Genomic DNA, 115343 nt, shown 5'->3' with positions numbered 1-115343 from the left:
GCCTGGTTGAGCTCGTGCAGCACCGCGACCAGGGTGTGTCCCTCACGTTCGTGCAGGTCGGCGCACAGGTCGAGCACCTCGTGCTGGTGCGCGATGTCCAGGAACGTGGTCGGCTCGTCCAGCAGCAGGATGCCGGTGCGCTGGGCGAGGACCATGGCCAGCCACACCCGCTGCCGCTGCCCGCCGGACAGCTCGTCGACGTAGCGGTCGGCCAGCTCGGCCGTGTGCGTGCGGTACAGGGCCTCGGCGACGGCCGCCTCGTCCTCGCGGGACCACTGGCGCAGCAGCCGCTGGTGCGGGTAGCGGCCCCGGGCCACCAGGTCGGCCACCGTGATCCCGTCGGGGGCGGTGGACGACTGGGGCAGCAGACCGAGCCTACGGGCCACTTCTTTCGACGGGTACGAGGAGATCAGCGCCCCGTCCAGGTACACCCCGCCGGTCTTCGGTTTGAGCATCCGCGCCAGGGCCCGCAGCAGCGTGGACTTGCCGCACGCGTTGGGCCCGACGATCACGGTGAACGACCCGTCCGGGATCTCCACGCCGAGCCCGGTGGCGACGGTGCGCTGCTCGTAGGCGAGCGTCAGGTTCTGCGCGTACAGCCGGGTCATCGGGTCGCCTTCCGCCAGGAGTGGGCCAGGAGCCAGGCCAGGTAGCAGCCGCCGACCGCGCCGGTGGCGATGCCGACCGGCAGGGTGGGCGCGAGCCGCTGGGTGGCCAGGTCGCACCCCGCCAGCAGCAGCGCGCCCGTCAGGCCCGCCGCGAACAGCGCCGTGCCCGTCGACCGGGTCAGCCGGCGGGCGATCTGCGGGGCCGCGAGCGCGACGAACCCGATCGGGCCGGCCGCCGCCGTGGCCACGGCCGCCAGGGCCACCCCGACCGCGACGAGCGCCAGCCGGGTCCGCCGCACCGGTACGCCGAGCGCGTGCGCCGCGTCGTCGCCCATCTCCAGGAGGGCCAGCCGCCGCCCCTGGTACAGCGCCACGGGCAGCAGCACCGCCACCGCGGCGGCCAGGGGCACGACCTCGTCCCACTGCCGCCCGTTGAGGCTGCCGATCAGCCAGGACTGGGCGGCGAGCGCGTCCTGCCAGGAGGCCCGGGTGATCAGGTACGCGTTGACGGACAGCAGCATCGCGCTCACCCCGATCCCCATCAGGATCAGCCGGGTGCCCTGCATGCCGCCCCGGACCGCGAGCAGGTACACCACCACGGCGGTGGCCAGCCCGCCGAGCACGGCCCCGACCGCCACCGCCGACGGGTCGCCGCCGAGCAGCAGGATCACCACCAGCGCGCCGGTCGCCGAGCCGGTCGTGAAGCCCACGATGTCGGGGCTGCCGAGCGGGTTGCGGGTCAGGCTCTGGAACAGCGCGCCGCTCACCCCGAGCGCGGCGCCCACCAGCAGGCCCGCGAGGACCCGGGGCAGCCGCAGCGTGCCGACGACGAGGTCCGTGACCGTGTCGCCCCGCCCGACGAGCACGGAGACGACCTCCGGCACGGTCAGCGGGTAGTCCCCGGTGGTCAGCGCCAGCACGGCGACCGCGACGGTGACCGACCCGAGGACCAGGCACACGGCCGCCGCCCGGGGCGCGTACCGCACGGACAGCCGGTCGCCCGGCGTACGCAGCGCCTTCACAGCCGGGCCAGCTTCCGCCGCCGGCACAGGGCCAGGAACACCGGCCCGCCGATCAGGGCGGTCACGATGCCCACCTGCAACTCGCCGGGCGCGATCACCACCCGGCCGACGATGTCCGCGCCGAGCAGCAGGACGGGGGCCAGGACCATCGAGTACGCGAGCACCCAGCGCTGGTCGGCGCCCACGATCATCCGGGCGACGTGCGGCACCGTGAGGCCGACGAACCCGATCGGGCCGGCGGTGGCCGTGGCCGCCCCGCACAGCAGGGTGACGGACACCGCGCCGAGGACCCGGGTCCGGCCGACCTTCGCGCCCAGCGCCCGGCCCGCGTCGTCGCCGAGGCTGAGCGCGTTGAGGGACCGGGCCAGGCCGAGCGCCAGCACCGTGCCGAAGAAGAGGAACGGGCCGACCGTGTACACCAGGTCCATCTTGCGGCCGGTCAGCGAGCCGACGTCCCAGAACCGGAACTTGTTGAACGCGGCCGGAAAGAGCAGCAGGACCGCCATGTTGAACGCGCCCAGCGCGGCGGTGACGGCCGCCCCGGCGAGGACCAGGCGTTCGGGGGTGGCCCCGGACCGGCCGGCCGAGCCGAGCCCGTACACCAGCACGGTCGCCAGCGCGGCGCCGGCGAACGCGAACCAGACGTAGCCGGCGACGGAGGTGATCTGCAGGAACGCGATCGCGACCACCACGGCCGTCGCCGAGCCCATGTTGACGCCGAGCAGGCCGGGATCGGCGAGCGGGTTGCGGGTCAGGGCCTGCATCAGGGCTCCGGACAGGCCGAGCGCCGCCCCGACGGCGACGGCGAGCACGGTGCGGGGGACGCGCACGCCGTGCACGATGGCCGCCTCGGTGGAGTCGTCGGGGTCCCAGAGCAGGTCCCAGGTGGTACCGACGGCCAGGTGCCGGGAGCCGACCCAGAGGCTGAGCAGGCACAACGTACCCAGGAAGCAGACCGCGACCAGCAGACCGACCGCACGGAGGGCAGGTGCGAGGGGGGCAGTCACGCCATTAGGTTAGCCTAAGCTTTTCCAAAAAGGGGGTGGGGCGTGAGCGCAGGCCAACTCTTACGGCGCTCGATCAGAGGCCAGGCGCGGCACATCGCCCTCGGTGCGGTGCTCGCCGCCGCGCACCAGGCCGGCGAGGTCATGGTCCCGGTCCTGATCGGCGTCGTCATCGACCGCGCGGTGGCCACCGGGAACAGCTGGCAGCTCTGGGCGTGGCTCGCCGTCCTGGGCGTGGTGTTCGCCGCGCTGTCCACCAGCTTCCGGCTCAGCGCCCGGTCCGCCGAACGCGCCAACGAACAGGCCGCCCACGTCCTGCGGGTGTCCGTCACCGAACGCGTCCTGCACCCCCGGGGCGGTGCCGACACCGGCCGGCTGTCCGGCGCGCTGGTCACCCTCGCCACGAGCGACGCGCAGCGGGTCGGCGCCGTCAACGGGGCCCTGGTCTGGGGCATCGCGGCGCTGCTCGGCATCACCACGGGCGCGGTGGCGCTGCTCCGGGTCTCCGTACCCCTCGGACTGCTCGTCCTGCTCGGCACCCCGCCGCTGCTGTTCCTCGCCCACCTGATCGGCCGCCCCCTGGAACGGCGCAGCGACGTCGAACAGGACCGCGCCGCGCACGCCTCCGGGATCGCCGCCGACCTCGTCGCCGGCCTGCGGGTACTCAAGGGGATCGGGGCCGAGGCGGTGGCCGTGTCCCGGTACCGGGCGACGAGCCGCGACTCCCTCGCGGCCACCCTGCGCGCCGCCCGCGCCCAGGCCTGGAACAACGGGGCCATCGTCACCCTGACCGGCGTGTTCATCGCCGCCGTCGCGCTCGTCGGCGGCCGGCTCGCCGCCGAGGGCGACATCAGCATCGGCGGGCTCGTCGCCGCCGTCGGCCTCGCGCTGTTCCTGCTCACCCCGTTCGAGACGTTCGCGTGGGTCAACGGGGAGTTCGCCCAGGGCCGGGCCTCGGCCGCCCGGATCGCGACCGTCCTGGCCGCCCCGCACACCGCCGCCGACGGCACCGACACGCCGCGCACCCCGGTGCGGGGCGGGGTCCGGTTCCGGTCCGTCCAGCACGCCGCGCTCCGCGACCTGCACCTCGACGTCGCGCCCGGTGAGTTCCTCGGCGTGGTCGCCGCCGACCCGCTCGCCGCCAGCGCGCTGCTGGACTGCCTGGGCCGCGACGTCGACCCGTACTCCGGCACCGTCGAACTCGACGGCCGCGCGCTGTCCGAACTCGACCCGGCCGGAGTGCGGACCGCGATCCTGGTCGCCGCGCACGACGCCGACCTGTTCGAGGGCAGCGTCCTGGACAACGTGCGGGGCGCCGGCTCCGTCGACGCCGCGCTGGGCGCCTCCCTCGCCGACGAGGTCGCCGGGGCCCTGCCGCAGGGCCTGGACACCGTCGTCACCGAACGCGGCCGGTCGCTGTCCGGCGGGCAGCGCCAACGGGTCGCCCTCGCCCGGGCGCTCGCCGCCGACCCGCCCGTCCTGGTGGTGCACGACCCGACCACCGCCGTCGACACCGTCACCGAGGCCCGGATCGCCGCCGGGGTCCGGGAACTGCGCCGGGGCCGGACCACCATCCTCGTCACGACCAGCCCCGCCCTGCTCGCGGTCACCGACCGGGTCGTCGTCCTGCACGACGGGACCGTCACGGCCGAGGGCACCCACCCCGACCTGGTCCGCGACCACCCCGGCTACCGCGCGACGGTCCTCGCGTGACGGCCACACCGCTGGAGGAGCACCCCATGACCGAGGCGTCCCCGGACCGCGTCCTGCTCCCCACCGCCGACGGCCCCCGGACCCGGGCGGCCGTCGCCGAACTGCTCCGGCCGTTCCGAGGCCTCGCCCTCGGCGCGCTGGCCGTCATGGTCACCGGCACCGCCGTCGGCCTGCTCACCGCGCCCCTGCTCGGCCGGATCGTCGACCTCGTCGTCGACCACCGGCCGGCCGGCGCGATCACGGTCCCCGTGCTGCTGCTCGTCGTCGCCGCCCTCGGCCGGGGCGTGGCCACCGGCATCGGCGGCTCGCTCGTCGCCCGGCTCGGGGAGAGCATGCTCGCCGCCCTCCGCGAACGGTTCGTCGCCCGGGCCCTGCACCTGCCGCTCGACCAGGTCGAACGGGCCGGCTCCGGCGACCTCAGCGCCCGGGTCACCACCGACGTGTCCGTCATCGCCCGCGCCGTGCGCCAGGCGCTGCCCGAGTTCGCCAGCGCCCTGCTCACCATCGTCCTGACCCTCGTCGGGCTCGCCGTACTCGACTGGCGGTTCCTGCTCGTCGTCCTCCTCGCCGTGCCGGTCCAGCTGCACACCGTCCGCTGGTACAGCCGGCGGGCCATCCCGCTGTACGCCCAGCAGCGGGTCGCCGCCGGCACCCTCCAACAGCAGCTCCTCGACACGGTGGGCGGCGCGCGCACCGTGCGGGCGTTCCGGCTCGCCGACGAGCACGTGGACCGGGTCCGCGGCCGCTCCCAGACCACGGTGGACCTCACCCTGCGCGGCATCCGGCTCCTGACCCGGTTCTACGCCCGGCTGAACCTGGCCGAGTACATCGGCCTCGCCGGGGTGCTGATCGCCGGCTTCGTGCTGGTCGGCAACGACACGGTCACCCTGGGGACGGCCACCGCCGCCGCCCTGTACTTCCACAGCCTCTTCAACCCGATCAACTCCGCCCTCGCCCTCGTCGACGACGCGCAGTCGGCCACCGCGAGCCTGTCGCGGCTGGTCGGCGTCGCGGACCTGCCCGTCGCCGCCGAGCCCGCCCGCCCCGGCACGGCCGCCGACTCCTCGGTGAAGGTCGTCGGACTCCGGCACGGCTACCTGCCCGGCCATCCCGTCCTGCACGGCGTCGACCTCACCCTCGCCCCCGGCGAACGGGTCGCGCTCGTCGGGGCCAGCGGGGCCGGCAAGACCACCCTCGCCAAGCTCGTCGCGGGCGTGCACCGGCCCGACGGCGGCGAGATCCTGCTCGGCGGCAGCAGCCTCGACGCCCTCGGCCCGGAGGCGACCCGCCGGACCGTGGCGCTGATCAGCCAGGAGGTGCACGTCTTCGCCGGCCCGCTCGCCGAGGACCTGCGCCTCGCCCGGCCCGGGGCCGCCGAGTCCGACCTGCGCGACGCCTTGGAGAAGGTCGGCGCACTGACCTGGGTGGACGCGCTGCCCGAGGGCCTGGACACCCTCGTCGGGGACGAGGGGCACCGGCTCACCGTCACGCAGGCCCAGCAGGTCGCCCTGGCCCGGCTGGTCCTCGCCGACCCGCCGATCGCGATCCTGGACGAGGCGACCGCCGACGCGGGCAGCGCCGGCTCCCGGGTCCTGGAGGCGGCGGCGAACCGGGCACTGGAGGGCCGGACCGCGCTCGTCGTCGCCCACCGGCTCACCCAGGCGGCGGCCGCCGATCGGGTCGTGGTGATGGCGGCCGGCACGGTGGTGGAGACGGGGACACACGCGGAACTGGTCGCGGCCGGTGGTCGGTACGCGTCGCTGTGGGAGGCGTGGTCGGACACCCGGCAGGGCGCCTGAGGCCGACGCCGCGCGGGCCCGACGCCGAGCTGGTCGCGCTGGCCGCAGGTGTGGGGCCGGTCCTGTGCGCCGGGCCGACGGTTGATCCGGGCCGGCCGCCGCGTTCGTCGTGGCCCGCCCGGATCCGAGCCCGGTCCGGTCCCGCTCAGACCTGGCCGAAGAACCAGTTCCCGGCGGCGTCCTCGTCCGCGCCCGTGTAGTACACCCGGGTGGCCGCGACCAGCTCGTCGACGGACAGCGTGCCGCTGCCGTCGGCGTCCAGCCGCGCGAAGCTCGGCGCGACCTGCTCGGCCGGCGTGCCGAACGCGGCCTGCAGGGTGTGGAACTCGGCGAGGCCGACCACCCCGTCCCCGTCGGTGTCGGCGAGCCGCATCACGGCCTCGGCGGCCGGCCGCAGCCCCGCGTCGAAGCCCGCGCGGTCGTGGATGAACGCGTTGGCCATCCCGGTCCGCCACTCCGCCGGGGAGATCCGCCGGTCGCCGTCGAGGTCGGTCGCCGACAGCAGCGTCTGCCAGAAGGTCTCCAGTCCGTTGAGGACCTGCTGGCCCTTCGGGCTGGTCGGGGCCTCGCCGAAGCCGGCGAACAACCGGCTGCCGAGGGCGAGGACGTCGGCGTGCTCGACGACGCCGTTGCCGTCGACGTCGAGGTGCCCGAAGGCCTTGTCGAGTTTCGTGTCCTGAAAGGTCGAAGTCATCCCCCTACAATAAGGCGTATGTCCAATATTGTCCTGCTAACCGGGGCCACCGGTTTCCTCGGCGGCTACCTGTGCGCCGAGCTGCTCGCCCGCACCGACGCCGAGGTGCACTGCCTGGTCCGGGGCCGCACGGACGAGGGCGCCCGCCGCCGGCTCGCCGCCTACCTGGCCCACCGGGGCGTCACGGACCTCGACCGGGTCGTCACCGTCCGCGCCGACCTCCGCGCCCCCCGGCTCGGCCTGGACGGCCCCGCCTACGACCGGCTGGCCTCCTCGGCGTCGGCGGTCTACCACTGCGGCGCGACGGTCAACCTCTCCGCCGACTACGAACGGCTCGCGCCCTGCAACGTGGAGGGCACCCGGGCCATTGTCGAGCTGACCGCCCGGGCCGGGGTCACCCTGCACCACGTGTCCTCGGCCGGCGTGTTCATCGACGCCCCGAACGTCGGGCACCCCGAGGTCGACGAGGACACCGTGCTCGTCCCCGGGATGGCCGGCGCGGTCGGCTACACCCGCACCAAGTACGACGGGGAGGAGCTCGTGCGGGCCAGCGGGGTGCCGTACGTGATCTACCGGCCCGCGTTCATCACCGGCGACCAGGTGACCGGCGAGTCCTCCGCCTCCGACCTGATCACCCGGACGATCCGGGCCGCCGCCGTCCTCGGGATCGCCCCGGACTGCGGCACCGCCATGCCCACCGCCCCGGTCGACTACGTGGCCCGCGCGATCGTGGCCCTGTCCACGCGGCCGGACACCGTCGGACGGTCGTACCACCTCAACGAGCCCGAGCACCTGTCCATGGACAGCATCTTCGCCCGGCTCCGCGCGCACGGCTACGCCCCGGCGTCCCAGCCCGTGCCCCACTGGCACGCGACCCTGCGGGACCGGGTGGCCGAGACCGCGGCGTTCACGATGCTCGCGCTGTGGGGGATGGGCGCGTACGTGCTGCGGGCGACGCCCCGGGACCAGGTTCCCGTCGTGCGCTCGGCGCGGACCCGGGCGACGCTGGCCCGCCTCGGGGTGACCTGCCCGGTCGCCGACACGGCCTACCTGGACCGGATCGTGGGCTACCTGGCGGGCGCGGGGCTGCTCGCGCGGTGACGCTCCCGCCCGGCCCCAGGGGCGGCACCGTGCCGCGCGCCCGACCGGCACCAGCACCATGTCAGCCGGGCACGACGGCCGGCAGCAGCACCGGCACCATGTCAGCCGGGCACGACGGCCGGCAGCAGCACCGGCACCATGTCAGCCGGGCACGACGGCCGGCAGCAGCACCGGCACCATGTCAGCCGGGCACGACGGCCGGCAGCAGCACCGGCACCAGCACCCTGCTGGCAGGGCGCCACAGCCGGCACCGCGCCCGCACACACCGCCGCCGCGCCCCGGCCGGAACCGGGACGCGGCGGCGGAACTCGACTACCCCACCTCCACCGGCAGGTGGTGCACCCCGTAGATCGCCATGTCCGTCCGCATCGGCACCTCCCCGGCCGGCACCGCCAGGCGCAGATCCGGGAAACGCTCCACCAGTCGGCGGAACACGACGGCCATCTCGTTGCGGGCGAGCTGCTGGCCGAGACACTGGTGCACCCCGTACCCGAAGGCGATGTGCCGGACGGACTCGCGGTGGAAGTCCAGGAACTCCGGCCCGTCGAACTGGGCGGGGTCCCGGTTGGCCGCCGACAGGTGCAGCAGCACCGGGTCCCCGGCCGAGATCTGCCGCCCGCCGAGCACCAGGTCCTCGGTCGCCGTGCGGGGGAGCCCGAAGTGCACGATCGTCAGGTACCGCAGCAGTTCCTCGACCGCCTGCTCGACGAGTTCCGGACGCGCGCGCAGCTCCGCCCACCGCTCCGGCTCGTTGAGCAGCGTGTACGTGCCCAGACCGATCATGTTCGCCGTCGTCTCGTGCCCGGCGATCAGCAGCAGCAGGCCGGTGCCGGCCGCCTCCTGGTCGGTGAGGGTCTCCTCGTTCTGGAGCAGCTCGCTGAGCAGCCCCTCGTCGGGGTTCTCCCGCTTGGCCCGCACGAGCCCCGTCATGTACTCCCGGAGCCCGTCGCCCGCCGCCGCGACCTGCTCACCGGTGGAGTCGATCCGCAACAGGGTCGCGGTCAGCCCCTGGAACGTCTCCCGGTCCCCGTACGGCACGCCGAGGAGTTCGCAGATGACCAGCGACGGCACGGGCAGCGCGAGGGCGGTGACCAGGTCGACCGGCCCGGGGGCGGCGGCCATCGCGTCGAGGTGCTCGGCGACGATCTCCTCGATCCTGGGCGTCAGGGCCCGCATCCGGCGGACGGTGAACAGGCCGGTGAGCATCCGGCGCAGCCGGGTGTGGTCCGGCGGGTCCGTGTTGAGCAGGTTGGGCCGGTTGGCCTGTTCCCACTGCTCGTCGGTCAGTTCGAGTTTGCGGATCGGGTTGAGGGCGAGCCGGTCCCGGGCGCTGAGGCGCGGGTCGATCAGACCGGCCCGGACCTCGTCGAAGCCGGTGACGAGCCAGCCGCGCCTCCCGTTGGGGAAGTCCAGCCGGCTGACGGGACCCTCGTCGGTGTGCAGGGCGAGGAGTTCCGGCGGCGGGTCGAGCGGGGCGGTCCGGGTGGTGGGCAGCAGGTTCACGGTGTCGGTCATCGCGGCTCCTCCTTCGGTCATTCCTCCACGAGCTCGATGGCTCCGGAGGGGCATGTCAGCACCGCCTCGCGGAGGGCGGCCCGGAACTGCTCGGGGGGCCGCTCCACCAGCAGCACGACGGTGCCGTCCACCTCGTCCTGGTCGAAGATCTCGGGCAGCCGCAGCGCGCACTGTCCGGATCCGCAGCATGAGTCCGGTGAGACCGTGATCCGCATCGTCGGCTCCTTCGGGACGGTTCAACATCACTTCGATGTATATCCCGGCAATGACGCCGTCGTCCACAAAGGCGCGGCGGAAAGGAGATCCATGAAGCCCTGGATGCCGTTCGGGTATGGATGACACGAGGGGGCCGGGGCGTCCGTGGACGCCCCGGCCCCGTGGAACCCCGGTGGTTCAGCCGGCCATCTGCTCCCGCAGCGAGCGCGGTCGCAGGTCCGTCCAGTGCGCCTCGACGTACTCCAGGCACTCCTCACGGGTGGCGTCGCCGAACACCGTCGTCCAGCCCGCCGGCGCCGGGATGAAGGCCGGCCACAGGGAGTGCTGGTCCTCGAGGTTGGTCAGGACCAGGAACCGGCCGTCGCGGTCCTCGAACGGGTTCGTGCTCATCGGGTGTGCTCCTCGCTGCTGGTGATGCTGGACAGGGGACGATCCGGGTCGGTGACCGCCGCGCCGAGGACGGCGAGCAGGTCCGTGGCGAGCCGCTCGGCGGTGCCGCGGTCGAACAGGTCGGTGGCGTAGATCAGGTCGCAGTGCACGGGCGTGTCGCCCCGGGGCTCGTAGAAGCTGAGCGTCAGGTCGGCGGCGGCCGCGCCGGTCGGCACCTCGTCGAGGTCGCCGAGGCCGTCGGACAGGGTGGCCTCCTCGTGGTGCACGACCATCACCCGGGGGTGCGCCGGGTCGAGCCCGGCGGCGGCCAGCACGTCCCCGATCGGGACGTCCTGGTGGTCGAACGCCCGCAGGTCGGTCTCGCGGACCCGGCCGAGCAGTTCGGTGAAGCTCGGGTCGCCGGCCGTGTCGGTGCGCAGGACCAGGGTGTTGACGAAGCAGCCGACGAGCCCGGCGAGGGCGTCCTCGGTCCGGCCGGCGGCGAGGGTGCCGATCGGCAGGTCTCCGCCGGCCCCGTGCGCGGTGAGCAGGGCCGCGAGCGCCGCCTGCAGCACCATGAACATGCTGGTCCCCGTCGTGCGGGCCAGCGCGTCCACGCCCCGGTGCAGGTCCACGTCGAGGGTGAGGCCGACGACGTCGCCGCCCCCGGTGGGTGCCGCCGGTCGCGGCCGGTCGGCGGGTAGAGCCACCTCGGCGGGTACGCCGCGCAGCGCCTCCCGCCAGTAGCCGAGCTGCCGGGCGGCCAGGCTGCGCGGGTCCGCCGGGTCGCCGAGCACCTCGTGCGCCCAGAGGGCGTAGTCGGCGTAGGTGACCGGGAGCGGGGCCCAGTCGGGTGCCCCGCCGGCGAGCCGGGCCTCGTACGCGCTGGTCAGGTCCCCGATCAGCGGCACGACGGACCACTCGTCCACGAACAGGTACGACGCCGTGAGCAGGAGTGCCTGCTCGCCGGCCCCGTCGGTGAGCAGCCGGACCCGGAAACCCGGCTGGGCCCACTCGGAGCCGAGCGCCACGAGCCGGCCGTCGAGGTCGCCGCCCGGGGGCAGCACCTCCAGCGCGGGCCGCTCCCCGCACGGCACCAGGGCCCCGTCGACGACCCGGGTCCGCAGCGCCGGGTGGCGTTCCACCAGGTCGCGCACCGCCGCCGTCAGGGCCGCGAGGTCCAGCGGGGCCGGCGGGCGCAGGGCGAGGGCGATGTCCGGGGCCGCGTCGAGCCCGGTCCACTGCCGACGCTGGGCCGGGGCGATGGGCACCGTCCCGGGCAGGGGGCGGGGCCGCAGCGGGGCGCGACCGGCCGCCGCCGTGGCCAGCAGTCCGGCGACGCCCGCGACGGTCGGGGCGTCGAACACGTCCCGGATCGCGATGTCCACCCCGAACGCGGCCCGGATCTTCCCGACGAGCCGCATGGCCGCCATGGAGTGCCCGCCGAGCGCGAAGAAGTTGTCGTGCGCGCCCACGTCGGCCAGGCCCAGGACGTCGCCGAACACCCCTGCCACCACCTCCTGCTCGCGGGTGGCGGGCCGGGCGTCGCCGGTGAGCCCGGCCCAGTCGGGGACGGGCAGCCGGCGCCGGTCGAGCTTGCCGTTCGGGGTGAGCGGCAGCGGCCCGTCGAGGACGAGCACGGTGGCGGGCACCATGTAGTCGGGCAGCGCGGCGGCGGCCGTGGCCCGCACCTCGGCGGGGTCCACGGCGGAACCGGCGGGCACCACGTAGCCCACGAGCCGCGCGATGTCCCCGTCCCTGTGCGCCAGCACGGCCGCCTGGGCCACGCCGGGGTGCCGGGCGAGGGCGGCCTCGACCTCGCCGAGTTCGATCCGGAAGCCCCGGATCTTGACCTGGTCGTCGACCCGGCCGAGGAAGTCGAGGTTGCCGTCGGCCCGCCACCGGGCCCGGTCGCCGGTCCGGTACATCCGGGCCCCTGAGCCGGGTGCCGCGAACGGGTCGGCCACGAACCGCTCGGCGGTCAGCCCGGGCTTGCCCAGGTAGCCGCGCGCCAGGCCCCGGCCGCCGACGTACAGCTCGCCGACCACGCCGACCGGCACGGGCCGGAGCGCGGAGTCGAGCACGTAGCACCGGGTGTTCGGGTCGGGCACGCCGATCGGAACGGCCCCGGACCAGCCGGGTACCGCGTCCCACAGGGTCGAGTTCACGGTCGCCTCGGTGAGCCCGTACGCGCCGAAGAGCCGGAGCCGTTCCGCCCAGCGGCCGACGAGGTCCGGGGGCACGGTCTCCGTACCCACCAGCACGACGGCGTCCTTGGGCAGCTCGCAGTCGGCCGGCAGGGCCGAGACCAGCGACGGCGGCAGGATCATGTGCGTGATCCGCCGGTCGTTGACGAACTCGGTGAGCGCCGGGCCGGGCACCCGGGCGTCGTCGGGCACGCAGACCAGCCGGCCGCCGACGCACAGCGCCATGGCCAGCTCGAACACGAACACGTCGAACCCGATCGAGGCGAACTGGAGCACCCGGCTGTCGGGGCCGACGCCCATCCGGTGCGCGGCGGTGGCCACGAGGCTGCCGATGCCCTCGTGGGTGAGGACGACGCCCTTGGGCCGGCCGGTGGAGCCGGACGTGTAGATCACGTAGGCGGCGTGCTCGATCCCGGCCGGGGCGGCCGGCAGCGGAAGCGTGTTCGACGGTTCGTCCAGCGCCAACCGGGGGACCACGTCCGGCAGGACCGTGGCGGGGTCCGCGACGACGAGCCGGGCCCGGGAGTCGGTGAGCATGTAGGACAGCCGGTCGGCCGGGTGCGCGAGGTCCAGCGGCAGGAACGCCGCGCCCAGCTTGAGGGTGCCGAGCACGGCCGCGACCAGGTCCGCGGACCGGGGCAGGGCGAGCGCGACGACGTCCTCGCGGCCGACGCCCCGCGCGGCGAGCAGCCGGGCGACGGCCGTGGCCCGCTCGTCGAGCTGGGCGTAGGTGACCGACCGGTGCCGGTCCACGACGGCCACGGAGTCGGGGGACACGGCCGAGCGGGCCTCGAAAGCCGCGATCATCGACAGTTCGGTGACGGGGCGGACGTTGTCGTTGAAGCCCTCCAGCACCCTGTGGCGCTCGTCCGGGTCGAGGACGTCGAGCCGGCTGACGGTCAGGGTCGGGTCGGCGAGGGCCGCGTCGAGGAGGCGGACCAGCCGGTGGCCGATCCGGGTCACCGTCGCGGGGTCGAACAGGTCCAGCCGGTACTCCAGGTAGGCGCCCCCGTCGGAGAACGTGAAGGCCAGGTCGAACTTGGCGGTACCCGTCTCGAAGTCCACGAACTCCGTGTCCAGCCCCGCGAGCGCGAAGTCGTCCCCGACCGGATTGCGGTAGGTGACCATGACCTGGAACAACGGGTTCCGCGACAGCGAACGCACCGGGTTGCACGCCTCCACGACGGCCTCGAACGGCACGTCCTGGTGGTCGAACGCGGCGAGGTTGGCCTCCCGCACCCGGTCGACGAGCCGCGCGAACGTCGGGTCCCCGGAGGTGTCCGCGCGCAGCACGAGGGTGTTGACGAAGAACCCGACCAGGTCGTCGAGGGCCGCGTCGGTCCGGCCGGCGACCGGCACCCCGACCGGGATGTCCGTGCCGCAGCCGAGCCGGGACAGCAGCGCGGCGACGGCGGCCTGGAAGACCATGAACCCGCTGGCGTTGTGCTCCTGGGCCAGCCGGCGCACCCCCGCGGCCAGCTCCGGGGTGAACGCGATCCGTTCGGAGCCGCCCCGGAAGTCGGGGACGGCCGGCCGGGGCCGGTCGGTGGGCAGTTCCAGCTCCTCGGGCAGGCCGGCGAGCGCGGTACGCCAGTAGTCGAGCTGCCCGGTCGTGTCGAGGGCGTGCTGCCAGAGCGTGTAGTCCGCGTACTGCACCGGCAGCGGCTCCCAGCCGGGGGCGCCGCCGGCCAGCCGGGCCGCGTAGGCTTCCGCCAGGTCCGTCAGGAACGGCCCGTCGGACCACTCGTCGGTGGTGACGTGGTGCAGCAGGACCACGACCAGGTGCTCGTCCGGCGCCGTCTCCGACACGGTGACCCGCAGCGGGATCTCCGTGCCCAGGTCGAACGGCCGGTCGATCGCGGCGGCCAGATCGAGATCGGCGACCACCTCGAAGGGTACGTCCGCGGCGAGCACCCGCTGGTACGGCTGCCCCTCGTGCTCGCCGAACACGGTCCGCAGCGCCTCGTGCCGCTCCGCCACATCGGTGAACGCGGCCCGCAGCGCGCCGAGGTCCAGCGCCCCGCGCACGGTGAACGCGATCGGGAAGTTGTACGCCGAGGAGTCCCCGTCCAGCTGCTGCACCAGCCACAGCCGCTGCTGCGCGAACGACAACGGCAGCCGCTCCGGCCGGTCCTGGCGGACGAGCGGCGCCCGGTCGGACACCCCGATCCGGCGCACCAGGTCCGCGACGGTCGGCGCCTCGAACAGGTCCCGGATGGACAGCTCCGCCGACAGCGCGGTCCGGGCCCGGCTGACCAGGCGGGTCGCGAGCAGCGAGTGCCCGCCGAGGTCGAAGAAGCTGTCGTCCACGCCCACGGCGGCGACACCGAGCACGTCGGCGTACAGGGCGCACAGGACGCGTTCGGCCTCGGTGGCCGGGGCGCGGCTCGGGGCGGTCGGGGTGGCGTCCGGCGCGGGCAGGGCCCGGATGTCGAGCTTGCCGTTCACGGTCAGCGGCAGCCGGTCCACGACGACGAGGGCCGCCGGGACCATGTAGACGGGCAGCTTCGCCTTCAGGTACTCCCGCAGGTCCGGGGCGTCGCCCACCACGTACCCGACGAGGCGTTTGTCGAGGACCACGACGGCGGCGTGCGTGACGTCGGGGTGCGCCTCGATCGCGGCCTCGACCTCGCCCAGCTCGATCCGGTAGCCGCGGATCTTCACCTGGTCGTCGGTGCGGCCCAGGAAGTCCAGGTTGCCGTCCGGGCGCTGCCGGACCAGGTCACCGGTCCGGTACATCCGGGCGCCGGGCGCGCCGAACGGGTCGGCGACGAACCGGTCCGCCGTCAGCCCCGCACGGGCGTGGTAGCCCCGGGCCAGGCCGACGCCGCCGACGTACAGCTCGCCGGGCGCGCCCACCGGTACGGGCCGCAGGCAGCTGTCCAGCACGTAGGCGCGGGTGTTCCAGATTGCCCGGCCGATCGTGGGGGTGTCGCTGTCCGTGGTGCCCCCGCCGAGCGTGTTGATGGTGTACTCGGTCGGCCCGTACAGGTTGTACCCGAGCGTGCCCTCGGCGTCGCGCAGCGCGGACCACACCGCGTCGGACACCGCCTCGCCGCCGAGCAGCACGAGCGCCGGCCGGTGGTGCCCGTCGGCGAGCAGGCCCTCCTCGATCAGGTGGTGGGCGTAGGTGGGGGTCACGTTGATGACGTCGATCCGGTACGCGTCGCAGTAGGCCACCAGGGCCTCCGCGTCGCGGCGCAGCTCCTCGTCACACACGTGCACCTCGTGGCCCTCCACGAGCCACAGGAGCTCCTCCCACGACATGTCGAAGGAGAACGACACGGTGTGCGCGATCCGCAGCCGCCGGCCCGCGCCCGCCACCACCGGGTCGAAGATGGCCTCCCGGTGGTTGAGCTGCATGTTCGTCAGCCCCCGGTACGGGGTCACGACGCCCTTCGGCCGCCCGGTCGACCCGGATGTGTAGATGACGTACGCCGGGTGCTCCAGGCTGAACGTCAGCCCGAGGGCCTCCGCCGGCAGCGCGTCGAGCCGGGCGGCCGTCGCCGGGTCGTCCAGCAGCAGCGCAGGCACCCCGGTCGCGGGCAGCGTCGCCGCCACGGCCACCGTGGACACCACGCACAGCGGGGCGGCGTCGTCGAGCATGAACGCCAGCCGGTCGGCCGGGTAGTCCAGGTCCAGCGGCAGGTACGCCGCCCCGGTGCGCAGGACCGCGAACAGCGCCGCGACCATGTCCGCCGACCTCGGCAGCGCCAGGGCCACCACCCGCTCGGGGCCGGCCCCCGCGGCCACCATCAGCCGGGCCAGCCGGTTGATCCGCGCGTCGAGTTCCGCGTACGTCCACGCCTGCGCGCCGAACACCAGCGCGGTCTCGTCGGGGGTGCGGGCCACCTGCTCGGCCAGCAGGTCCGCGACCGTACTCCCGTCCAGCGGGCGGCGGCTGACGTCCCAGTCCAGCTCCAGCCGGGCGCGCTCGGCGGCCGGCACCACATCGAGGGCCCCGACCAGCACGGACGTGTCCTCGACCAGGCGTTCCACGAGGGTGGTGAACCGCTCCAGCAGCGCCCCGGCGGCGGCCGGCGAGATCAGGTCGGCCCGGTAGTCGAGCCGGACCAGGAGCTTGTCCTGCGGGGCGATCACCAGCACCACCGGGTAGTGGGTGGCGTCCACGCTGCCGGAGGACACGATGCCGTGCCGTTCCTTGAGGCCGGCCAGGTCGTCGTCCCCGCCGGAGAAGTTCTGCAGCACGTACAGGGTGTCGAACAGCTGGGCGTGGCCCGCGCCGCGCTGGATCACGCCGAGCCCCACGTGCTCGTGCGCCATCAGCCGGCCCCGGTCGTCCTGGATCCGGCGGAGCAGGGCCGCGACCGTCTCGCGCGGGTCCAGCGCGACCCGGACCGGCACGGTGTTCAGGAACAACCCGATCACGGACTCCACGCCGGGTACGTCCGCCGGCCGGCCCGCCACCGTGGTACCGAACACGACGTCGTCGCGGCCGACCTGGTTGGACAGCGCCAGGGCCCAGGCCGCGTTGAGCACCGCGTTGAGGGTGACCCCGGCGCGCCGGGCCTCCTCGCGGACCCGGTCGCTGAGCCGCTCGGACAGCACCGCCTCGTGCCGCCGCGGGATGACGGGTTCGCGGTCCCGGCCGGCCGGACCGACCAGCGTCGGCTCCTCCAGGCCGGCGAGCGCGTCGCGCCACGCGTCGGCGGAGGCCGCCACGTCCTGGCCGGCGAGCCAGGCGAGATAGTCGCGGTACGAGCCGGGGGTCTCGCCGCCCGCGCCGCCCGTCTCGTACAACGAGAACAGCTCCTGGAGGAACAGCCCTTCCGACCAGCCGTCCCACAGGATCAGGTGGTGGCTGACCACCAGCCGGTCGTGGTCGCCGAGCCGGAGCAGGAGCAGCCGGCACAGCGGCGGCCGGTCCAGGTCGAACCGGCGGGTCCGGTCGGCGGCCATCAGCTCGGCGACCCGGGCGTCCCGCGAGTCCGGGTCCAGCGCCGACAGGTCCACCTCGACGATCGGCAGCTCGGGCGCGGCGGCCACGAACTGCACCGGCGAGGGCAGCCCGTCGCTGGTGAACCCGGCCCGCACGCTCGGGTTGCGGGCCAGCAGCGCCCGGCCGGCCACCCGGAGCCGGTCCAGGTCGACCCGGCCCAGATCGAAGAAGTCCTGCGCGGTGTACAGGTCGATCGCGCCGGCGTCGTAGCTGGAGTGGAAGTACAGGCCCTCCTGGAGCGGGGACAGCGGCCAGATGTCGGACACCGGCCCGCCCGCCGCCGCCTCGACCCGGACGATGTCCTCCTGGGACAGCGCGAGCACCGTGAGGTCCGACGGGGTCAGCCCGGTCGACTCCCCGGCCGCCAGGCCGCGCAGCGCCTCCGCCCACCGGTCGCCGAGCGCGGCGACGTCCGCCTCGGACAGCCCGCCCTCCGACCAGGTCCAGGTGACCTTCAGCCGGGGACCGTCCGGAGTCTCCTCGCACACCGCGTCCACCTGGAGCAGGTGCGAGGGCGCGATCCCGCCGTTGACCTGCTCGGGGAGCTCGGCCGCCGGGGTCCAGTCCGCGCCGGTCGCGGCGGGGAACCGGCCGAAGTAGTTGAACAGCACCTGGGGCGCGGCCATCCGGGCCAGGATCGGGGCGACCTGCGCGTTGAGGTACCGCAGCAGCCCGTGCCCGAACCCGCCGTCCGGCACCGCCCGGAGCTGCTCCTTGACGTTCTTGACCACGTCCCAGCCCTCGCCCGGGGCCAGCCGGACCGGCTGCACGCTGGTGAACCAGCCGACCGTGCGGGACAGGTCCAGGCGCGCGCCGAGGTCCTCCCGGCCGTGCCGTTCGACGTCCACGAGCAGGTCGGTGGGGGAGTCCACGGCGAGTCGCAGCCCCGCGAGGAGCACGTCGGTGACGTCCGCGTGCGCCGCCGCCGGGACGGTCGTCAGCAGCGGGGCGGTCTCGGCGGCGGTCAGCCGGGTGACGCGCTGCCGGGCGGTGCCGCCGACCACGCCGCCGGGGACCAGGTCCGCGCCGGGGGCCAGGGTCGCGGCCCAGTGCGTGAGTTCGTTCAGCCGGGCGGGCTGCTGGGCCTCGTCGGCGACGGCCTTGGCGAAGGTGCGCAGCGAGGTGGCCACGGGCGGCAGCTGCTCGCCGTGCCATGCCGAGGCCAGGTCCTCGAACAGGATCCGCCAGGACACCCCGTCGACCGCCAGGTGGTGTACGGCGAGGAGCAGCCGGCCGGGCGCGTCGGTACCCGCGTCGCACCACACGGCCTGGAGCACGGCCCCGTTGTCGGGGTCGAGGCGGTGCACGGCGGCGGTGAACTCCTCGGCGACCACCTGCCGCAACGCGGAACCACCCGCGGCGGTCGCGCCGTGGGCTCCGGCCGTGCCCGCGTCGGCCGCGTCCCGGGCGACGGCCCCGGACACGTCCACGGTGCGCAGCACGTCCTCGGCGCGGACCGCGCCCACGGGCCGGGTGTCCAGCGACCACAGCACCGACGCGATCCGGGTCAGCTTCAGCCGCAGCGCCGCGTGGTGGTCGATGACGGCCTGCAGCGTCGCGGCGATCGACGCGGCGTCGGCCCCGGCCGGGGTGGTGACCAGCATCGGCAGGGTGTAGCCGGCGATGTCGGGGCTGTGCTCGCGCAGCCAGTGCACGATCGGCAGCGCCGGCACGTCGCCCACGCCGTCGTCGACCGGGCCGGTGCCGGCCGGCGGTGCGGCGGGGGTGGCGACGGCGGCCAGGGCGGCCGGGGTGCGGTGGGCGAACACGTCTCGGGGGCTGATGTCGATGCCGTTTCGTCGGGCGTGGCTGGAGACGCTGATGGACAGGATGCTGTCGCCGCCGAGGACGAAGAAGTCCTCCTCGGGGGCGACGTCGGGCAGGCCCAGGACCTGGGCGAAGACCGCGCACAGGGCGGCGGTCGCGGGGTCGGCGGCGACCGGGCCGGTCCCGACGCCGGTTCCGGCTCCGGCGGCGGTGGCGGCGTCGGCTGTCCGGCGGGCCTGACCGGTCGAGCCGCCGGCTCCCGGCACCGGCCGCGTTCCCCGCGCGACCTCCGGGGCCGGCAGCGCCGCCCGGTCCACCTTCCCGCTCGGGCTGAGCGGCACCGCGTCGAGCACCACGAACGCCGCCGGCACCATCGGCGCGGGCAACGCCCCGGCGACCCCGGCCCGCAACGCCTCGAAACTGACGGCGGCACCCGGCGCGGGCACGACGTACGCCACGAGCCGCAGTGCCCCCGGCCCGTCCGTGCGGGCCAGCACCACGGCCTGGGCCACGGACGGTTCCCGGATCAGGCAGGCCTCGATCTCGCCCAGTTCGACCCGGTGCCCGCGGATCTTCACGTGCTGGTCGGTGCGCCCCCGGTACTCCAGACCCCCGTCGACCAGCGCCACGACGTCCCCGGTGCGGTACATCCGCGCCCCGGGCGGGCCGTACGGGTCAGCCACGAACCGGTCGGCGGTGAGCCCGGGCCGGTCGTGGTAGCCGCGCGCGACCTGGTCCCCGGCGACGTACAGCTCGCCCTCGCCCGCGTGCCGCAGCCCGGCGTCGAGCACGTAGAGCCGGGTGTTCCACACGGGACCGCCGAGCGGCACCACGGACTCCTCGGTGCCGTCGGTACCCCACCAGGTGACCTGCACGGCGGCCTCGGTGGGCCCGTAGAAGTTGTCCAGCCGGGTACCGGTCAGCGCGTGCCACCGGGCGGCCAGGTCGGCGGTGAGCGCCTCGCCGCCGCTGGACACCCAGCGCAGGCTCCGGGCCCAGGACGGGTCGGCGGTCACGTCGTCGGACCGCAGGAACGCCTCGACCATCGAGGGCACGAACGTGACGGCGCTGACCCGGTGCTCCCGGATCAGCCCGGCGAGGTGCGCGGGGTCGGAGTGCCCGCCGGCCGCCGGCAGCACGACCGCGGCGCCGGTGGTGAGCGGCCAGAACAGTTCCCAGACGGAGGTGTCGAAGCTGGGCGAGGCGAGTTGCAGCATCGCGTCGCCGGCCCCGAGGGGGAACCGGTCGGCGGACCAGGCGAGCTGGTTGCCGATCGCGGCGTGGCTGACGACGACGCCCTTGGGGGTGCCGGTGGAGCCGGACGTGTAGATCAGGTAGGCGGCGTTGTCGGGCCGCACGGTGCCCGGAGCGGGCAGGCCGGCGGCCTCGGCGCGCGCCTCCGCGCCAACCGTGCCCACACCAACCGTGTCGACGCCGACCGCGTCCGCGCCGTCCACCAGCAGCGGCACCACCCCGTCCACGTGCGGCAACCGGGTGTCCCCGGTGGTCAGCACCGTCCGGGCCCCGGAGTCGGCGAGCATGAACCGCACCCGCTCCACCGGGTACTCCGCGTCCACCGGCAGGTACGCGGCCCCGGCGTGCAGCACCGCGAGCAGCGCGACCACCAGGTCCACGGAACGCGGCACCGCGACGGCGACGACCTCCTCGGGCCGCACGCCCCGTCCGACCAGCACCCCGGCGAGCCGGCGGGCGCGGCCGTCGAGTTCGGCGTACCTGACCCGCTCCGTGCCGGCCACGACCGCCACCGCGTCCGGCGTCCGCGCGACCTGCGCCGCGAACGCCTCGGCCAGGGTCCCCCCGGCCACGTCCACGGTGTCCCCGGACAGCACGACGGCGTCCACGAGGTCGATCCGCGACACGGGCACCGAGGCATCGGCGGCCACCGCCACCAGGAGCCGGACGAGCTGCGCGGCCAGCAGCCGCGCGTCGGCGGGCGACACCCGGCCCGGGTCGTGTTCGAGGCGCAGGTCGAGCCGGTCGCCGTACCCGACGAGCAGGGCCAGCGGGTAGTGGGTGGCGTCCAGGCTCCGGGTACCCGTCACCGCGAGGTCCCCGGAGCGCGGCAGGTCCCCGGTGGGCAGGTTCTCCGACACGACGAGGGTGTCGAACAGTTCGCCGACGCCGCCGATCCGCTGGAGTTCGGCGAGCCCGAGGTGCTGGTGGTCCAGCAGCCGGGACTGCTCCTCCTGCAACCGGGTGAGCACGGTCGCGACGGAGTCCCCGAGCGACCAGCGCAGCCGCACGGGCAGGGTGTTGATCAGTGCCCCGACGAGGGACTCCACCCCTTCGACCTCGGCGTGCCGGCCGGAGACGGTGGTGCCGAACACCACGTCCTCCTTCGCGGTCCGCCGGCCGAGCAGCAGGCCCCACGCGCCCTGCACGACGGTGTGCACGGTGACGCCCAGGTCGCGGGCCCGCGCGGTCAACGCGCCGGTCAGCCCGTCGGGCAGCGCGACGGCGACCTGCTCGGGGTGCCCGGCGGCACCGGGGGCGACCAGCAGGCAGGGCCCGTCGAGCTGACCCAGGGCCGCAGTCCAGGCCTGTCGGGCCGCGTCCCGGTCGCGACCGGCGAGAAACTCCAGATATTCCCGGTACGAGGGGGCGGCCCCCAACCGTGCCGGGTTCCCGTCGGGCGCGTACCGCGCGAGGAGTTCCCGGACGATCAGCGGCTCCGACCAGCCGTCGGACACCAGGTGGTGCAGGGTGATCACGAGCCGGTGCCGCTCGGGGCCGGTCGGCACGAGCAGGAACCGGACCAGCGGCGCGGCGGCCAGGTCGAACCGGCGGGCCCGTTCCCCGGCGGCGAGCACGTCGGGGTCCCCGACCGCCTCCCGCCAGTCCACCTCGACCCGGCCGGCGATCAGCTGCACGACCTGCCCGTCGGCGCGCTGCCGGAACCCGGCGCGCAGCGGGGCGTGCCGGTCCAGCAGGTCCTGGGCGGAGCGGCGCAGGGCGGCGGGGTCGAGCGGGCCGGCGAGGTCGAGGTGCTGCTGGGGCACGTACAGGTCGGCGGCGGACGCGTCGAACAGGGCGTGGAAGTACAGGCCCTCCTGCAGCGCGGTCACGGGGAGCACGTCGGCGAGGTCGGGCACGGCGGCCTCGTACCCGTCGACCTCGTCCTGGGTCAGCGCGAGCAGCGGGAAGTCCGAGGGGCTGTGTCCGGTGCCGGCGTGCCGGGCGAGCGCGCCGAGGGCGGCGAACCACAGCTCGGCGAACGCGGCTACGTCCCCGTCGGCGAACACGCCGGCCGGCCAGGTCCAGGTGGCGGTCAGGGTCGGCTCGCTGTCGACGTCGCGGGCCGCGCAGTTCACCTCGAGGAGGTGCCCGAGGGGCATGGCCGGGTCGAACGCGTCGCCCATCGGCTCGGCCTCGGGGGCCGCGTCCCACGCCACGGCCTCGCCGATCGCGAACCGGCCCAGGTAGTTGAACAGCAGCGGCGGGACGGGCAGGGCGCCCACCTCGGCGCGGGTGTCCGGGTTGAGGTGCCGCAGCAGCCCGTACCCGATCCCGTCGCCCGGGACGGCGCGGAGCTGCTCCTTGACCCGGCGCAGCACCTCGCCGACGACCGGGCCGCCGGCGAGGAACGCGTCCCAGTCGACGGTCCCCGGGTCCAGCCGGACGGGGAAGATGCTGGTGAACCAGCCGAGGGTGCCCGACAGGTCGGCGGACCCGAGGGACTCCTCGCGGCCGTGGGACTCCAGGTCCAGTACCAGCGGGGAGTTCTGCCACTTCGACCACGCGACGGTCAGCGCGGTGAGCAGCACGTCGTTGACGGCGCCGTGGTAGTTGGCCGGCACGCTGGTCAGCAGCGGCGCGGTCAGCCCGGACGGCAGCGTGACGGTCAGGTGCCGGGCGGTGCCGGCGGTGTCGCGGCCGGCGTCGAGTTCCCGCAGGCCCGGGGCCGGCACGCCGCCCTCGAACACCCCGGCCCACCAGTCCTGTTCGGCTGCCCGGGCTGAGGACTCCGCGTGCAGCACCTCCGACCAGCGCCGGAACGAGGTGCCCACCGGCGGCGGGGTCACACCCGTGGCCAGGTCCGCGAGGTCGGAGCACAGGATCCGCCACGTCACGCCGTCGACGACGAGGTGGTGCAGCGCGAGGAACAGCCGGTCGGCGTCGGGGAACCAGACGGCCTGGACCATGATCCCGGCGTCGGGGTCCAGCCGGCCGACCGCCGCCCGGGTGGCCTCCTCGGTGACCGGGCCGGCCACGGTGGCCAGCGGCACGTCCACGGTGCCCGCCGGCGCGACCTCCAGGGCCCAGCCCTCGTCGCGCCGCAGCCGGGACCGCAGCAGGTCGTGCCGGTCGGCGAGGGACCGCAGCGCCGCGCCGATCCCGTCGAAGCCCGCCGGCACGGTGAGCAGCATGGACTGGTGGAAGGCGCCGATGTCGCCGCCCAGTTCGCGCAGCCAGTGGATGATCGGGGTCGCGGCCACCAGACCCACCCCGTCGTCGGACACCACGGTCCGGGTGTCGGCGGCGACGGCGGCGAGCCGGGCCACTGTGCGGCGTTCGAACACGTCGCGGGGGCTGAGCACCAGGCCGGCGCGCCGGGCCCGGCTGACCAGCTGGATCGCCACGATGCTGTCGCCACCCAGAGCGAAGAAATTGTCGTGTACGCCGACCCGGGGCAGCCCCAGCGTCTCCGCGAACAGGGCCGCCAGGGTCTCCTCGGCCGGCCCGGTCGGGGCGTCGTCCCCGGTCATCGCGGCCCAGTCTGGGGCGGGCAGCGCGGCCCGGTCGAGCTTGCCGTTCGGGGTGAGCGGCAGCGGCCCGGCGAGCAGCACGACGGCCGGCACCATGTACTCCGGCAGCGTGTCCGCCAGGTGTGCCCGCAGCGCCACGGGGTCGACGTCGCCCACGGCGTACCCGACGAGGCGTTTGACGCCCGGCTGGTCCTCGCGCACGGTCACCGCGGCCTGCCCGATCCCGGGGTAGGCCATCAGCACGCTCTCGATCTCGCCCGGCTCGATCCGGTAGCCGCGGATCTTCAGCTGCCCGTCGGAGCGGCCGAGGAAGTCGAGGTTGCCGTCGGCGCGCCACCGGGCCCGGTCGCCGGTCCGGTACATCCGCGCGCCGGGCCCCGCGTACGGGTCGGCCACGAACCGCTCCGACGTCAGCCCCGGCCGCCCGAGGTAACCCCGGGCCAGCCCCCGGCCGCCCACGTACAGCTCGCCGACGACGCCCACCGGCACCGGCCGCAGCGCCGAGTCGAGCACGTAGCACCGGGTGTTCGGGTCGGGCCGGCCGATCGGCACCGGGCCGACCCAGTCCTGCTCGGCCGCCCACAGCGTCGAGTTCACGGTCGCCTCGGTCAGCCCGTACGCGGCCACCACGGTCAGCCGGCGCGCCCACCGCGCGATCAGCTCCGACGGCACGGTCTCCGTACCGACGATCAGGACGGACCCGTCCGGCAGCGCGCAGTCCTCCGGCAGCGCCGCGACCAGCGACGGCGGCAGGATCATGTGCGTGGCCCGGTGCTCGGCGACATAGGAGGTCAGCGCCTCGCCGGCCACCCGGCGCTCGGCGGGCACGATGATCGCCCGGCCGCCGACGCACAGCGACATCACGAGGTCCCACACGGTCACGTCGAAGCCCACGGACGCGAACTGGATGACCCGGCTGGTCCGGTCGATGCCGATCCGGGCGGTCGCGGTGGCCACCAGGCTGCCGATCCCGTCGTGGGAGCAGACGACGCCCTTGGGCCGGCCGGTGGAGCCGGAGGTGTAGATGACGTACGCCGCCTGGTGCAGCGCGACCGGCACGTCCAGCGGGGAGCCGTCGAACCCGTCGGCCTCGTGGAGCAACGCGGACGGGACGGCCACGTGGTCCCGGGCCCGGACCGCCGGCACGTCCCCGGCCAGCTCCGGCACGGTCAGCACCAGGCGCGCGGCGGCGTCGGTGACCATGTAGTCCAGCCGGTCGGCCGGGTGGTCGAGATCCAGCGGCAGGTACGCGGCCCCGGCCTTCATGACGCCCAGCAGCGCGACGACCAGCCCCACGGACCGGGGCACGGCGACGGCCACGACATCCTCGGCGCCGACGCCCCGGGACCGCAGCAGCCGGGCGACCCGGTTCGCGGCGGCGTCGAGCTCCCCGTACGTGAGCCGCTCCGCCCCGCACACCAGGGCCACGGCCCCCGGGTCCCGGCGCGCCTGCTCCTCGAACGCGGCGGGCCAGGTCAGATCGGCGACCGGCACCTCGTCGGTCGCGAACTCACCCAGCACCCGCGCGCACTCGTCGTGCGACAGCAGGTCGACGGTGCCCACGGGCCGGGAGGTGTCGAACGCGTCGAGGACGGCGAGGAAGCGGCGTTCGTGGTCGGCCAGCTCGTCGGGGGTGCACGCGGCGGGGTCGGCGGCGAGGACGAGGCGGTCGGGGTACACGAAGAAGGAGAGGTCGTTGACCGGGCCCCGGGACAGGTCCACGAGCGGCCACGGCCCGCTGCCGGGTACGACGGTGACGGCCGGCCCGACGAGTTCGCGGATCCCGCCCGGTACCCGCAGGTCCCGGCACAGCTCCTCGGCCCGGTACCGCGAGTGCGCGGTCAGGTTCCCGACCGCCGCCGCGACCTCGGCGACCAGGTCGGTGGTGCGGGTGTCCGGCCGGACCGCGACCCGCAGCGGCAGCACGTTGGACACCATGCCGGGCACGTCGCGGGTCGACGGGTCGAGCCGCGCCGACACGGGCAGGCCCAGCACGAGGTCGCGCGCGCCGGTGACCCGGTGGGTGTAGGCGGCCACGGCCGCGATCACCCGCGCGGGGTCGGCGACCCGGTCGACGGTCCGGCGGAGGGCGAGCCGCGGGGCGTCGGAGGAGGCGGGTTCCACGAGCCGGGTCGGCTCCGGCAGCCCGGCCAGCCGCTCGGCCCACCAGGCCCGGTCGTCGGCCGGGTCGTAGGCCGCCTCGGCGTCGAGCAGCGACCGGGGCCCCCACCCGGGGGCCCCGGTCGTGCCTTCGTACCGTGCCGCGGCCGCCCGGGTCACGGCCGCCGCGCCGTCGGGGTCCATCACGAGATGGTGGTATCGCTGGAACCACCACACCCGCCCGTCCTCCAGCGCGAACAGCGCGTGCCCGGTCAGGTCCGTGGCGGTGGTCAGGTCCGCCCGCATCCGGTGCAGCGCGTCGTCCGCCGTGCACCGGTGCACCGGCACGTCCACGGTCGCGGCCACCGGCTCCTGGCGGGGCCGGCCGTTCACCTCGGTGAACGACACGTGCAGGCACCCGGCCGCCCCGACGGCCCCGCGCACGGCGGAGACCAACCGGTCGAGGTCGACGTCGCCGCCGACCTCGACATACCCGCCGAGCTGGTACGCCGAGCCGTGTCCGAGCTGGCTGGCGTACCAGATCCCCTCCTGAGCGCGGGTCAGTTCCATTGCCGTGTCGCCTTTCCGTTGGTGCTCAAGAGGGGGAGTGGTGCTAATTCGTCAGGAGGGGCACGAGCTGGTCGATGCCGTACGGGATGCTCAGCACGGTGTTGAAGGCCAGCGCGGCCCCCGCCGGCGGCTCGGTGTACGGCACGAACACGGCCCTGCCCGCCGTGACGACCTTGAGCTTCGCGTACACCGGGTCCTCCTTGATCCGCTTCTCGGCGTCCGGGTCGTCGATCACCCAGAGCAGCCGGTCCACGTCGAGCAGGTCGAGCCGCTCGGTGCCGATGTCGGCGAAGCTCTGCGTGCCGGCCAGCTTGCCGACGGCCTCGGAGTGCTGGAAGCCCATCTCCTTGAGGAACAGGGTCTTCGGGTCGGTGGGGGAGAACACCGAGTACTTGCCGGGCTCGTAGCTCTCGGCCACCACCGCGGTCTGCTTCGCGAACTCCGGGTGCGCCTTGCGGACGTCGGCGAACCGCTTCTCGATCCCGGTGATCAGCTCGTTGACCCTGGTCTCGCGGCCGAGCGCCCTACCGATGTTGCGGGTCATCTCCTGCCACGGCGCGGCGTAGTCGTCGTGCTTGGCGGACTGGGCCACCACGGGCGCGATCTTCGACAGCGTCTCGTACTGGTCCTTCTTCATCCCGCTGTACTGGGCGATGATCAGGTCCGGCTTGAGGGTGAGGATCTTCTCGACCTGGTAGTCGTCGCGCTCGCCGACGATGGTGGGCACGGTGTCGCCCCACAGCGGCTTGGCCCACGGCCACTTGCCGTACGGGCTCTCCTTGAACCAGTCGACGACCCCGACGGGCTTGATCCCGAGGGCCAGGACGGTGTCCTGGTCGCTCAGCCCCAGCGTGACGACCCGGACGGGTTCCTTCTTGACCTCGGTCTTGCCGTACTTGTGCTCGACGGTCACCGGGAACGTGCCCCCGGTACCGGAGGGGGTCGCGGACGACCCGCTCTCCTTGGCAGAACCACCGCAGGCGGACAGCAGCGAGGCCGCCACCAGGGCGGCCAGGGCCACCGGCAGGTACTTCTTCAAGGGCTTCTCTTTCTCTCGGTCAGGCGGGAGCACGCGGCCAGGGGAAGCCGCGGGATCGGGGGGACGCGCCGGAACGGGGTCTAGGAGGACAGCGCGGGCGCGGTCAGCGCCGGGCGGGTGGCCAGCCGGGCGCGGCGGTCGAGGATCGACTGGAGGATCTCCCCGGACCGCACGGCGGTGTTCGACAGCAGCGAGGAGGTGATGCCGTGGGTGTGCTCGGTGCCGCCCTGCAGGTACACGCCGGGCTCGACCTCGGGGGAGGTGACGGCGCGGTAGTCGCGGGAGACCTGCGGCCGGCCGAGCTCGTCGCGGGCGCAGTACCGGGCGGCGTCGCCCAGCAGGCCCAGCGGGTCGGCGGGCTGGTACCCGGTCGCGCACACCACGACGTCGGCGTCGAGCGCGACCCGTTCGCCGGACATCAGCAGCGAGATGTCGGCGGTGACCCCGGTGGCGGTCTCGGCGACGCCGGTGAGCCGGGAGACGTTGTACATCTTCAGCCGGGGGGTGCCGAGCACCTTCTCCCGGTAGAAACGGGCGTACAGCGCGTCGATCAGGTCACCGTCCACGACGGAGTAGTTGGTGTTCGCGTGGTACCCGTCGATCATGCGTTTGACGTCGCCGGGCGCGTCGAAGAACTCGCCCACGGCCGCCGGGTCGAAGATCCGGTTCGCGAAGGAGCTGTCGTCGGCGGGGCTGTAGCCGTACCGGGAGAAGACGGCGCACACCTCGGCGTGCGGGAACCGCTCGTGCAGGAACGCGGTGACCTCGGCGGCGCTCTGGCCGGCACCGACCACGACGAACCGGTAGGGGGAGTCCGCGGACAGCTCGCCGACCCGGTGCAGCAGCTCGCTGGTGTGCCAGACCCGCTCGGACCCGGCGACCCCGGCGGGCAGCGACGGCTGCAGGCCGGTGGCGAGCACGAGGTTGCGGGCCCGGTAGACGCTGGTGCCCTGCGGGCCGGTCGCGGTCACGTCGAAGTAGACGATGGTGTCGCCGTCGGTGACCGGAGTGACACTCACCACGTCGTGTCCGTAGAGGACGAGGTCGTCGACCTTCGCCGCCGCCCACTCCAGGTAGTCGTGGAACTCGACGCGAAGAGGGTAAAGGCTCTTGTGGTTGACGAAATCGACCAGCCGTTCCCGGTCCCGGAGGTAGCACAGGAAGGTGAACTGGCTCGTGGGGTCACGCAGGGTCACGAGGTCCTTGAGGAAGGAGACCTGCATCGTCGCGTCGTCCAGCAGCATCCCCCGGTGCCAGCCGAACTGCGGCTGCCGCTCCAGGAACACGGCGGTGGCGGCTTCGCCCGATCGGGCGTTGTGCTCGGTGACGGCCACTGCCAATGCCAGGTTGGACGGTCCGAAGCCAACCCCTACCAGGTCATATGTCGGTACGTCGTCATGAGGCGTCACCTGTGGCATAACCAGTCCTATCGCTCGGCTGGAGCTAGGTTAGCCTAGCCTAACTTCCACGCGCTACGGGGTAGCTAGATAGGTTAGGCGTTGCTTACCTAGGTAAGCCTTGCTTAACTAGCCGTGACAGTCAACCGTCCGAGGAGGAAGCCCCCATGCGGGTTGTTATGTTCGGGTACCAAACGTGGGGCCACCGCACACTGCAGGCGTTGCTGGAGTCCGATCACGAGGTCGTACTCGTCGTCACGCACCCCGCCAGCGACCACGCCTACGAGCGGATCTGGTCCGATTCGGTCGCTGACCTGGCAACGGAGCACGGCGTGCCGGTACTGATCCGCGAACGGCCCGACGACGCGGAACTCCTCGAAGCACTGCGGGCCGCCGCCCCGGACGTCATCGTCGCCACGAACTGGCGGACCTGGATCCCGCCGACGGTCTTCGAACTGCCCCGGTTCGGCACGCTCAACGTGCACGATTCCCTACTTCCCGCTTACGCGGGGTTCTCGCCGCTGATCTGGGCCCTGATCAACGGCGAGAAGGAGGTCGGGGTCACCGCGCACATGATGGACCCGACCCTCGACGCGGGCGACATCGTGCTCCAGCGCGCCGTGCCCGTCGGCGACCGCGACACCACCGCGGACCTTTTCCACAAGACCCTCGCGCTGTTCGGGCCGATCACGGTCGACGGGCTCGACCTGATCGCGTCCGGGAAGACCGACTGGGTGCCGCAGGACCGCTCGAAGGCCAGCTTCTTCCACAAGCGCGCCGACGAGGACCTGCGGATCGACTGGGGCTGGTCGGCCGCCGAGCTCGACCGGCTGGTCCGCGCGCAGTGCGACCCGTACCCGGCGGCGTTCGCGTACCACCGGGGGGTGCGGCTGGAGATCCTGGAGGCCGACGTCTCCGAGGGCGTCTACGGCGGTACCCCCGGACGGATCTTCTTCCGTGAGGGCGACGGCGTGGTCGTGGTCGCCGGGGCCGACGCCCGGTTCGGCAGGAACAAGGGTCTGCGGGTACTGCGGGTCCGCACCGCCGACGGCGTCGAGCACAAGGCGGCCGACTACTTCCGCACCATGGGCGGGTACCTCACCTCGCGGCCCTAGCCGCCGGGACGGGCGGACGGGGCCCGCGCCGGCGGTCACCGGCGTCGGGCCCCGGTGCTTGACCCGGGGCCGGGCGGTCGGGACAGTGGCAGCATGAAGAACTGGGTCCCGCTCCTCGTCGGCGCGCTGCTCGTCCTGGTCGGGGCCGTCTGGACCCTCCAGGGCCTGGGCTATCTGGAGGGCAGCGCCATGACCGGCGTCGTCCTGTGGGCGGTCGTCGGCCCGGTCGTCGCCGCCGCCGGCCTCTACCTCGTCAGCCGGGGTCTGCGAGGCCTCCGGAGCCGCTGACGGCTGCCCGCGCCCCCTACTCCCCGGTCGCGTGCAGCACCGCCCCCAGCAGGCACGACGGGTCCGCGTAGATGCTCAGCACCCCGATGTTCTTCGATTCCGGCGCCACCCGCAGCGCCGTGCCGCCGTACCCCTCGGGGGCGGACGGCATCCGGAACACCCCGTAGTTGACCGTGTACGGCACGAGCTCGCCGGTCGCGGTCGGCACCAGCTCCGGCACCGGGCGCAGCAGCCGTTGCAGGACCGCCCCGCCGTCCATCGACGACGCGACCAGCTCGGCCCACGTCCCCGGTTCCGTGTCGCGGCCGAGGACGACGCCGTGGCCGCTGTGCAGCAGCACCGGCTTGAGGACCAGGTCCTCGCGGTGCGCGAGCGCGTACGCCTCCAGGTCGACCCGGGAACCGTCCTCCAGGGTGACCTCGCCGGGCCGGGTGATCCGGGTCCACGGCAGCAGCCGGTCGAGGGCGGCCAGGGTGTCCGCGTCGAACAGGTGCCGGTGCGCCTCGTCGGACAGCAGGGCCAGGGCGGCCTTGGAGCCGTACACCTCGCAGCCGATCGGGGTGAAGATCTTCACCTCGCCCCGGTCGGCGGCGTCGAGCAGCGGGGTCATCAGCTCGCGCGCCCCGGGCAGCACCGCGTGTTCGAGCATGAAGATCCGGTAGATGACGTCGATCGGGTCCTCGCCGACCCAGACCCGGCCGTCGCGGTACTCCAGCATGCCGAGGTGCGCGGACACGGTGCGGACCCCGTACCTCTCGTGTAACGCCCCGCACAGTTTCAGCGCGGGCTCGTTCGCCGGGTACTCGCCCGGCCAGTCGCACAGCGCCATCGTCGGCCGGTCGTCGGCGGACAGCCCGGTCTCCTGCCGCATGCTGACCAGGGACTCGCCGACGGCGTCGACATAGGACAGGCCGTGCTCGGCGGCGAACGCGGCCAGGGTCGGGTGCTGGGCCATCCCGTCGTTGAGCAGGCTGACCTCGATCAACCCCACAGTGCTGCCCATGTTGTACTCCATGAGCCGGAAGCCGGTCGCGTCCGCGTACAGGTCGGCCCGCCCGAACCGGGTCACCGGCCGCCCCGCCTGGGTCCGGATCACCAGGTCGACCTGGTCGCCCACCATCCCCACCGCGCGGGCGAACGCGGCCAGGTCCCCGCCGAACAGCGTGTCCGGCAGGCTCTCCAACGCGTCCTGGAGCCGCCCGAGGTCCTCGGTGAGCTGGCGGTACTCGGCGTGCCCGAGGAACACGGGCCGGGCCATGAACTTGTCGCCGTAGAACGCCTTCAGCACGGGGTGCACCCGCTCGGCGGGGATCAGGTCGGTGGGGGTGAGGCCGGCGCCGCCGAGCGTGTCGAGGTACAGCGCGGTGAGGGTGGGATCTGGCATGGCCCGACCCTTCCCGGCGGGCCCCGGCACTGTCAACAGGTCTGGTGCCGAGGGTGAATTCGCCTATAAAGTCTACTGGTTTAGTAGGTAATTTTGTGGGAGCCCTCACAAGATCATTGACGTGGCAACTTTCCGCCACCCAGAGTGGTCACCGACAGCCCCCGAACACCCCTCAACCGGACGGAACAGTGGCCCTAACAGTTACTCCGCGTTCAGTCCCCGCCACCCTCTGGCGGGCGCTGCGCGCCGACCGGGGCGCCCTCTTCGGCGCCGCCACCACCGTGGCGCTGCTCCTCGTCGCCCTGGTCGCCGGCCCGCTCTCCGCCCTCGAGGGCCAGGATCCGTACACGTTCGACAGTGCGGCGCTCGACCCGGCCACCGGGGGACCGGCCGGCGCGTTCGGCGGGATCAGCGGCGAGCACTGGTTCGGCGTCGAACCGCTCACCGGCCGCGACCTGTTCGCCATCGTCGCGCACGGGGCCCGCACCTCCCTGCTGATCGGCTTCGCGGCCACCGCCGTGTCGGTGCTGCTCGGCGTCGTGATCGGCGCGCTCGCCGGCTACCTGGGCGGCTGGGTCGACCGGGTGGTCAGCTGGATCGCGGACGTGATCTTCGGCTTCCCGTACCTCGTGTTCATGATCGCCCTGAGCGCCATCGCGCCCGCCGGCTTCCCGCGCCCGCTGCTGCTGATCCTCCTGATGGGTTCGTTCGGCTGGGCCCGGATCGCCCGGATCGTGCGCGCCCAGACCCTGACCCTGAAGGCGCGCCGGTTCGTGGCCGCGTCCCGGGCGATGGGGGCCGGCCCGTGGCACGTGCTGCGCCACCAGCTGCTGCCGAACCTGTGGGTGCCGATCATCGTGGTGGCCACCCTGTCCATCCCGGGCAAGATCGGCACCGAGGCGGCGCTGTCGTTCCTCGGGGTCGGCATCCCGCCGCCCACCCCGAGCTGGGGCCGGTCCATCAGCGGCGCGATCGACTGGGTGGGCACCGACCCGATGTACCTGGTCTTCCCCGGCGCGGCCCTGTTCCTGGCCACCCTGGCCCTCAACCTGCTCGGCGACGGCCTGCGCGACGCCTTCGACCCGAAGACGGGGGTCCGGAAGTGATCCGCTTCCTCGCCGCCCGGCTCGGCGGCATGCTCCTCGTGCTCCTCGTGGTCACCTTCGTGACGTACGCCGTGTTCTACCTGCTGCCCTCCGACCCGGCCCAGCTGTCCTGCGGCCGGCCGTGCACGCCGGAGAACCTGGCGATCGCCCGGGACTTCATGGGCTTCGGCAAGCCGTGGTGGCAGCAGTTCGGCGACTTCCTCACCGGGATCCTGGCCGGCCGCACCTTCGGAACCGGCGGCTCGGCGATCGAGTGCCCGGCCCCCTGCTTCGGGTACTCGTTCCAGCAGAACGCCCCCGTCGTCGACCTGATCGGCGACCGGTTCCCGGTGACCGTGTCGATCGCGGTCGGCGCGGCCGTCGCGTGGCTGCTGCTCGGCGTGGCCACGGGCGTGCTGTCGGCGCTGAAGCGGGGCGGCCCGGTGGACCGGATCGCCATGGCCGGGGCGCTGGCCGGGGTGTCCGCGCCGACGTACCTGGTCGGGCTGCTCGGCATCCTGCTGTTCGGCTTCACCCTGGACATGGTCCCGACCCACGGCTACGTCCCGCTCGCCGAGAGCCCGGTCGACTGGGCCTGGCACCTGGTGCTGCCCTGGCTGGTGCTCGCCTTCGTGCACGCCGCGATCTACGCCCGGCTCACCCGGGGCCAGATGATCGAGACCCTGGGCGAGGACTTCATCCGCACCGCCCGGGCCAAGGGCCTCACGGAACGCAGGGTCGTCGGCCGGCACGCGCTGCGCAACGTCCTGCTGCCCGTGGTCACCCTGTTCGGCATCGACCTCGGCGGCCTGCTCGGCGGCGCGGTGATCACCGAGCGGGTGTTCGGGATGCCCGGCCTCGGCACGCTGATGATCGACGCCGTGCACGAGCTGGACCTGCCGCTGCTGCTCGGCTGCACCCTGTTCTCCGCCTTCCTGATCGTCGTGGCGAACTTCGCCGTCGACCTGGTCTACGGCCTGCTCGACCCCCGGGCCCGGCTCACATGACCGACCGTTCCCCGGCCGTCGCCGAGGCCCCACAGACCCGCCCGCACCCTTCCCACCTGACGAAAGAGAGCACAGTGAAACCCCTCCTCAGAGCCACGGCGCTGGTGTCCGCGATCGGCCTCGCCGGTGCGCTCGCCGCCTGCGGCGCGAACAAGAAGGACGCGGCCCCGGCCGCGAAGGCGGAGACGAAGGCCGGCGGCACGCTGTACATCCTGTCGGACTCCGCGAAGGCGTCGTACGACCCGGCCAAGAGCCAGGGCCTCGCGATCACCTCGCTGGCCCTCGTGCACCGCCGGCTGACCAGCTGGAACGTCAAGGAGGGCCAGCCCGCGACGGTGGTGCCCGACCTGGCCACCGACACCGGCCGGCCCAGCGACGGCGGTAAGACCTGGACGTACACCCTGAAGGAGGGGTTGAAGTTCAGCGACGGCTCGCCGATCACCTCCGCCGACGTCAAGCACGGCCTGGAGCGGTCGTTCGCGCCGAGCTTCTCCGGCGGGCTCGGCTACCACAAGTCGCTGCTCGTCGGCGGCGGCGAGTACCGGGGACCGTTCGAGGGCAAGAACCTGGAGTCGATCGCCACCCCGGACGCGAGGACCATCGTGTTCACGCTCAGCCGCCCGTACGGGGACTGGCCGTGGATCGCCAGCAACCCGGCCTTCTCGCCCGTACCCAAGGGCAAGGGCGCCGAGGCCAACTACGGGGAGAACCCGGTCGCGTCCGGCCCGTACGTGCTGACGAAGTACCAGCAGGGCGTGGAGGCGCGCCTGACCCGCAACCAGCACTGGTCGAAGGACACCGACACGGTGCGCGCGGGCCTGCCCAACGAGATCGTGTTCCAGCTCGGCCAGCAGACCTCGGTCATCTCCAAGCGGCTGATCGAGGACTCCGGCGACGACCGGGCCGCGTTCGGCTCCTCGTTCGTGTCCCCGGCGCAGCTCGCCCAGATCCAGGGCAACGCGTCGGCCAAGTCGCGGCTGGTCACCTCGAAGACGGGCGCCGTGGCGTACCTGGCGCTCAACACCCAGAAGGGTGTGCTGAAGGACCCGAAGGTGCGGCAGGCGTTCCAGTACGCGGTGGACAAGGCCAGCTACCAGGTCGCCACCGCCGGCAGCGCCGCGCTCGCCGGGGACACCGCCACCACCCTGATCACCCCGGGCATCGCGGGCCGCCAGCAGTTCGACCTGTACCCGGCCCCGCCGACCGGCGACCCGACGAAGGCGAAGCAGCTGCTGACGGAGGCGGGCCAGCCCAACGGTCTGGACAACCTCACCCTGGTCGCGTCCACCGGCAACAACTTCCCGGAGAAGGCCCAGTCCATCCAGGCGTCGCTGGCCCGGGCCGGGATCAAGGTGACCATCAAGACCCTCGACGGGGAGGCGTTCGCCGCGGCGACCACCGGCCCGACCGCCGACTACGACCTGGCGCTCAGCTCGTGGCAGCCGGACTACCCGAGCCCCAGCGCGAACATCCAGCCCTTGTTCTCCACCTCGGAGATCGGCGACGGCGGCTACAACATCTCCCGGTACTCCAACCCGGAGGTGGACAAGCTGATCGCCGAGGCGCAGAGCACCGTGGACCCGGCGGAGGCCGGGAAGAAGTGGGTCGAGATCGACAGGCTGATCTCGAAGGACTCGCCCGTCGTGCCGCTGATCTACACCCGCAACTCGTTCCTGCACGGCTCGAAGGTGGCGAACTTCTACATCGCCGACTTCCCGGCGTACCCGAACTACCTCCAGGTCGGGATCGCGCAGTGACGTACCCGCCGCCGGGCCCGGCCCCGGCCACAGGGCCCGGCGGCGGTGTCCCGCTGCTCGCCGTCGAGAACGTCTCGGTGTCCTTCGGGGACGTGCGCGCGGCGGTCGACGTCAGTTTCACCCTCGCGCCGCGCGAGGTGCTCGCCGTGGTCGGCGAGTCCGGCTCCGGCAAGACCGTCACCGCGTTGTCCCTGCTCGGGCTGCTGCCTGGCACGGCAACGGTGACCGGCCGGGCGCTGCTCGACGGCGTGGACCTCTACACCCGGACCCCCGCCCAGCTCCGGGCGGTGCGGGGCGACGACGTCGGCATGGTCTTCCAGGAGCCCATGACGGCGCTCAACCCGGTGTTCACCGTCGGCGACCAGCTCGTCGAGGCCGTCCGCACCCACCGGGAGGTGACCCGGCGCGCCGCCCGCCGCCGGGCCGCCGAACTGCTCGACCTCGTCGGCCTGCCCGAACCGCGCCGCACCCTGCGGTCCTACCCCCACGAACTGTCCGGCGGCCAGCTGCAACGCGTCGTGATCGCCATGGCCATCGCCAACGACCCGATCCTGCTGGTCGCCGACGAGCCGACCACCGCCCTCGACGTCACGGTGCAGGCCGAGATCCTCGAACTGCTCCGCGACCTGCGCGACCGGCTCGGCACGGCCATCCTGCTCATCACCCACGACATGGGCGTCGTCGCCGACCTGGCCGACCGGGTGCTCGTCATGCTCGACGGGCGGGTCGTCGAGCAGGGCGACGTGCGCGACGTGTTCGGGGCGCCGGGGGACCCGTACACGAAGCGGCTGTTGGACTCCGTGGTCTCCCTGGGCGGCGGCGGCTCCCGGACCGCCCCGCCCGCCGCGCCCCCGGTCCTCGACGTCCGGGACCTGACCGTGGTCTACCGGGGCGGGGTCCGCGCCGTCGACCAGGTGAGCCTGATCGTCGGCCCGGGCGAGGTGCTCGGCCTGGTGGGCGAGTCCGGCTCGGGCAAGAGCACCGTCGCCGGCACGGTCACCGGCCTGCTCCGGCCGACCGGCGGCGTCGTGTCGGTCCTCGGCGCGGACATCGCCCGGCTCGGCCGCCGGGACCTGAAGGAGGTGCGCCGGCGGATCGGCGTCGTCTTCCAGGACCCGGTGTCCTCCCTGAACCCGCGCGCCACGGTCGCCGAGAGCGTCGGAGAACCGATCAGACTCCACCGGGTACTGGCCGGCGCCGAGCTCGCCAACCGGGTCGACGACCTGCTGGACGCCGTCCGGCTGTCACCCAACCTCCGGGACCGCTACCCGCACGAGCTGTCCGGCGGCCAGCGCCAACGGGTCGGCCTGGCCCGGGCGCTGGCCCTGGACCCGGCGCTGCTGGTGGCCGACGAACCCACCAGCGCGCTCGACGTGTCCGTGCAGGCCCAGGTGCTGGACCTGTTCCGCGAGCTCCAGGCCGAACTGGGGTTCGCGTGCCTGTTCATCAGCCACGACCTGGCCGTGGTGGAGCGGCTCGCCGACCGGGTGGCGGTGATGCACCGGGGGGTGCTCGTGGAGCAGGGGTCGGCGTCGCGGGTGTTGTCGGCGCCGGAGCATCCCTACACCCAGCGGCTGCTGGCCGCCGCGCCGGTGGCGGATCCGGGGCGGCAGCGGGCGCGGCGGGAGTCGTGGCGGGAGCTGCGGGCGGCGGCCTGACGTGCGGTCCGGTGGCGGACCGGGCCGGTCAGCCCCCTCCGGGCCGCTCCGGAACATCGACGGACGGTGACGGCCGGCCGGCGGGTCGCAGCGGCCCCCGGTCACCGACCGTCACCGTTTCGGGTGGCGAGGCTCACCGGGGTGGGTTTCCGACAGCCCGATTTGGTTCCGGTCGGTACCGTACGTGTGTGCGGCCACCGACCCGGGACATCTGGTTACCCATAGTGATTGGGTGCCTCCAGTTCGCGGTGTGGCCGGTAGGTCCCTGGCTGGCCGGCGTGCACGTGGACGGCACCGAGGCCGTCGTCGCGGGCCTGGCCGTGCTGATCGGGCTCGGCGCGCTGGTGTTCCGCCGCACCGCCCCCGTGCCCACCCTCGTCGTCGTGCTCGTGACCCTGATGGTCGCCTCGGCCGCCACCCCGCCCGCGTCGACCGAGCTCGGCGACCAGCACCTGATCCTCATGGCGGGCGTCGACGTCATCGCGCTGTACTCCGTGGCCGTGCACCGCCCCGCGCGCACCTCGGCGTTCGCGGCCGCCGCCACCCTCGCCGCCCAGACGGTCACCCAGCTCCTGATCCTCCGGGGCGGCACGATCGGCGCGATCGGCGTGCTGTTCAGCGCCTCCTCCTACTCGCTGGCCTGGGCCCTCGGTCGGGTGCGCCGCCGGTGGCGGGCCCGCCAGGAGGCCGTCGCCGACCGGCTGGACGCCGCCCGCGCCGACCACGCGTACGCGGCCGCCGAGGAACGCCAGCGCCTCGCCCGTGAGCTGCACGACGTGTCCGCCCACCACCTCAGCGGCATCGTCGTGCACGCCCAGGCCGCCGAACGGCTCGCCGACCGCCAACCCGAACTCGTCGCCCAGGTGCTGTCGTTCGCCGCCGCCACCGGCCAGGAGACCCTGGAGTCGCTGCGCCGCCTCGTGGACGTGATGGACGTCGAACCGGCCGGCACCGACGGGGAACCGTCGACCCTGCGGGCCGTGGGCGACATGGCGGCCGGATTCGCCCGGCTCGGCCACCCGGTCACCCTGGAGGTCGACGGCGAACGGGGCGTGGTGCCCGCCGACGTGTCCGCCGCCGGGCACCGGATCGTGCAGGAGGCGCTGACCAACGCGCTGCGGTACGCGGGCGGGGCCGCCGTCCGGATCCGGCTCGCGTACCGGCGGGGCCTGGTCGAGATCACCGTGGACGACGACGGCCGGGGCGGCGCGCAACCGGCCGCCGGGCTCGGCTCCGGCCGGGGCGTGTCCGGCATGCGCGAACGCGCCCGCGAACTCGGCGGCGAACTCCAGGCCGGCCCCATCCCGGGCGGGCGCGGCTGGCGGGTCCGGGCCGTCCTGCCGTACTCCGACGGGATCCGGCCGAAGGACGCGGACGTGTCCTGGTGGCGGCGGGTCGGCGACGCGCAGGTGGTGGACGGCTTCCTCGCGGTACTGGCCTTCGCGTGGCCGACCCTGCTCGCGTACGGCGCGACGTCGGACCCCGAGGGCGACCCGTTCGACCCGGGGATGGCCGGCCCCGTGATGCTCACCGTCGTCCTGGCCCTGCACGCCCTGCCCCTGCTGTGGCGGCGCACCGAACCGTGGCTCGCCCTCGCCGCCGTCCTCGCCGTCGACGGCCTGTGGGCGGGGCTGCTGCTGTCGGGGGCGCTGCCCGCGCGCGGGTTCTGGCTGTTCCTGATGGCCGTCCTGACCGAGGGCCTCGTCGTCTACGCCGTCGGCGCGTACGCCCGGCGCGGCTGGCTGACCTGGCTGGCCGCCCCCGCCGGCGGCTACGGTGTCGCCCTGGCGATCTGCGCCGTGGGCCACCAGATGGACCCCGTGTCCGAGAGCCTGTCCCAGCTGATCTTCTTCTGCCTGATCGGCGGGCTCACGCTCTCCGGGTTCCTGCTCCTGTTCGCCTGGCTGCCCGGCCACTACGTCGGCCGGCGCCGGCGGCGCGCGCTCCGCCGGGACACCGCCTCCCTGGACGCGGCCACCGAGGCCGTCGTCGGGGCGGCCCGCGAGGAACGCGACCGGATCGCGCACGGCCTGCGCGGCTCCGTGTTCACCCACACCACCCGGGTCGTCGAGCGGGCCGGCACCGGCGAACCGGCCGCGCTGTCCGAGGTGGTCGCCGAGGCCCGGGCCGCCCTGGGCGCGATGCGCGAACTGCTCGGCGTGCTGCGGTCCGGCCCCGAGGGCGTCGACGGCAGCCCGGCCCCGACCGCCGCCGCGCTGCCGGGGCTGTGCGCCCGGCGCGGGGTGCAGCTCGCGGTCGAGGGCGAGCCGCGCCGGCTGCCGGTGGAGGTCGACGTGTCGGCGTACCGGCTGGTCGAGGCGGCGCTCACCGTGGACGGCTCCGCGAACGGCGCGGCCGCCACCGTCGTCTACGGCAGCCGGCACCTGCGGGTGCACATCCTGGGCGCGCCGGCCGGGGCGGGGTTCGTCGCGGAGCTGGCCGAGCGGGTGGACGCCACCGGGGGCCGGTTGACGGTGAAGCCGGCGGAGTCGGGCTGCGACATCGACGCCTGGTACCCGGCCCCGGCCTGAACCGGCCCGGCGCCCGGACCCGCCCGGCCCCGGTCGGACCGCCCCGTGCACCGGAGCCGCCCGCGACCGGGGACCCGGCCCGGCCTAGGGTGCCGCGATCGGCGCGAGTACCGCGTCGGTCAGCGCGACCAGGTCGGCCGGCGACAGCTCGATCTCCAGCCCCCGGCGCCCGGCGGACACGTACACCGTGGCGAAGTCCCCGGCGGAGCTGTCCACGACCGTCGGCAGCCGTTTGCGCTGCCCGAGGGGGCTGATCCCGCCCCGCACGTACCCGGTGGTCCGTTCGGCGAGCACCGGGTCGGCCATCGCGGCCCGCTTGCCGCCGACGGCCGCCGCGAGCCCCTTGAGGTCGAGGCTGCCGGTGACCGGCACGACGGCCACGGTCAGCGCGCCGTCCACGTCGGTGACGAGGGTCTTGAACACCCGCCCGGCCTCGACGCCGAGCGCCTCGACGGCCTCCGCGCCGAACGACGCCGCCCCGGGGTCGTGCGGGTACTCGTGCACCACATGGGTCAGTTTCCGCCGCGCGAGCAGCGCGGTCGCGGGTGTTCCTCTGCCGGCCACCCGCTGGATTCTGCCGGACGGGGCGGGGGTCCGGGCCGCCGGGCCGGGCGACCCGGACGACATGGGGCCCGGGGTGGGAAGCCGGGGGCTACTGGAACTGGACCCGGATGTCCACGACCGTGTGCTGCGGGATGCGGGTGAACGACACCTCGCCGGGCGCCACCCACGGGCCCCAGACCGGGATGTAGCCGACCTCGGCGAGGAAGTGCTTCTCCAGTACCCAGATGCGGTGTTGGCCCGTGCCGCCGGAGCAGTAGCTGGAGGCGGTGCGGTTGGCCAGGTCGAGGGTGTAGGAGCAGCCGCTGGGGGTGGCCGACGCGGAGCCGCCCGTCCCGGCGAGCAGCCCGGCGGTCAGGGCCGCGCTGAGCGCGACGGCGGAGGTCCATCTTCTCGTGGTCATCTGCGGCTCCCGCGATCGTTTAGGAATCCTTACTAATTCGGGGTCACAGTATCTCCACAATGGACACCAGTCAATGCGTCAGGCCCGCTCGACGACCACCAACGGGATCTCGCGCCCGGCGACCTCCTGGTACTCGTCGTACCGGGGGAACCGCTCCGCCATCAGCCGCCACAGCCGGGCCCGCTCCGCCCCGGCCGCCGTGCGCGCCGTGCCCGCGAACCGCTCCGCCCCGACCTGCAGCTCCGCGGCCGGATCGGCGGCGAGGTTGAGGTACCAGGCGGGGTGCCTGGGGGAGCCGCCGTCGGAGGCGACCAGCAGGTGGCTGTCGCCGTCGCGGCCGTAGATGAGCGCGGTGCGCCGGCGGGTGCCGGTCCGTCGGCCCCGGGTGGTCAGCAACAGGATGTCGTTGCCGTGCAGCTCGCCGCCGTCCCGGCCGTCGGTGTCCGCGTAACGCCGGACGTGCTCGGCCACCCACTCGACGGGGCTGTCCACGATGTCGTCGGTCATGCGTGACAGTCCAACACGACACCGGGCCCGACGGGTACGGCCCCGGCCCGGCCCCGCGGCAAGGTACCCGTCGGAAGGTCGGCACGGGTATTGACCACGGTCAGGAGGTCGGGGACACTGCCTGACACGGGGAAGGGCGATGCTGGCGTGCCCTCCTGTGCCGACCAAGGAGGATGGTGCATGCCCACTGTGCTCGAACGGGCCCGGACCGTCGCGGCGCACAGCCCCTCCCGGCTCCGGTCCCTCGGGGCGCTGACCGTCGCGGGACTCCTGCTCCTGGGCCTGGTGGGCGGGGTCACCCTCGACAACCGGGCCACCGCCGCCCGTGACCTGGCCACCCGCAGCGAGCCGCTGTCCCTCGACGCGCAGGAGCTCTACCGCTCCCTGGCCGACGCCGACGCGACCGCCGCCAGCGGGTTCCTCTCCGGTGGCGTCGAACCCGCCGAGCTCCGCAAACGGTACGACGCGGACATCGCGCGGGCCATGGCCAGCCTGAGCCACGCCACGGAGGTGGGCGGCGCGGACGCGGCCGGGTTCGCCGAGGTCGCCCGGAACATCCCGGTCTACACCGGACTGGTCGAGACGGCCCGGACGAACAACCGCCAGGGCCAGCCGGTCGGCGCGGCGTACCTGCGGGAGGCCTCCGGGCTGATGCAGAACAGCATGCTGCCCGCCGTGAACCGCGGCTACCAGGCCCAGAACGCCCGGGCCGCCGCCGACGCCGACCGGGCCACCGCGTTCCCGTGGTGGCTGCTGCTCGTGGCGCTCGTCGTCGGTGCGGGGCTCGTCCTGGCCCAACGGGACCTGACCCGGCGCACCCGACGGATCCTCAACCCGGGCCTCGTCGCGGCGAGCCTCGCCGTCATGCTGGCCCTGGGCTGGGCCCTGGTCGGCCTCGGCGCCGAGGCGTTCGCGATGTCCGGCGCCCGCGCCGAGGGCTCCGACCGGGTGGCCGCGGCCTCCGAGATCCGGTTGATCGTGCTGCGGGCCCGGGCGGACGAGAGCCTCACCCTGGTCGCCCGGGGCACGGGCAAGGAGTTCGAGGACCGCTTCCAGCAGGAGACGGGCCGGCTCACCGGCGAGAAGGGGCTGTTCCACAAGGTGCTGACCGTCCGGCACGACGAGGTGGACACGATCCTGCACGGGGCGCGGACCCGGTTCGAGAGCTGGCTGGCGATCCACAAGAAGGTCCGCGAACTCGACGATGCCGGGGACTACCCGGCCGCCGTCCGGCTGGCCATCGGGTCCGAACCGACGTCGGCGGCCACCGCGTTCACGGCGCTCGACGAGAGCCTCGCCGCGGCCATCGCCAGCGGTCAGCGGGCGTTCACCAGCAACGCGGCCTCGGCGCGCGGCGCGGTCGCCGGGGCGGGGATCGGCTTCGGGCTGCTGTGCGCGCTCGGGGCGGCCGCCGCGGCGTGGGGCGTCGGCCAGCGGCTCAAGGAGTACCGATGAAAAAGTCCTTCCTTCTTGTCGCTCTCGTGCTCGGGCTCGCGGGCTGCTCGGTGTCCGCGCCGGAGGCCACCCCGCTGCCGTCGGCGGTGCCGCCCCGACCGGTCGGCGTCGTCGAGGGCCCCGCGGCCCTGCCGAGCCCCGTCGCGCCGGGCGCCGTGCCGGAGTGCGACCCCCGGGCCAGCCTGCGCCCCGACGGCCCCCTGCCCGCGCCGGGGCAGATGCCGGCCGGGTCGAGCATGCGCCGGATCCAGGACCGGGGTCGGCTCATCGTCGGCGTCGACCAGAACGCCTTCCTGTTCGGCTACCGCAACCCGGCCACCGGCCAGCTCGAGGGCTTCGACGTCGAGATGCTCCGCGCGGTCGCCCAGGCCATCTTCGGCGACCCGAACGCCATCACCTACAAGGTGATCACCCAGGCGCAGCGCATCCCGGTGATCACCTCCGGCGAGGTGGACATCGTGGCGAACACGATGACGATCACCTGCGGCCGGCTCCAGCAGGTCCACTTCACCACCGTGTACTACGAGGACGGCCAGCAGGTCATGGTCCAGAAGGGCTCCGGCATCAAGGGCCCCGCGGACCTCGGCGGCAAGCGGGTCTGCGCCTCGAAGGGCACCACCTCGATCGCGGAACTCGCCGTGCTGCCCGCCAAGCCGGTCCTCGTCGCCGTGGACAACTGGACCGACTGCCTCGTCATGCTCCAGCAGGGCCAGATCGACGCCATCTCCACCGACGCCGGCATCCTCGCCGGCCTGGTCGCCCAGGACCCGAACACCGAGATCGTCGGGAAGGCGTTCACCGAGGAACCGCACGGCATGGCGATCAGCAAGTCCAACCCCGACCTGGTCCGGTTCGTCAACGCCCTGCTGGAGAAGACGAAGGCCAACGGGGAATGGGCCGCCAGCTACCGGCGCTGGCTGGAGACCCGGATGGGACCGCAGCCCCCGCCCCCCGCGAAGTACCTGCCGTGACCCGACCGTTCCCCGCCGACCAGGCCGACGAGGCGCTCGGCCGGTTGACCGCCGAACACGACCGGATCTCCGCGACCCTGCTCGAACTCGACGCGCACCCCACCCGCCGGATGCTCGACGTCGTCGTCCTGTCCGGCCAGACGGCGCGCCGCTGGGCCGTCGCCCGGGCCGGCCTCGACCAGCTCTGGCGGCTGTACGAGGCCTACCAGGGCGTCCTGCACCACGCCCGGGAGGTCCGCGCCCGCCGGGGCCGGCCGAACGCCGACGACCTCGCCGAACTGGCCACCCTGCTCCTGGGCCGCTCGGTGTGGCTGGTCGGCCCGGACGTGCCCCTCGGCCAGCGCAGCCTCGCCGGCCCGACGGCCGTGATCGAGGAGCTGAGCCTGGCCGAGGCGGTCGGCCGGATGGAACAGTCGTTCGCGGCCGCCTCGGGCCTCGTCGCGGCCGTCGACTTCGTGTGGACGGAACTGAACCCGCAGCTCACCGCCCTCGCCGACCGGCTGGCCTCCACCCACCGGCTCGCCGCGGACCTGGGCTCGGTCGTGGACCCGGCGCTGGAACGCGACCTGGAGGCGCTGCGCGCGAACCTGCTGGCCGACCCGCTGGCGTTCGTCACCCCCGAGGGGCCGGACCGTTCGACCCTGGACCGGCTGGCCGCCCGGGTCACGAGTACGCACGCGGGGCTGGAGCGGGCCGCCCGCAGCCGCGACGAGCTGGAGACCCTGGTCGAACGCCTGGAGGCGGCCCTCGCCGAGCTGGCCGCCCGGGAGGCCGACGCCGCGGGGGAACACGCGACGGCCGTGGAGAAGATCTGCGCCCCGCCGGTACCGGACCCGCCCCGGGTGACCGGCCCGCTGCGGGCCCGGCTCGACGCGCTCCGGCTCCTCGGCCAGCGCGGCAAGTGGGCGCTGCTCGCCGAGGAGGCCGACCGGGTGACCGGCGCGCTGCGGGTCGCCGGGGCCGCCGTCGCCGCCCGCCGGGCCGAACTGACGGGCCTGCTCGACCGGCGCACCGAACTGCGGGGCCGGCTCGCCGCGTACCGGGCCAAGGCGCACCGGCTCGGGCTCGCCGAGGACGCCGAACTGGCCGGCCGGCACGAGGAGGCCAGGGTGCTGCTCTGGACGGCGCCCTGCGACCTGGAGGCCGCGGCGGCGGCGGTCACCCGGTACCAACGGGCGGTCCTCGCCCGAGACTACGGAGGCACCCGATGACGATCTGCGACCGGCCCGGCTGCGGCGGCACCGTCGAGGACGGCTACTGCGACGTCGCCGGGCACGCCTACGGGACGGCCCCCGCGTCCGCCCCCGTCTCGACCCCCACCGCGCCCGCGACCCTCGGGCTCAGCTCCGCGCGCGGCTCCCGCAAGCCCGGTTCGGGCCGCACGTCCGGCCGGACCGTCGGGCGCGGCCGGCTCGGCGCGGGCCTGATCGACATCCCGCCCGTGCCGTACCGGGACCCGGCCAGCGCCGTCCTCGACACCGCCGAGGTCCCCGAACGCAAACGGTACTGCAGCCGGTGCTCCGAACCCGTCGGCCGGGCGGCGGGCGGTCGGCCGGGGCGCACCGAGGGCTTCTGCAAGAACTGCGGCCACGCGTACTCGTTCACCCCGAAACTGCGCCGGGGCGAGCTGCTCGGCGGCCAGTACGAGGTGCTCGGCCCGATCGCGCACGGCGGCCTGGGCTGGATCTACCTCGCCCGGGACCGCAACGTCAGCGACGCGTGGCGGGTGCTCAAGGGCCTGCTCGACTCGGGCGACGCCGACGCGATGGCCGCCGCCGTCGCCGAGCGCCGGTTCCTCGCCGAGGTCGACCACCCCAACATCGTGAAGATCTACAACTTCGTGCAGCACACGGACGCGAAGTCGGGGGAGAACGTCGGCTACACCGTGATGGAGTACGTCGGCGGCAGGTCCCTGCGCGACATCCTCCTCGACGAGCGCGCGGCCGGCGGGCACCAGGGGCCGCTGCCGGCGGAGCGGGCCATCGCCTACATGCTGGAGATCCTGCCCGCGCTCGGCTACCTGCACCAGCGCGGCCTGCTGTTCTGCGACTTCAAGCCCGACAACGTCATCCAGACCGAGGAGCAGCTCAAACTCATCGACCTCGGTGGCGTGCGCCAGATCGACGACCTGGACAGCGCCATCTACGGCACCGTCGGCTACCAGGCGCCCGAGATCGCCGACGAGGGCCCGTCGGTCAGCTCCGACCTGTACACCGTCGGCCGCACCCTGGCCGTGCTCAGCCTCAACTTCCAGGGCTACGCGACCAGCCGGTCCGACTCGCTGCCCCCGGTGTCGGCGACCCCGGAACTGGCCGACGCCGAGTCGTTCCACCGCTTCCTGCGCCGGGCCACCCACCTCACCCCGGACCTGCGGTTCGCCACGGCCGCCGACATGGCGGAACAACTCACGGGGGTACTGCGGGAGCTGCTCGCCAGCCGCGACGGCCAGCCCCGCCCGGCCGTGTCCACCCTGTTCGGCCCGGAGCAGCGGGTCGCCCCGGCCGACCCGGACCCGGCCGAGGCCGCCGCGTGCCTGCCCGTGCCCCTGGTCGACGGCACCGACCCGGCCGCCGGCTTCCTGGCCAGCATCACCGTCACCGACCCGGCCGAGCTGCTCGCCCTGCTGGCCGCCGCGCCCCGGACCACCCTCGAGGTGACGCTGCGCCGGGTCCGCGCCCTGCTGGCCACCGGCGACGTGCCGGCCGCCACCGCCGAACTCGACGGCGTGCCGGCCGACGAGGCGCTCGACTGGCGGGTCGGCTGGTACCGGGGCATCGCCGCCCTCACCGCCGGCGACACCGCGGGGGCAGCCACCCTGTTCGACGCCGTCTACGACGCCCTGCCCGGCGAGGCCGCCCCGAAACTCGCGCTCGCCACCACCGCCGAGTGCGCCGGCGACCTGCCCACCGCCGACCGGTACTACGAACTCGTCTGGCGCACCGACCGCTCCTACGTCGGCGCCGCGTTCGGCCTGGCCCGGGTCCGGGTCGCCGCCGGCCGGCACGTGGCCGCCCGCGAGGCCCTCGACGCCGTCCCGCACACGTCCAGCCACCACCTGGCCGCCCAGCTCACCGCGATCAGCGCGCACGTGTCCAGCCGCCCGGCCGCCGAACTGTCCGCCGCCGAACTCCTGTCCGCCGGCGCCCGCCTGGAGGCGCTGACCGTGGACGCCGAACGGCGGGGCAGGATCGCCGTCGACCTGCTCACCGCCGCGCTCGCCTGGCACTCCGAGGGGCGCCCCGGCGGGGACGCGCCGCCCCGGGCCCGGCTGCTCGGCACGGGGCTCACCGAGACGGAACTGCGCACCGGCCTCGAGGGCGCGTACCGCACCCTGGCCCGGCTCGCCACCGACCCCGGCACCCGGGTGGCCCTCGTCGACCAGGCCAACGGCGTCCGCCCGCGGACGTGGGTGTGACCGCCGTGCTGAGCTGCCCGGCCTGCGCCGAGCCGGTGGGCGCCGGCGACGGGTTCTGCGAGGCCTGCGGCCGTTCCCTGAAGCCCGCCCCGGCCTGCGCGCGCTGCGGCGTCGGCACCGTGGACGACGACGGGTACTGCACCGCGTGCGGCGCGCGCCAGCCCGGCCCCGGGGACCACTCCGAGGTGGACCTCGGGGATGTGGCCGGCGTGACCGACCGGGGGCTGCGGCACCACCGCAACGAGGACGCGATGGCCGTGCTGCGCACCGACGGCGGCGTCGTGGCCGTGGTGTGCGACGGGGTGTCGGTGTCGCCCCGGCCGCAGGAGGCGTCCCGGCTGGCGTGCGACACGGCCGTGGCGGTGCTGGCCGCCGGGTTCGGCACGCGTACCGGGTCCGCCGAGATCCCGGTGCCGCGCGCCGGGGACTCCACCTCTCCCGGAGACGAGACTCCGCCGGCCGGAGACGGCTCCGGGCCCACCGGGGCCGACCCGGTCGCCGAGACCGCCACCCGCGACGCCGCCCGACTGGCCGCCGCCGCCGTCGCCGCCCTCGGCACCCCCGAGTCCGCCCCCGCCTGCACCTACGTGTCCGCCCTCGTCCGGGGCGGCACGTACACGGTCGGCTGGATCGGCGACAGCCGCGCGTACTGGCTCCCCGCCGACGGCGACCCCGAACTCCTCACCACGGACGACTCCTGGGCCGTCGAGATGGTCGCGCACGGCCTGATGACGGCCGAACAGGCCAACGCCGACCGCCGCGCGCACGCCATCACCCGCTGGCTCGGCGCGGACGCCGGCCCGGTCGGCGCGCGCGTCGTCACCCGCCGCCCGACCGGCCCCGGGACCCTCCTGCTGTGCAGCGATGGCCTGTGGAACTACCTGCCGACGGCCGAGGCCCTGGCCGCCCGGTACGCCGACCTGACCGGCCCCGCCGTGGACCGCGCCCGGGCCCTCGTCGGGCACGCGCTCGCTGCCGGCGGCCACGACAACATCACCGTGGTGCTGCTGCCCGTCCCGACGCCCCCCGAGGAGGACCCGTCATGACCGAGTTCCAGGTCGAGGTCGACCAGAACGAGTACCTGTCGGACGGCGCGAGCACCGTCGACGCCATCGCGACGGTCACCTCCACGGGCCAGGCGGCCACGGGCGTGGCGCCCCGGGCGGCCGAGATCATCGTGATCGACCGGTCGGGCTCGATGGAGTACCCGCCGACGAAGATCAAGGCGGCGAAGGAGGCCACCCGCGCGGCCATCGACGCCCTGCGCGACGGCACCCTGTTCGCCGTCATCGCCGGCTCCTCGTCCGCGCAGATCGTCTACCCGCGCGTCCGTGGCCTGGTCCCGGCGAACGCCACCACCCGCGACGAGGCGAAGAAGGCCGTCCAGGGCGTCAAACCCGGCGGGGGCACCGCGATCGGCAGCTGGCTGACCCTCGCCCGCGAACTGTTCCTCCCGCACACCGACGCCATCCGGCACGTCATCCTGCTCACCGACGGCAAGAACGAGAGCGAGCCGGCCGTCGACCTGCAGCACGCCCTCGACGCCTGCGCGGGTGTGTTCGTGTGCGACGCCCGGGGCATCGGCACCAACTGGGTCGTCGACGAGCTGCGCAGGATCACCACGGCGCTGCTCGGCTCGTTCGACATCGTCGCCGACCCCGCCCACCTCAAGGCGGACTTCCAGGCCCTGATGACGCACGCGATGGGCAAGGCGCACGGCGACATCCGGCTGCGGCTGTGGACCCCGCAGGGCGCGACCGTGAAGTTCGTCAAGCTCGTCGCCCCGGAGGTCCGCGACCTGACCGGCGGCAGGATCGACGTCAGCGGCCAGATCGGCGACTACCCGACGGGCTCCTGGGGCTCGGAGCGCCGCGACTACCACGTGTGCGTCGAGATCAACGCGGGAGCGGTGGGGGAGGAGATCCTGGCCGGCCGGATCCGCCTGGTCGAGGTGGCCGCCGACGGCACCGAACAGATCCTCGGCCAGGGCCTGGTCCGCGCCGTGTGGACCGACGACCTGGTCCTGTCCACCCGCCTGCACCCGTCCGTCGCGCACTACACCGGCCAGGCCGAACTGGCCGACGCCATCCAGGAGGGCCTGGAGGCCCGCCGCGCCGGCGATACCGACACCGCGACCTCCAAGCTGGGCAAGGCCGTGAAGCTGGCCGCCGAGACCGGCAACGAGGCGACGTCGAAGCTGCTGAAGAAGGTCGTGGATGTCCTCGACGCCGACACCGGCACGGTCAAACTCAAGCCCAAGGTCAGCGCCGAGGACGAGATGACCCTCGACGTCGGGTCGACCCGCACCGTGCGCACGAACAAGAAGAACTGACGGGGGTACCGATGCCGACCTGCCCGAACGGCCACGAGTCCGCCGACGCCGACTACTGCGACGTGTGCGGGGCCCTGATCGGGGGCGCTGTGCGGTCTCCGTCGGGCGCTCCCCAGGGCGGCGTGTCCCCGTCGTCCGCTGCCGGTTCCGCGGCCGGCCCGTCGGGCCAGGCGGCTTCCCCGGGCCAGTCGTCGTCCGGTTCCTCTGGCCCGATGCCGGCCGGGGCGTCAGCGGCGGGCCACGCACCGTCTGCCGGTGCGGCTGGCGGCGGGGGACCGGGTCTCTCCCCGGGGCCGGACCCGTCACCGGCTGCAGGTTCGACCGCCACCCCGTCCGGTGCCGGCGACGCGCCCTGCCCCGAGTGCGGCGACCCCCGTACCGGCCGGTTCTGCGAGACCTGCGGCTACGACTTCACCGCCAGCGGCACCCCGCCCCGCGCCCGGCCCACGGCGTCCCCCCAGGGCCCAACGCCCCAGCCCCTGGCACCCGGCCAGTGGAGCGTCACCGTCACGGCGGACCGCGCCTACCACCAGGCCGTCGCGGACCGCGCCGACGACGACTCCGAGGAAGTGCCCTTCCCGGTGTACTGCCCGGAGCGCCGCTTCGCCCTCACCGGCGGCCAGCTCCTGATCGGCCGCCGTTCCCGCTCCCGGGGGATCGTCCCCGACATCGACCTGACCGGGCCGCCCGAGGACACCGGGGTGTCCCACGTGCACGCGCTCCTGGTGGCCACCGCCGACGGCTGGGAACTGGTCGACCCGGGCTCGACGAACGGCACCCGGCTCAACGGCGCCGAGGACCCGGTCGCGGAGAACTCGCCCGTACCCCTCTCGGACGGCGACCGGATCCACGTCGGCGCCTGGACGACGATCACGGTGCACGCCGCCTGACCGCGCCCGCCGGGCCCACGCCCTGCCTCCCCGGGACGCCACCCGGCTGCCCGGCCGTCCCGGACAGGGCGCTCCGGGACGTCCCGGTAGAATCCGCCGGTGTCCGAGGAAGCCCAGCTCACGCCCGCCGACCCGGCCGGACGGAGCCTCCTGAACCTGCGCGCCGACTGCGCGAACTGCTTCGGGTTGTGCTGTGTCGTCCCGGCGTTCGCCGCGTCGGCGGACTTCGCGATCGACAAGCGCGCCGGTCAGCCGTGCCCGAACCTCCAGCAGGACTTCCGGTGCGGCATCCACACCCGACTGCGGGACCGGGGCTTCCCGGGCTGCACGGTGTACGACTGCTTCGGCGCGGGCCAGCGGATCGCCCAGGTCACGTTCGGCGGCCACGACTGGCGGGAGCGCCCCGGGACCCGGGAGCGGATGTTCGCCGGCTTCACGGTGATGCGCCACCTGCACGAACTCCTCTGGTACCTGACCGAGGCGCTCGCCCGGCCCGCCGCGCGCCCCGTGCACGCGGACCTGCGCCGGGCCCTCGACCGCACGGAGCGGCTCGCGGCCAGCGACGCCGACGCCCTCGTGGCGGTCGATGTCGACGCGCACCGCGGCGCCGTCAACGTCCTGCTGCTCCGGGCGAGCGAACTGGTCCGCGCGGGCGTACCCGGCAGACGTCTCGACCGTCGGGGCGCGGACCTGGTCGGAGCGGACCTCCGGACTACCGACCTGCGCGGCGCCCACCTGCGGGGCACGCTCCTGATCGGCGCGGACCTCCGGGGCGCCGACCTGGCGAACGCGGACCTGATCGGTGCCGACCTCCGGGGCGCGGACCTGCGCGGCGCCGACCTGTCCGCGAGCCTGTTCCTGACCCAGTTCCAGGTGAACGCGGCCCGGGGCGACCTCGGCACGACACTTCCGCCGGCCCTGACCCGCCCGCCGCACTGGGACGCGACCACGACCCCCACCCGGGCGGCCGCCCCCGCGACGTCGGGCGCCAACGGCCGCCGCGCCGCCTCCGCCCCCACCCGCCCGAGGCGCCCTCGACGCGGGTAGATCGCCCACCCGGCACCCGGGTCGACCCGGTACCCGGAGAAATGCGCTCTTCGGGGTTGCTGTCCGGCACTATCCATGAAGGACGGATATCCGGGTAGCATGGGTTGATCATCAAAGGGGAGGAGTTGTCCGTGACGACTGCCAATGCCGAGCTGTTCACGCCCGCTTTCCAGGCCGACCCCCATCCGGTGTACGCGAGACTCCGCGCCGACGAGCCCGTGCACCGCGTGACACTCCCGGGCGGGAACCAGGCCTGGCTGGTCACCCGCTACGACGACGCCCGCCAGGCCCTGTCCGACCCGAGGCTGGGCAAGGGCGGCCTGCTCACCCCCACCGGCCCGAACGCCTTCATGGACCCGGAGGTCATCGCGGCGATGAGCACCCACATGCTCACGGCCGACCCGCCGGACCACACCCGGCTGCGCCGCCTGGTGTCGGCGGCGTTCACCCACCGCCGGGTGGAGCTGCTCCGGCCGAGGGTGGAGGAGATCACGGCGGAGCTGCTCGACGCGATGGCCGGCAAGGACGAGGTGGACCTGATCGACGCGTTCGCGTTCCCGCTGCCGATCCAGGTGATCTGTGAGCTGCTCGGCGTGCCGGCCGAGGACCGCGACTCGTTCCGGGAGTGGTCGGACACCATCGTGGCGGGCGTGATGTCCGGCGACCGGCTGCCGTGGGCGTTCGCGTCGATGCTCGCCTACCTGCGCGAGATGCTGGCCCGCAAGCGGGTCGAGCCGGCCGACGACCTGGTCTCGGCCCTGATCGGTGTGCGCGAGGAGGGCGACGCGCTCACCGAGAACGAGTTGACGTCCACCGTCTTCCTGCTGCTCATCGCCGGGCACGAGACGACGGTCAACCTGCTCGGCAACGCCGTCCACGTGCTGTTGTCGCGGCGCGAACGCTGGGAGGCGCTGCGGGCCGACCCGGAGCTGCTGCCGGGCGCGATCGAGGAGTTCCTGCGGTACGAGAGCCCGGTGGAGACCGCCACGTTCCGGGTCGCCGTGGCCGACGTCGAGCTGGGGGGTACGACGATCCCGGCCGGCGACGCGGTCCTGATCGGGCTGCTGGCCGGCAACCGGGACGACCGCCGGTTCGCGGACGCCGGGGAGTTCGACCCGGCGCGCCGGGACAACGCGCACCTGGCGTTCGGGCACGGCATCCACTACTGCCTGGGCGCGCCGCTGGCCCGGCTGGAGGCGCGGATCGCGCTCGGCGCGCTGCTGGCCCGGTTCGGGGACCTGCGGCTGGCCGTCGCACCGTCGGAGCTGCTGTGGCGGCCGGGGGTGCTGATGCGGGGTCTGGTCGGGTTGCCGGTCACCGGTCTGGGCTGATCTGGAGCCGCACCCGTGCCACGAGCGGGCACGGGCGCGGCTCGCCGGCTGTCAGGCGGTGGTGGCCGAGCCGAGCGTCACCCCGTCGAGTTCCAGCACGAACCCCGCCCCGAACGCCGTAGCCGGCGTGTGGAACCCGGCCGCCAGTCCCGCCATCCGGGGCACCGCGCGCAGCACCGCGTCCGCCGTCAGGTCGTACGCGTTGGGCGTGACCAGCGTGTCCGTCGCCGTCCGGCCGTCCGGGTCGCGGACCTCGCCCCACACCTCGGTGCGGGTCCGGGCCCGGGTCGCCGCCGAGGGCCCGGTCATCGTGGTCCGCACGAGCCGGTCGGCGACGGACCGGGCCCAGGGCAGTTTCAGCAGCGCGGGCCCGACCCCGGCCGCCCCGGGCAGCGCCGTGTAGGTGGTGATGTTCGGGATCCCGGTGCTCCGGTACGCCGTCGCCAGGTCGCCCCACGGGATGGCCGACAGGGTCCGGGTACCGGACGGCAGCGGCACGGACCGGGTGACCGCGCCGCCGGTGACGGGCACGAGCCTGCCCTCGACCCGCCGCCACATGACCCCGCCCCCGGACAGCGCGGTGCGCGCCGTGCCGCGACTGAAGCCGCCGCCGGCCACGAACGCCAGTTCCAGGCTGGTCGCGCCGGGCAGCCGGGCGTGCAGCATGGCCGCGAGGCAGTCGGTGGGCACCACGTCGAAGCCGGCGCCGGGCAGCAGCGCCACCCCGGCGGCGACGGCCTCGGCGTGCCGGGCGTGCAGCGCCTCGAACACCGCGATCTCGCCGGTGATGTCCAGGTAGTGCGTCCCGGTGGCCAGGCACGCGTCGACCATCGGCGCGGCCGTGGCGTGGAACGGGCCCGCGCAGTGCGCGACGACCGCGACGGCACCGAGGTGCGCGGCGGCGTCGGCCAGGTCGAAGGCGACGTGGTCGAGGCCCAGTTCGCGGGCGAGTCGGGCCACGGGTTCGGCGGAGCGTCCCGCGAGGACCGGGCGTTCGCCCCGCGCGACGGCGAGCCGGGCGATGAGCTCGCCGGTGTATCCGTTGGCGCCGTAGATCATCCAGTTGTCCGTCACCCCGCCAAGCTACTCGCAGGTAGCCATCCGGGGCCAGATCCGGATCAACCCCGATCGGAGGGGTACGGCGTCCCGCCCGCCCGGGTCGGTGCGTCCGACAGGTGGCGCTGCTCCGGCACGGGCGCCGCCGCCACCCCGGGCACCGGCACAGGCTCCCCGATCACCCGGGCCGCCAGCTCCGCCGCGATCCGGGGCAGCTGGACATCGAGCAGCTCCCGCCGCACGGCCTCGTACTCCCGCCGCAGCCGCTCCCCGCCCTCCGCGAGCACCCGGTCCCGTTCGACCACCGCGCCGGCCAGCACCCGGTCCCGCTCGGCGCACGCCAGGGCCGCCGCGTACCCCCGGATCTGCCGCGCCTCGGACCGGGCGTCGGCGAGCACCCGGTCGCGTTCCCGGCGCACCCCGTCGGCTTCCGCCCGGGTCTGCGCGGCGGAGGCGAACTCGCCCTCGATGACCAGCTCCCGGATCTCGGCGATGTGCGCGACCGGGGGCAGGACCCAGCGCAGCAGCACCCAGCACAGCAGCCCGAACGACAGCGCGCCGACGATCAGTTCGGCCGGTTCCGGGTACAGCGGGCCGAGGAGTTCCCGGACGGTGTCGGCGGCGAGGGGCACGACCATCGCTCCAATCGGGACGAGTCAATGGCGAAGATGCTAGTGCGTGCGGCGCCGGGACCGGACGCGGGGACACCTACCGGAAATTGACCCGCGAAACACCACGAAGAGGAGGCATCCCGGCACGCTACGACACCAGGAGCAGCAGCACGTCCGCGAGCGCCACGGCCAGTACCGCCCGGAAGGCCGCGCGGGACCCGGGGACCCGCCCGGCGTACAACCCGAGGGACAGGACCACGGCGGCGGTGCCGGTCACCGCGAGGCCGAACCACGTCGGCGGCCCGGGCGGCCCGAACGCCAGCACCGCCGAGGCCGCGAACAGCCCGACGGCGGCGAGTACCCGGCTGGCCGGCGCCCCGATCCGGTGCGGCAGCCCCCGGACCCCGGTGGCCACGTCGTCGGCCAGGTCGGGCAGCGCGTTGGCGAAGTGCGCGCCGAACCCGAGCAGCCCGCCGGCCGTCATCAGCCACCACGGCGGCGTGCCGGACCCGGCGAGCACCACGAACGCGGGCAGTGCCGCGAACGACACCAGGTAGGGCACCGGGGAGAACACGGTCCGCTTGAGGGGCACGTTGTACAGCCACGCCGACACCAGCGCCAGGGTCAGCACGGCCGCCGCCCGCCACCCCGACAGCAACGCGAGGGGTACGGTCGCCAGCCCCGCGACCAGCGCCGCCATCCCGACGGTCCGCCGGGACACCTGGCCGGCCGCGACGGGCTTGTCGGTCCGACCGACCCGGGCGTCCCGGTCGGCGTCGAGCCAGTCGTTGCCCCAGCCCACGGACAGCTGGCTGGCCAGCATCGCCACGGCGACGGCCGCCACCCCCGCCCAGCCGAGCCCGACGTTCACCCCGAGCAGGGCCGTGACCAGCGTGACGGCGAGGGTGGGCTCAGGATGGCAGGCACGGATCAGGGGAGACACACCCGATAGTGTGGGCCCCGGGCCCCCCGCGTGCCACTCTGGACGGGTGCGTCGCCCCCCGAACGACCTCGGAATGTACGACGACCTCGCCGACGAGTGGTGGAAACCCGCCGGGGTGTTCGCCATGCTGCACTGGCTCGCCGCCGCCAGGGCCCGGCTGGTCCCGCCCGCGACCCGGCCCGGGGCGGTGCTCCTCGACCTGGGCTGCGGCGGCGGCCTGCTCGCCCCGCACGTGGCCGGCAAGGGCTACCGGCACGTGGGCTTCGACCTGGTGTCCAGCGCCCTGGACCACGCCGGCCGGCACGGGATGGCGCCGGTCCGCGCGGACGTGTCCCGCCTACCGGTCCGATCCGGGTCCGCCGACGTGGTGAGCGCGGGGGAGATCCTCGAACACGTCACCGACCTGCCGGCCACCGTCGCCGAGGCGTGCCGGGCGCTGCGCCCCGGCGGGACGCTGGTCCTCGACACCCTCGCCGACACGGCGCTGTGCCGGCTGGTCGCGATCACCCTCGCCGAACGGGTCGGCGGCGCGCCGCGGGGCGTGCACGACCCGGCGCTGCTCGTCGACCCGGCCCGCCTGGTCGCGCTGTGCGCCGCGCACGGCGTCGAGCTGGAGGTGCGCGGCATCCGGCCGTCCGTCGCCGGGCTCGTCCGCCGCGCCGCCGGGGACCCCGGCCCGGTGCCCATGGTCCCCACCTTCACGACCGCCGTCTTGTACCAGGGAAGAGGAGTCAAGTCGTGACCGATCTCGTCCGTACCGCCGAACGGCTGGCCCGGGGGTTCGCGCCCCGGGCCGCCCAGCACGACGCGTCCGGGGCGTTCCCGGCCGCCGACTTCGCGGACCTGCGCGCCGCCGGGCTGCTCGGCCTGATGGTGCCGGCCCGGCTCGGCGGCCTGGGTGCGGGCTTCGCGGAGTACGCGGCGGTGGCGACCGAACTGGCCCGGGGCAACGGGGCCACGGCGCTGGTGTTCAACATGCATGCCTCGGTCACCGGCGCGCTCGCGCACACCCCGGACTCCCTGGTCAGGGCCCTGGGCGCGCCCGAGTCCTACTTCGAGGCCCGGGACCGGATCCTGGCGGGCGCGGCCGGGGGCGCGCTGTACGCGGTGGCGATGAGCGAACGGGGCGCGGGTTCGCGGCTGTCGAAGCTCACCACCTCGTACACCAGAGTGGAGGGGGGTTTCCGGATCACCGGGTCGAAGACCTTCGTCTCCGGGGCCGGTCACGCCGACGCCTATCTCGTGGCGGCCCGCGACGGCGAGGAGGTGTCGCAGTTCCTGGTGCCGGCGGGCGAGGGCCTGCGGGTGGAGGAGACCTGGGACTCGCTCGGCATGCGGGCCACCGGCAGCCACGACCTGCACCTCGACGTCGTGGTCGGCGAGGACGCGCTGCTCGGCGGCCTGGAGGGCCTGGCCCTGCTCGCCGCCCAGCTGATGCCCCAGTGGCTGGTCGCCTCCTACGCGGCCGTCTACGTGGGCGTGGCCCGCGCGGCCATCGACGCGGCCGTGGCGCACCTGGTGGAGCGCAACCTGCACGAACTACCGGCCGTGCGCGCCCGGATCGGCCGGGCCGACGCCGCCGTGGCCGCCGCCGCGCTCGTCGTCACCGAGGCCGCCCGCCGGGTGGACGCCGCCCCCGGCGACGACGCGACCAACGTCTGGGTGTGGCGCGCCAAGCTCCTCGCGGGCACGACAGCCGCCGAGGTCGCCGCCTCGATGCTGGAGGCCGCCGGCACCTCGGCCACCCGGCGCGGCCACCCCCTGGAACGGCTGTACCGCGACGCCCGGTGCGGCTCCCTGCAACCGGCCACCTCCGACGTGTGCGCCGACTGGCTGGGCGTCGTGGCGCTCGGCGGCGACCCGAACCCGGGCCGATGGTGATCCCCACGGTCGCCGGCCTCGGCGTCGCCCTGCCGCCGGCCACCAGCCAGGAGGACCTCTGGCACGGCTACTTCCACCGGCACTTCAACGGCTCGGCCCTGGCGAAGCGGATGTTCGCCAACGCCGGGGTCGACCAGCGGCACACCGTGCTCAACCCGATCGGCGAGGACTTCTCGGGCGCCTCGACGGGCGAACGGATGCGGCGGTACGCGGCGGAGGTCGTCCCGCTCGGCAAATCCGCCGTGGTGGCCGCGCTCGCCGACGCGGGCGTGGAACCCGGGGACCTGGGGCTGCTGGCGGTGGCCACGTGCACCGGGTACACGACGCCGGGGCTGGACATCCTGCTCGCCCGGGACCTGGACCTCGACCCGGGGCTGCGCCGCCTGACGATCGGGCACATGGGCTGCTACGCGGCGCTGCCGGGCCTGGCGTCCGTCTCCGACTACGTGGCCGCCTCGGGCCGGCCGGCCGTCCTGCTGTGCGCCGAACTGACCAGCGTGCACGTCCAGCCGCCCACCACCCAGGTCGACCAGATCGTCTCGCACGCCCTGTTCAGCGACGGCGCCGCGGCCGTGGTGGTCACGCCCGGCGGCCGGGGGTACGCGATCGAGGGCTTCGCCGCCCGTACCGACCCGGCCACCGCCGACCACATGACCTGGGAGGTCACCGACCACGGGTTCCGGATGGGCCTGTCGCCCCGGGTGCCCGACGTCCTGGAGGAGCACATCGCGCCCCTGGTCGACGAGCTGCTCGGCGCCCGGGGGCTGGACAGGTCCGACGTGGACGGCTGGGCGCTGCATCCCGGCGGGCCGGGCATCCTCGCCGCCGCCGCGAAGGGGCTGGGGCTGCCGGCGGGCGCGCTGGACGCGTCCCGGGGGGTGCTGCGCGAGCACGGCAACTGCTCGTCGGTGACGGTGCTGCTGGTGCTGGAGGCGTTGCGCGCGGCGGGCGCGTCGACCGTGGTGGCGGCGGCGTTCGGCCCGGGCCTGACGTTGTACGGGGGACTGCTGCGCCGGGTGGGCTGAGACGCCGGACGGCGGCAACTCGGGGGAGCTGCCGCCGTCCAGCGCGGAACCGGCGCTGCGGAGATGGGTCGCGCGCTCAGCGCCCCGCGAGGTCCCGGGCCAGTACCCCGATGTCCGGCATGTCCGTGAACAGCCCGTCCACCCCGGCGTTGTGGAACGCGACCTGCTCGTCGATCGCCCGCCCGTAGGCGTTCGGGTCGGTGCCCGTGCGGTAGTCGGCCGGCAGGAACTGGTTCTCCGCCCGGAACGTGTAGGGGTGCACCACGATCCCGGCGGCGTGCGCGTCGGCGACCAGCGAGGTCGGCGTGCCGAGCGTGCCGTCGGCGTTGCGCGGGATGACCCGGTTCTTGTCCGGTCCGATGCCCGACACGAACCGGCTCAGCTCCTGGAGGCCCTCGGGCGACAGGTAGCTGGAGTACGTCCGGGCGTCGCCGAACGGGCCGCCCGCCGCACCGGCCAGGAACACTAGACGGGTACGGATCCTGTGCACGTCGTGCAGGTCCCGCAGGTTCCCCGCCTCGAAGGACTGCACGAACACCGGCGCGGTCGGCTTGTTCAGCCCGTTGTGCCGGAGCGCCTCGGCGAGCGGCTTCTCCAGGTCCAAGCCGATCGAGCGGAAGTAGCTGGGGTGCTTGGTCTCCGGGTACACGCCGATCTCGCGGCGCAGCTCCTTGCACAGCCGGTCCTGCAGGTCCAGGACCTCCTGGAACGTCGGTACCTGGAACAGGCCGTTGTAGATCGTGTTGCGCTGCCGGACGGCGGGCAGCCGCTCCACGGCGCGCAGCGTCCTCAGCTCCGCCAGGGTCAGGTCCTCGGTGAACCAGCCGGTGACGGTCACCCCGTCGATCACCTTGGTCCGCTTGCGGGCGGCGAACTCGGGCCGGGTCGCGACGTCCGTGGTGCCGGAGATCTCGTTCTCGTGCCGCGCGACCAGCACGCCGTCCGAGGTGGACACCAGGTCGGGCTCGATGAAGTCCGCGCCGAGCCGGGCGGCCAGCTCGTAGGAGGCCAGGGTGTGTTCCGGGCGGTATCCCGACGCGCCCCGGTGGCCGATCACGAGGGGCCGGTTCGACGGCTTGCCGGGGGCGGCGGACGCCACCTCCGACGCCAGAACCGGGGCCGCGAGGGCGGCACCGGCCGCCAACGCTCCCATGCGCAGTACCTGCCGACGATCGGCCACAGCTCCTCCAGGGGTGTCTTCGTCCTACCTGGGCGGAGTCAACGCGCCCCCGGCGACGCGCCGCCGAAGCACGGGTGAACGCCGACCGAATACGCGCCACACTCGCCGGGGTCCCGTGCCCGTCCCGGTGGTGCCTCGTTGTCCGTGATGGTCGGGCTGGCGGCGGAGGGAGTACACGGGTGCGGTGGGACACGGTGTTCGTGGAGCGGTACACCAGGCTGGTGCGGGCCGCGTACGTCATCGACGCGGGTCAGCGCAACCACGCCGCCCGCTGGGACCGTGCCCACCGGGTGGCCACCGCCGCCGCCCCCGCGCACCGCTGGCGCTCGTCGGCGGGCACCGTCGAGGAGGTGTACGCCGCCCTCCTCACCCGGGTCGTGCGCACCGCCGTCGGGGGCCGCCGCGCCCGGGGTCTGCGCCTGACCCGCCCCCGGGCCACCGCGTTCATCGGCGGCATCGAGCACGCCACGGTCGACGTCCGGCTCGCGGAGGCGGAGCCGGCGGTGCGCGCCGGGTACCTGCTGCTCACCGCCGAGGACGTGGCCGCCGACGAGATCCTCACCGCGGCCGGGGTGCCCGACGTCGACCGGGTGCTCGCCGAAGCCCGCGCGCTCGCCGACACCCTGGACCTCGACCGGGAGGAACAGCGACGGGTACTCGACGGCATGGCGATGAACCCGGCCGTCGCCCGGCTGTCCGCGCCCGCCCCGTCGCAGGTCCGCCGGGCCCGGCGCGCCCCGCTGGTCGTCCTCGGCGGGGTGGCCGTCCTGCTGGCCGCGTCCGGCTTCCTCGTCCCGGACCGGGCCGTGCGGACCGAGGCCGTCGTCCGGCCCACCGAACCGGTCGCCCCGACCGTCCGCCGGGCCGCCGACACCGCCTGGCAGGGCGCGGGCCGGCCCCGGCTCGTGGTGTGGCCGGCGACGGGGGACCGGCGGGCCGACACCTCCCTGGTCGCCGAGGCCGTCACCCGCTGGCAGGTCGGCGCCGCCCAGCTGCTGTACGCCGGGAACGTGGACGGCACCGCCGTGGTGGTCCTGACCGACGGCTCCCGGCTGGCCCGGTACACGGCCGGCACCGGGGCGCTGGACGTGAGCCCGGTCGGCGACGACGACGTGTACGGCTCCAGCGCGCTGACCCTGACCCCCGGCCGGTACGCGGTCGCGCCCTGGATCTCCAAGGTCGAGCAGCTCACGGCCACCGGGGAACGCCGCCCGGTCCCGGTCACCGGGGGCGTCACGGCCAAGGTGTCCGACGTCGGCCCGTGCGGCCGGGGCCCCCTGCTCCGGCTGACCGCCACGTCCCCGACCGCCACCGCGCTCACCGTCACCGACGGGGGCGGAGTGGCCCCGGCCCACGCCATGTACCTGCCCTCGGAGCTGCCCAACCCGGTCGCCCGGCCGCACGAACTGGACAGCCCCGGGGCGGTGGCGGCCTGGGCGCAGGCGGGCTGCCGGTTGCCGGCCGGCGCCCGGTACCGGACCCTCACGCTCTGGGAGTTCGCCGTGACCCCGCTGCCCGAGGGCCGGACCGGCCGGTGGCTGTGCCTGCGCGGGGACGACGCGTCCGGCGGCAGCGCGATCACGGTCCTGCTGCTCAGCGGCACCGAGGTCCGCCCCGTCGACACCGCCACCGACACCGCCCTGTGCACCCGCCGGGTCCCCGACCTGGCCGCCGTCACCTGGTGGCGGGCCCCGTCGGGCTCCTGGTCGGCCGTCGCGGCGGCGAGTCGGGGAGTGGACCGGTTGGAGCTGGCCGGTCGGGCCGGGGACAGATCGGTGACCCTCGGCCCGTACCCCACCCAACCGGCGGCCCTCCCTGCCGTGCGGGCCTCCCGGGAGGGCCGGGCGGTCCAGGTCGTCGGTCGGCCCGCCTGATCCTGTGCTGTGCGTCACACTGAGAACACCATGGGTGAACCGACCGTGACGCCGATGAGCAATCGGACAAATCAACTTCGTTTTGTTGTTGATTTGAGTCGATTACAGGCATTGCCGTGCCCGTCGCGCCCCCTCTACGGTGAGATGGACGTTTGCTAGCACCTGCTGATGTAGCTGCGAGGACACCGGCATGGCGGAGAGAAGCGGTCCCCGGGCGAGCGTCCGGCGATGGACCCTCGGGGTGGCGACCACGCTCGCACTCGCAATCGGTCTGGCCCCCACCCCCGGCTGGGCGGATCCGGCGGTCGGCGACGCGGCCACCCCGGCTCCCGTCGAGCCGCGGCCCGCCGACGACCCGGCTCCGGCCGAGCAGCCGGCCGCACCGGAGCCGAGCCAGCCGCAGACCGTCGATCCGGCGCCCGTCGCCACGGACCCCGCCACCGCCGACCCGGCCCCGCAGCCGACCCCGGCCCCCGCCGTGGAGACCCCGGCCGCGACCGACCCGACTCCGGCGGCCCCCGCTCCGACCCCCACCCCGGACGCGCCGCAACCGTCCCCGAACCCCACACCACCGGGCTCGGGCGTCCCGACCGCACCCCCCACGACCGGGCAGCCCGCGAACACCCCGAGCCCCACACCGGTACCGAGCCCGACCGCCGGCCCGACTCCCGGCCCCAGCCCCTCCCCGTCGGGCACCCCGGGCCCCACGCCGTCCGGCACGCCCCGCCCCACGCCCTCGGGCCCCACCCCCTCCGGGACCCCCGGCCCGGCGCCGACCCCGTCCGAGTCGGCACGCCCGACCCCGCAGCCCAGCCCGACCAGGCCCGGCCCGACCACGCCGAGTGAGCCGGACCCGGTCCCGCCGAAGCCCCCGGCCCCGCGCCCCGCCCCGCTCGTGCCGGCCCAGCCGCCCCTGGCCCAGGACACCACCGCCGCGCAGCTCGCCCTGGAGGCCGCCGTCCGGGCCGCCGACGAGGCGAAGACCGCCGCGACCGCCGCCGCCCAGATCGCCGCCGCCGACGCGGCCGCCGTCACCGCCGCCGAGACGACGGTCACCGAGAGCCGCACCGCCCGCGACCAGCTCCGGACCGCGTTCAACGACGAGGTCACCCGCCTGTACAAGGGCGCCGGTTACCAGGACCTGCGGCAGTTCGCGCCCGACACGTCGGTGAGCCGGACGAACGAACTGGCCGCGAAGCTGAAGACGGCCGAGGACAAGCTCACCGCCGACGAGGCCGCGCTGGCCGCCGCCAAGGACAAGGCGCTGCTCAGTGCCGCCGCCGCGAAGTCGGCCGAGGACACCCGGATCGCCGCCGACAAGAAGGTCGAGCTGCTGCGGGTCGAGGCCGGCCGGCAGCCCGCGCCGGTCCTCACGGCCGTGCCGTTCACCCTGTGTCTGGCGGCGGCCCCGGCCGGCTCCCGGCAGGGGCTGTCCCCGGCCCAGTCGGCGAACGCGGCGACGATCGTGGCCGTGGGGCGCCGGCTCGGCGTACCCGAAAAGGGCCTGGTCATCGGGGTTGCTACCGCGATGCAGGAGTCGTCGCTGCGCAACCTGGCCAACGTCGCCTACCCCGAGTCGCTGACGATGGCCAACCAGGGCGTCGGCTACGACCACGACTCCCTGGGCCTGTTCCAGCAGCGTCCCGCCACGGGCTGGGGCACCCCGAGCCAGGTCATGACCCCGGAGTACGCGGCGGAGAAGTTCTTCCGCGCCCTGCTCAAGGTGCCCGGCTGGCAGGACATGCAGGTCACGGTCGCCGCCCAGACGGTGCAGCGCAGCGCGTACCCGGACGCCTACGCCCGGCACGAGGCCGCCGCCGCGCAGCTGGTGCTCGGCCTGGCCGGTGTCGAGTGCGCCACCGGCGCGTGGGTCGCCCCCGTCAACGCCGCGATCACCTCGGGCTACCTACAGCCTTCCCGCCCCGACCACCACGGCGTCGACCTCGGCGCGGCCCGGGGCGCGCAGATCCGGGTCGCCGCGGCCGGGATCGTGCGCACCGCCGCGTGCGACGCGACCCAGGGCGGCCGCGACTACGGCTGCGACGTGGACGGCTCGGTCGCGGTCAGCGGCTGCGGCTGGTACGTCGACGTCGAACACGCCGACGGGGTCCTCACCCGCTACTGCCACATGCTCCGCAGGCCCGAGGTGAAGGTCGGCGACCAGGTGGCAGCCGGCCAGGTCCTCGGCCACGTCGGCACCAGCGGCAACAGCTCGGGCCCGCACCTGCACTTCGAGGTGCACCTGGGCGGCGGCCGCGACAACGCGTCGACCACCGACCCGATCGGCTGGCTCCGGGGCCACGGCGTCCCGCTGAACTGAGCGTCCTCACGCCGCGGTGCTGACCCCGGGTCGGCGTGCGAACAGGATCGCCCCGGGGGTCGGGTCGTCCGGCCGCAGCAGGTGTTGCGCCTCCACGGTGAACCCCGCATCCCGGAGCCAGTCGGCCACCCGGGACGGTGTGCGGTAGTGCACGTCCGCGTGCCGGGTCGGGTCGTCCCGCCCGGCCGCGGTGTCACCGACGTGGAAGCCCACGGCCAGCACCCCGCCCGGCCGCAGAACACGGTGGAACCCGCCGAGCACGCCCGGCACCGCCTCGTCCGGGATGTGGATCAGCGACCACCACGCGAGCACCCCGGCGAGGGCGTCGTCGCCGAGGTCGAGGTCGGTCATCGATCCGACCTCGAACCGTGCGTCCGGGTGCTCGCGGCGGGCGATCCCGACCATCTCGGGGGACAGGTCGATCCCGAACGCGTCCGCGCCCAGCTCCCGCAGCAACGCCGTGGTGTGCCCCGGCCCGCAGCCGATGTCGGCGACCGGCCCGCCGCCGGTCGCGCGCACCAGCTCCGCGAACAGCACGACCCCCGCGCGCACGTACAGCAGCCGGTCGAGCAGGTCGCGGGTCTCGTCGGCATAGTTCGCCGCGATGGTGTCGTACGAGGCGCGGGTGTCGTTCAACCAGGTCATCAGGAGACCGTAGCGCGCGCCGGCACAGCATCCCGGGGGATTCCGTGCCGGCTACGCGTTGCGGACCCGGGCCCGCGCGTACCCCGCCACGGCCACCGCCGTCCACGCCACCATGTGACCGAGCGTCACCCCGACCGTGCCCGGCCCGGCACCGTGGGCCGCGTCCCGGGCGGCGGCCATCACCGGCGGCACCAGGAACGCCACCGGTGACCCGTTCCGGCCGAGGATCAGCGCGAGCGTCACCCCGCCGACCAGGACCAGGACGCCCAGTCCGACGCTGCGGGTCACCGCCCGGCTCGCCCACGCCCCGAGCGCCACGGCCGGCGGCACCGCCAACAGGTGCGTCCACAGGCCCACGCCGATCGCCGGCCCGAGCCCGTCGGGCAGCGTGACCAGCCCGAGGACCAGGGGCGCGGCGAGCAGCGGCGGGATGAGTGCCAGCCCGGCCCCCAGCGCCGCGAGCAGCCCGGCCGCCCCCTCCCGGCGCGCGCCGACCGCGATCCTGGTCAGGTACCGCTGCCCGTCCGGTTCGACGTCCAGCAGGGCCTTGGTCTGCCAGGCGAGCAGCCCGAACAGCGCCAGCGCGGACGCCCCGAACGAGTTCGCCGCCGGGGCCGCCCCGCCGCTGTAGATCAGGCCGTAGACGACGAGCGCGCCGAGCAGGGGGCCGAGGGCGACCTGGCTGCGCACGTACCCGGTGAGTCTGGTGCGGATCAGCGGGATCATCGCGGTCGTACCCCCAGAACGTCGTGGCCCTGGGCGCGCAGGGCGGACACCGTACCGGCCGCGTCGGCGGCGGGCACCTCGATCTCGATCACGCACCGCGCCGGATCGTCCCCGTCGGGGTGCACCCCCTGGTCGCGGACCGTCCAGCGCTGGGCGACGGCGAGCCGGGCGATCTCGCCCCGGTGGTCGCTGACCAGCACGATCCCGCCGGCCCCGGCGACCTCGCCGACGATCAGGGGGATCTCGGCGCGCACCACCGCGTCCAGGCCCTCCCAGGGTTCGTCGAGGACCAGCAGCCCCGGCGGCACGAGCAGCGCCTGGGCCAGCCCGACCTTCTGCGCGGACCCCTTGGACAGCTGGCCGAGCCGCACGTCCAGGAACGCGCCGAGATGCAGCCGCTCCGCCCAGTGCGCGACGGCCCGCCCCGCCGCGTCCGCGCCGAGTCCCCGGATCCGGCCCGCGCCGACGAGGTACTCCCGGGCGGTGAACGGTTGGGCGGCGGGGAAGCGTTCGGGGACCCAGCCGACGACGGGCGGCCGGTCGGCGACCCGGCCCCGGTCGGGACGGAGCACCCCGGCGCACACGGTGAGCAGGGTGGACTTGCCGGCGCCGTTGCGGCCGAGGACGACGACGGCCTCACCGGGGCGCGCGGTGACCGAGACGCCGTCGAGGACCCAGGGGCCGGAGCGCGCGTAGCGGACGCTGACATGGTCGAGCAGCATTCGCCCGACAGTACCCCCGAAACCGCTCTGTTTCCGCCCCGCGATCGGCGACCCCTGTGGACACTGCCGCCGCCCACGGATCGGCCCGGGGGCCGTCGGCGCGGCGCCGGGCGGATCACCGGGTTCTCGTCCGCCGCTCGGCCGCGCCGGGTGCCGCTCCGCCGGCGTTCAGTCCAGAACGACCCGCAACGCCAGACGGGTACTCGTGTGCGCCACCCCCGCGGTGTCCTTCAGCGCCCGGATCAGCGCGTCCAGGGTGGCCGTGTCGGGCACCCTGGCCCGGATCAGGTAGTCGCTGTCCCCGGTGACGTGGATGACCTCGGTGACCCCGGGCAGCCGCACCACCGCGTGCTCGAACCTCTCGGCCGTCGTCTCCGGCCGCAGTCGCGCGTCGATGAGGATGACCAGCCCGGAGTCCGTGACTGCGGCCCGGTCGACCAGGGTGGTGAAACCCCGGATCAGGCCGGTACGCCGCATCTTGCGCACCCGGTCGGCCACCGCGTTGGCGCTCCGCCCGACCCGGCGACCCAGATCGTGGTAGGAGATCCGCGCATTCTCCTGCAGGGCGTCGAGGATCTCGCGGTCTGTGGCGTCCACACCGCGATTCTCGCAGGATCCGCCGATATCCGCGAGCACTCCGGCGGTGGCCCGCCCGATAGTGGGGCCATGAGCGCATGGTGGTCGATGGCGGTGGCGGGCGGAGCCGCCGGGTTGGGTGTGGCGGTGCCCCTGGGCGGGGTCGGGGTACTGCTGCTGAAGGAGGGCATGCTCGGTTGGCGGCGCGGCCTCGCGGCGGCGGCGGCCGTGGCCTGCGTGGACGGGGCGTTCGCGGCGGGCGCGGTCCTCGCCGGCTCGGTGGTCAGCGGGGTACTCGCCGGACACGAGCGCCCGGTCCGGTGGTGCGCGGCCCTGGTCCTGGCGGTGGTGGCCGTCCGTGGCCTGCTGGCGCTGCGCCGCCCCGAGAGCGGACCGGCCCCGGAGCCGCCGGCCTCGCGGATCTTCCTCCGGTTCGTCGGCCTGACCGCGGTCAACCCCACCACGATGGTGTACTTCGTGGCCCTCGCCGCGGCCCTCCGGGGTCGGATCGGCGGCGGGGCGCTGCTCGGCGCGTTCGTGGCGGGGGTGCTGCTCGCGTCGCTGGTCTGGCAGGTGGGGCTGGCCATGGTGGGGGCGACGGCGGGTGCCCGGCTGGGTCCGAGGGCCCGGCGCTGGACGTACATCCTGGGCAACGGCCTCGTCCTCTGTTACGCCGCGCTCCTGGCCACGTCCGGCTAGCCGGTCACGTGCCCCCGGTGCCGGCGACCCTGTGTGCCACGCCCGGCCGGACGGACCGGGTCAGGCCGTGCCCGCCTGCGGCGCGCACCCGGCCGCGTCCAACCAGCCGGTCACGGACACCGGCGCCAGCGACCCTGCGTGCCACGCCCGACCGGACGGACCGCAGCAGGCCGTGCCCGCCCTGCCACCCTGCGGCGCGCGCACCCGGCCGGCCCCGGCGCTCAGGCCACGTCGTCGAGGAAGTCGTGCTGGGCCGCGCGCAACCGGTCCACCTCGCGGTCCGCCCCCGGCGGGCACACCCGGTGCAGCTCCGCCCAGGCCCGGGCCAGCTCCCGGCGGGCCGCCGACAGCTCGGCCCCGTGCTGCCGCCGCAGGTCGGCCCGCAGGGTCTCGCACCGCCGGGCCCACCCGGCGGAACTCGCCGCCGCCCGCTCGGCGGTGACGCGCGCCTGCTCCCGGGCCGCGTGCACGTCGGCACCCGCCGCCGCCGCCAACTCCCGGACGGTCCGCAGCTCCTCGGCCGCCGCCCGCACCTGTCCGGTGGCGGCCCGGGCGTGCTCGGCCGCCGTCCGGGCGCTCTCCTCGGCGACGGCGACCCGCCGCTCCAGCTCCGGGATCCGCCGGTCGTCCGCGCGGGGGACGGCCGCCGCCCGCGCGACCGCCAGCGGCACGAGCGCCGCGAGCGGCTGGTTCGTGCGGTCGTCCACGATGACCGTCACCTGCCCGGCGGCCCGGGCGAGCGCGGCCAGGTGCGGCAGGCGCATCCGGACGTCGCGGAGCGGCAGGGTGCGGCCGACGTCTTCGGCATCGGCGGCGAGTGCTGCGTTCTCAGCCATGCGCCCAGGGTGACATCAGGGTCTGACAATTCCTCCGGACTCCGGCCGGCGGGAGGTCCGGTCCGCGCGACGTGTTCTCCGGACCCCCGGCCGGCGGGGAGCCCGCTCGGCGCGGCGCGGTCCGCCCCGCCCGGTCAGAGCGCCCCCACGTCCAGCCGGCTGATCCGCCCGTCCGTCAGCTGGAAGTGCCAGAACGTGGGCATGTCCCACTGGTCCGAGTGGAACGTCCCCGTCAGGTGCCGTCCGCCGCCCTCCTCGCGGTCCACGTGCAGCCGCCCGTGGAAGCGGAAGATCTCCCGGTCCGCCCACGCGGCCAGGGACTGGGGCTGGCCGTCGTCGGTGAGTTCGGCCCCGGGCGCGAAGGCCGCCAGGAACGCGTCCCGGTCGCCCTCGACCATCGCCTCGACCACGCCGCGCACCACGGGGTCGGTCAGTCTGTCGAGATCCATGCGTACCCCCGTGCTGGTGTCCTTTCTCCCGATTGTGCGGGATCACGGGGGTCCGGAGCACGGGAACGGCGCCGAAGATCCGCCCCGGTTCCCGCCGGTCCGCCACCGCGCCGGCCGGCGGCCGGGTCGTCCCGTGCCCAGTTCCCGATAGTGCGGGACCGGGCCTGCCGACCAGCCCTAACCTGCGGATATGACTGACACCACCACCCGCGTCTGGCCCGGCCTGCGCTATGCCGACGCGCCCGCCGCCCTGGACTTCCTGGTCCGGGCGTTCGGCTTCGTGGAGACCGCCCGGTACCCCGGGGCCGAGCCCAACTCGATCGGGCACGCCGAACTGCGCTGGCCGGCCGGGGGCGGCGTCATGCTCGGCTCGGTCCGCGCCGACAGCGTGATCCGCGACCTGTCCGCCGGGGCCGGCTCGGTCTACGTCGTGGCCGACGACGTGGACGCCCTGTTCGACCGGGCCCTGGCCGCCGGGGCGACCGTGGTCCGGGAGCTGAAGGAGGAGGAGTACGGCTCGCGGGGCTTCACGGTCCGCGACCCCGAGGGTGTTTACTGGAGTTTCGGTACCTATCAGGGGGAATGACCGTCCAGGCCGTGGAGCGTGCGCCCCGTGGCCGGCTAGAGTCTGGGGTGACTGGCCGACGGACATCGGGGGAGGGCTCATGGCGCAGGAGCACGGTGCTGTTCCGTGGCGTCCGTTCACCCTGGCCAACGGCATCACCTTCCTCCGGCTGCTCGGCGTGCCCGTCTTCCTCTGGCTGCTCCTCGGCCCGGACCGCCACGACATCGCGGCGGTCGTGGTCCTCGCGGTCGGCGGCTCGACGGACTGGCTCGACGGGTACGTGGCCCGCCGGATGGGCCAGGTCAGCCGCCTCGGTCAGCTCCTCGACCCGGTGGCCGACCGGCTGTACATCCTGGCGACCCTGATCGCGCTCACCGTCCGTGACGTCGTGCCGTGGCAGTTCACCGCCGGCCTGCTGGCCCGCGAGGTCGTCCTCGGCGTCGGCCAGCTCGCGATCCGGCGGTACGGCTACCCGCCGTTGCCCGTGCACTACGTCGGCAAGACCGCGACGTTCGTGCTGCTGATGGCGTTCCCGACCCTGCTGCTGGCCGCCGCCACGACGGGTACGACCCACACCTGGGCGTACGCGGCCGGCTGGGCGACCGCCCTGTGGGGCCTCGCGCTGTACTGGCTCGCCGCCGCCTTCTACTTCTGGCAGATCGCCGGCCTGATCCGGGCGGCCCGCGCCGAGGTCGGGGCATGAGCCCCGCCGACCCGGCCCCGTCCGGCCGCGACATCGCCGCGTCCCGGGCCGCCGCCCCGGTCGAACCGCCCCGGGCCGCGCCCCCGGGCCAGCAGTTCGGCGGCGACCTGCTCACCGAGATCTTCAACAACTCGATGGACCCGGGGTACGCGGACGCCGCCGAGAAGGGCCGCCGCGACACCCCGCTCGGCGTGGCCGGCCGGGTGCTGGCCCTGGCCGCGATCGGTTTCCTGCTGGCCGTCGCGTACCTGAAGGTCGTCGCCGACACCCCCGCCACCACCCAGGCCCGCGACAAGCTCGTCGCCGACGTCAAGCGCGACCAGGCCACGGCCGACCGGCTCGAGACCGACGCGGAGAAGCTCCGCGACGAGGTGTCGGGCATGCGCGACCAGGCGTTCCGCGAGGCCGGCGGCGACGCGAAGTACCTGCGCGACCTCGAGGCGGTCACCGGGCTCGGCCGGGTCCGGGGCGACGGGATCGTGGTCACCGTGGGTGACGCCGAGAGCGCCAAGGACCCGGTGACCGGCAAGCCGAAGGCCGAGAACAGCGACGGCAAGATCTACGACCGGGACCTGCAGAAGATCGTCAACGCGCTCTGGTACGCCGGGGCGGAGGCCGTCACCATCAACAACCAGCGGATCTCCGGCCGGACGACGATCCGCGCGGCGGGCGGGGCGATCCTGGTGGACTTCAAACCGGTCGACGGTCCGTACCGGATCTCCGCGATCGGGCCGTCCGCGATGCGCCGGACGTTCGACGCCACCCCGGTCGCGAAGCAGTTCCGCGCCCTGGCCGGCAAGTACGGCCTGGTGTTCGGGGTGAAGGAGACCGACGGGATGACGTTCGCCGCCGCCGGTGATCCGCAGCTGCGCCTGGCCCGTCCGGTACCGTCGCCGAGCCCGAGTCCCACACCCAGCACGACCCCGTCCGGAGGTGGCCGTTGATCGCGGTGCTCGCCCTGATCGCCGGAGTGGCGTTGGGCCTGATCCTGAAGCCGACCGTCCCGGTGGAGCTCCAGCCGTACCTGCCCATCGCCGTGGTCGCGGCGCTCGACGCCCTGTTCGGCGGCCTGCGCGCCAAGCTGAACAAGATGTTCGACGACCGGCAGTTCATCATCTCGTTCGTGTCGAACGTGCTGGTGGCCGGCCTGATCGTCTTCCTCGGCGACCAGTTGGGCGTGGGCGGGCAGCTCGCGACGGGCGTCGTGGTCGTCCTCGGGGTGCGGATCTTCAGCAACGTGGCCGCGATCCGCCGACACTTCTTCAAGGCCTGACCGTGGCCGACGACGAACCGGTCGAGGGCACGGCACCTCCGGGCGGCGGCCCGGCCCGGCCCCGGCGGAAGCCGTCCCCGGCCGCCCGCGGGGGCTCCGGGTCCACCGCTCCCGCGGCGGGCCCGGAGCGGTCCACCGCCGACGCGGAACCGACCTCCCCGGTGCGACCGACCGAGTCCGAGCCCCATACCGAGGCCGAGCCGCCCACCGACGCGGCTCCGACCGCCGAGGCGCCGCCGATCGACGCCGAGCCCCGCACCGACGACCCGGAGCCCGGCCCGCCGGCCCGGGGCGCCCCGGACACCCCCGGCCGCTCCCCGACGAGCCGCCGCCTCTCCGGCGCCCTGATCGCCCTCCTCCTCGCCGTGGTCGGCTTCGCCGTCGTCATCCAGGTCCGCAGCAACGCCACCGACGAGGGCCTGTCCAGCGCCCGCCAGGAGGACCTCGTCCGGATCCTGGGCGACCTGGACTCCCGCCAGGAGCGGCTGCGCACCGAGCTGTCCGCACTGGAGGAGAGCAAGCGGCAGCTGACCTCCGGCGCGCAGAACAAGGAGGCGGCGCTGGCCGCCGCGCGCGCCCGCGCCGACGAACTGGGCATCCTGGCCGGCACCCTGCCCGCCCAGGGACCCGGCCTGGACATCCGGGTGACGGTCGGCAGCAAGCCCGTGCCGGCGTCGACGATCCTGGACGCCATCGAGGAACTTCGCGGTGCCGGGGCCGAGGCCATGCAGATCACCGGCGCGAACGGCGCGTCGGTGCGGATCACGGCGTCGACGTACTTCGTGGACGACGGCGGCCGGCTCAACGTCGACGGGTCGAGACTGGACGCCCCGTACGCGATTCTCGTGATCGGCGACCCGCAGACGATGCGAGCCGCGCTCAACATCCCGGGCGGGGTAGTCGACACCGTCAAGCGGGCTGACGGTAACGTCGTTGTCTACGAGCCCGGTGTGGTGCGGGTGACCGCGCTGCGGCAGGTCAGCACGCCCCAGTACGCTCGGCCTGTCTCATGATCGAAAGGAACGCACGGTGATTCCCGAGGACCTTCGCTACACGGCCGAGCACGAGTGGGTGCGCGCGACCGGCGACACCTTCCGGGTGGGCATCACCCAGTTCGCGCAGGACGCGCTGGGCGACATCGTCTACGTCGACCTCAAGGAGGCCGGCGAGGAGCTGGCCGCCGGAGACTCCGCGGGCGAGGTCGAGTCGACGAAGAGCGTGTCGGAGATTTATGCTCCGGTGTCCGGTACGGTGACGGCTCGCAACGAGGCACTCGCGGACGCGCCGGATCTGATCAACACCGACCCGTACGGCGAAGGTTGGCTCCTGGAGATCAGGCCGACCGATCCGTCCGTGCTGGACTCACTGCTCGACGCCCCCGCGTACCGCAAGCTGACCGAGCAGTCCTGACCGTAGTGAGACGTCGGCGGGGCCCCAGCCCCGCCTGGCCAGATCCGTGAGGTGGTCCGATGACACGTTCTGATGACGAGTACCCCCCGCTCGATGTGACGTCGACCCTGAATCTCGGCGCGATAGATGACGCGCTGGCCTCAGACGACGAGGTCATGCCCGCCCGGGTCTCCGGCTCCCTGCCCCCGGGCACGGCGCTGCTGGTGGTCCGGCGCGGCCCGAACGCCGGGGCGCGCTTCCTGCTCGACCACGATGTGACGACGAGCGGTCGGCACCCCGACAGCGACATCTTCCTCGACGACGTGACCGTGTCGCGTCGGCACGCGGAGTTCCAGCGGGAGGGCGGCTACTTCACCGTCCGGGACGTGGGCAGCCTCAACGGCACCTACGTCAACCGCGAGCGCGTCGAGGCCGTGACGCTGAGCAATGGCGACGAGGTCCAGGTCGGCAAGTTCCGGCTGGTCTTCATCGCCGGTCCGCGCCCGGACGAGGAGGTCGGCGGGGCGTGACGAAGTCCGGGAGCGCCGCGGCGGCGGACCTCGGCGCTCAGGCTCAGGGCCTGATGAGCATCGGCGAAGTTCTTTCCCAGCTCCGCGCGGACTTCCCGGACATCACGATCTCCAAGCTCCGGTTCCTGGAGACGGAGGGCCTGGTCGAGCCGTGCCGTACCGCCTCCGGGTACCGGAAGTACTCGTGGGGGGACCTGGTCCGGCTGCGCTTCATCCTGACGGCGCAGCGCGACCAGTACCTCCCGCTGAAGGTGATCCGCGAGCAGCTCGACGCGGGCGCGCACGAGATGACGTTGCGGCTGGTGACGGCCGACGAACGCGCGGGCGTCGAGCTGCTGCTCACCCGGGCGGAGCTGCTGGTGCGCACCGGGCTGGACGAGGAGTGGCTGCGCGGCGTCGAGCAGTACGGGCTGCTGGCCGCGCGCCCCGACGGGCGGTACGAGCCGGAGGCCGTGGAGGTCGCGACCGTGGTCGCCCAGCTCGGCGAGCACGGCCTGGAACCCCGGCACCTGCGCGCCTTCCGGGGCGCGGCGGACCGGGAGATCGGCCTGTTCGAGCAGGTGGTGGCACCGATGGCGCGGCAGCGCAGTCCGGAGGCCCGGGCGCGCGCGGCGGAGACGTTGCGGGAGTTGGCGGCCCTGTCGCTGCGCCTGCACGCCGCCCTGTTGCAGGCAGGTCTGCGGGGGAGCGCGGGCGGGTAGCCTGAGATAGAGACGGCGCGTACGGACGGCGCGCCGCCGGCAGGGCGGAAATGAGGGCTGGCGTGCACGAGTTGAACGTGGTCGGGGTGCGGGTGGAGTTGCCCACCAACCAACCGATCGTGCTTCTCAAGGAAGCCGGTGGCGAGCGTTACCTGCCGATCTGGATCGGCGCCGTGGAGGCCACCGCGATCGCGTACGAGCAGCAGAGCGTCAAACCGCAGCGCCCGTTGACCCACGACCTGCTCAAGGACGTGCTGGCGGCGTTGAAGGCCCCGTTGCAGGCCGTGGAGATCACGGAGCTGCGGGACCAGATCTTCTACGCGGACCTGGTGCTCGGCGAGGGCGTGCGGGTCTCCGCCCGGCCGAGTGACGCGATCGCGTTGGCGCTGCGTTCCGAAGCCCCGATCCGGTGCTCGGAGCAGGTCCTCGCGGAGGCCGGGATCGTCATTCCGGACGCGCAGGAGGACGAGGTCGAGAAGTTCCGGGAGTTCCTCGACCAGATCAATCCGGAGGACTTCGAGTGACCCGCATCCAGTCACTCATTGTGATTGACTGGGCACGGGGAGCGCCTCGCCGACTGTGACGGACATCGCTTCGGCGTGTCGTTCGTTCCTGGGACCCCGATCCCCAATGTGGGCTATAGCGTGGCGGTTGGCACGACAAGCCGGGGGAGGTGGTCGCAGTGGACGAGCGGTTCTCTGAAGGGCCCGGAGCGGGAGTTCCCGACGCCGGGGACCCTGTCCAGACCGGGACGTCCCAGCACGCGGGCGACCCCGTGCAGGGTGTGCTCTTCGACGGTGGCGAGCTCGGCGACGACGGCTCCGTGGGATACCGGGGCGTGACCGCCTGCACCGCCGCCGGCATCACGTACCGTCAGCTCGACTACTGGGCGCGCACCACCCTGGTGGTGCCGAGCATCCGTCCGGCGGCCGGTTCCGGCTCCCAGCGGCTCTACTCGTTCCGCGACATGGTCGTCCTCAAGGTCGTCAAGCGCCTGCTGGACGCCGGGGTGTCCCTGCAGAACATCCGCAAGGCCGTCGACGCCCTGCGCTCCCGCGGGGTCGACGACCTGGCCCGGATCACGCTGATCTCCGACGGCACCACGGTCTACGAGTGCCGTTCCCCGGAGGAGGTCGTGGACCTGCTCCAGGGCGGCCAGGGCGTGTTCGGCATCGCGATCGGCGGCGCGTTCAAGGAGATCCAGGGCACCCTGGCCCACCTCCCGTCGGTGCGGGCCGAGGTCGAGCGCCCGGCGCCCCTCGCGCTCACCCACACGGACGAGCTGGCCGCCCGCCGGGCCCGCCGCAGCGCGAGCTGAACCGCAGCCCGCTCAACCCCGAGCAGTAGATCAACATCATTCGATGATTACGAGTGTGCGCCCGACCCCGCACGCGCCGGTTCGTCCGGGGCCGCCCGGCCGCTCGCCCCGATCGCGACGGCGGCCAGTGCCACCCCGACCCCGATCACGGTGTTGACGGCCAGCTGGTGCCCGGGGGCGGGCGCCACCAGGTCGAGGACGACGGCCCCGACGAGCTGACCGGCCACACTGCCCAGCGCGAACACCAGCACCCCGGTCGCGCGCACCACGGTCGCCGCGATCGCGATGAACAGGATGCCCAGCGGCCCGCCGATGTACAGCCACGGCGCGGTGGGCACCGTCGTCGGCAGTCCCCGCACGGAGACGACGACGGCGGCGACGAGGACCAGCGCCACCGTACCGGCGAGGAAGTTCACCAGGGCCGCCGGCAGCGCCGCCCGGGCGGCCTCGCGGACCCGGCCGTTGACGGCCTGCTGCCAGGCGATGGCCACCCCGGCGACGACCGCGACGGCGGCCAGTCCGATCCCCGACAGGCTGTCCACCCGGTCGGCGACCGCGATGGTGACCGCGACGAGGGCGACGCCGGCGCCGATCAGCCGGCGGCGGGTGACCGGCTGGGCCGCGGCGGGCCCCAGTCCCGCACGGTCGACGAACAGGCCGCTGGCGAGCTGGCCGCCGACGACGGACACGCTGAACAACGCGACCCCGAGGCTGGCGACGGTCAGGCCCTGGGCGGCCACGAGCAGCGCCCCGCAGGTGCCGCCGAGCAGGTGCCAGAACCGCAGCTCCCCGGTCCGCAGGGCAGCGCGGATCCGGCCGAGGGCCCGCCGGCCGGCCGGGAACGTCGGGACGAGCAGCAGGAGCAGGACCAGGCCGGAACCGAAGGAGAACGTCGCGGCGGCCACCCCGTCGTGCAGCTGGTGGCCGAGTTCTCCGTTCACCCGGGCCTGGACGGCCATGGCGGCGCCGCAGAGCGTGGCGAGGGCGATTCCGAGGGGGCGTTGCATTCCCTTGATCCTGCCCGACCTGACGGCGCGGCGGCGTTCCTTGCGAGGATGTTCACATGGCTACCTTCCCCTCATACGACGGCACCGTGCTCGCCTACCACGAGAAGGGCGACGGGCCGCCCCTGGTGTGCGTGCCGGGCGGCCCGGCCCGCGCGTCGGAGTACCTCGGCGACCTGGGCGGACTGTCCGCGCACCGCCGGCTCGTCATGCTCGACAACCGGGGCACCGGCGACTCGGCCGTGCCCGCCGACCCCGCGACGTACCGCAGCGACCGGCTCGTCGACGACGTCGAGGCGCTCCGCGCGGCCCTCGGCCTGGAGACGATCGACCTGCTCGGACACTCGGCGAGCGGCGCGGTCGCCCTGCGGTACGCGGCCCGGTTCCCGCACCGCCTGCGCCGCCTGGTGCTGGTGGCCCCGGGGCTGGCCGAGGTGGGCCTGGCCGCCACGGACGAGGAGCAGGGCGCGGTGATCGGGTCCCGGTCCGGCGAGCCGTGGTTCCCGGAGGCCCTCGCCGCCCTGCGGACGTGGCTCGGCGGGGAGGACAGCCCCGCGCTGACCCTCGCCCGGTCCCCGTTCTTCTACGGCCGGTGGGACGAGCGGGCCGCCGCGCACGTCGCGTCGGGCGAGCGGCAGCGCAACCCCGAGGCCGCCGAGCTGTTCTCCGCCGAGGGCGCGCACGCCCCGGCGGAGACGGTGCCGGCCCTGGCCAAGGTGGAGGCCCCGGTGCTGGTCCTGGCCGGCGCGCTCGACCCGAGCCCGGTGGTCCGGATCGCCGGGGAGGCCGCCGACCTGTTCCCGAACGGCCGGCTCGTCGTCCTGCCGGGCGGCGGCCACTTCCCGTGGCTGGACGACGAGGCGGCGTTCGTCCGCGCGGTGGAGGACTTCCTCGCCGCCTAGCCGGACCGGCGCCCGTCCGCCGCCCGGCCCGTCCGCCGCGCCGCCGGCCCCGGCGTCCGACCGTGCGCGTGCCGCCGGGTCCCCGAAGCGGGGGATCCGGCGGCACGCGGACCGCCCGGCTACATGGGCACGCCGAGCGGCGCCCGGCAGAACGCCCCGCCGACCTGTACCAGGTCGGGTTCGCTCGACCAGTCGGGCTCGGGCTGCCCGGCGAGGACCTTGTCCGCGTACCCCTCGGCGTCGTCGACCGGGTGGTAGCCGATCTCCTCGCCGGCGGCCAGGGACCACCACCGCCGGGTGTTGGCGCTGACGCCCCACACGGCCCGGTACCCGGTGAGCGGGGTGGTCAGCGCCGCCTCGACCAGCCGGCCGCAGTCGTCGGGGGACAGCCACGTCGCCAGGGACCGCACGTTGAACGGCTCGGGGAAGCACGACCCGATCCGCAGCGCCGTGACGGTCATCCCGAACCGGTCCGCGTACAGCTTGCCGAGGGCCTCCATGGCGGTCTTGGAGACCCCGTAGTAGGTGTCGGGGCGGACCTCGACGTCGGCGGGCATGTCGCCCTCGCCGCGCTCCTGGAACCCGACCGCGTGGTTGGAGGACGCGAGCAGCACCCGGGGCACCCCGGCGAGCCGCGCGGCCTCCAGCACGTTGCGGGTGCCGTCGATGTTGACCCGGAGGATGTCCGCCCACGGCCCCTCGACGGAGACGCCCGCGAGGTGCACGACGGCGTCGACCCCGGCGCACGCGGCCGTCAGCGCGTCGAGGTCGGTGATGTCGGCGGTGCGGATGTCCTCGGGACCGTCCTCGACCGGGGCGAGGTCGACGAGTCGCAGGGTGTGGTGGGCGAGGCGGGTACGCAGCATCCGCCCGACGGAACCGGCCGCGCCGGTGATGAGCACATGAGTCACGACTCCGAACACTACCTGCGGCACTGCCAGGAGGTCGCGTCGTCCCGATTGGTGAACTCCGCCCGGGCGTCGGCGCCGTACTGCCGCCGGCAGGCCGCCGTGAGGTCGGTGTCGTAGAGGAACAGTCCGAGGGAGTCCGCGCACGCCCAGTTGTCCACGGCCGCGTCCGGCCCGTGGGCGGCGCGCCGGAGCCGGGCCTGCCCGCCGGTGGTGGCCGCGCAGTGTCCGGGGATGTCGGGGGCGCCGAGCACGGTGACCGTGGGGGCGGCGCTGGTCGGCGGTCCGCTGGTGCGCGGCCCGGACCGGCTGGGCGTGGGGCTCGGCGACGGTGACGCGCTGGGGGTCGGCGCCCCGGTGGTCGCGGTGGCCCGCCGGGTCGCGGGAGCCGCCTCAGGGGTGGACGTCGGCAGCACCGGACCGGGGCGCTCGTCGGTGCGGGTCGCCGTCCACAGGCCCACCCCGGCGAGCAGGACGATCACCCCGCACAGCACCACCATCGCGTACCTGCGCCGTGGTCCCCGGGTCAGCCCCAGCTCCACCGTGTCCTGGCTCGACGCGACGGGCAGCTCCCGGGTGGCGCCCTCGCCGGCGCCGGCGTGCTCAGGGGGCAGCCAGGGCGCGACACGCAGCCGGCTGCCGGGACGGTCGTCGGGGGTGGACATCCGGTTCCCTTCGTGGTGGGCAGGGATGCAGCGTACGGAGTCCAACGCCCGCGTCGGGCGGGGGGACACGGTGTTGAGAATGATTTAAGGGTCTTTCCAGGGATAACCCTGTTCACTGGTTTCCGGACACCCTATGTTCATATCCATCGGATCCGGACGATGTGGCGTCTGTGATGACGACCACGGGTGGACGACCCCTCCGGTCCCCGGGCCGCGTCCACAGTGGTGCACCGGTCGGCGGTCACCCCCCTCTCGGCGGGGCGGCCGCCGACTTCTTTCCGGGACTGTCCGCGCGGCTCGGGCCACGAGCCGGGCACCCGGATCGGGCACCCGACCGAACGTGCGGGCGGCGCTCCCGGCTCAGCCCGCGAGCAGCGTGTCGAGGTGCCGGCCGAGGACGGCCCGCTGGGTGTCGGGCGGCAGCCGGTCGGGGTGCAGCACGGCGTTGACGGCCAGGCCGTCGAGCACCGCGCACAGCCGTTCGGTCTCCAGTGCCGGGTCCAGGCCGCCGACGAGCCGGCCCGCCGCGTCGGCCCGGGCGAGGACGCGCCCGACGATGGTGCGCATCCCCTCGTACAACGTGAGGGCTCTGGGGTGTAGTTCCGGTCTGGTCCTGGCCGCCGTGACGAAGGCCAGCCAGACGACGATCTCGTCCCGGCGCGCGTCGTCGAGGGGGAGGAACTCGCCGAGCAGGTCCTCGACGTCCCGGCGGCGCACGGGGGCGGTGCCCCGGGCCGGGTCGTTCAGCCGCTCGACGTGCGCCAGGATCCGGGCGGTGACCCGGTCGGTGAACTCGTCCAGCGCGAACAGGGTCAGTTCGGTGTGGCCGGTGAAGTAGTGCCGGACGGAGCCGATCGCGAGGCCGGCCTCGTCGGCGATGGCGCGCAGGGTCGCGCCCTCCAGGCCGTCGCGGCGGATCACCCGGAACACGGCGTCGGTGACGGCGAGCCGGCGGGCCCCGGGGTCGACGATCTTCGGCATGGTCTTTTATAGCATGCCTGTGCTATTTTATTTGGCATCACCGTGCTAAATAAGGGGGAAGTCGTGGGTTCCTGGATCGTGCCGGCCGTCGTGGCCGTCGCCGTCGTGGCCGTGATCGTCAAACGCCTGGTGGGGGAGCCGCTCAACGCCCGCGACCTCGCACTGCCGCCCCTGGTCCTGGTCGGGATCGGGGTGTACACGGTGGCGAAGGTCGACCACCTGACCACCCTGGACCTCGCGTGGACCGTCGGCACCACCGTCGTCGGTCTCGCGTTCGGGGCCGTGCGCGGTACGACGGTCCGGCTGTTCACCCGCGACGGGGTGCTCTGGCAGCGGTACTCCGGCTGGACGTTCGCCGTGTGGCTCGGTTCGCTCGCCGTGAGCCTGGGGCTCGGCTGGCTGGCGGTGGCCGCGGGCACGAACGCTGCGGCCCGCCCGATCACGCTGTCCATCGGGGTGAGCCTGCTCGGCGAGCTCGCCACCCTGGGCCTGCGCGCCCTGGCGACCGGCGTGCCGTTCGCGCCCGACCGGCCCGGCGCGGGGAACCGGCTGTTCGGGACCGGCGGCGGGCAGTCCGGCCCCGCCCGGCGCGACCCGCTGTCCGGGGTTCTGGACGCGCTCCGGACCGCGCGGACCCCACCGCCGGCAGGGGAGAACCCGTCCCTGCGCGAGGCGGCGGCCCGGCTGCGCGCCCGGACCCGCGACTGAGCCGGCGCGCCCTCCCGGGGCCCCGCCGCCCAACCCGCGCGCTGTCCGGGCCCCTGTCGCCCTACCCCTGCGCGCCCCCGGGGCCGTGCCGCCCAGCCCCTGCGCGTCAGCCCGTGACCGTCACCGTCCGCAGCACCTCGGCGCGCCCCTGCCGCCCGAACAGCCAGTTCTCGGCCCAGCGGCGCAGCCCGCACGGCCAGTCCATCCCGCACAGTTCGCACACGGCGAACTCCTCGTGGCTGAGGTGGCAGGCGTACTCCTCCAACGCGATGGAGGTCAGCTCCGCGATCACCTCGGGGGTGTCCTCCGGAGGTTCCCCCTCGTCGCACCGCGCGTCTTCCTCGCCCATGCCGCCCACCGCCCTCACGATTCGGCCCCATTGTCCCTGACGCGCCCGCAACAGGCGGGTGACGGCACTATTCGACACCATGGCCGGAAATCGTCCGCCACCGCACCGCCGCCGCCGGGAGCGGGTGTGCGCCGACCCAGGTCCAACGAGCCGTGCGGGCTACCGGGGACGATGCCGGCACGAACTCGAACGCCGGCTCGGACCGCCGGCCCCGCGGAACGCCCGCGGTGGGAGGCGGCCAGGCCGCCGGCCCCGAGGAGGACCGCGGCGGCAGGTGGCCGGTCCTGCGGACGCGGTCGGGCCCCGCGGGACGCGGTCGGGCGGTCGGGACGCGGTCAGGCGGCCGGCCCCCGGAACGCCCGCAGGATCCGCTCGGCGGCCAACGTCGGCGTCACCGTGCCCTCGACGACGGCCCGCTCCAGCTCGGGTGCCAGCGCCACGACCCGGGGATCGGCGCGCAACTCGTCCAGCAGCCGGCTGTGCACGGTCGCCCACACCCAGCCGACCTGCTGCCGCCGCCGCCGGGCCGCCAGTTCCCCGGACGCGGCCAGGGTGTCCTGGTGCCGGACGACCTGTTCCCACACCGTGTCCAGCCCGACCCCGGTCAGCCCGCTGCACGTGAGGACCGGCGGGTCCCAGCCGTGTTCGGGGTGCCGGAGCAGCCGGAGCGCCCCGGCGAGTTCGCGGGCGGCCGAGCGCGCCGCCGCCTCGTGGTCCCCGTCGGCCTTGTTGACCGCGAGGACGTCGGCGAGCTCCAGTACCCCCTTCTTGATGCCCTGGAGCTGGTCTCCGGTGCGGGCGAGGGTGAGCAGCAGGAACGAGTCCACCATGTCGGCCACGGTCGTCTCGGACTGGCCGACGCCGACGGTCTCGACGAGCACGACGTCGTAGCCGGCGGCCTCCAGGATCACCATGGCCTCGCGGGTGGCCCGCGCGACCCCGCCGAGGGTGCCGGCGGTGGGGGAGGGCCGGATGAAGGCGTGGTCGTCGGCGGACAGCCGGGTCATCCGGGTCTTGTCGCCGAGGATGCTGCCCCCGGTCCGGGTCGACGACGGGTCCACGGCCAGCACGGCCACCCGGTGCCCGAGGCCGGTCAGGTGCGTGCCGAGCCCGTCCACGAACGTCGACTTGCCCACGCCGGGTACCCCGGTGACGCCGACCCGGCGCGCGCTCCCGGAGTGCGGGGTCAGCGTCACCAGCAGTTCCTGGGCGAGCGCCCGGTGGTCGGCCCGGGTGGACTCGACCAGGGTGATGGCCCGGGCGATCCAGGACCGGTCGCCGGCCAGGACCCCCCGGGCGTACTCGTCAACGGTCGGCATCGCTTACCGCTCGGTGTGGCCGAGCTGCGCGGACAGGTCCCGCAGCAGGTCCAGCGCCGCGTCGGCGATCACGGTCCCGGGCGGGAAGATCGCCGCCGCCCCGGCCTCGCGCAGCTCCGCGAAGTCCTGGGAGGGGATGACGCCCCCGACCACGATCATGATGTCGGGCCGGCCCAGGGCCGCGAGTTCCGCCCGCAGCGCCGGCACCAGGGTCAGGTGCCCGGCGGCGAGGGAGGACACGCCGACGATGTGCACGTCGGCCTCCACGGCCTGCCGGGCGACCTCGCCGGGGGTCTGGAACAGCGGGCCGACGTCCACGTCGAAGCCGAGGTCCGCGAACGCCGTGGCGATCACCTTCTGGCCGCGGTCGTGCCCGTCCTGGCCCATCTTCGCGACGAGGATCCGGGGCTGGCGGCCCTCGTTCCCGGCGAACAGGGCGGTCGCGGCGCGCACCTTCTCGATGTTGGACACTGCTCCGGCCTCGGCGCTGTACACCCCGGAGATGGTACGGATCTGGCCCGCGTGCCGCCCGAACACCTTCTCCAGCGCGTCGGAGATCTCGCCCACGGTGGCCATGGCCCGCGCGGCGTCGATCGCGAGGGCGAGCAGGTTCGCGTCGCCGCGCGCCCCCTCGGTCAACGCGTCCAGGGCAGCCTGGACCACCGAGGGGTCCCGTTCGAGGCGCAGCCGGCGCAGCTTCTCGATCTGGCTGGCCCGGACCTGCGCGTTGTCCACCTTGAGCACGTCGATCGGCTCGTCGGCGTCCGGCCGGTACTTGTTCACCCCGATCACGGGTTGCCGGCCGGAGTCGATCCGCGCCTGGGTGCGCGCGGCGGCCTCCTCGATCCGCAGCTTCGGGATGCCCTCGTCGATGGCCCGGGCCATGCCGCCGGCCTTCTCGACCTCCTGGATGTGCGCCCAGGCGCGCTCGGCGAGATCCTGGGTGAGCCGCTCCACGTAGTCGCTGCCGCCCCACGGGTCGATGACCCGGGTGGTGCCGGACTCCTGCTGGAGGAGGAGCTGCGTGTTGCGGGCGATCCGGGCGGAGAAGTCCGTCGGCAGGGCCAGGGCCTCGTCCAGGGCGTTGGTGTGCAGGGACTGGGTGTGCCCCTGGGTCGCGGCCATCGCCTCGATGCACGTCCGGGCCACGTTGTTGAACACGTCCTGGGCGGTCAGGGACCAGCCGGACGTCTGGCAGTGCGTGCGCAGGCTCAGCGACTTCGGGTTCTTCGCCCCGAACTCCCGGACCAGCTTCGCCCACAGCAGCCGACCGGCGCGGAGCTTGGCGACCTCCATGAAGAAGTTCATCCCGATGGCCCAGAAGAACGACAGCCGGGGGGCGAACGCGTCCACGTCCAGGCCGGCGTCGCGGCCCGCGCGCAGGTACTCGACCCCGTCGGCCAGGGTGTACGCCAGCTCCAGGTCGGCCGTCGCGCCCGCCTCCTGGATGTGGTACCCCGAAATGGAGATCGAGTTGTACCGGGGCATGTGCTCGGACGTGTACCGGAAGATGTCCGAGATGATCCGCATCGACGCCGTGGGCGGGTAGATGTAGGTGTTGCGGACCATGAACTCCTTGAGGATGTCGTTCTGGATGGTCCCCGACAGCTGCTCGGGGGCGACACCCTGCTCCTCGGCCGCGACGATGTACAGCGCCAGGATCGGCAGCACCGCCCCGTTCATCGTCATCGACACGCTCATCTTGTCCAGCGGGATGCCGTCGAACAGCTGCCGCATGTCGTAGAGGGAGTCGATGGCCACGCCGGCCATGCCCACGTCCCCGGCGACCCGCGGGTGGTCGGAGTCGTAGCCCCGGTGGGTGGCCAGGTCGAACGCGACGGACAGCCCCTTCTGGCCGGCGGCGAGGTTGCGCCGGTAGAACGCGTTGGACGCCTCGGCGGTGGAGAACCCGGCGTACTGGCGCACCGTCCACGGCTGGGTCACGTACATCGCCGGGTACGGCCCGCGCAGGTAGGGCGCGATCCCCGGGTAGGTGCCCAGGAAGTCCAGGCCCTCGGTGTCCGCCCCGGTGTAGACGGGCTTGACGTCGATGCCCTCGGGGGTGCGCCAGACGGGTTCGGCGGCCGGCGTCCCCGGCGCCGGGGTGGCCGCCCCCAGCTCGACGGTCGAGAAGTCGGGGATCATCGGGCCACTCCCAGGTCGTCGAGGGTCGAGTCGCACACGGCGACGGCGTCGCAGCCGGCGTACAGGTAGTCGGCGACCTGCTCGGAGGTGCCGCGCTTCCCGGCGAGCCACACCCGGGTCGCGCCGGCCGCCCGGAGCGCCCCGGCGGCCGGTCCGGCCTGGTCGGCGTACAGCTTGTCGCTGGAGCACAGGCAGGCCACGGTCGCCCCGCTGGCCGCGAAGTCGGCGACGTCGCCGGTGACCGTGCCGATCCCGCCGGCCGCGAACAGGTTCGCCGCGAACGACGCCCGCGCGGTGTGCGCGGACACCGGCCCGAGGGTGGCGAGGAAGACCGTCGGCCGGGTCGGGTGCGCGTCCGCCCTGTCCCGCAGCGCCTCGAAGTCCTGCGCGTACCGCACCCGGGGCAGCCCGCCGCCCCGGGGAACGGGCGCGGGGTCGCGGACCGGCAGCTTCTCGTCCAGGTTCGGGAACTCGCTGACCCCGGTGATCGGGTCCTTGCGCCGGGCGATGTTGGCCCGCCGCGCTGCCCAGGTCGCGGCCAGCCGGTCGGCGACCAGCCCGTCGAGGGCGTCGGGCATCCCGCCGGCCCGTTCGATCTCGGTGAACCAGTCCCACGCGGCGTTCGCCAGGTCCTCGGTCAGGTTCTCCACGTACCAGGACCCGCCGGCCGGGTCGGCGACCCGCGCCACGTTGGACTCCTCGACCAGCAGCGACTGGGTGTTGCGGGCGATCCGCCGGGTGAACCCGTCCGGCAGCCCGAGCCGCGCGTCGAACGGCCGCACGGTGACCGCGTCGGCCCCGCCCACCCCGGCCGCGAACGCCGCGAGGGTGGTGCGCAGCATGTTCACCCATGGGTCCCGCGCCGTCATCATGGCGTCGGAGGTGACCGCGTGCTGGCGCTGGCCGCGCGCCTCCGGAGCGGCCCCGCACACCTCGGCGACCCGGGACCACAGCCGCCGGGCGGCGCGCAGCTTGGCGATGGTGAGGAACTGGTCGGCGGTGGCCGCGTACCGGAACTCCAGCTGCCCGAGGGCATCCTCGACGGACAGACCGCCCCCGGTGAGCGCGCGGAGGTAGGCCACGCCGGTGGCCAGGGCGCAGCCCAGCTCCTCGGCGTCGGATCCGCCCGCGTCGTGGTAGACGGTCGCGTCGACCGTGACGGCCCGGGTGCCCTCGGGGCAGCGCCGCGCGAGGTAGGCGAGGTCCAGGTCCACGGCCTGCCCGGTGCGGGCGCGCAGCCCCAGCGGGTCGGCCCCGAGGTTCCCGCCGGGCGCGACCTCCCGGTTGGCGGTGAGCGCGAACCACGCCTCGGCGGCGGCGAGGGTGTCGGCCCCGGCGTCGAGGACCACGGGCGCGAGGTCGAGCAGGACCCCGTCGAGGACCTGACCCAACGCCGGGACGGGTACGCCGGCCGGGCCGAGCACCAGCCAGACCGAGGTGACGCCGTTCTCCAGGTCGGCCAGTACCGCCTCGCGGGTCACCGCCGGGTCCGGGTGCTCGTGCCGCTGCCGCAGGTCCCAGCCGCCCCCCGTGGCCCGGGTGCCCCGGGTGAACGGCGCGGCCCCGGGCAGCCCGGTCGGCGGCGCACCGTCCTCCGCCGTGTACAGGGGCGCGATCCGCACCCCGTCGTACGTGGTCGTGGCCAGTATCCCCTCGACCTGGTCGAGGGGGGTCTCCTCATCGGCCTTGCCCAGTTTGCGCAGCACACCGGCGGCGAGGTTCCGCCACTCGTCACGCGTCGCCGTGGGAAAGCCGGTGGCCAGGAGAAGCTCGTCGGGACGCACCGTCATGAACGGATGTTAAGGCCGGGCCACCGGTCACCTACGCGCGAGTAGCCGATTGTGAGAATGTCCACCCGCGTGTCGCCCCGTCCCGGGCGCGCCGGTCCGCCCCGCACGTCCGCCGGTCGACCATCCCCGTCCGGCCGCCGGACGGTCGTCCGGGCGCGCACAGGTCACCCCGCGCGGCCGCTCCCGGGCATAATTCCGGCATGACCGTGATCTTCGAGCGCACCGTGCCCATCCTGCGGATCTTCGACGTCGCCAAGGCGCACGAGTTCTACGTCGACTACCTGGGCTTCACGGTCGACTGGGAGCACCGGTTCTCCCCGACGGCCCCGCTGTACACCGAGGTGTCGCGCGGGGCCCTGGTGCTGCACCTGTCCGAGCACCACGGCGACGGCACCCCGGGCACGGCCGTGTACGTCGAGCTGACCGGTGTCCGGGAGCTGCACGCGGAGCTGCGGGCGAAGGCGTACCCGTCGCTGAATCCGGGTCTGGAGGACGACGAACTCGGTCTGTCCCTGACGCTGCTCGACCCGTTCGGCAACCGGTTGCGGCTGAACCAGCGGCACATGCCAGAAAGGTGAATCTTTTTCCTCTACTCTGGACCTGGGGCGCGTACGAGCGATACCTTTCGATCTCCTGACGGGATCGGAGTACACCGTGCACCCTCGGCGCAGAGACGTCCTGCTCGGCGCGGCCGCACTGACCGCCGCGACCCTGCTGCCCGCCGCCCCTGCTGCGGCCACGCCCAGCTCCCCGACCGCGACGGGCCTCGCCGCCCCGGCCGACTGGATGTCCCCGCTCCCCGCGGCCACCCCGCTGTGGAAGCTCACGATCCCCGGCACCCACGACACCTGCGCCCTGTACGGCGGCCCGGTCGCCCAGTGCCAGACCCAGTCGGTGCCCGCCCAACTGGAGGCCGGCGTCCGCTTCCTGGACATCCGGTGCCGGGCGACCGGCGGCTCGTTCGCGATCCACCACGGGCCGGTCTACCAGAACCTGATGTTCGGCGATGTGCTCGTGAGCTGCTGGAACTTCCTCGCCGCACACCCCGGCGAGACGATCCTGATGCGCGTCAAGCAGGAGTACTCCTCGGTGTCCGACGCCGAGTTCGGCGCGATCTTCACCGACTACCTGGACCGTCGGGGCTGGCGGGGCCTGTTCCGCCTCGACGACGGCCTGCCCGCGCTCGGCGACGTCCGGGGCCGGGTCGTACTGATCGGGGACAACGGCGGGATCGGCGGCATCCGCTGGGCCGGCCCGTTGATGGACCTCCAGGACGCCTGGGACGTGCCGACGGTCTTCCACCGGAGCCAGAAGTGGGGGCGGGTCGCGACCCAGCTCGACCGGGCGGCGGCGAACACGGCCCCGAAGCTGTTCGTCAACTTCGCCAGCGGCAGCAGCGCCGGCTGCTACCCGGACGCGGTCGCCTCCTACGTCGACCCCCGGCTGCGGGACAAGGTCGCCGGGATGCCCGCCCACACCCCGCTGGGCATCGTGGTCACCGACTTCGCCGACCGCTTCACCCCGACCCTTCCGTCCCTCCTGATCACCCACAACGAATAACCCTTTTCCGGGTACCGGGACCCACGCGTGGCCCGCTGGCGCCGGGCGGTGTCCCAGGGGTGGCGCCCGGCCGCCCCTGAGCCCGTGGTGCCTGGGCGCGCGGAGCCATGCCACCCCGGGCCCCTCTCCGCCATCCCGGCCGTAAGGTGGGCCGGGTGACCGAGACTGCGGGCCTGCGCGCCGAGGTGGCCGCCGACGGCCTCGCCACCCTGACCATCGCGCGCCCCGAGAAGCGCAACGCCCTCACCCTGGCCATGTGGTCGGCGATCCCGGGCCTGCTCGCCGACCTGGCCGCCGACCCCCGGGTCCGGGTCCTGCTCGTCACCGGCGAGGGCGGCACGTTCTCGGCCGGTGCGGACATCGCCGAGCTCCTGGAGGTCTACGCGGACCCGGAGCGCGCGGACGCCTACCACCGGATCAACGTCGCCGCCGAGGAGGCGCTCGCCGCGTTCCCCCGCCCGACGATCGCGGTGGTGCGCGGTTCCTGCGTCGGCGGCGGCGCCCAGCTCGCCGTGGCCTGCGACCTGCGGTTCGCCGAGCCGGAGGCCCGGTTCGGGATCACCCCGGCGAAGCTCGGCGTCGTGTACCCGGCGGTGCCCACCGCGCGCCTGACCCGGCTGGTCGGCCCGGCCCGCGCCAAGTACCTGCTCTACTCGGCCGAGCTGGTGCCCGCCGGGCGCGCGCAGGACTGGGGGCTGGTGGACGAGGTGGCCGTGGATGTGGACGCCCGGGCACGGGAGTTCGCGCTGCTCCTGGCGTCGCGGTCCCCGCAGACCCTGGGCGCGGTGAAGGCCGTGGTCGACGCGGTGGTGTCCGGTGGCGACCCGCGGGCCGCGGTCGAGCCGTGGGAGAAGCGTTCCCGGACCGGCCCGGACGTGCCGGAGGGGCTGGCCGCGTTCGTCGAACGCCGCCAGCCCCGCTTCGAAGGCTGATCTCAGCTGCCGCCTGACAGACCCCCCATGTCGATCACCCCTTGACCCCCGTCAGCGTGACCCCTTCCACGAACGCCTTCTGGGCCAGGAAGAACACCAGGATCACCGGCGCCATGACCAGCACGGTCGCGGCCATCACCAGGTTCCACTCGACGTGGTGCATGCTGCGGAACGACGCCAGGCCCAGCGACAGGGTCCAGTTCGCCTCGTTCTCGCTGGTGTACAGCAGCGGGCCGTAGTAGTCGTTCCAGGCGTAGAAGAACTGGAACATGGCCGTGGCCGCGATGCCGGGCTTGGCCATCGGGAGTACCACCTTCAGCAGCGTCTTCCACTCGCCGCACCCGTCGACCCGCGCCGCGTCGAGGTACTCGTCGGGGATGGTCAGCAGGAACTGCCGCAGCAGGAAGATCGAGAACGCGTCCCCGAGCAGCATCGGGATGATCAGGGGCCACAGGGTGCCGGTGAGGCCGGCCTTGGCCCACATCAGGTACAGCGGCACGGTCACCACCTGCGGCGGCAGCATCATCATGCAGATCACGGCCATGAACATCGTCGTGCGGCCCTTGAACTTGATCTTCGCCAGGGCGTACGCCGTCGGCACGCTGGCCAGCAGCATCGCGAGGGTGGCGCCGCCCGCGTACATCACGGTGTTGAGCAGGTACCGGGGCATCGGGGTCTTCTGGAACACCTCGATGTAGTTCTCCGGGTGCCAGGACGTGGGCCAGTAGTTGGCCGTCATGGCCTGGTCGCCGCTCATCAGGGAGGTGAGCACGATGAACACCACCGGTCCGAGGAACATGATGGTCAGGGCGATGCCGATGCTGTGCTGGGCGATCCACACGAGTCGGGTCTTCACGAGGCACCTCCGAGGAACGCCTTGTTGCGGCGGAGCAGGATCACGGTGACGGAGAACGCGACGAGGAACAGCACGACGGCCAGGGCGTTGGCGTAGCCCATCGCGCCGTAGCGGAACCCGACGACGTACAGCCACAGCGGGTAGGTGAACGTCGACTCCTGGGGGTAGCCGAAGGTGGAGCTGATCCCCCCGCCCGTCGTGGCCTGGTCGGAGGCGACGCTCGCGGCGACGGCCGCCTGGGTGAAGTACTGCAACGTCGCGATCGTCGTGGTGATCACCGCGAACAGGATCACCGGCGAGATCGTCGGCAGGGTGATGTGCCGCATCTTGTGCCAGGCGTTCGCGCCGTCGAGCTCGGCCGCCTCGTACTGCGCCTTGGGCACGTCGAGCATCGCCGCCAGGAAGATCACCACCAGGTCACCCATGCCCCACAGCAGCAGCAGGGTCAGGGACGGCTTGGACAGGTCCGGGTCGTTGAACCACAGCGGCCCCTCGAACCCGAACCACTCGATGACCGCGTTGACCGGCCCGGTCCCCGGCTTGAACAGCGCGACGAACGCGATGGTCGCCGCGACCGGCGGGGCGAGGTAGGGCAGGTAGAAGACGGTGCGGTAGAAACCCGACGCCTGCCGGTACTTGGTCAGCAGGAACCCGGTCAGCAACGCGCCGAGCACCTTCGCCGGCACCATCACCGCGACCAGCCACGCCGTGTTGTACGCCGCCTTCCGCAGACTCGCGTCCTCCAACATGAACTTGTAGTTGTCGAGCCCGACCCACTCCGGGGTACTGAGCAGATCGAACCTCGTGAACGACAGGAACACGCTGGCGAGCAGGGGGTACACGAAGAACACGGTGATCCCGAGGAGCGCGGGGGCGACGAACGAGATCACGGCGAGTCTGCGGCGGGCGGCGTACGTCACGTCAGCCGCCCAGCTTCATGACGGCGTTGACCTGCTTGTCGACCTCGGCCAGTCCGGCCTCGGTGGCCTTGCCGGCCTGCCACTCCTCGAGCCACTTGGCGAACGTCTCCTGGTACGCCGGTCCCGAGGCGGTCGGGGGCGTGGTCGAGGAGTTCGGGTTGTTGAACATGTCCACGAACACCTTGAACTCGGGGTCGAGCTGCAGGTCCGGGGCGGCGAGGGCGGCCTTGGTGCTGGGGATGTTCCGCAGCGAGTTGGACAGCCCGACGATCGCCTTGGTGTCGTTGGTCAGGTAGCGGATCAGTTCCCAGGCCGCCTCGGGGTTCTTCGCGGTCTTGGACACGCCGATCACGTTGCCGGTGACGTAGCCCGCGCCGTGCCGCTCGGCGGTCAGGGTCGGCAGGGGTGCGACCCCGAACTTGACGTCCGGCGCCTGGTCCTTGAGGAACGCGGCCCGGAACTCGCCGTCCACGTTCATGGACACCTGGCCCTTGTGGAACGCGTTGTCGGCGGAGAACTCGTCACCGAGGCTGGCCTTGAACTTCTCCAGGTTGGCGTACCCGTACCAGTCGACGAGCTCCTTCTGCCACTTGAGGAGCTCCTTCCACGCCGGGTCGGTACCGATGGCGGAGGTCTCGTCGCTCTTGAGCCACTTGCCGCCGACCATCGGGCCCCAGTGCGAGGCGGAGTTCTCGTAGAAGCCGAACAGCGGCAGGAAGCCGGCCCGCTCGATGGTGCCGTCGGCGGAGCGCTTGGTCAGCTTCTTCGCCGCCTCGGACAGCTCGGCGAGGGTCTTGGGCACCGAGGTGATCCCGGCCTCGGCGAACTGGGTCTTGTTCACGTACAGCCCGTAGGAGTCGGCGAGGAACGGCATCGCGCACCGCTTGCCCCGGTACTCGGTGTACTGCTTGACCAGGTCCGGGTACCCGCCCATGTCGACCTTGTCCCGCGCGATGTACGGCGACAGGTCCCGCCACGCGCCCGAGGCGCACAGCTTGCCGACCATGTCGGTCGAGTACGACAGCCCGATGTCGGGCCCCTTGCCACCGGCGATGGCCTGGACCATCTTGCTGTCGTCCTGGCTGTCCTTGAGTTCCACCTTGATCTTCGGGTGGGTGCTCTGGAAGTCCTTCACGGCGGCGGCGATCGCCTCGGACTCCCGCCCGGTGAAGAAGTGCCAGAACTCGACGGTGCCGGACGCCTCCTGCCCGGCGGCGGCGATCTTGTCGTTGTCGCCGCCGGACGAACAGCCGGCCAGGGCCAGGGCCGCGGCGAGTACCAGTGCGGTGCGTTTCATGGGGTGCTCTCCTGAAAGGGGGAATCAGAACTGCAGGCCGGACAACAGGTGTTCCCGGACGGCGGACAGAGCCGCGTCCAGCGCGCCGAGCAGGGCGGCGTCGTCGGTGACCCCGGTCGAACTGATCGGGGTCCGCAGTGGGCCGGCGGTGTTCAGCGCCGACTCCACCGCGGCGCGGAGCGCCTCGCCGCCCGCCTGGGACACCTCGCCGGCCAGCACGACCAGCGGGGGATCGAGAACGGCGACGACGGCGGCGAGGCCGACGGCGATCCGTTCGGCGAGGGCGGCGAGGAACGCCGCGGACTGGGGGGTACCGGCGGCGACGGCCAGGGCCACGGCGGCCGGGGCGGTGCGCGCGCCGAACCCGTGCTGGCGGGCCAGGGCCTCCACGGCCGTCCCGCCGACGAGGTCGTGGAAGTCGGGGCGGCCGTCGGGGCCGGGCATCCCGATCGGCATGTACCCGATCTCGCCGGCGCCCTGCCGCGCACCGCGCAACAGGGTGCCCGCGAGGTCGATGGCCAGACCGATGCCCTCGCCGAGCCATAGCAGCGCGAAGCCCTCGGTCGCGTCGGGTCCCGGACCGCCGGCCGGCTGGGCGGCCACGCCCCGGTGCCGTTCGGCGACGGCGGCGAGATTGACGTCGTTGTCCACGTCGACGACCTTGAGCACCCGGCGGCGCAGCTCGCCGACCAGGCCGGGCCGGCTCCAGCCGGGCACGTCGATGTGGTGCACGGTGTCGGTCCGCGCGTCGTAGGAGCCGGGCACCGCGACCTGCACGTGGTCGAGCTGGCGCATCGTGATCCCGGCCTGCCGGCACACCTCGGCGAGCGCGTCGGTGACGGCGTCCACCGGGTCGGTGGCCCGGGGGTCGATGTGCAGCTCGGCGCGGGCCCGCAGGGTGCCGGTCAGGTCGCAGACGGCCGCCGACAGCGCGGGGAGGGTGGCGCTGCTCAGGGTGTCGCGGACGGACACCGCCGCCGCGTACGCCGCGTTGGGGTTGGCCGCGTACACGTCGGCGTTGGGGCCGGGGCCGCCGCTGGTCCGGCCGACGATCATCGCGAGGCCGGCCTCCTCCAGGCGGCGGAGCACGTCCGAAGTGGTCGGCTTGGACAGCCGGGTCAGGGCGCGCAGGTCGCCCCGGGTGAGGGGGCCGCGTTCGAGGAGGTGTCCGAGCGCGGCGGATTCGTTGATCGCCCGCAGTAGTCGGGAGGAGCCCGCAAGCCTGGCCATGACGCCACCTTCGTCGCACGAGATGAATAGAAAGACTGACTTACTATCGTGGGAGGACGCTAAGTCGGTGCACGGCCCATGTCAATACGTTGACGGGATCCTTAACAATTGGGCTGGTCAGGGGGCGGAAAAACCGACAGTGTGCCAATAGGAAGACTGCCTTACCCAATCGCTTGACACCACTCGACGCACCGGCATACGTTCCGATTCGTCACCCGGGCCCGGGTCACAGCGCGTCACCCCTCATGACCGCCCGCAACGAGGAGGCACCCATGCCCCGCCCCCCTGTGATCGCCCTGTCCGTCGCCCTCGCCGCCGCCCTAGCTGTCGGAGGACTGGCCGTGCTGCCCGCCGGGGCCGCGGAGACCAACCTGGCCCTCAACCGTCCCGTCGCCGTGTCCTCCTCGGAGTCCTCGTCACTCGGCGGCGCCAAGGCCGTCGACGGTTCGACCAGCTCCCGGTGGGCCTCCGTCGAGGGCCACGACCCCGAATGGCTCCGGGTCGACCTCGGCGCGACGTACCCGGTGACCCGGGTGCTGTTGCGCTGGGAGGCCGCCTACGCGAAGTCCTACCGGGTCGAGGTCTCCGACGACACCACCACGTGGCGTCAGCTGACCGCGACGACCACCGGCAACGGGGGCTCCGACGACCTGACCGGCCTGTCGGGCTCCGGCCGCTACGTGCGGGTGTACGGCACCCAGCGCGGCACGGCCTACGGTTACTCCCTGTTCGAGGTCGAGGTGTACGGCGGCGGCACCACGCCGACCCCGACCGCGAGCCCCACGACCAGCCCGACGGTCGGCCCGTCGACCCCGCCCCCGACCACCCAGCCGCCCGGCGGCCCGGCGGTCCCGTTCGGCAGCCACCTGTACCCGTACGTGGCCGGCACCCTGCGGCCCAGCGGTTCCCAGGCGACGGTCGACCAGGCCGTGGTGACGTACTACCAGAAGTGGAAGAACGCGTTCGTCCGGCAGAACTGCGGCAACGGCTGGTACGAGGTCATCTCCCCGGACGCCGACCACCCGTACGTCGCCGAGGCCCAGGGCTACGGCATGGTCATCGTCGCCACCATGGCCGGCGTGGACCCGGACGCCAAGAAGATCTTCGACGGCATGGTGAAGTTCATGCTGGCCCACCCGTCCGTGAACAACAAGGACCTCCTCGCCGCCGAGCAGGACGCCGCCTGTAAGAGCGTCAGCGGCAGCGACTCGGCCACCGACGGCGACATGGACGTCGCCTACGGCCTGCTGCTCGCCTCGAAGCAGTGGGGCAACGCGGGCACCTACAACTACCAGCAGCTGGCGATCAAGCACATCAACGCGATCAAGGCCAGCGAGATCAACCCGTCCACGAACCTGCTCACGTTCGGCGACTGGAGCACGCCGGGCGAGGAGCACTACTACATGACCCGCCCGTCGGACCACATGATCGACCACTTCCGGGCGTTCCGGAAGGCCACCGGGGACTCCGCGTGGGACACGATCCGCCAGGCGCACCAGACGCTGACGACGAACCTGCAGAACCAGTACTCGCCGAACACGGGTCTGCTGCCGGACTTCGTCATCAACACCAACTCCAGCGCGAAGCCGGCCCAGGGCAAGGTCCTGGAGGACCCGAACGACGGGTACAACTGGTGGAACTCCTGCCGCACCCCGTGGCGGCTCGGCGCGGACGCGGCCGTCAACGGCGACGCGGCCTCGCGCACCAGCGCCCGCAAGCTGACCACCTGGATCCGGGCCAAGACCGGCAACGACCCGTCGAAGATCGCCATCGGGTACAAGCTGGACGGCACCCAGATCTCCTCGGGTAGCGAGCCGGCGTTCTTCGCGCCGTACGCGGTCGCGGCGATCAACGACCCGGGCGCCCAGACCTGGGTGGACTCCCTGTGGTCGAAGATGCTGGCCACCCAGCCGGGTACCACCGACTACTACTCGACGAGCATCCAGCTCCAGACGATGATCGTGGTGTCGGGCAACTACTGGCAGCCGTAACCCGCCAGTGCGGAACACCGGGGTCCGGCGTGTGTCGCGCCGGGCCCCGGACCCGTCACAGCGACCGCTGCCGCACCGACACCAGCCACTCCTCGACCCGCTCGCGGTCCGGCTCCCACGGCAGCGGACTGTCGGGCAGCGCCCGTTCGAACCGCCCGACGGCGGCCGCGTGCCACTCCCGCACCCGCTCCCACGGCACCTCGCCCCGCCGCACGGCCAGCAGCCGGTCCCGGTCCGCCCCGACGTCGACGGTCAGCGCCCCGGTCTCCAGCAGCCCGGTCCCGGCGTCGAGCAGCCGCAGCAGGTGCATCACGTGCTTCCAGGTCGGCGCGCCGTCCCGGGCGATGGCGTTCTCGGCCCGGTTGAGCTGGGCGCGGACGTAGCCGAGGTAGGTCTGGTAGACCTTGCGGGACAGGAACGCCTCCCGCAGCGCGAGCAGCTCGGCCCCCAGCGGCGTGCACACCTCCACGTGCGGGGAGTGCAGCACCTCCAGGATGTTCGGGTTCGCGGTCAGGGCCAGGCCGCAGAACCGCTCGACCTCCCAGCTGAACCGCTCCTCGCCCGGGCCCTCCACATGGGTCGGCGGCTTGTCGAACCGCCAGAACAGCGGGGTCGGGGCGACGTACACGCCGCGCCGGTCGTGGTCGGAGGTCGCCGTGGCCAGCCCGAAGGCCCGCGAACCGGCGACCACGGACAGGATGGTGTGCTCCTCGACCAGGTTCATCGGTCGATTGTTTCATTCGCCGAAACCCTTTTTCGGGTACGCAGCGTGAGCACCCCGTGCGCGCCCAGCCCGGCGACCAGCCCCCAGAACGCCGACCCGATCCCCAGCACGGTCACCCCGGACGCCGTGACCGCGAGCGTGATCAGCGCGGCCTCCCGGGCGGGCACGTCCTCCACGGCCCCGACCAGCCCGGTCAGCACCGCCCCGAGCAGCGCGACCCCGGCGACCACCGCGATCAGCGCCTTCGGCAGCGCGGAGAACGCCTGCACCAGCCCGGCGGAGAACACCCCGATCACCAGGTAGAACACCCCGGCGGACATCCCTGCGGTGTACCGGCGGCGCGGGTCGGGGTGCGCCTCCGGGCCGGTGCAGATCGCGGCGGTGATCGCGGCCAGGTTCACCGCGTGGCTGCCGAACGGGGCGAGCAGCACGGACACGATCCCGGTACCGCCGAGGAGCTTGCGGTCGTTGGGCTCGTAGCCCGAGGCGCGCAGCACCCCCAGCCCGGGCGCGTTCTGTGAGGCGGACGTGACCAGCAGCATGGGAATCCCGATGCTGATGATCGCCGACAGCGAGAACGCGGGCACCGTGAACTCCGGCCGGGTGACCTGCGCGCTGACCTGCGACAGGCCGTCGAGCTGGCCCTGGGCGGCGGCGATGCCCACCCCGACGAGCAGCGCGACCAGCACCGCGTACCGCGACGCCAGCCTTTTGGCCAGCACGAACACCACGATCACGGCCACGGTGAGGACCGGCGCGCCCGGCACCGCCTGGAACGCGTGCAGCACGAACTGGAGCAGGATGCCGGCCAGCAGCGCCGAGACGATGCCCGTCGGGATCCGCTCGATCAGCCAGCCGAACACGCCGGTCAGCCCGATCAGGGTCATCGCGACCGCGCTGAACAGGAACGCCCCGACCGCCGCCCGGTACGGATAGTCGCCGAGCGAGGTGACCAGCAGCGCCGCGCCGGGGGTCGACCACGCGGTGATCACGGGCATCCTCGTCCACCAGCTCAGCACGAGCGACGTGACCCCGCTGCCCACGGCGATCGCCCACACCCACGAGGCGCGCTGCCCGGCGGTGAGGTGCCCGGCCTCGGCGGCCTGGGTCACGATCGCGAACGGGCCGGAGAACCCGACCAGCACCGCGACGAGGGCGGCGACGGCCGCGGAGGGGGAGAAGTCCCGGAAGATCGTCACCGTCCGCAAGCTACCCGCCGCGCCCGCCGACCGCGACCGGTTACCCCGGCCCCGCCCGGGCGCCGGAACCCCGGCCGACCGGTCGCCGGTCGGTCCGAGCGGCGGCCGAGGCGTCCCGTGTGTTCCGCAGCGGCTCCCGACCCCGGCGTGGCATCGACGGGCGTCCGGCGTCCGGCGTGTCGTAGGGTGTCGTTCTCGGAGAGGGGACCCGTGCTCACGAACTACCTGGCGGGCATCGTGCTCGGCCTCGGACTGATCATGCCGATCGGCGCGCAGAACGTGTTCGTCCTCGGCCAGGGCGTGGCCGTCGGGCTGCCCCGGGCGCTGTGGGCGGTGGTCGGCGCGGCCCTGTGCGACACGCTGCTGATCCTGCTCGGCGCGGCCGGCGTCGGCGGCCTGCTCACCGCCGTGCCCGGGCTGCGGGCGGCCATGCTCGGCGCGGGGGCGCTGTTCCTGGCGTACCTGGGGGTGCGGGCGCTGCGGTCCACGGTCGCCGACCACCCCGCCGACGCGGCCCCGGCGGCGTTCGCGGTGCGCGGCGTCCTGGGCCGCACGGTCGCGGTCTCGCTGCTCAACCCGCACGCGATCCTGGACACCGTCGGGGTGATCGGCGCGGCGATCGTGGCCCAGCCGGCGGCAGGCCGGACCCTGTTCACGGCCGGGGCGGTCAGCGCCTCCTGGCTCTGGTTCGGCGTGCTGGGCATCGGCGCCGCCCTGGCCCGCCGGTTATTCACCCCGACCCGCCGGGTCTGGTTCGACCGCTTCTCCGGCCTGGTACTCCTCGTCTTCGCGGTCCTGCTCGCCGTGGAGCTGTTCCGCGCCTAGGAACCCGCCCCGGGCGTGCCCGCTCCGCGCCTAGGGGGACGGCGTGGGCAGGAACGGCGGGGTCGGCAGCCGCCGCACCGGCGTGGGCCGGACGAACTCCGGATCGAAGACGCCGAAGTCGTCGAGGAGCCACCAGCCGCAGCAGCCCAGGCACAGGAGGACGGCCAGGACGCCGAGGGCGATCCAGAGCCACTTCACAGTCCCGCCCAGATGTTGTTCGTGACGGCCGCCGCGGGCACCGCGAGCTCCGGGGTGGAGGGCCCGGCGGCGTAGGTGACGATGACCAGGTCGCCGTCGACCTGACTGAGCAGGCGGACGGTGACGAGCCGGCGGTCGGGGCTGGTCGCGACGACGACGCAGGACCGCCGTCCCACCCCGGGCACCGCGACCTCCGCGCCCAGGGTCTCGGGGTTGGCCCGCCAGTTCTCGCAGGTCGGGTCGTAGGCCCTGTTCGCCATCTCCCGGGCGGGATTGCAGACCGTGGATCCGTCGTCGGCGCCGGCGCAGGGGCCGTGCCGTTCGAGGGTCGCGGTGAGTTCCGCGGTCCGGGATCCCGCCGCGGGTCACGGAGAGTACCGCGACCGGATGTCCCCGCTGGAAACTTTCCGTAACGAAGGCGGTCCGCCGCGCCGCCCGTACCGGCCGGTAGGCTCTGCGCCATGACCGAGGTGTGGCGGGAACTGGGCCTCCCGGGGCTCGTCGACGTGCACACGCACTTCCTGCCCGAGCCGGTCCAGGCGAAGGTCTGGGCGTACTTCGACGCGGCGGGCACGACCTACGGCGTCGACTGGCCCGTCCACTACCGGGGCACGGTCCCCGAGCGCCTGGCCCAGCTGCGCGCCGAGGGCGTCCGCGCCTTCACCAGCCTGGTGTACGCGCACCGGCCCGGCATGGCGGCCTGGCTCAACGACTGGGCGGCGGAGTTCGCGGCGGCCACCCCGGACTGCCTGCACTCGGCGACGTTCTTCCCCGAACCGGAGGCCGCAGACTACGTCGGCGCGGCCCTCGACCGCGGCGCCCGGGTGTTCAAGGCGCACGTCCAGGTGGGCGGGTACGACCCCCTCGACCCGCTCCTCGACCCCGTCTGGGGTCTGCTCGCCGACGCCCGGGTCCCGGTGGTGATCCACTGCGGCTCGGGTCCGATGCCCGGCCGGCACACGGGCCCCGGTCCGGTCGGCGCGGTGCTGGCCCGGCATCCGGGGCTGCGGCTGGTGATCGCGCACCTGGGCCTGCCGGAGTACCACGAGCACCTGGACCTGGTGGCCCGCTACCCGGGCGTGTACGCCGACACCACGATGGTCGGCACCGACTTCACCGAGAAGCTGGCCCCGATGCCGGCGGACCTGGGGCCCCGCCTGGTGGCGCACGCCGACCGGATACTGCTCGGCTCGGACTTCCCGTCGATCCCGTACCCGTACTCCCACCAGGTCGACGCGCTGGTCCGGCTGGGGCTGGGGGACGACTGGCTGCGTCGGGTGCTGTGGGGCAACGGGGCGGAACTTTTCGGGATCGGCTCCACATAGTTCACCTAGTGGGCACCTGGGGGGTGGACGCCGGCCACCCGGTACCCATAGAAAGATTTTCATGTTTCTCTCCGCCCCTCGGCGTGCCCTGCTGGGCACGCTCGCGGCCGCCGCGACGGTCGCCGTCCTCCTCCCCGCCACCCCCGCCCAGGCGGCCCCGCCCCGCCTGAAGGTGCTCAGCCACAACGTCTTCCTGATGAGCCGGAACCTGTACCCGAACTGGGGCCAGATGCATCGCGCCGACCTGATCGCGAACGCGTCCTTCGCCTCGGGCAACGACGTGGTCGTGCTCCAGGAGGCGTTCGACAACGAGGCCTCCGACCGGTTGAAGGCCAACCTGGCCGGCCGCTACCCGCACCAGACCCCGGTCGTCGGCCGGTCCACCGCCGGCTGGGACGCGACCAGCGGCAACTACTCCAGCTCCACGCCGGAGGACGGCGGCGTCACGATCCTCAGCAAGTGGCCGATCGAACGCCGCGAGCAGCACGTGTTCGCCGACGCGTGCGGGGCCGACTGGTGGTCGAACAAGGGCTTCGCCTACGTGGCGATCACCGTCGACGGGGTCCGGGCGCACATCGTGGGTACCCACCTGCAGTCCACCGACCCGGGCTGCTCCGCCGGCCAGGCCGCCGAGATCCGGGCCAAGCAGCTCCGCGCGATCGACGCGTTCCTGGACGCGAAGAACATCCCGGCCGCCGAGCAGGTCCTCGTGGCCGGCGACCTGAACGTGGACCACACCTCGGGGGAGTACCCGGCGATGCTGGCCGCCGGTGACCTGGCCGGGGCGGACACCCGCGACGGCTGGGCGTACTCGTTCGACACCCGGGACAACTCGATCGCGCACTACCGGTACCCGAGCGACCCGCGCGAGAGCCTCGACTACGTGCTGTTCCGCGCCGGCAACGCGCGCCCCGCCGGCTGGCGCAACACCGTGCTCAGGGCCCCGTCGCCGACCTGGTCGGTGACCAGCTGGTTCACCACGTACACCTACACGGACTTCTCCGACCACTACCCGGTCGTGGGTGGCTGACGTCGCCTGATGTCACTACGACATCAGTAACCCTTGACTGGCATCGCGTATGACGTCATGATGGTGTCATACCTGATGCCAGTCGAGGAGAACCGCCATGAACATCAACTTTCTGCGCCGCCTCGGTACCCGCCCGCGGAACACGCCCCGCGCGCCGTACCCGGCCAGGCGGGTCGAGATCGCCGCCCTGCGCCGCGAGGACTACCGGCTGGCCGGGCGGTGAGCCCGGCCGGTCGGGTCCTCCCGCGCCGGCCGGCCCCGGTCAGCCGACCGCCGCGGCCGCCACCCCGGCCACCGTCACGCCGACCCCGGCCAGCTGCCACCGGGACAGCCGCTCGGTCAGCACCTGCCGCGCGATCAGCGCCGTCACCACGGGGGACAGCGACGCCAGCGCGGACACCACCGACAGCATCGCGCCGGGCTGGGTCGCGGCGAGGGTGTAGGTCAGGTTCGCCGTGATCTCGGTACCGGCGATCAGCGTGATCCGGCCGAGCGACCCGGGACCCACGGTCACCTGGTGCCGGGAGGCGAGCACGATCGCCGCGATCAGCGCGGTCATCGTGATCCGCTGCACGATCAGGGTCGTCGTCGCGTCCTGCTGGGCGCCCAGCGGAACCGCCGTGTAGACCACCCCGACGCACGCCGCCGAGGTCAGGGCCATGATCATGGCCGGCCGGGGCGTTGGGCCGTGCGCGCCGGGCGCGCGGGCCACCAGGGCCACCCCGGCGAGTGCCGCCCCGACGCCGAGCAGCTGCACCGGCTGCGGCCGTTCCCCGGTGGCCAGCCCGACGAGTACGGGCAGGACGGCCGCCGACGCCCCGATCGGGGCCACCACGCCCATCGCCGCGCCGGCCAGGGCCCGGTACATCGTGATCATCGCGGCGACCGCGGCCGCGCCGGCCACGACGCCCCAGGCCGCCGCGCCCGGGTGCGGGACGAGCCCGCGGACCGTGACGATCACGCACGTGCCCACCAGGATCAGGGGCTGGGCGATGAACAGCACGGTCAGGGCCGGCATCTGGCGGCTGATGCTGCCGCCGAGGAAGTAGGACGACCCCCACAGGCCGCTGGCTGTCAGCGCGAGTACCGCCGCGAACACCCTTACCTCCGTACACTTTGTTGGACTGCGAGCACAGTACAACGTGTGGCCCACTGTAGTGAACTAGAGGTGCATCACAGTGCACCGTGGAGGTCGAAGTGACGGAGCAGGACGTCGTGGCCCAGGCGATCGCCGCGCACCTCAAGGAGCTCCGTGCGCTGCGCGGCTGGAGCTTCGACGAGCTGGCCAGCCGGTCCGGGGTCAGCCGGGGCATGCTGATCCAGATCGAGGGGGCCCGCACCAACCCCAGCGTCGGCACCCTCGTCCGGATCTCCCAGTCCCTCGGCGTCACCCTCGCCCAGCTCGTCGTCACCGACGTGCACCCCGTGCTGCGCACCGTCCGCGCCGCCGAGACCGTCCGGCTCTGGCAGGGCGGCTCCGGCGGCTGGGCCCAGCTCGTGATCGGCTCCGACCCGCCCAACGCCGTCGAACTGTGGTCCTGGGAGATGCGCCCCGGCGAGCACTACCAGGGCGAGGCGCTGCCCGGCACCCGCGAACTGCTCACCGTCACCGACGGGGACCTCGTCCTGATCGTCGGCGGCGACGAGCAGACCCTGTCCGTGGGCGACGCGGTGGCCTTCCGGTCCGACCGGCCGCACGGCTACCGGGTCGACACCGCCGCGTCCGTCCGGTTCACCTGCGCCGTCCTGCGACCCGCCCAGGACCCGTCATGATCGGGTACGAAACGTGAAAGGTCATCCGATCGGCACGATCTCCTGGCCAACACCATGATCCGGGTACCCGGGACGGGGAGCATGATGGGAGTTCACAACCGTTTCTGAACCGGGGGTGGAAGTGACCATCCAGCACGACAGCCCCGACACGGCTGTCGTCCGCGACGCGGCCGGGCTGTCCCGGCTGATCCGGTCCGGGCGCAGCAGCGACGCCGTGCTGCGCGCCGACGAGATCCTGCCGCTCCTCGACGACCAGACCGAGATCATCCGGGTACTGCTGACCAAGCTCGCCGCGCTGCTCAACCTCAGCCGGATGTCCGAGTGCCCGCGGGTCATCGACCAGGCCGACGCCGCCCTGCGCGGCCACGACGAACCGTCGATGCTCGGCGAGTTCCACGCCCTGGCCGCCTGCGTCGCCCACCACCAGGGCTCCCTCGAACGCTGCGTCACCCACCTCGTCCGGGGCGCCCGGGCCCTGGAGGAGGCCGGACCGGCCGACCCCGGGGCGGCGCGCGCCTGGCTGGACCTGGCCGTCACCTACTCCTGGGTCGGCTTCCACCGGCACGCCGTCGCCGCCCAGCAGCGCGCCATGGAGATCTCCCGGGCCGCCGCCATGGACCCCGTGTTCGTCACCCACCCCGAGATCCGGGTCCGGCACGCCCTCGCCCTCGACCACCAGGGCGACACCGAGGCCTGCCTGCGCGCCCTCGGCGAGCTCACCCGCACCCTCGGCCCCGACGACGTCACCGGCTTCGAACTGCCCTACCTCGGCTACGCCCTGTCCCGGTACGCGGCCCTCGGCGGCCGGGGCGGCATCGACGCCCGCCCCCTGCTGCGCACCGACCTGGAGCCCTACCAGGAGAACGGCGAACTCCGCCGGCTCGGCGAGGCGTGCCTGGCCATCGCCGAGAACCGCCCCACCGTGGCCCTCGCCCTGCTCGACGGGGCCTCGGCGGCGGCGTCCCGGCTCGGCGCGGCCGAGGTGCCCCGGCTGCGCGCCCTGGCACACACCGCGCTCGGCGACCACATGGCCGCGCACGCCGACGACCGGGTGGTCGCCGGGATGCTCGCCCGCACCACCACCCGGCTGTACGACCTGTTCGTCGACGGGGTCACCGCGCGCCTCGACCACGACGAGCTGCGCCGCTCCGTCACCCGGTACGCCGACGAGGCGCACACCGACTCCCTGACCGGCCTGCCGAACCGCCGCCACCTGGAGCGCTACGTCGCCGAACTCGCCGGCCACGGCACGTACGGCACGGTCGGCGTCGCGGACCTCGACGGCTTCAAGTCCGTCAACACGGTGCACGGGCACCTGTCCGGCGACCAGGTCCTCCAGCACGTGGCCGCGATCCTGACCCGGGCGCTGCGCGGCGGGGACTTCCTGGCCCGGTTCGGCGGCGACGAGTTCGTCGTGGTGCTGCCCGGGACCGCGCTCGCCGAGGCCCAGGAGGTCGGCAGCCGGTTGACGGCCGCCGTCGCCAGCTACGACTGGAACACCCTGGTCCCGGGCACGCCGGTCACGTTGACCATGGGGCTCGCCGAGATCAGCAGCCGCACGAGCCTGGCGGCGGCGTTCCGGGCGGCGGACCTGGTGATGCTCCAGGCGAAGGCCGGCTGACGGTCCCGGGAGCGGCGCCGGCGACTCCGCACGCGAGTCACCGACACGGGTGGCTGCACGGCCAGAACGCACCCGGGCCCGTCGTGCGTCGGGTCAGGTCGTCGTCGGCGGGCGGACCGAGCGCCAGACCTCCAGCGCCCAGGCCAGGTCGTCGGGGTCCTCGTAGAGGCAGATGACGTGCGCGGTCGTGCCGGGGCGGATCACGTGACCGTAGAACTCGCGGCCCTGGTCGACCTGCTGCCACAGCGCGTGCCGCAGACCCTCCGCCGGCGCGCCGGTACCCCCCTCGGGGTCCCCGCTCTTCCCGGCCTCCAGCGCCTCACCCTCCAGCAGCCTGCCCTCCGGGTCGGTCGGCGCACCCCGCAGCACCACCTCCAGGGTGTACTCCGGGGTCCAGTCCTCCGGCGTCGTCAACACGTCGACGATGACCACCCGCCCCGGGCCGACGAACCGCAGCCCCTCGGCCGTGTGCACCGGACTCAGCCCCGCCGTGCGGGTGAACTCCCACCGGTCGGTCACCGGCTGGCGCACCGGCACGGGCAGCGCGCACCCCATCCGGCCCAGCACGTCGTCGGGGTCCCAGTCCTCGGCGAGCATCCGCGCGACCTCCGGATGCTCGCTCGCCACGACCGTCGGCAGGTGCGCCGGGTCCAGCACGGACGCCGTCGCGGGCGCGCCGAGCACCTCCGGCCCCCACGGCAGGATCGTGTTGGCCAGCGTGCCCTGGAGCGTCAGATCCCGGTAGGCCGGCGTGCTCCACGCCAGGAACGCCCGGTGCAGATCCTCCTCGGACACCCGCAGCCACGTGCCGAACGTGATCGACGACCCGCCGCGCAACCCCACCGGCAGCAGCACCCGGACGAACGCCCCGCCGCCCTCGGCGCGCATCAGCAGGTCGTTGCCCCACTCCCGGGCCGTCACCCCGTCGGGCAGGTCGACGCGCAGATCGAGGTCGTACGGCTCCGGTTCAGACACCCGGGCACTGTAGCCGCCGGTGAGCAACACCACTGTCGCGGCCACGGTGGACGCACTACCGTGGCGGCATGATCACCCCCGCTGAGTTCGTCCCCGAGTGGGAACTGTGGCACGCCCGCCGGCAGACCAGCGTCGCCGCCCAGCACGGGCCGCTGACCCTGACCGGCACCCACTGGCTGCTGTACGGCGACACGGTCATCGACGGCGTCCCCGGCACCTGGCGCGCCGAGGACGGCAAGGTCCGGCTCACCGACGGCGCGGGCCTGACCGGCGACGACGGCCAGCCGGTGTCCGACGGCCTGTTCGGCGTGCACGAGTGGCTGCACCACGGCGACGTGGACCTGCTGACCATCCAGCGCGGCGACGACCTGGCCGTCCGGGTGTACGACCCGCACGCCGACGCCGTGGCCCGCTTCACCCGGATCGACGCGTTCGCCCCGGACCCGCGGTGGCGGGTGGCGGCCGAGTTCGTGCCCGCCGGTGACGACGAGAGCGTGCACATCGCGCACAGCAACACCGCCCGCGAGGAGGACTACCCGGTCTTCGGCACCTTCGTCTTCGAGGTCGACGGGCAGCGCGCCGAGGTGGTGGCCCTGCACTCCGGGGCCGAGAACGGCGCGCAGCTGACGTTCCGCGACGGCACCAGCGGCCGGGAGTCCTACGGCGCGGCCCGGTTCCTGTTCGTCACGGCCCCGCCGGCAGGGGGCCCGGTGGTGCTGGACTTCAACCGCGCGCAGCTGCCGCCGTGCGCGTTCTCCGACGCGTTCGTCTGCCCGCTGCCCCCGCCGGGCAACGTCCTGCCGTTCCGGATCGAGGCCGGCGAACAACAGGCCATCTCCGAGGGCTGACCCGGCCACGACCGGGTATCCGTCGACCTCCGCGTCGACAACGGCGCCGCGCGGGTAGCGGTGGCCCCGGGGCTGTGCCAGCGGGGTCGTTCGGCGACCGCGCGGGCCGGACCCGTCGGGAGCGCCCGCCGATCCGGTGGGCGCGCCGCCAGGTTGCCTGGGCCCCCGGTGCCGCGATGAGGGTTGTGGGGTCAGGCCGTCGCGACGGAGAGGGCCGGTGGGCGCATCGGCAGCCGGAGCAGTGCCCGGACCGGCCGCGCCGCCGGCCCGCGCCCGCGGACCTGCACCCCCAGCTCGCGCCCGCCCCGGAACGGCGGCCAGGACCCGGGTGTCTCCTCCAGCAGCACATCGGCGACGGCCCAGGCAGGCCCGTGGCACACCAGCACGCTGCCGCACTGCCGGGCGAGCGCCGCCAGCTGCTCGGCGTCGCGCGCCCCGACCGCGCCGGCGGGCAGCACCACGACCGAGCCGCGCACGTGCAGCAGCTCGGCGACGACCCGGGCCCACGCCGGACCCGGGTCGGGCAGGGTGGCCACCTCGCCGGGCACGAGGCCCACGACGACGGGCATCCCGACGGCGGTCACCCGGGCCCCGGCGGAGGCCGCCTCGGCCAGCAGCGCCAACAGCAGGGTCAGCGAGCCGGTGACCGAGACGGTGGAGCCCCGGCGGAACCCGCCGGCGGGCAGGAGCCGGCGCAGGACCGGCGGGGTGGCGAGGGGGAGCATGGCGGAATCGTACACCTGTTCGAAGTCCGGGTTCAGTTCTGTTCGTGCCAAGGTTGGGCCCCCGAGACGAACCTGTCCAATTGATCTCCGTGCACGACCCGTCCGGGCGGTTTGTCCCGGACCACCCGGGCCGTCAACCGGGCCACCGGCACCGCGCCCGGGGCCGTGGCCGCCGCGAACACCACGTTGCCGAACCGCCGCCCGCGCAGCATCCCCGGCTCGCCCACCACGCACACGTCGGCGAACGCGGCCCGCAACGTGGCCGCCTGCCGGCGGGAGAACAACAGCGGGGGCAGGTCGGTGACGTTGACCGCGTACAGGCCGCCGGGGCGGAGCACCCGGGCCACCTGGTGCGCGAACTCCACGCTGGCGACGCTGGCCGGCATCTGCGCGCCCCGGTAGACGTCGGCGACCACCAGGTCGTACCAGCCGTCGGCGCTGCTCTCCACCACCTCCCGCGCGTCGGCCACCCGGAACTCCACCTCCGCGGCCAGCGGCAGGATCCGGCGCACCGCCGCCAGCAGGGTCCCGTCGCGCTCGACGACCCGCTGGGTGGACCCCGGCCGGGTGGCGGCGACGTACCGTGGGAGGGTCAGGCCGCCCCCGCCCAGGTGCAGCACCCGCAGGGGCGCGCCGGCCGGCCCCGCGACCGCGACCACCGCCGCGACCCGCCGCATGTACTCGAACTCCAGATGTCCCGGATCGTCCAGATCGACGTAGGACTGCGCGACCCCGTCGACGAGCAGCGTCCAGCCGGCCCGGCGGCGCGGGTCCGGCACGAACTCGGCCTCACCGAGATCCACCGGCATCGTCAAGGGGTGCATGGGCTCACGCTAGCGCCGCCCGCCCGCCGGGACGCCGGCAGCACGGCCGTAGAGTTCTCGGGGCACACGGAAGAGGGGCAAGACCATGGGAATCGATCCGGAGCGGCTGTCGGCCGCCCTGCGGGTGCTCGCCGAGGCGGAACTGCTCGAGGCGGAGCACCCCGACGCGGTCGCGCTGCGCCGTGCCACGGCGGGGCTGTTCAAGGCCGTCAAGCAGCGCCGGCGCGCCGACCGCCGCGCCGCCGTGATGGCCGCCGACCTCGCGGTCACCGAGGCGACCGCGACGGGCGCCCCCGACCGGATCGACGACGAGACCCAGGGCATCCTGCTGGAGTCCCCGACGATCGGCGCGTCCGCCGGCACCCTGATCCGGGCCCGGGCCTGCTACACGTGCAAGACCCGCTACACCGAGGTCGACGCCTTCTACCACCAGCTGTGCCCGCCGTGCGCGGCCCGCAACCGGTCCCGTCGGGACGCCAGCGCGGACCTGACCGGCCGGCGCGCGCTCCTCACCGGCGGCCGGGCCAAGATCGGGATGTACATCGCGCTGCGGCTGCTCCGCGACGGCGCGCACACCACGATCACCACCCGGTTCCCCAACGACGCGATCCGCCGGTTCTCCGCGATGCCCGACTCCGCCGAGTGGCTGCACCGCCTCAAGATCGTCGGGATCGACCTGCGCGACCCGGGCCAGGTCGTGGCCCTCGCCGAGTCGGTGGCCGCCGCCGGCCCGCTCGACATCCTGATCAACAACGCCGCGCAGACGGTCCGCCGTTCCCCGGGCGCGTACGCGCCCCTGGTGGAGGCCGAGTCCGCGCCGCTGCCGGCGGGGGAGCTGCCCGAGGTGCAGACGTTCGGACACCTGCCGCGCGGCCGGGCCGAACTGACCGGCGCCGTCGAGCACCACTCGTTCACCCCGGCGATGCTGACCGAGCTGGCCCTGACCGCCGGCTCGACGTCCCCGGCCCGGATGGCCAACGCGACCGCGATCGACGCGGGTGGCCTGCGCCCGGACCTGCACGAGGAGAACAGCTGGACCCAGAAGGTCGACCAGGTGGACCCGGTCGAGCTGCTCGAGGTGCAGCTGTGCAACCAGACGGCCCCGTTCATCCTGGTCAGCATGCTGCGGCCGGCGATGGCGGCGGCAGCCGCGCGGCGCAAGTACATCGTCAACGTCTCGGCGATGGAGGGCCAGTTCAGCCGCGCGTACAAGGGGCCCGGGCACCCGCACACCAACATGGCCAAGGCCGCGCTGAACATGCTGACCCGCACCAGCGCCGAGGAGATGCTCACCGACGGGATCCTGATGACGGCCGTGGACACCGGCTGGATCACCGACGAGCGCCCGCACCCGACGAAGATGCGGCTGCACGAGGAGGGCTTCAAGGCTCCGCTGGACCTGGTCGACGGCGCGGCCCGGGTGTACGACCCGATCGTGCGCGGCGAGCTCGGCGAGGACCTGTACGGCTGCTTCCTGAAGGACTTCGAGCCGGCCGCCTGGTAGCGGGCACCCGGGAGCGCTGGGGCCGTCGCCCAGGCCGAGCCATCCTCGCCCCGAAGTGAGCACCACGTGCCCCGGAGGTCGCCGCCCGTCCGGCCCGGCGACCTCCGGAACACCCCCGCCATCCCCTCAGATGGCGGCACCTCCCGGCGGGAACCCACCGCGCCGCCCGGCGACGTGGCCTCCTCCCGGGAGCCGTCTCAGCACTCGGGTACGCCGACCCCCACCCGGATCTCGGTACCCGGCAGGCTCATCCACCCGGCGTTCGTCGCGGTCCCGGACTGCGAGTAGTGGTCGACCCGCACCGACCCGGCGCTCATCCCGAACAGTCCCCGGCCCGGCTCTACGGGCCGCAGCCCGGACGTCCGGGCCGCCACGAGCGTGACGTCGGCCCCGGCGAACTGCTCGGCGTCGAGCACCAGGTCGCGGATCCGGACCCGGTGTCCGGGGGAGCCCGCGGTCGCCCGCCACACGACGGGTCCGACCCGCCGGGACTGGCAGACCCGCGCGGCGGTGGCGTTGTCCATGACGGCCACGGCCTCGGTGTCGCTCGTCGGGTACATCTGGAAGTTCTCGCCGGTGAGGTCGTCGACGCTCATCCGGAAGTCCTGGCCGGTGGCGGCGAACGCGACCGGCACGATTCCCAGGTCGATGAGGGGCGCGAGGACGAACAGGCCGCCGAGGGCCGCCGCCATCGCGGTCGTGAATCGCCGTCTGTGGTAGGACATGTCCTCAAGGTAGGTGTCGGTTCGGCCACGGGTTATGGCCTGCGACGACAGGTGATTGCTATTTTCGGACACTGTGACCGTCTCCTGGCCCCAGCGCCGCACCACCACCGGCATCCGGCACATGCTCGCCGTGGCCGCCGAGGACGGCATCCCGCCCACGATCTGCCTCGCGGGCACGGGCCTGTCGACCGATCTGCCCGCCGAGGCCACCGGGGACCAGGAGCTCGCGGTCGCCCGGAACCTGATCGCCGCGCTCGGCAATCCGGCGGGCCTGGGCCTGCGGGTGGGCGCCAACCACCGGCTGCCCGAGTTCGGCATCTGGGGCTTCGCCATGCTCACCAGTCCGACCCTGCGGGACGCCGCCGTCGTGGGGCTGCGGCACCTGGGGTTGACGTTCGCCTTCGCCCGGATCCGGCTCGTCGAGGGCCCGACCGAGGTCGAGATGATCATCGACGACTCGGACGTGCCCGCCGACGTGCGCGCCTTCCTGCTCGAACGCGAACTGGTCGCGATCTATGGCATCATCGACCACCTGGTCGGCGAGCCCCTGCAGCCACTGCGCCTGGAACTGGCCGTCGACCGGCCGCCGCACGGTGACCTCTACGAGCTGGCCGCGGGCTGCCCCGTCCGGTTCGGTGCGCCGGAGAACGTGATCATCGCCGACGCGGCGCTCCTGGACCGGCCCCTGCCGCACGCCGACCCGCACACCTGGGAGGTCTGCGAGCGCGAGTGCCGCGAGCTCCTCGTCCGCCGCGCGGAGGGCACCCTGGCGGTGGCGGTCCGCGACCGGCTGCTGACGGGGGTGGGCACGGTGCCGGCGATGCCGGAGGTGGCCGCCGAGCTGCACATCACGACCCGCACCCTGCACCGTCGGCTCGCGGCGGAGGGCACGTCCTACCGCAAACTGCTCGACGAGGTCCGGCACGGTCTGGCGGTGGAGCTGCTGGCCACGACGGGGCTGAGCGTGGAGCAGGTGGCCGCGCGGCTGGGCTACACGGAGGCGTCGAGCCTGATCCACGCGTTCCGGCGCTGGACGGGCACGACCCCGCGCGGCCGCTAGAAACCCCTCCGACGGGTACGCGCCGGCGCGGCACCCGGCCTTCCTCCTTCGACACCTAGCAACCTAGGACGCTCTACGCGACGTGCGCGGCGCCATCGGGCACAACACAGCCAGCATCGGGTCGCGGGGGAGGCCCGCCAGCCGCGCGATCGGCGGGCGCGGCGCCCGGGGCACGTGTCCGGGCGTGGCCCGTCGTCCGGCGGGTCGCACCCCTTCGGGTCAGCGGGACAGGTCCAGTACCCGTCTGGCTTGTCGGTCGAGGGTTCCCGGTGGGTTGCGGCGCGCGGCGGGTCCGCCCGGCAGGAGCATGTGCAGCCAGAGCGCGGCGGCGAGTATCCGGGCCGCCCGGAACCGTTCGGCGCGGACGTCGAACCGTGCGCAGAACTCCTTCCAGTCGGTGGCCCGGGCGGACAGGTGCTCGACGAGGGTGGCGAGTTCGTAGGCGATGTCGGAGCGGCCGGCGTCCTCGAAGTCGACGATCCGGATCCGGGTCCCGTCCCACAGGTAGTTGGCGAGGTTGGGGTCGCTGTGCCCGAGTACCGGGTCGGGGGCGTCGGGCAGGGCCGGCAGGCTCAGGTGCCGCACCGTCGCGTCGTAGGCCTCACCGGCGAGTCCCGCGGGCCGTGGGGTCGCCGCGTACCGGCCCCGGAGGTTCTCCAGCGCCTCGGCGGGGTGGAAGCGCCGGGGCGGCAGAGTACCGACGGGCACGGACCACAGCTCGCGGAGCGCGCGTTCCATCGCGTCGAGCTGGGCGGGGGTCAGCGCGCCGTCGAGGGGAGCGCCGGGCAGCAGGCCCATCGTGATCCGGGGCGGGTCGGCGTCGAGGTCGGCGGCCAGCGGTGGGGGCGCCAGGTCGGTGGTGTGCGCGTGCAGGAGGTTCAGGACGGCCCACTCGCGCCGGTGCTCGCCGCGTTCCCAGGACACGTACCGCTTGACGAGCCGGTCGCCGGACAGGGTCAGGTCGTGGGTCTGCACCATCCGGGAGAGCCTAGTGTTTCCATTAACCTAGCGACCTAGGATGCCCTACGCGCGGTAACCCGCGCGACCCCAAACCCAAAAAGGAACATCCCTGTTCACCAAAAACCAGGGCGCACTCCGGGCCTCGGCTACCTCCTCGATGGCCGTGGACCTGGCGGCGCCGACCTTGTCTCTGCGTCCGGAGACGCGACGCGGGTGGCCGCGGTGCCCGGAGGTGCGCCCGGCAGGACGCGCGCCCCGTACCCGGATGGTGCTCTGGATCTTGGTCGGGGGTGCGGGGCAGCGCCGTCGGGGACCTTGCCGTTAGGGTGTCCTCGGTCTAGGGGAGGACGAATCGTGTCGATGCGTGGGTTCGCGCTGGGTGCGTTGGTTGTGGTTCTGGCCGTTTCGGGGTGTGCGGGGGATCCGCCGCGTCCGAAGCCGGTGGCGAAGCAGGAGGCGGCCTCCGTGCCGTCGCCGTCGGCGAGCCCGAGCAGTGCTCCGACGTCCGCCGCGCCGACGGTCGCCCCGTCGCCGTCCGCGAAGCCGACGAAGGCGCCGGTGAAGCCCGCGCAGGTCAAGCCCAGTTACCAGCCGCCGCCGGCTCCGGTGCCGACCCCGCCGGCCGCGCCGCCGCACACCCCGGGCAGTGACTGCCGGCGCTATGACGGTACGAACGCCGAGCGCCCCGCGGTGAAGGCGGCGTTGACGGCGGCGGCGAACCGGCAGTACTGGCAGTCGGTGCACTTCACGATTCCGGTGAACCTGATGAAGGCGATCGCGTGGCAGGAGTCGGGTTGGCAGTCGGCGATCATCGCGTGTGACGGCGGGATGGGGACGATGCAGTTGATGCCGGGCACGGTGGAGTGGATGAACCTGAAGTTCAACGACGCCCCGGAGGATCCGAGGACCCTGAAGGGGAACACGGTGCTGGGGGCGGAGTACCTGGCGTGGTTGATCAGGTATTTCGGGGATCTGTACTTCGACCACACCTATGACCTGGCGAACCCGGAGCTGCTGAGTGTGGTGATCGCGGCGTACAACGTGGGGCACGCGGGGGTGCAGGACGAGGCGACACACACGATCCGGATCCCGAATCAGCGGTATGTGGACAACGTGCGGGCGTTGATGACCGGGTGCGAGTGTCTGGCGTTCTGAGAATCCGCAGCAAGGGGACAGTTCACGCGCAGTGACCTGGGCCATCAGCGGAACGGATCACCGGCTGGTACGGTTGCGCTGCCGTCTCACCCGAGTGGGAGAGACCCCTTGCCTTCGGGTGGGGGGCGCCGAAGGGGCAATACCTCCCCGGAAACTCTCAGGCAAAAGGACCACTCGGGCAGGCACCTCTGGACTGGGTCATGCCCGCGCGCAGAGGGGGAGGAAGCTCATTTGCCCGAGCCGACTCTCCTGGAGCACATGTATGTCCAGTTCACGCGCCAGTCTCACTGATCTTTCCCGTGGTGTGCCGTTCTCGCGCCGCCATATCGGTCCTTCGGCCGCCGATTCGCAGAAGATGCTGGACCTGGTCGGTTACGGCTCGACCGAGGAGCTGCTCGACGCGGCGATCCCGGACGCGATCCGTACCCAGCAGGGGCTGAGTCTGCCGGCGGCGGCGACGGAGCCGGAGGTCATCGCGGAGCTGCGGGCGATCGCCGCGCGTAACCGTCCGATGGCGCAGATGATCGGTCTGGGGTACTACGGGACGCACACCCCGCCGGTGGTGTTGCGCAACGTGCTGGAGAGCCCGGCGTGGTACACGGCGTACACGCCGTACCAGCCGGAGATCTCGCAGGGGCGCCTGGAGGCGCTGCTGAACTTCCAGACGGTCATCTCGGACCTGACGGGTCTGCCGACGGCGGGCGCGTCGCTGCTGGACGAGGCCACCGCGGCCGCGGAGGCGATGACGTTGACCCGGCGGGTGAGCAAGGTCAAGAGCGACCGGTTCGTGGTGGACGCCGACGCGTTGCCTCAGACCATCGCGGTGATCGAGACCCGGGCGGAGCCGCTGGGTATCGAGGTGCTGGTGGCCGACCTGTCGCAGGGGCTGCCGGAGGGTGAGTTCTTCGGGGTGCTGGTGCAGTACCCGGGGGCGTCCGGGGTGGTCCGCGACCACGAGGCGCTGATCGTCGACGCGCACGCGCGCGGTGCCCTGGTGGCGGTGGCGGCGGATCTGCTGGCGTTGTGTCTGCTGCGCGCGCCGGGTGAGATCGGTGCGGATGTCGCGGTGGGGTGTGCGCAGCGGTTCGGGGTGCCGATGGGCTTCGGTGGTCCGCACGCCGGTTACATGTCGGTGCGGGCGGGTCTGGAGCGCAACATGCCGGGCCGTCTGGTGGGTGTGTCGAAGGATGTGGACGGCAATCCGGCGTACCGGTTGGCGTTGCAGACCCGGGAGCAGCACATCCGGCGGGAGAAGGCGACGAGCAACATCTGCACGGCGCAGGTGCTGCTGGCGGTGATGGCGTCGATGTACGCGGTGTACCACGGTCCGGACGGGTTGCGGCAGATCGCGGAGCGCGCGCACCGGATGGCGACCGTGCTGGCGGCGGGGTTGCGTGAGGGTGGTGTCGAGGTGGTGCACGGGGCGTTCTTCGACACGGTGACGGCGCGGGTGCCGGGTCGGGCGGCGGAGGTGGTGGCGTCCGCTGCTGAGGCGGGGGTGAACCTGCGGCTGGTGGACGCGGACCTGGTGGGTGTCTCGTGTGACGAGACGACCGTTGACGGTGACCTGTTGAGTGTGTGGCGGGCGTTCGGCCTGTCGTCGGTGTCGGTGTCGGATCTGGACGCGTCGACGCCGGACGCGGTGCCGGCGGGGCTGTTGCGGTCGTCGGAGTTCCTGACGCACCCGGTGTTCCACGCGCACCGGTCGGAGACGGCGATGCTGCGGTACCTGCGGGCGTTGTCGGACAAGGACTACGCCCTGGATCGGGGCATGATCCCGTTGGGTTCGTGCACGATGAAGTTGAACGCCACCACGGAGATGGAGGCGGTGACGTGGCCGGAGTTCGCGGACATCCACCCGTTCGCCCCGTCGGAGCAGGCGGCCGGGTACGAGTCGCTGGTGAGCGATCTCGAGGGTTGGTTGGCGGAGGTCACCGGGTACGACGCGGTGAGTGTGCAGCCGAACGCGGGTTCGCAGGGTGAGTTGGCGGGTCTGTTGGCGATCCGGGCGTATCACCGCGACAACGGGCAGGCGCACCGGGATGTGTGTCTGATCCCGTCGAGCGCGCACGGCACGAACGCGGCGTCGGCTGTGATGGCGGGGATGCGCGTGGTCGTGGTGGCGTGTGACGACGAGGGCAACGTGGACCTGGTGGACCTGGACGCGAAGGTCGACAAGCACCGGGAGAACCTGTCGGCGATCATGGTGACGTACCCGTCGACGCACGGGGTGTACGAGGCGGGGATCACGCAGTTGTGTGCGAAGGTGCACGACGCGGGTGGTCAGGTGTACGTGGACGGGGCGAACCTGAACGCGTTGCTGGGGTGGGCGAAGCCGGGTCACTTCGGGGCGGACGTGTCGCACCTGAACCTGCACAAGACGTTCTGCATTCCGCACGGTGGTGGCGGTCCGGGTGTGGGGCCGGTGGGTGTGCGGGCGCACCTGGCGAAGTACCTGCCGGGGCATCCTCTGCACAACGAGTCGCCGGTGGGTCCGGTGTCGGCGGCGCCGCACGGTTCGGCGGGCATCCTGCCGATCTCGTGGGCGTACCTGCGGCTGATGGGTCCGGACGGTCTGACCCGGGCGACGGCGTCGGCGGTCCTCGCCGCGAACTATGTGGCGGCGCGGCTGCGGAACCACTACCCGGTGCTGTACTCGGGCAACAAGGGTCTGGTGGCGCACGAGTGCATCCTGGACCTGCGTGGGATCACGAGGGACTCGGGTGTGACGGTGGATGACGTGGCGAAGCGTCTGGTGGACTACGGGTTCCACGCGCCGACGATGTCGTTCCCGGTGGCCGGCACGTTGATGGTGGAGCCGACGGAGTCGGAGGACCTGGGTGAGTTGGACCGGTTCTGTGAGGCGATGATCGCGATCAAGGGTGAGATCGACCAGGTGCAAGCGGGGGTGTGGCCGGCGGAGGACAACCCGCTGCACAACGCTCCGCACACGGCGGCGTCGGTGACGGTGGACGAGTGGTCGCACGCGTACTCGCGGCAGGTGGCGGCGTATCCGGGTGGGGTGTCGGCGGTGAAGTACTGGCCGCCGGTGCGTCGGATCGATCAGGCGTTCGGTGACCGGAACCTGGTGTGTTCGTGCCCGCCGCCGGAGGCGTTCGAGGAGTAGGTGGGTAGACGGTTAAGGGGCGTCCCGGGTGGGGCGCCCCTTAGTTGTCGGGTGTCAGGCCGCTGTGAGGTGCAGGGCCGGTCCGCGGTGCGGTGCGATGGTCTGGCCGTCTGGCAGGAGTTCGCCCGTGTCCTCGAATATGATCACGCCGTTGCACAGGAGGCTCCATCCCTGTTCGGGGTGGTGGTGGGTGATCCTGGCGGCTTCGCGGTCTACGGCCTCGGCGGTGGGGCAGGCTGGCTGGTGGGGGCACATTGTCGGTTCTCCGGTCTGGCGTGACGTGTCTCACAGACGCAGTTCGCACGCTATCAAGTTCAACGGCATTTGTGGCACACAGTAACGGGGTGGACGGAAGAAATGACCATTCGGTTGAGTCTGACGGCTCCTCCAGTCACTCCGCGTAATTGTCAGGGGACGGTGAGGGTTCGGGATCGGCTCGAGTGGCGGGTCGGGGACCCCGGTGATCCGGCCGCTCTGGCTGAGGAATTCCTCACCCTCCACCGTATGCCGGTCGCGGACCTGTCGTTACTTCCAGGAGGCTCTTGTCCAGGCGGGCCGACGGGTTCGCTGTGCGGGGCGGCGGTGCTGCTGTCCGGGGCGGGCGGGGCCGCGGCGATCGGG

The 115343-nt window shown here is 73.8% G+C and carries 100 protein-coding genes and 1 riboswitch (2 of these 101 cut by a window edge); of the genes, 53 read left to right on the top strand and 47 right to left on the bottom strand.

What is annotated here, in order from left to right:
* The 3 genes in view from PT931_RS18685 to PT931_RS18675 are tightly spaced (each overlapping or abutting the next) and all read right to left on the bottom strand, a layout consistent with a single transcriptional unit that may run on beyond the window.
* On the bottom strand, window positions 1-608 hold the 5' portion of the coding sequence (locus tag PT931_RS18685; protein WP_456247006.1) for an ABC transporter ATP-binding protein. Its footprint begins 190 nt before the window's first position; only the first 608 of its 798 coding nucleotides appear in the window; it begins with the start codon at window positions 606-608; its stop codon lies off the left edge, out of view.
* Window positions 605-1630 carry a FecCD family ABC transporter permease gene (locus PT931_RS18680; RefSeq protein WP_456247005.1) on the bottom strand — a complete coding sequence of 342 codons (1026 nt, stop codon included), beginning with the start codon at window positions 1628-1630 and terminating at the stop codon, window positions 605-607. Before PT931_RS18680 ends, PT931_RS18685 begins: the two co-directional genes overlap by 4 nt.
* Window positions 1627-2637: a FecCD family ABC transporter permease gene (locus tag PT931_RS18675; protein ID WP_456247004.1), complete on the bottom strand. Its 1011-nt coding sequence runs from the start codon at window positions 2635-2637 to the stop codon at window positions 1627-1629. Before PT931_RS18675 ends, PT931_RS18680 begins: the two co-directional genes overlap by 4 nt.
* A 42-nt stretch (window positions 2638-2679) precedes the next feature.
* Between PT931_RS18675 and PT931_RS18670 the strand changes: the two genes are divergently transcribed.
* Together PT931_RS18670 and PT931_RS18665 are read left to right on the top strand one after the other, a co-directional pair.
* A complete protein-coding gene (locus PT931_RS18670; protein ID WP_456247003.1) occupies window positions 2680-4347 on the top strand; it encodes an ABC transporter ATP-binding protein in 1668 nt (555 codons plus the stop codon).
* A gap of 26 nt (window positions 4348-4373) precedes the next feature.
* Window positions 4374-6146, top strand: a complete 1773-nt coding sequence (locus PT931_RS18665; RefSeq protein WP_456247117.1) for an ABC transporter ATP-binding protein — start codon at window positions 4374-4376, stop codon at window positions 6144-6146.
* A gap of 145 nt (window positions 6147-6291) precedes the next feature.
* Here PT931_RS18665 and PT931_RS18660 read toward each other — a convergent pair whose 3' ends face one another.
* Entirely contained in the window at window positions 6292-6840 is a 549-nt protein-coding gene (locus PT931_RS18660; protein ID WP_456247002.1) for an EF-hand domain-containing protein, read from the bottom strand.
* An 18-nt stretch (window positions 6841-6858) separates the two neighbouring features.
* On the opposite strand from PT931_RS18660, the gene PT931_RS18655 reads away from it, so the two are divergent.
* Complete coding sequence (locus PT931_RS18655) at window positions 6859-7941, top strand: thioester reductase domain-containing protein (protein ID WP_456247001.1); 1083 nt, start codon at window positions 6859-6861, stop codon at window positions 7939-7941.
* Between the two features lie 312 nt (window positions 7942-8253).
* On the opposite strand, the gene PT931_RS18650 is transcribed toward PT931_RS18655, so the two are convergent.
* The 6 genes from PT931_RS18650 to PT931_RS18625 form a co-directional block, all read right to left on the bottom strand.
* Entirely contained in the window at window positions 8254-9456 is a 1203-nt protein-coding gene (locus tag PT931_RS18650) for a cytochrome P450 (RefSeq protein WP_456247000.1), read from the bottom strand.
* Between the two features lie 17 nt (window positions 9457-9473).
* Complete coding sequence (locus tag PT931_RS18645) at window positions 9474-9671, bottom strand: ferredoxin (RefSeq protein ID WP_456246999.1); 198 nt, start codon at window positions 9669-9671, stop codon at window positions 9474-9476.
* Window positions 9672-9849: 178 nt separating this feature from the next.
* Window positions 9850-10062: an MbtH family protein gene (locus tag PT931_RS18640; RefSeq protein WP_363722726.1), complete on the bottom strand. Its 213-nt coding sequence runs from the start codon at window positions 10060-10062 to the stop codon at window positions 9850-9852.
* Entirely contained in the window at window positions 10059-26372 is a 16314-nt protein-coding gene (locus tag PT931_RS18635) for an amino acid adenylation domain-containing protein (protein WP_456246998.1), read from the bottom strand. Before PT931_RS18635 ends, PT931_RS18640 begins: the two co-directional genes overlap by 4 nt.
* 43 nt (window positions 26373-26415) lie before the next feature.
* Window positions 26416-27411: an iron-siderophore ABC transporter substrate-binding protein gene (locus PT931_RS18630; protein WP_456246997.1), complete on the bottom strand. Its 996-nt coding sequence runs from the start codon at window positions 27409-27411 to the stop codon at window positions 26416-26418.
* An 80-nt stretch (window positions 27412-27491) separates the two neighbouring features.
* A complete protein-coding gene (locus tag PT931_RS18625) occupies window positions 27492-28829 on the bottom strand; it encodes a lysine N(6)-hydroxylase/L-ornithine N(5)-oxygenase family protein (RefSeq protein ID WP_456246996.1) in 1338 nt (445 codons plus the stop codon).
* 146 nt (window positions 28830-28975) lie between these two features.
* Here PT931_RS18625 and PT931_RS18620 point away from each other — a divergent pair, with 146 nt between their 5' ends.
* Complete coding sequence (locus PT931_RS18620; RefSeq protein ID WP_456246995.1) at window positions 28976-29923, top strand: methionyl-tRNA formyltransferase; 948 nt, start codon at window positions 28976-28978, stop codon at window positions 29921-29923.
* A gap of 93 nt (window positions 29924-30016) precedes the next feature.
* On the top strand, window positions 30017-30211 hold the full coding sequence (locus tag PT931_RS18615; RefSeq protein WP_456246994.1) for a hypothetical protein: 195 nt from the start codon (window positions 30017-30019) through the stop codon (window positions 30209-30211).
* A gap of 16 nt (window positions 30212-30227) precedes the next feature.
* Here the strand turns inward: PT931_RS18615 and PT931_RS18610 are convergent, their stop codons facing one another.
* Window positions 30228-31595, bottom strand: a complete 1368-nt coding sequence (locus tag PT931_RS18610; RefSeq protein ID WP_456246993.1) for a hypothetical protein — start codon at window positions 31593-31595, stop codon at window positions 30228-30230.
* A gap of 188 nt (window positions 31596-31783) precedes the next feature.
* Between PT931_RS18610 and PT931_RS18605 the strand changes: the two genes are divergently transcribed.
* The 5 genes from PT931_RS18605 to PT931_RS18585 all read left to right on the top strand — a co-directional run bounded on the left by PT931_RS18605 (window position 31784) and on the right by PT931_RS18585 (window position 39633).
* Window positions 31784-32701 carry an ABC transporter permease gene (locus PT931_RS18605; protein ID WP_456246992.1) on the top strand — a complete coding sequence of 306 codons (918 nt, stop codon included), beginning with the start codon at window positions 31784-31786 and terminating at the stop codon, window positions 32699-32701.
* Window positions 32698-33687 (top strand): ABC transporter permease, encoded by a 990-nt coding sequence (locus PT931_RS18600; protein ID WP_456246991.1) that lies wholly within the window; start codon window positions 32698-32700, stop codon window positions 33685-33687. The genes PT931_RS18605 and PT931_RS18600 overlap by 4 nt, the downstream gene beginning before the upstream one ends.
* A 74-nt stretch (window positions 33688-33761) precedes the next feature.
* Window positions 33762-35444 carry an ABC transporter substrate-binding protein gene (locus PT931_RS18595; RefSeq protein ID WP_456246990.1) on the top strand — a complete coding sequence of 561 codons (1683 nt, stop codon included), beginning with the start codon at window positions 33762-33764 and terminating at the stop codon, window positions 35442-35444.
* A complete protein-coding gene (locus PT931_RS18590; protein WP_456246989.1) occupies window positions 35441-37102 on the top strand; it encodes an ABC transporter ATP-binding protein in 1662 nt (553 codons plus the stop codon). Before PT931_RS18595 ends, PT931_RS18590 begins: the two co-directional genes overlap by 4 nt.
* A 224-nt stretch (window positions 37103-37326) precedes the next feature.
* Entirely contained in the window at window positions 37327-39633 is a 2307-nt protein-coding gene (locus tag PT931_RS18585; protein WP_456246988.1) for a histidine kinase, read from the top strand.
* A gap of 84 nt (window positions 39634-39717) precedes the next feature.
* Here the strand turns inward: PT931_RS18585 and ybaK are convergent, their stop codons facing one another.
* From ybaK to PT931_RS18570, 3 genes are all read right to left on the bottom strand, one after another.
* Window positions 39718-40197: a Cys-tRNA(Pro) deacylase gene (ybaK, locus tag PT931_RS18580; RefSeq protein ID WP_363722704.1), complete on the bottom strand. Its 480-nt coding sequence runs from the start codon at window positions 40195-40197 to the stop codon at window positions 39718-39720.
* 88 nt (window positions 40198-40285) lie between these two features.
* Entirely contained in the window at window positions 40286-40597 is a 312-nt protein-coding gene (locus PT931_RS18575; protein WP_456246987.1) for a hypothetical protein, read from the bottom strand.
* 78 nt (window positions 40598-40675) lie between these two features.
* Window positions 40676-41104 carry a nitroreductase/quinone reductase family protein gene (locus PT931_RS18570; protein ID WP_456246986.1) on the bottom strand — a complete coding sequence of 143 codons (429 nt, stop codon included), beginning with the start codon at window positions 41102-41104 and terminating at the stop codon, window positions 40676-40678.
* A gap of 180 nt (window positions 41105-41284) precedes the next feature.
* Here PT931_RS18570 and PT931_RS18565 point away from each other — a divergent pair, with 180 nt between their 5' ends.
* The 9 genes from PT931_RS18565 (at window position 41285) to PT931_RS18525 (ending at window position 52545) form a co-directional block, all read left to right on the top strand.
* Window positions 41285-42559: a hypothetical protein gene (locus tag PT931_RS18565; RefSeq protein ID WP_456246985.1), complete on the top strand. Its 1275-nt coding sequence runs from the start codon at window positions 41285-41287 to the stop codon at window positions 42557-42559.
* Window positions 42556-43530 carry a glutamate ABC transporter substrate-binding protein gene (locus PT931_RS18560; RefSeq protein ID WP_456246984.1) on the top strand — a complete coding sequence of 325 codons (975 nt, stop codon included), beginning with the start codon at window positions 42556-42558 and terminating at the stop codon, window positions 43528-43530. Before PT931_RS18565 ends, PT931_RS18560 begins: the two co-directional genes overlap by 4 nt.
* Window positions 43527-44741 carry a hypothetical protein gene (locus tag PT931_RS18555; protein WP_456246983.1) on the top strand — a complete coding sequence of 405 codons (1215 nt, stop codon included), beginning with the start codon at window positions 43527-43529 and terminating at the stop codon, window positions 44739-44741. The genes PT931_RS18560 and PT931_RS18555 overlap by 4 nt, the downstream gene beginning before the upstream one ends.
* The gene (locus PT931_RS18550) at window positions 44738-46945 is read left to right on the top strand and encodes a tetratricopeptide repeat protein (protein ID WP_456246982.1); all 2208 of its coding nucleotides are present in this window, start codon (window positions 44738-44740) and stop codon (window positions 46943-46945) included. Before PT931_RS18555 ends, PT931_RS18550 begins: the two co-directional genes overlap by 4 nt.
* A complete protein-coding gene (locus tag PT931_RS18545) occupies window positions 46942-47991 on the top strand; it encodes a protein phosphatase 2C domain-containing protein (protein ID WP_456246981.1) in 1050 nt (349 codons plus the stop codon). Before PT931_RS18550 ends, PT931_RS18545 begins: the two co-directional genes overlap by 4 nt.
* On the top strand, window positions 47988-49277 hold the full coding sequence (locus tag PT931_RS18540; RefSeq protein WP_456246980.1) for a vWA domain-containing protein: 1290 nt from the start codon (window positions 47988-47990) through the stop codon (window positions 49275-49277). Before PT931_RS18545 ends, PT931_RS18540 begins: the two co-directional genes overlap by 4 nt.
* 11 nt (window positions 49278-49288) lie before the next feature.
* Window positions 49289-50167: an FHA domain-containing protein gene (locus PT931_RS18535; protein WP_456246979.1), complete on the top strand. Its 879-nt coding sequence runs from the start codon at window positions 49289-49291 to the stop codon at window positions 50165-50167.
* Between the two features lie 99 nt (window positions 50168-50266).
* Entirely contained in the window at window positions 50267-51214 is a 948-nt protein-coding gene (locus PT931_RS18530) for a pentapeptide repeat-containing protein (RefSeq protein WP_456246978.1), read from the top strand.
* Window positions 51215-51345: 131 nt separating this feature from the next.
* Window positions 51346-52545, top strand: a complete 1200-nt coding sequence (locus tag PT931_RS18525) for a cytochrome P450 family protein (protein ID WP_456246977.1) — start codon at window positions 51346-51348, stop codon at window positions 52543-52545.
* A gap of 51 nt (window positions 52546-52596) precedes the next feature.
* On the opposite strand, the gene PT931_RS18520 is transcribed toward PT931_RS18525, so the two are convergent.
* The 3 genes from PT931_RS18520 to PT931_RS18510 form a co-directional block, all read right to left on the bottom strand.
* Window positions 52597-53619 carry a saccharopine dehydrogenase family protein gene (locus PT931_RS18520; protein WP_456246976.1) on the bottom strand — a complete coding sequence of 341 codons (1023 nt, stop codon included), beginning with the start codon at window positions 53617-53619 and terminating at the stop codon, window positions 52597-52599.
* Window positions 53620-53663: 44 nt separating this feature from the next.
* A complete protein-coding gene (locus PT931_RS18515; protein WP_456246975.1) occupies window positions 53664-54239 on the bottom strand; it encodes a F0F1 ATP synthase subunit B family protein in 576 nt (191 codons plus the stop codon).
* Between the two features lie 121 nt (window positions 54240-54360).
* The gene (locus PT931_RS18510) at window positions 54361-55281 is read right to left on the bottom strand and encodes a UbiA family prenyltransferase (protein WP_456246974.1); all 921 of its coding nucleotides are present in this window, start codon (window positions 55279-55281) and stop codon (window positions 54361-54363) included.
* Between PT931_RS18510 and PT931_RS18505 the strand changes: the two genes are divergently transcribed.
* The 3 genes from PT931_RS18505 to PT931_RS18495 are packed head-to-tail and all read left to right on the top strand — an operon-like array spanning window position 55229 to window position 58061.
* Entirely contained in the window at window positions 55229-55897 is a 669-nt protein-coding gene (locus PT931_RS18505) for a methyltransferase domain-containing protein (RefSeq protein ID WP_456246973.1), read from the top strand. The two genes, PT931_RS18510 and PT931_RS18505, sit on opposite strands and share 53 nt — an antisense overlap.
* Entirely contained in the window at window positions 55894-57036 is a 1143-nt protein-coding gene (locus tag PT931_RS18500) for an acyl-CoA dehydrogenase family protein (protein ID WP_456246972.1), read from the top strand. Before PT931_RS18505 ends, PT931_RS18500 begins: the two co-directional genes overlap by 4 nt.
* Complete coding sequence (locus PT931_RS18495; RefSeq protein WP_456246971.1) at window positions 57030-58061, top strand: type III polyketide synthase; 1032 nt, start codon at window positions 57030-57032, stop codon at window positions 58059-58061. The genes PT931_RS18500 and PT931_RS18495 overlap by 7 nt, the downstream gene beginning before the upstream one ends.
* Before the next feature lie 76 nt (window positions 58062-58137).
* On the opposite strand, the gene PT931_RS18490 is transcribed toward PT931_RS18495, so the two are convergent.
* Complete coding sequence (locus tag PT931_RS18490) at window positions 58138-59214, bottom strand: glycerophosphodiester phosphodiesterase (protein ID WP_456246970.1); 1077 nt, start codon at window positions 59212-59214, stop codon at window positions 58138-58140.
* Window positions 59215-59420: 206 nt separating this feature from the next.
* Here PT931_RS18490 and PT931_RS18485 point away from each other — a divergent pair, with 206 nt between their 5' ends.
* Window positions 59421-61115, top strand: a complete 1695-nt coding sequence (locus PT931_RS18485; protein ID WP_456246969.1) for a hypothetical protein — start codon at window positions 59421-59423, stop codon at window positions 61113-61115.
* 190 nt (window positions 61116-61305) lie between these two features.
* Entirely contained in the window at window positions 61306-63435 is a 2130-nt protein-coding gene (locus PT931_RS18480) for a peptidoglycan DD-metalloendopeptidase family protein (RefSeq protein WP_456246968.1), read from the top strand.
* Between the two features lie 6 nt (window positions 63436-63441).
* On the opposite strand, the gene PT931_RS18475 is transcribed toward PT931_RS18480, so the two are convergent.
* From PT931_RS18475 to PT931_RS18460, 4 genes are all read right to left on the bottom strand, one after another.
* Window positions 63442-64080 (bottom strand): class I SAM-dependent DNA methyltransferase, encoded by a 639-nt coding sequence (locus PT931_RS18475; RefSeq protein ID WP_456246967.1) that lies wholly within the window; start codon window positions 64078-64080, stop codon window positions 63442-63444.
* A 51-nt stretch (window positions 64081-64131) separates the two neighbouring features.
* Window positions 64132-64806: a hypothetical protein gene (locus tag PT931_RS18470; RefSeq protein WP_456246966.1), complete on the bottom strand. Its 675-nt coding sequence runs from the start codon at window positions 64804-64806 to the stop codon at window positions 64132-64134.
* The gene (locus PT931_RS18465; protein ID WP_456246965.1) at window positions 64803-65528 is read right to left on the bottom strand and encodes an ATP-binding cassette domain-containing protein; all 726 of its coding nucleotides are present in this window, start codon (window positions 65526-65528) and stop codon (window positions 64803-64805) included. The genes PT931_RS18470 and PT931_RS18465 overlap by 4 nt, the downstream gene beginning before the upstream one ends.
* Before the next feature lie 168 nt (window positions 65529-65696).
* Entirely contained in the window at window positions 65697-66125 is a 429-nt protein-coding gene (locus PT931_RS18460) for an Lrp/AsnC family transcriptional regulator (protein WP_456246964.1), read from the bottom strand.
* 69 nt (window positions 66126-66194) lie between these two features.
* Here PT931_RS18460 and PT931_RS18455 point away from each other — a divergent pair, with 69 nt between their 5' ends.
* Window positions 66195-66803, top strand: a complete 609-nt coding sequence (locus tag PT931_RS18455) for a LysE family transporter (RefSeq protein WP_456246963.1) — start codon at window positions 66195-66197, stop codon at window positions 66801-66803.
* Window positions 66804-67024: 221 nt separating this feature from the next.
* Here PT931_RS18455 and PT931_RS18450 read toward each other — a convergent pair whose 3' ends face one another.
* Window positions 67025-67639: a hypothetical protein gene (locus tag PT931_RS18450; RefSeq protein WP_456246962.1), complete on the bottom strand. Its 615-nt coding sequence runs from the start codon at window positions 67637-67639 to the stop codon at window positions 67025-67027.
* A gap of 134 nt (window positions 67640-67773) precedes the next feature.
* Window positions 67774-68088 (bottom strand): nuclear transport factor 2 family protein, encoded by a 315-nt coding sequence (locus PT931_RS18445; protein ID WP_456246961.1) that lies wholly within the window; start codon window positions 68086-68088, stop codon window positions 67774-67776.
* Between the two features lie 190 nt (window positions 68089-68278).
* On the opposite strand from PT931_RS18445, the gene PT931_RS18440 reads away from it, so the two are divergent.
* The 10 genes from PT931_RS18440 (at window position 68279) to PT931_RS18395 (ending at window position 74567) form a co-directional block, all read left to right on the top strand.
* Window positions 68279-68674, top strand: a complete 396-nt coding sequence (locus PT931_RS18440) for a VOC family protein (protein WP_456246960.1) — start codon at window positions 68279-68281, stop codon at window positions 68672-68674.
* Window positions 68675-68753: 79 nt separating this feature from the next.
* A complete protein-coding gene (locus tag PT931_RS18435; protein ID WP_456246959.1) occupies window positions 68754-69356 on the top strand; it encodes a CDP-alcohol phosphatidyltransferase family protein in 603 nt (200 codons plus the stop codon).
* Window positions 69353-70300 (top strand): DUF881 domain-containing protein, encoded by a 948-nt coding sequence (locus tag PT931_RS18430; RefSeq protein WP_456246958.1) that lies wholly within the window; start codon window positions 69353-69355, stop codon window positions 70298-70300. The genes PT931_RS18435 and PT931_RS18430 overlap by 4 nt, the downstream gene beginning before the upstream one ends.
* Window positions 70297-70629, top strand: coding sequence for a small basic family protein (locus PT931_RS18425; RefSeq protein ID WP_363722644.1), 333 nt, complete (start codon window positions 70297-70299; stop codon window positions 70627-70629). The genes PT931_RS18430 and PT931_RS18425 overlap by 4 nt, the downstream gene beginning before the upstream one ends.
* A gap of 161 nt (window positions 70630-70790) precedes the next feature.
* Window positions 70791-71642, top strand: coding sequence for a DUF881 domain-containing protein (locus PT931_RS18420; RefSeq protein ID WP_456247116.1), 852 nt, complete (start codon window positions 70791-70793; stop codon window positions 71640-71642).
* Window positions 71643-71658: 16 nt separating this feature from the next.
* On the top strand, window positions 71659-72039 hold the full coding sequence (gene gcvH, locus PT931_RS18415; protein WP_456246957.1) for a glycine cleavage system protein GcvH: 381 nt from the start codon (window positions 71659-71661) through the stop codon (window positions 72037-72039).
* A 59-nt stretch (window positions 72040-72098) separates the two neighbouring features.
* Complete coding sequence (gene odhI, locus PT931_RS18410; protein WP_197002424.1) at window positions 72099-72548, top strand: oxoglutarate dehydrogenase inhibitor Odhl; 450 nt, start codon at window positions 72099-72101, stop codon at window positions 72546-72548.
* A gap of 53 nt (window positions 72549-72601) precedes the next feature.
* Window positions 72602-73249: a transcriptional regulator FtsR gene (ftsR, locus tag PT931_RS18405; RefSeq protein WP_363723330.1), complete on the top strand. Its 648-nt coding sequence runs from the start codon at window positions 72602-72604 to the stop codon at window positions 73247-73249.
* A gap of 62 nt (window positions 73250-73311) precedes the next feature.
* On the top strand, window positions 73312-73773 hold the full coding sequence (locus tag PT931_RS18400; protein WP_363722638.1) for a bifunctional nuclease family protein: 462 nt from the start codon (window positions 73312-73314) through the stop codon (window positions 73771-73773).
* 251 nt (window positions 73774-74024) lie between these two features.
* Entirely contained in the window at window positions 74025-74567 is a 543-nt protein-coding gene (locus PT931_RS18395; protein WP_363722636.1) for a MerR family transcriptional regulator, read from the top strand.
* Between the two features lie 47 nt (window positions 74568-74614).
* Here PT931_RS18395 and PT931_RS18390 read toward each other — a convergent pair whose 3' ends face one another.
* Window positions 74615-75574: a DMT family transporter gene (locus tag PT931_RS18390; RefSeq protein WP_456246956.1), complete on the bottom strand. Its 960-nt coding sequence runs from the start codon at window positions 75572-75574 to the stop codon at window positions 74615-74617.
* Between the two features lie 56 nt (window positions 75575-75630).
* On the opposite strand from PT931_RS18390, the gene PT931_RS18385 reads away from it, so the two are divergent.
* On the top strand, window positions 75631-76473 hold the full coding sequence (locus PT931_RS18385) for an alpha/beta fold hydrolase (protein WP_456246955.1): 843 nt from the start codon (window positions 75631-75633) through the stop codon (window positions 76471-76473).
* 119 nt (window positions 76474-76592) lie between these two features.
* Here the strand turns inward: PT931_RS18385 and PT931_RS18380 are convergent, their stop codons facing one another.
* The 3 genes from PT931_RS18380 to PT931_RS18370 all read right to left on the bottom strand — a co-directional run bounded on the left by PT931_RS18380 (window position 76593) and on the right by PT931_RS18370 (window position 79027).
* Window positions 76593-77384: an NAD-dependent epimerase/dehydratase family protein gene (locus PT931_RS18380; protein ID WP_456246954.1), complete on the bottom strand. Its 792-nt coding sequence runs from the start codon at window positions 77382-77384 to the stop codon at window positions 76593-76595.
* A gap of 11 nt (window positions 77385-77395) precedes the next feature.
* Complete coding sequence (locus PT931_RS18375; RefSeq protein ID WP_456246953.1) at window positions 77396-78046, bottom strand: hypothetical protein; 651 nt, start codon at window positions 78044-78046, stop codon at window positions 77396-77398.
* 360 nt (window positions 78047-78406) lie between these two features.
* The gene (locus PT931_RS18370; protein WP_456246952.1) at window positions 78407-79027 is read right to left on the bottom strand and encodes a TetR/AcrR family transcriptional regulator; all 621 of its coding nucleotides are present in this window, start codon (window positions 79025-79027) and stop codon (window positions 78407-78409) included.
* Between the two features lie 63 nt (window positions 79028-79090).
* On the opposite strand from PT931_RS18370, the gene PT931_RS18365 reads away from it, so the two are divergent.
* Window positions 79091-79735 carry a DUF1453 domain-containing protein gene (locus PT931_RS18365; RefSeq protein ID WP_456246951.1) on the top strand — a complete coding sequence of 215 codons (645 nt, stop codon included), beginning with the start codon at window positions 79091-79093 and terminating at the stop codon, window positions 79733-79735.
* A gap of 106 nt (window positions 79736-79841) precedes the next feature.
* Here the strand turns inward: PT931_RS18365 and PT931_RS18360 are convergent, their stop codons facing one another.
* The 4 genes from PT931_RS18360 to PT931_RS18345 all read right to left on the bottom strand — a co-directional run bounded on the left by PT931_RS18360 (window position 79842) and on the right by PT931_RS18345 (window position 85338).
* Window positions 79842-80084, bottom strand: a complete 243-nt coding sequence (locus tag PT931_RS18360) for a hypothetical protein (RefSeq protein ID WP_363722624.1) — start codon at window positions 80082-80084, stop codon at window positions 79842-79844.
* Between the two features lie 335 nt (window positions 80085-80419).
* Complete coding sequence (gene meaB, locus PT931_RS18355; protein WP_456246950.1) at window positions 80420-81403, bottom strand: methylmalonyl Co-A mutase-associated GTPase MeaB; 984 nt, start codon at window positions 81401-81403, stop codon at window positions 80420-80422.
* 3 nt (window positions 81404-81406) lie between these two features.
* Window positions 81407-83548 (bottom strand): methylmalonyl-CoA mutase, encoded by a 2142-nt coding sequence (scpA, locus tag PT931_RS18350; protein ID WP_456246949.1) that lies wholly within the window; start codon window positions 83546-83548, stop codon window positions 81407-81409.
* Window positions 83545-85338: a methylmalonyl-CoA mutase family protein gene (locus PT931_RS18345; RefSeq protein ID WP_456246948.1), complete on the bottom strand. Its 1794-nt coding sequence runs from the start codon at window positions 85336-85338 to the stop codon at window positions 83545-83547. The genes scpA and PT931_RS18345 overlap by 4 nt, the downstream gene beginning before the upstream one ends.
* A gap of 200 nt (window positions 85339-85538) precedes the next feature.
* Here PT931_RS18345 and PT931_RS18340 point away from each other — a divergent pair, with 200 nt between their 5' ends.
* The 3 genes from PT931_RS18340 to PT931_RS18330 all read left to right on the top strand — a co-directional run bounded on the left by PT931_RS18340 (window position 85539) and on the right by PT931_RS18330 (window position 87830).
* Complete coding sequence (locus tag PT931_RS18340) at window positions 85539-85916, top strand: glyoxalase superfamily protein (protein ID WP_456246947.1); 378 nt, start codon at window positions 85539-85541, stop codon at window positions 85914-85916.
* 76 nt (window positions 85917-85992) lie between these two features.
* Window positions 85993-86898 carry a phosphatidylinositol-specific phospholipase C gene (locus PT931_RS18335; RefSeq protein WP_456246946.1) on the top strand — a complete coding sequence of 302 codons (906 nt, stop codon included), beginning with the start codon at window positions 85993-85995 and terminating at the stop codon, window positions 86896-86898.
* Between the two features lie 155 nt (window positions 86899-87053).
* A complete protein-coding gene (locus PT931_RS18330) occupies window positions 87054-87830 on the top strand; it encodes an enoyl-CoA hydratase/isomerase family protein (RefSeq protein ID WP_456246945.1) in 777 nt (258 codons plus the stop codon).
* Between the two features lie 34 nt (window positions 87831-87864).
* Here the strand turns inward: PT931_RS18330 and PT931_RS18325 are convergent, their stop codons facing one another.
* Genes PT931_RS18325 through PT931_RS18310 form a run of 4 tightly spaced genes read right to left on the bottom strand, consistent with a single transcriptional unit; the run spans window position 87865 to window position 92133 of the window.
* Complete coding sequence (locus PT931_RS18325) at window positions 87865-88686, bottom strand: carbohydrate ABC transporter permease (protein ID WP_363722614.1); 822 nt, start codon at window positions 88684-88686, stop codon at window positions 87865-87867.
* On the bottom strand, window positions 88683-89606 hold the full coding sequence (locus tag PT931_RS18320) for a carbohydrate ABC transporter permease (protein WP_363722613.1): 924 nt from the start codon (window positions 89604-89606) through the stop codon (window positions 88683-88685). Before PT931_RS18320 ends, PT931_RS18325 begins: the two co-directional genes overlap by 4 nt.
* Window position 89607: 1 nt before the next feature.
* A complete protein-coding gene (locus tag PT931_RS18315; RefSeq protein ID WP_456246944.1) occupies window positions 89608-90903 on the bottom strand; it encodes an ABC transporter substrate-binding protein in 1296 nt (431 codons plus the stop codon).
* Window positions 90904-90927: 24 nt separating this feature from the next.
* Window positions 90928-92133: an ROK family transcriptional regulator gene (locus PT931_RS18310; RefSeq protein WP_363722609.1), complete on the bottom strand. Its 1206-nt coding sequence runs from the start codon at window positions 92131-92133 to the stop codon at window positions 90928-90930.
* Between the two features lie 272 nt (window positions 92134-92405).
* On the opposite strand from PT931_RS18310, the gene PT931_RS18305 reads away from it, so the two are divergent.
* Window positions 92406-94124, top strand: coding sequence for a glycosyl hydrolase family 8 (locus tag PT931_RS18305; protein WP_456246943.1), 1719 nt, complete (start codon window positions 92406-92408; stop codon window positions 94122-94124).
* A 55-nt stretch (window positions 94125-94179) separates the two neighbouring features.
* Here the strand turns inward: PT931_RS18305 and PT931_RS18300 are convergent, their stop codons facing one another.
* Both PT931_RS18300 and PT931_RS18295 read right to left on the bottom strand, forming a co-directional pair.
* Window positions 94180-94848: a nucleotidyltransferase domain-containing protein gene (locus tag PT931_RS18300; protein WP_456246942.1), complete on the bottom strand. Its 669-nt coding sequence runs from the start codon at window positions 94846-94848 to the stop codon at window positions 94180-94182.
* Window positions 94845-96047: a benzoate/H(+) symporter BenE family transporter gene (locus tag PT931_RS18295; RefSeq protein ID WP_456246941.1), complete on the bottom strand. Its 1203-nt coding sequence runs from the start codon at window positions 96045-96047 to the stop codon at window positions 94845-94847. Before PT931_RS18295 ends, PT931_RS18300 begins: the two co-directional genes overlap by 4 nt.
* Window positions 96048-96257: 210 nt before the next feature.
* Between PT931_RS18295 and PT931_RS18290 the strand changes: the two genes are divergently transcribed.
* Window positions 96258-96872 (top strand): LysE/ArgO family amino acid transporter, encoded by a 615-nt coding sequence (locus PT931_RS18290; RefSeq protein ID WP_456246940.1) that lies wholly within the window; start codon window positions 96258-96260, stop codon window positions 96870-96872.
* 30 nt (window positions 96873-96902) lie between these two features.
* Here PT931_RS18290 and PT931_RS18285 read toward each other — a convergent pair whose 3' ends face one another.
* Together PT931_RS18285 and PT931_RS18280 are read right to left on the bottom strand one after the other, a co-directional pair.
* Complete coding sequence (locus tag PT931_RS18285) at window positions 96903-97070, bottom strand: hypothetical protein (protein WP_456246939.1); 168 nt, start codon at window positions 97068-97070, stop codon at window positions 96903-96905.
* Window positions 97067-97330 (bottom strand): hypothetical protein, encoded by a 264-nt coding sequence (locus PT931_RS18280; RefSeq protein ID WP_456246938.1) that lies wholly within the window; start codon window positions 97328-97330, stop codon window positions 97067-97069. Before PT931_RS18280 ends, PT931_RS18285 begins: the two co-directional genes overlap by 4 nt.
* 201 nt (window positions 97331-97531) lie before the next feature.
* Between PT931_RS18280 and PT931_RS18275 the strand changes: the two genes are divergently transcribed.
* The 3 genes from PT931_RS18275 (at window position 97532) to PT931_RS18265 (ending at window position 99648) form a co-directional block, all read left to right on the top strand.
* Complete coding sequence (locus PT931_RS18275) at window positions 97532-98395, top strand: amidohydrolase family protein (protein WP_456246937.1); 864 nt, start codon at window positions 97532-97534, stop codon at window positions 98393-98395.
* 61 nt (window positions 98396-98456) lie between these two features.
* On the top strand, window positions 98457-99425 hold the full coding sequence (gene sph, locus PT931_RS18270; RefSeq protein ID WP_456246936.1) for a sphingomyelin phosphodiesterase: 969 nt from the start codon (window positions 98457-98459) through the stop codon (window positions 99423-99425).
* Between the two features lie 97 nt (window positions 99426-99522).
* On the top strand, window positions 99523-99648 hold the full coding sequence (locus PT931_RS18265) for a hypothetical protein (protein WP_456246935.1): 126 nt from the start codon (window positions 99523-99525) through the stop codon (window positions 99646-99648).
* A 39-nt stretch (window positions 99649-99687) separates the two neighbouring features.
* Here PT931_RS18265 and PT931_RS18260 read toward each other — a convergent pair whose 3' ends face one another.
* Entirely contained in the window at window positions 99688-100524 is an 837-nt protein-coding gene (locus PT931_RS18260; RefSeq protein WP_456246934.1) for an EamA family transporter, read from the bottom strand.
* A 98-nt stretch (window positions 100525-100622) separates the two neighbouring features.
* Here PT931_RS18260 and PT931_RS18255 point away from each other — a divergent pair, with 98 nt between their 5' ends.
* Window positions 100623-101198: a helix-turn-helix domain-containing protein gene (locus PT931_RS18255; protein WP_456246933.1), complete on the top strand. Its 576-nt coding sequence runs from the start codon at window positions 100623-100625 to the stop codon at window positions 101196-101198.
* A 121-nt stretch (window positions 101199-101319) separates the two neighbouring features.
* Window positions 101320-102819: a diguanylate cyclase domain-containing protein gene (locus PT931_RS18250; protein ID WP_456246932.1), complete on the top strand. Its 1500-nt coding sequence runs from the start codon at window positions 101320-101322 to the stop codon at window positions 102817-102819.
* A 93-nt stretch (window positions 102820-102912) separates the two neighbouring features.
* On the opposite strand, the gene PT931_RS18245 is transcribed toward PT931_RS18250, so the two are convergent.
* Window positions 102913-103794 (bottom strand): hypothetical protein, encoded by an 882-nt coding sequence (locus tag PT931_RS18245; RefSeq protein ID WP_456246931.1) that lies wholly within the window; start codon window positions 103792-103794, stop codon window positions 102913-102915.
* Between the two features lie 68 nt (window positions 103795-103862).
* On the opposite strand from PT931_RS18245, the gene PT931_RS18240 reads away from it, so the two are divergent.
* Window positions 103863-104642 carry a DUF1684 domain-containing protein gene (locus PT931_RS18240; protein WP_456246930.1) on the top strand — a complete coding sequence of 260 codons (780 nt, stop codon included), beginning with the start codon at window positions 103863-103865 and terminating at the stop codon, window positions 104640-104642.
* Window positions 104643-104833: 191 nt separating this feature from the next.
* Here the strand turns inward: PT931_RS18240 and PT931_RS18235 are convergent, their stop codons facing one another.
* Window positions 104834-105367 (bottom strand): hypothetical protein, encoded by a 534-nt coding sequence (locus tag PT931_RS18235; protein ID WP_456246929.1) that lies wholly within the window; start codon window positions 105365-105367, stop codon window positions 104834-104836.
* Between the two features lie 32 nt (window positions 105368-105399).
* Window positions 105400-106191, bottom strand: coding sequence for a spermidine synthase (locus tag PT931_RS18230; protein WP_456246928.1), 792 nt, complete (start codon window positions 106189-106191; stop codon window positions 105400-105402).
* A gap of 85 nt (window positions 106192-106276) precedes the next feature.
* On the opposite strand from PT931_RS18230, the gene PT931_RS18225 reads away from it, so the two are divergent.
* Window positions 106277-107695 carry an SDR family NAD(P)-dependent oxidoreductase gene (locus PT931_RS18225; protein ID WP_456246927.1) on the top strand — a complete coding sequence of 473 codons (1419 nt, stop codon included), beginning with the start codon at window positions 106277-106279 and terminating at the stop codon, window positions 107693-107695.
* A 197-nt stretch (window positions 107696-107892) separates the two neighbouring features.
* Here the strand turns inward: PT931_RS18225 and PT931_RS18220 are convergent, their stop codons facing one another.
* Window positions 107893-108420 (bottom strand): DUF6230 family protein, encoded by a 528-nt coding sequence (locus PT931_RS18220; RefSeq protein ID WP_456246926.1) that lies wholly within the window; start codon window positions 108418-108420, stop codon window positions 107893-107895.
* A gap of 73 nt (window positions 108421-108493) precedes the next feature.
* Between PT931_RS18220 and PT931_RS18215 the strand changes: the two genes are divergently transcribed.
* The gene (locus PT931_RS18215; RefSeq protein ID WP_456246925.1) at window positions 108494-109480 is read left to right on the top strand and encodes an AraC family transcriptional regulator; all 987 of its coding nucleotides are present in this window, start codon (window positions 108494-108496) and stop codon (window positions 109478-109480) included.
* 219 nt (window positions 109481-109699) lie between these two features.
* Here PT931_RS18215 and PT931_RS18210 read toward each other — a convergent pair whose 3' ends face one another.
* On the bottom strand, window positions 109700-110458 hold the full coding sequence (locus PT931_RS18210; RefSeq protein ID WP_456246924.1) for a phosphotransferase family protein: 759 nt from the start codon (window positions 110456-110458) through the stop codon (window positions 109700-109702).
* 423 nt (window positions 110459-110881) lie between these two features.
* On the opposite strand from PT931_RS18210, the gene PT931_RS18205 reads away from it, so the two are divergent.
* Both PT931_RS18205 and gcvP read left to right on the top strand, forming a co-directional pair.
* The gene (locus PT931_RS18205; protein ID WP_456246923.1) at window positions 110882-111595 is read left to right on the top strand and encodes a lytic transglycosylase domain-containing protein; all 714 of its coding nucleotides are present in this window, start codon (window positions 110882-110884) and stop codon (window positions 111593-111595) included.
* A gap of 85 nt (window positions 111596-111680) precedes the next feature.
* A riboswitch (glycine riboswitch) is annotated at window positions 111681-111778 on the top strand.
* A 79-nt stretch (window positions 111779-111857) separates the two neighbouring features.
* Window positions 111858-114722: an aminomethyl-transferring glycine dehydrogenase gene (gene gcvP, locus PT931_RS18200; protein WP_456246922.1), complete on the top strand. Its 2865-nt coding sequence runs from the start codon at window positions 111858-111860 to the stop codon at window positions 114720-114722.
* A gap of 54 nt (window positions 114723-114776) precedes the next feature.
* On the opposite strand, the gene PT931_RS18195 is transcribed toward gcvP, so the two are convergent.
* Window positions 114777-114977: a DUF5999 family protein gene (locus PT931_RS18195; RefSeq protein ID WP_363722564.1), complete on the bottom strand. Its 201-nt coding sequence runs from the start codon at window positions 114975-114977 to the stop codon at window positions 114777-114779.
* 102 nt (window positions 114978-115079) lie between these two features.
* Between PT931_RS18195 and PT931_RS18190 the strand changes: the two genes are divergently transcribed.
* Window positions 115080-115343, top strand: partial view of a chorismate-binding protein gene (locus PT931_RS18190; RefSeq protein ID WP_456246921.1) — the 5' portion only. 906 nt of this gene lie beyond the right edge of the window; only the first 264 of its 1170 coding nucleotides appear in the window; its start codon is at window positions 115080-115082; its stop codon lies off the right edge, out of view.

This window comes from Longispora urticae, from assembly GCF_053902585.1.
Note: the sequence above shows the minus strand (reverse complement) of the source record. Positions and strands in the feature narration are given on the sequence as shown.

Excerpts from the sequence above, each read along its gene's own strand:
- PT931_RS18655 (WP_456247001.1), top strand. The coding sequence starts at position 6,859 with ATGTCCAATATTGTCCTGCTAACCGGGGCCACCGGTTTCCTCGGCGGC.
- PT931_RS18550 (WP_456246982.1), top strand. The coding sequence starts at position 44,738 with ATGACGATCTGCGACCGGCCCGGCTGCGGCGGCACCGTCGAGGACGGC.
- PT931_RS18370 (WP_456246952.1), bottom strand. The coding sequence starts at position 79,027 with ATGCCGAAGATCGTCGACCCCGGGGCCCGCCGGCTCGCCGTCACCGAC.
- PT931_RS18470 (WP_456246966.1), bottom strand. The coding sequence starts at position 64,806 with ATGATCCCGCTGATCCGCACCAGACTCACCGGGTACGTGCGCAGCCAG.
- PT931_RS18575 (WP_456246987.1), bottom strand. The coding sequence starts at position 40,597 with ATGACCACGAGAAGATGGACCTCCGCCGTCGCGCTCAGCGCGGCCCTG.
- PT931_RS18305 (WP_456246943.1), top strand. The coding sequence starts at position 92,406 with ATGCCCCGCCCCCCTGTGATCGCCCTGTCCGTCGCCCTCGCCGCCGCC.
- gcvP (WP_456246922.1), top strand. The coding sequence starts at position 111,858 with ATGTCCAGTTCACGCGCCAGTCTCACTGATCTTTCCCGTGGTGTGCCG.
- PT931_RS18495 (WP_456246971.1), top strand. The coding sequence starts at position 57,030 with ATGGTGATCCCCACGGTCGCCGGCCTCGGCGTCGCCCTGCCGCCGGCC.
- PT931_RS18615 (WP_456246994.1), top strand. The coding sequence starts at position 30,017 with ATGAAGAACTGGGTCCCGCTCCTCGTCGGCGCGCTGCTCGTCCTGGTC.
- PT931_RS18535 (WP_456246979.1), top strand. The coding sequence starts at position 49,289 with ATGCCGACCTGCCCGAACGGCCACGAGTCCGCCGACGCCGACTACTGC.
- PT931_RS18660 (WP_456247002.1), bottom strand. The coding sequence starts at position 6,840 with ATGACTTCGACCTTTCAGGACACGAAACTCGACAAGGCCTTCGGGCAC.
- PT931_RS18560 (WP_456246984.1), top strand. The coding sequence starts at position 42,556 with ATGAAAAAGTCCTTCCTTCTTGTCGCTCTCGTGCTCGGGCTCGCGGGC.
- odhI (WP_197002424.1), top strand. The coding sequence starts at position 72,099 with ATGACACGTTCTGATGACGAGTACCCCCCGCTCGATGTGACGTCGACC.
- PT931_RS18540 (WP_456246980.1), top strand. The coding sequence starts at position 47,988 with ATGACCGAGTTCCAGGTCGAGGTCGACCAGAACGAGTACCTGTCGGAC.
- PT931_RS18565 (WP_456246985.1), top strand. The coding sequence starts at position 41,285 with ATGCCCACTGTGCTCGAACGGGCCCGGACCGTCGCGGCGCACAGCCCC.
- PT931_RS18475 (WP_456246967.1), bottom strand. The coding sequence starts at position 64,080 with ATGACCTGGTTGAACGACACCCGCGCCTCGTACGACACCATCGCGGCG.
- PT931_RS18240 (WP_456246930.1), top strand. The coding sequence starts at position 103,863 with ATGATCACCCCCGCTGAGTTCGTCCCCGAGTGGGAACTGTGGCACGCC.
- PT931_RS18645 (WP_456246999.1), bottom strand. The coding sequence starts at position 9,671 with ATGCGGATCACGGTCTCACCGGACTCATGCTGCGGATCCGGACAGTGC.
- PT931_RS18430 (WP_456246958.1), top strand. The coding sequence starts at position 69,353 with ATGAGCCCCGCCGACCCGGCCCCGTCCGGCCGCGACATCGCCGCGTCC.
- PT931_RS18235 (WP_456246929.1), bottom strand. The coding sequence starts at position 105,367 with ATGCTCCCCCTCGCCACCCCGCCGGTCCTGCGCCGGCTCCTGCCCGCC.
- PT931_RS18515 (WP_456246975.1), bottom strand. The coding sequence starts at position 54,239 with ATGGTCGTGCCCCTCGCCGCCGACACCGTCCGGGAACTCCTCGGCCCG.
- ftsR (WP_363723330.1), top strand. The coding sequence starts at position 72,602 with ATGAGCATCGGCGAAGTTCTTTCCCAGCTCCGCGCGGACTTCCCGGAC.
- PT931_RS18510 (WP_456246974.1), bottom strand. The coding sequence starts at position 55,281 with ATGGCGAACACCCCGGCGGGTTTCCACCACTCGTCGGCGAGGTCGTCG.
- PT931_RS18440 (WP_456246960.1), top strand. The coding sequence starts at position 68,279 with ATGACTGACACCACCACCCGCGTCTGGCCCGGCCTGCGCTATGCCGAC.
- PT931_RS18570 (WP_456246986.1), bottom strand. The coding sequence starts at position 41,104 with ATGACCGACGACATCGTGGACAGCCCCGTCGAGTGGGTGGCCGAGCAC.
- PT931_RS18195 (WP_363722564.1), bottom strand. The coding sequence starts at position 114,977 with ATGTGCCCCCACCAGCCAGCCTGCCCCACCGCCGAGGCCGTAGACCGC.
- PT931_RS18390 (WP_456246956.1), bottom strand. The coding sequence starts at position 75,574 with ATGCAACGCCCCCTCGGAATCGCCCTCGCCACGCTCTGCGGCGCCGCC.
- PT931_RS18210 (WP_456246924.1), bottom strand. The coding sequence starts at position 110,458 with ATGGTGCAGACCCACGACCTGACCCTGTCCGGCGACCGGCTCGTCAAG.
- PT931_RS18220 (WP_456246926.1), bottom strand. The coding sequence starts at position 108,420 with ATGTCCTACCACAGACGGCGATTCACGACCGCGATGGCGGCGGCCCTC.
- PT931_RS18445 (WP_456246961.1), bottom strand. The coding sequence starts at position 68,088 with ATGGATCTCGACAGACTGACCGACCCCGTGGTGCGCGGCGTGGTCGAG.
- PT931_RS18315 (WP_456246944.1), bottom strand. The coding sequence starts at position 90,903 with ATGAAACGCACCGCACTGGTACTCGCCGCGGCCCTGGCCCTGGCCGGC.
- PT931_RS18310 (WP_363722609.1), bottom strand. The coding sequence starts at position 92,133 with ATGGCCAGGCTTGCGGGCTCCTCCCGACTACTGCGGGCGATCAACGAA.
- PT931_RS18650 (WP_456247000.1), bottom strand. The coding sequence starts at position 9,456 with ATGACCGACACCGTGAACCTGCTGCCCACCACCCGGACCGCCCCGCTC.
- PT931_RS18300 (WP_456246942.1), bottom strand. The coding sequence starts at position 94,848 with ATGAACCTGGTCGAGGAGCACACCATCCTGTCCGTGGTCGCCGGTTCG.
- PT931_RS18280 (WP_456246938.1), bottom strand. The coding sequence starts at position 97,330 with ATGGCGAACAGGGCCTACGACCCGACCTGCGAGAACTGGCGGGCCAAC.
- PT931_RS18340 (WP_456246947.1), top strand. The coding sequence starts at position 85,539 with ATGACCGTGATCTTCGAGCGCACCGTGCCCATCCTGCGGATCTTCGAC.
- PT931_RS18450 (WP_456246962.1), bottom strand. The coding sequence starts at position 67,639 with ATGGCTGAGAACGCAGCACTCGCCGCCGATGCCGAAGACGTCGGCCGC.
- PT931_RS18225 (WP_456246927.1), top strand. The coding sequence starts at position 106,277 with ATGGGAATCGATCCGGAGCGGCTGTCGGCCGCCCTGCGGGTGCTCGCC.
- meaB (WP_456246950.1), bottom strand. The coding sequence starts at position 81,403 with ATGCCGACCGTTGACGAGTACGCCCGGGGGGTCCTGGCCGGCGACCGG.
- PT931_RS18275 (WP_456246937.1), top strand. The coding sequence starts at position 97,532 with ATGACCGAGGTGTGGCGGGAACTGGGCCTCCCGGGGCTCGTCGACGTG.
- PT931_RS18665 (WP_456247117.1), top strand. The coding sequence starts at position 4,374 with ATGACCGAGGCGTCCCCGGACCGCGTCCTGCTCCCCACCGCCGACGGC.
- PT931_RS18620 (WP_456246995.1), top strand. The coding sequence starts at position 28,976 with ATGCGGGTTGTTATGTTCGGGTACCAAACGTGGGGCCACCGCACACTG.
- PT931_RS18385 (WP_456246955.1), top strand. The coding sequence starts at position 75,631 with ATGGCTACCTTCCCCTCATACGACGGCACCGTGCTCGCCTACCACGAG.
- PT931_RS18455 (WP_456246963.1), top strand. The coding sequence starts at position 66,195 with ATGAGCGCATGGTGGTCGATGGCGGTGGCGGGCGGAGCCGCCGGGTTG.
- PT931_RS18490 (WP_456246970.1), bottom strand. The coding sequence starts at position 59,214 with ATGGGAGCGTTGGCGGCCGGTGCCGCCCTCGCGGCCCCGGTTCTGGCG.
- PT931_RS18640 (WP_363722726.1), bottom strand. The coding sequence starts at position 10,062 with ATGAGCACGAACCCGTTCGAGGACCGCGACGGCCGGTTCCTGGTCCTG.
- PT931_RS18345 (WP_456246948.1), bottom strand. The coding sequence starts at position 85,338 with ATGACGGTGCGTCCCGACGAGCTTCTCCTGGCCACCGGCTTTCCCACG.
- PT931_RS18505 (WP_456246973.1), top strand. The coding sequence starts at position 55,229 with ATGTACGACGACCTCGCCGACGAGTGGTGGAAACCCGCCGGGGTGTTC.
- PT931_RS18480 (WP_456246968.1), top strand. The coding sequence starts at position 61,306 with ATGGCGGAGAGAAGCGGTCCCCGGGCGAGCGTCCGGCGATGGACCCTC.
- PT931_RS18465 (WP_456246965.1), bottom strand. The coding sequence starts at position 65,528 with ATGCTGCTCGACCATGTCAGCGTCCGCTACGCGCGCTCCGGCCCCTGG.
- PT931_RS18610 (WP_456246993.1), bottom strand. The coding sequence starts at position 31,595 with ATGCCAGATCCCACCCTCACCGCGCTGTACCTCGACACGCTCGGCGGC.
- PT931_RS18360 (WP_363722624.1), bottom strand. The coding sequence starts at position 80,084 with ATGGGCGAGGAAGACGCGCGGTGCGACGAGGGGGAACCTCCGGAGGAC.
- PT931_RS18635 (WP_456246998.1), bottom strand. The coding sequence starts at position 26,372 with ATGGAACTGACCCGCGCTCAGGAGGGGATCTGGTACGCCAGCCAGCTC.
- sph (WP_456246936.1), top strand. The coding sequence starts at position 98,457 with ATGTTTCTCTCCGCCCCTCGGCGTGCCCTGCTGGGCACGCTCGCGGCC.
- PT931_RS18265 (WP_456246935.1), top strand. The coding sequence starts at position 99,523 with ATGAACATCAACTTTCTGCGCCGCCTCGGTACCCGCCCGCGGAACACG.
- PT931_RS18625 (WP_456246996.1), bottom strand. The coding sequence starts at position 28,829 with ATGCCACAGGTGACGCCTCATGACGACGTACCGACATATGACCTGGTA.
- scpA (WP_456246949.1), bottom strand. The coding sequence starts at position 83,548 with ATGATCCCCGACTTCTCGACCGTCGAGCTGGGGGCGGCCACCCCGGCG.
- PT931_RS18230 (WP_456246928.1), bottom strand. The coding sequence starts at position 106,191 with ATGCACCCCTTGACGATGCCGGTGGATCTCGGTGAGGCCGAGTTCGTG.
- PT931_RS18375 (WP_456246953.1), bottom strand. The coding sequence starts at position 78,046 with ATGTCCACCCCCGACGACCGTCCCGGCAGCCGGCTGCGTGTCGCGCCC.
- PT931_RS18435 (WP_456246959.1), top strand. The coding sequence starts at position 68,754 with ATGGCGCAGGAGCACGGTGCTGTTCCGTGGCGTCCGTTCACCCTGGCC.